Below are 114,510 nucleotides of genomic sequence, written 5' to 3'. Positions count from 1 at the left end.
GCGTGATCTCGGTCGTCACGCGCAAGGGCGATGGCCCGGCGCGAGCGACGGCCTCGATCGAGGCCGGCTCGTTCCAGACCTTCAACCAGTCGGCCGGCGTCAGCGGCTCGCAGGACAATGTGAACTACGCGGTCAATGTCGCGCATCTCCATGCCGGCGACATCCCCGTAACGCCGCAGCAGCTGCTGCCGGCAGGACAGAAGGCGATCGGCAACGCCTACGACAACGTTACCGCCTCGACCAAATTCGGGATCGACCTCAACGAGGCCTGGACGCTGAATTCGGTGATCCGCTACACCGACGCCACCCTGCTGTTCACTGGCGATGGCGGCTTTCCCAGCGTCCCGAACGCGGCCCAGAGCACCCATACCGTGCACCAGTTCGCGACGCGCCAAGAAGCGGTGTGGTCGCTGCTCGACGGCCGGATCAGGAACTATTTCGGCGTCAACTATGTGAACAACCGGACGTCCGACCTCACGGCGGGCGATCCGATTGCCGCGATCTCGACCGGTGAGCGTATCAAATACGACTGGCACGCGGTCACCGAGCTCGCTCCGCACAACAACTTCATCGTCGGTCTCGAGCAGCAGACCGACCGGCTGCGGACGACGGGTCTTGCGGCCGAGAACGGCAACAAGGCCGGTTTCATCGAGCTGCAGAGCGAGTTCGCAAAGCGCGTGTTCGTGGTCGCGAGCCTGCGCAACGACGTCAACGATCAATTCGGCGGCCACGGCACCTATCGGATTGCGCCGGCCGTCATCCTGCCGTTCACCGAGACCAAGCTGAAGGCGAGCTACGGCACCGGTTTCAAGGCGCCGACCTTGAGCCAGCTCTACCAGGACTTCCCGGCCTTCAACTTCTTCGCCAACCCGAACCTCAAGCCGGAGCAGAGCACCGGCTATGATGCGGGATTCGAGCAGCCGCTGTTCGAAGAACGCTTCCGGTTTGGTACGACCTACTTCCACAACAGCATCACGAACCTGATCAACTTCAACGACACGTTCACCTCCTACGCCAATGTCGGGCTCGCCACCACCGAGGGCACCGAGAGCTTCGTGGCGGCGAGGCTGACGGACCGGCTGTCGCTGCGTGCGGACTACACGTTCACCCGCGCGGTCGACGCGACGACGGGTCTGCAGCTGCTGCGACGACCGAAGGAGAAATGGAGCGCAACGGCGGTCTGGACGCCGCTTGATGCGTTGACCGTCTCGGCCACGCTGCTGCATGTCAGCGACTGGCTCGACGTCAGCCGCGACGGCATGACCTCAGGCCTCGTCGCGTCCGGCTACACCCTCGTGAACCTGCGCGGCGACTACGCGCTATCCGACCAGATCAAGCTGTTCGGCCGCATCGATAACCTCTTCAACCGGCACTACCAGAATCCGACCGGCTTCCTGGCTCCGGGCCTTGGCGTGTTCGGCGGCATCCGGGTGGCAAGTTATGGGGCGCAATAGGACAATGACGTAACGACGGAGAGCAACGACATGGTGCCGATTGATCAGCTTCGCGACTTTCTCGCCGATGTCGAGACCGGCTGGAGCCTCGGAACCTTCGGTGCGATCGGTGAGTTCACGCGCGATGCCGGGGAGCTGGTCGAGCTTATCGATGATTCCGGCATGATCGGCGCGGTGACGGCGCGAGGCGGCATCTGCTTCCGCGCCCATGCCGAACTTCGTCTGATCGCATCGGAGCTGCCGACGCGCAGCGACTGGAGCCATCGCGTGGCGCTTTGCCTGCCGCGCAACGCCTGCGCCATGGGCCAGCGGACCGGCATCACCGATCTAGGTCCTGACCGTGATGCTCTGCGTCCGGAGGACAGGGACGCCGTCCTGTTCGATCTCGGCCTGTCGACGCTGCAGGTCGACGTCTGTGTCCGCAGCCGGGATCCGGAAGTGATCGCCGCCCTGCGCCGGCACGCCGGCGCATCGCTGTTCGCCCCCGACGACGAGCTGATGCAGGTGATGCTCGCGGCGAGCCCGCACCGCGTCTTCATCAGCCGCATCGGCCGGGCCGAGATCTTCCAGCCAATCCCGCCGCCGGGCGGCCGCAGCCCGGACGGGCCGCACACCCACATCCTGCCGAAGCTGCTCGCCCATCGCCGCACCCACGCCGCGACCGAGCCGCTGCCGGACGGCTGGATTCCCTGCGCCCACGCCTATCCGCCGCATCCGCTGCGCGACCCGCTCCGCCAACCACGGCCGTTCGTCGCCGGTCATCTCGCCGCTTTCCAGCACCTGCTGGATCGCTACGGCGATCCGCGCCTTCTGGCGCTGAAGCGCGACGTCACAGCGCATGTGGTGGCGAACCGGCCTCCCTCAGCAGCCGACTCGCCCGGCGATCGCATCGCGCGTGCGACAGCGCGCGTGACCTTGCGTCAGCTGCAGGCCTCCGGCGTGGAATCGGCAACACTGCGGGCCTGGCTGGGAGCGCTCGACCGCCCCGATCATGGCGAGGAGGCCGACACCGCGGAGATTCCACACTGACAGCCCAAACGGCTGTTGCTCTCGTCGCGAATACACTACGATCAACCCCAGAGGAGACAACCCATGGCTCTCGACATCACGACATCTCCGGCGGAGGCCCGCCTCACGCCCGTTCCGCGGCAGCATGCTGCCGCCTTCTGCTTCTTGCTGCTGGTGGCCGCCTGCGCCCTGGCGAGCTTCGCCTTTGCCTGCGCCACGCCGTTCGCGGCCTTTGCAGTGATCGCCGCTGCCATGCTGCCGCTGCGATCAGCGCTGGCTGCCGTGGTCGGCGCCTGGCTGGTCAACCAGGGCATCGGCTTCGGCGCCCTTCATTATCCTGTCGATGCGAATACGCTCGCCTGGGGCGTTGCGATCGGCGTGGCCGCGCTGGCCGCCACCTTCGTGGCCCGCGTCGTCCTGCAACGATCCCGTGCTCTACCGCTACCGGCCGCACTGCCCTTGATGCTTCTTGCCGCTTACGCGACCTACGAGCTGGCACTGCTCGCTGTCACCCCTGTTCTCGGCGGCGCCGGTAGCTTCACGCTTGCGATCGTCGCCCGCCTCGGGCTGACCAGCGCCGCCTGGCTGGTCGGACTCGTCGCCGTCTGCGAGATCGTCCGTCTTCTCGCTCCGTTCAAATCGAACCGGGCTTTGATACAGAAATAACGCCACACTCGGCTCAATACGCAAACCTTGACATCGGAAATCATCAGATGCCGATCAATCTCAGATCGGCATCTCGGTGGTCTGCCTCAACGTCGCTCGACCCAGCGACGCCCCTTCCGACACGCAATGACCTGCCACCGAAATTTCACCCAGCGCCGTTTAGAGTCCAAGTCCGGCAAGAGCGAAACCGTCAAGGCGATGGACTACAGCCTCAAGCGCTGGGCGGTGTTCACGCGCTTCATCGACGACGGCCGACTGTGCATGACCAACAATGCTGCCGAACGCGAACTGCGCGCCGTGCGACGCTCGGCGAATACTGCAGTTAAGCGTCAATCGGCTCGATATGCGTCGTGGAAAGGCGAGCCCATAGACGCCGAGCGAGGGAGATCCTGGCCCGTAACATGCGAATGTCGCGAGCGGCCCAGGGTATTAGCCAGGAGACGCTGTGAAACGACGCTGAAATCAACCGGACCTACGTCAGTTCGGTAGAGCGCTGTGAACGGAATGTGTCGATCGACAACATCGAAAAGATCGCCAAGGCATTAAAGATCGAAGTTTGGAAGTTGCTGAAGCCAGATTTGCTGGATTCTAGCGCTTCGTATTCTCGCAAGCTGATTTGCTTGCGTAGACACTTCTCGACGTCGAACGCATGACCGTTGATAGTTTGCTGGCGCCGTCACTGTCGACGGCCGGATCGTCGGCGGCGATCTGCACGGCATCTTCCGGGGCGACGAATTCCGGTCGGCCTGGTTGTGGCAGGCCTGCGCCGCGACCTCGGGCCTGGGTTCGAACGCTGCATCGAACGACGCGATCGAGGCGCTGGCGGATCATTGCGAAAGCGACCTCGACCTGGATGTACTGCTTGCGTTGGTTTGGTGAAGGTAAGCAAACGCCGAGCTGCAGATTGCCGCCTGCGACAGTCGTCGTGGTGGAGGCATGGGCGTGGTGGAGTGAGCACGGCTCTGAAAAATGCGGCCGGATGCGGATCGTCACCTGCCGCCACGGCCGAACCGACCCGCTCTGACAATCGGCCGCACAGCTCATCCGATAGCGAGGTGTTGATCTCGCTTCTTGAGTGCGAAAAACCGAGCACCCGCTCGAGCTAAGCCACCTTGCGACTCCGTATGATCTTTTGTTAAAAACGTCATACATTTGGAATGGGGGTGTGAGTTGAGCGGAGCTGAGGGGCGTATCGTAGGACGTGGCGCATCGCGTGGTCGTGGATCTTTGCATCCGGCGAGCAGCCGTTTCGGGCAGGCTGAGCCTTCGCTATGCACTGGATTCGGGCGACCGCTGCGCTCGGTCGGAATGGCTTCGGTTTGTCTTGCCGCTCTATGCACCTGTTGCGCGGGCGGCGCGTCGGCGCAGACGAGTCTGCCGGAGGTGACCGTCGATGCGCCCGTGGCGCGTCAGAAGCTCCAATCGCAACGCTCTGCCCAGTCGACCAGGGCGACCCAACGGCGCACGGCACGAGCGCCGCGTCAAAACGCTCCGTCCGCCGCGCCCAATCCGACCGTTTCCGATGTGCGCCCGGCGGCGGTCGAACGTGGCAATGGTCCCGTCGACGGCTATCGCGCCACCCGCACCACCAGCGGCACGAAGACCGATACTCCGCTGAAAGATATCCCGCAGGAAATCGTGGTCGTGCCCCGGCAGGTGCTCGACGATCGGAATGCGACCACCGCCGCCGGCGCGCTGGACGTCGTCGGCGGTGTGACCCGAGGCAACAATTTCGGCGGCCTCAACAACTACGAGTTCAACATCCGCGGCTTTCCGACCCGCAACGCCGCCAAGAACGGTATCTCGGCGGTTCGCCGCTACGAGCCGGACGACGCCGCCAATGTCGAGCGCGTCGAAGTGATGATGGGGCCGTCCGGCGCGCTGTATGGTCGCAGCGATCCGAGCGGCTTCTACAATGTCATCATCAAGCAGCCGCTCGACCGAAACTTCACCACATTGACGGGCACGGTCGGCTCCTACGGCATGCGCCGCGCCACCATCGATAGCAACCAGGCGCTGTCGGACGACAAGACGTGGCTCGGCCGCATCAACGCGGCGTTCGATCAGCGCGACAGCTTCCGCGATTTCAACGATAGCAAGCGTGTTTTCGTCGCTCCCGTAGTGTCCTATTCGCCGTCCGCCGATTGGCGGGTGACGTTCGAGGGCGAATATCTGAAGGACGATCGCCCGTTCGACCGTGGTCTGGTGGCAGTCAACAAGAATGTCGGCGCGTTGCCGATATCCCGCTTCCTCGGCGAGCCCAACGATGGCGCGCTCCGCAATCAGTATGCACTTGGGAGTTTTCGGGTCGAGCACGACATCAACAAGGATTGGCTCGTCAGGTTCGCTACTCAGTACAAGGAGGGAAGTCTGTACGGCTGGACGGCCGAACCTGTCTCGGTCAATGCCGCCGGCGTCCTGACGCGACGCAATACGTTCCGGGACTACAGTTGGGCGTCGTCCAATTCCCAATTGGAGACCGTCGGCCATTTCGGCATTGGCGGTTTCAAGAATACGCTTTTGGCCGGGATCGAGTACGAACACTATACCGATCTTGAAGATTTTCGTCGGTCCGACACTGCGGCCTTCCCCTACAGCATCAACGTGTTCAATCCGGTCTATGGTCAGGCCAAGCCGCCTGCCACCGTCAAGTCGCTGTTCAAGGATCGTGTCGACACCCTGGGACTGTATTCGTCGCTGCAGACCGAATGGACCTCGCAGCTCAAGACGTTGGTCGGCGTGCGCTACGACAATTACGATCAGGATGCGCGGCAGTTGATCACCGGCCAGCGCATCACCCAGAACCCGAGTCCGGTGATTCCGAAGGCCGGCGTAACCTACGAGATCGTGCCGAACTTCACGCTGTTTGCCGACGTTGCAAAATCATTCCGGCCGAATCTCGATTCCGATACAGGCTTTGTGGGAACGGCATCCGGACAGGCGTTCGCGCCCGAAACCGGCATCGGCTACGAAGCCGGCGTCAAGTTGGATCTGCTCGACAACAGGTTCAGCGTGACCGCGGCCGGGTTCAAGATCGTCAAGGACAACGTGCTGACCGCGGACCCGGCCAATCCCGGCTTCAATACCACCGCAGGGCAGGTCACCAGCACTGGCTTCGACATCAACGTCGTCGGTAACGTCACGCGCGAACTGCGCCTGATCGGCGGCTACGCCTACACGGACGCCAGGATCACCAGGGACGTGACGCTGCCAGTCGGCGCGCGTTTCCCGAACGTGCCGCTGAACAGCGGCTCGATGATGGCGGTGTACGAATGGCAGTCGGGACCACTCGCAGGGCTCGGACTGGGCGGCGGCGTCTCGGCCGCGGGCTCGCGGGCGGGCGACGCGACCGGCACATTCACCGTGCCGGGCTACGTCAAATTCGACGCGCTGGCCTACTACACCCTCAACAAGACGACCAAGATCTCGCTGAACGTCTACAACATCGCCAACACCGTCTATTACGACCAGGTCCGCTCTGCGACCAACGTCTATCCCGGCCAGCCGCGCACGGTGTGGCTCACCGTGAAGAGCACATTCTGAGGACGCGCTCGCGACGCCATGTCCCGATCGTTTCCGTGGAGAAAGCCGTGTCTCAGTATCGACCCAACTTCGCGTTGAAGGAGGAGATCCGCGAGTATTGGAGTCGCAGGGCCGAGACCTTCGATCAGTCGCCGCTGCACGGCATGCAGGCCCCGGGCGAGAAGGCCGCATGGCTCGATCTGATCGGAAGCCATGTCGCTCAGCCTGCCGGGGCCGACGTGCTGGAGCTCGCCTTCGGCACCGGCGAGATCACCTCGGTGCTGCTCGCGCTCGGCTTCCGCGTCACTGGACTGGACCTGACCGAAGCGATGCTTCAGAAGGCGAAGGCGAAACACGCCGGAGCCTCTGATCTGTCGCTGTTTCTGGGTGATGCGGAGGACACGCGCGAAGACGACGAGAGCCATGACGCCATCGTGATGCGGCATCTGGTCTGGACGTTGGTCGACCCGATGGCGGCTTTTCGCGATTGGTACCGGGTCGTCCGCCCCGGCGGCCGGATCGTTATCATCGACGGCGACTTCGCGGAGATCTCCCTGCTCAAGCGCTGGCGCCGAAAGCTCGCGCAATGGATCGAGCGATGGGAGGGGACGGAGGCGCCGGTTATCGACTGGGCGGCGCATGAAGCCATTATGAGACAGATCTATTTCAGCCGCGGCCTGAAGCCACTCGCGCTCCAGCAGATGCTGGCTGAGGCCGGCTTCGGCGATTTCCGGATCGAGGACCTCGAACCCGTTCGAAAGGCTCAGCGCCGCGGAGCCAGGCTGGCGACGCGTCTGAGGGTTGGTCTGTCGGACAGCTTCATTCTGTCCTGCGCGAAGCCGCTGATGCCCGACATGTTCGCTCGTTCGGCTGTTCAGCGGCAGGGCGACCGCGCTGCGCCTCCTGTCGAACGATCGCGCTGATGCTGACGCGCCGACATGTTCTCGCTGCGATTCCTGCATCTGTGACGATCGCGGCCGCGCGTGCCAGCGACCGCCCCCTTCGCGTCGTCGGAGCCACCGGTCTGGCCGGCCAGGACGCAACCGTCTCTCCTTATCTCGTTCAGAACCTCGAGGTCGGTGAGGGTCTGTTCAAGGTCGGTCCCCTCGGCCGGATCGAGCCCTGCCTGGCGATCGCGAGCGAGACGTCGGACGACGGATTGACGTGGCGGTTTTCGCTCGATCCGTCCGCGCGGTTTCACGATGGAACGATGGTGTCGTCCGAAATCGTGATGTCCAGCATCAGTCGTGCGAGGCAGACCCCGGCATCGGCATTGTATCGCGCCCCGATCGTATCGATCGCCGCACAGGACGACACCGTCGTCGTCCGTCTTGGCAAGCCCTTGGCGGTTCTGCCTGCATTGTTGGCTGCGGCCTCTTCGATCATCCTGGCTCCGTCATCCTATTCGGCGGCGGGTCAGGTGGGGATTCCGGTCGGCACGGGGCCGTTCAGGATCGACACTCTGGTCGACAACAACACCCTCGAATTGTCGTCCGCGAGGCGCCAGGTCTCGCCCGCGTCCATCACGCGCGTGCGTTACTCGGCGGTGACGGACGCCGACACGCGCGCCCGCATGGTGGAATCCCAAGACGTGGAGATCGCCTATGTCGTCTCGCCGATCGCTGCCGAGCGGTTGGCGCGCAATTCCAGTCTGAGCGTCGTCAGAACTCCGGCCCCGCGCCTGCGTTACGTGATGGTCAATTCCGCTGACGCGAGGCTGGCCGACATCCGCGTCCGCCGGGCATTGTCGCTGGCGCTCGACCGCGCAGGCGCCGCACGGACAGTGCTGCGCAGCGCTGGCGCCGCAGCGACGGGGCTGATGCCGCCGGTCCTGTCCGACTGGCCATCGCCCGACGTCGCAACGCTGACGTACAATCTTGCAGAGGCCGAAGCGTTGCTGCAGGACGCCGGATGGGAGCGCCAGGCCGATGGCCCGCGCCGGCGCGGCGGGCAACGCCTTGCATTCACGCTCAGCACCTATGCGATGCGCCCCGAATTGGCGCCTTTGGCGACCGTCCTGCAGGCACAATGGCGCAAGATCGGCGTCGATGTCACGATCGAGACGGTGATGCCGGAGTGGATTCTGCAGAAGTCGCGTCATGGCAGCCTCCAACTCGGACTGATGACCCGATCCTATTTTGCCGTGCCCGATCCGGTCGCGACGCTGTCGGATGATTTCCTCTCGACATCGTCCGCCCGGGGCTGGGGCGCGGTGGGATGGGTCTCGCACGAGCTCGACGATGCGCTGCTCGGCTACGAGTCCACCTCCTCCGAGGCGGTTCGCGCAGTGGCACGACAGACCATCACACGCATCCTGCTCGACGAGTTGCCGATCATCCCCCACTCCTGGTACGAAAATGTGCTCGTCCACACCAGGCAGGTCACAGGCGTGATCAGCGATCCGTTCGACGCCAGCTTCCGGATCAGCCGGATGCAATGGGCATGATCGACCTCGCGGCACGAATGGTCGCCCGGTTGCTGCTCCGAATGTTCGGGGTGACGCTGGTTCTGGTGTCGCTCAGTTTCGCGATGGTCGAATATCTTCCGGGCGACATCGCCTTTCAGGTGGCCGCCGCGCGGTACGACGTGGACAACGTCACTCCGGATGTCGAGGCGGCGGTTCGACGCGAGCTGGGCCTGGATCAGCCGGCCGTCGTGCGTTTCGGCAAATGGCTCGGGGCGCTCGCGCGCGGCGATCTCGGCCGATCCGTGGTCACCCATCAGCCGGTCGCTTCGATGCTGGACGCACCGCTGCGACGCACGCTGCTGCTGGTGGCGCTGTCCGTCCCTATCTCCGTGGCATTCGGCGTCCCCCTCGGCCTGTGGCTCGGCCGGACGTCTTCCGGGCTGACGCTCGCCAAACTGTCGGGCGCGTTGGTGTCGGGGACGCCGACCTACGTGATCGGCCTTCTCCTCATCCTGATCGTCTCGATCAAATTGAACGTGCTGCCATCCGCCGGATATGGCGGCGCCGCCTTTCTCGTTCTACCGGCGGCAACCCTCGCTCTGCGAGGAATGGTCCGCATCGCGCTCTTTACCGCGGTCTGCATCGCCGACGCGTTGCAGCATCCCAGCATCGGCTTCGCCCGCATGAAGGGGCTCGGTGAAACCGCCGTGATGGTCGGGCATGCACTGCCGATGTCATCGACGCCGATCATCGCTTTCGTCTTTGGGATCCTCGCGGGCCACCTCAAGGGCACGGCCGTCGTCGAGCAGTTGTTCGCCTTTCCGGGCCTGGGCAAATTGCTGGTGGATGCGGTGCTGGCTCGGGATGTCGCGGTGATGCAGGCCTGCGCCCTCGTGGTGGGCATGCTGATCGTCGTCTGCAACACGCTCGCCGAGCTCAGTGTTCGGCTGTTCGACCGCAGGACAAGAACATGACGCGCCTGCAGCTGGTCGGGCTCATGCTGATCCTGGCGATCGTGACGCTGGCCGCGATCGGGCCGGCGATCACGCCGTCGCCGAACGAGCTGGATCTGGCAAGCGCGTTGCAGGCACCTTCCTTAGACTCCCTGCTCGGCACGGACGGCCTCGGCCGGAGCGTCGCCGCGCGGCTCGCAACCGGAGCGCGGACCTCGCTTTTGATCGCTGTGACCTCCATGACGATCGCTCTCGTCTTGAGCACCGGCCTGGCGCTCGCCGCAGCTCTCGTGCCTCGCTTTCGGGGTCCGATCCGCTGGCTGCTCGACATCTTCCAGGCCTTTCCATCGTTCGTCGGCATCCTGCTTCTGTCCGGCATCTTCCCACCCACGCCGCTCACGATCGCGGTCAATATCGCGCTGGTGTCGTGGCCGGAGCCGTGCCGGGTCGCGCTGCTCGCTGCGGAATCCGCGATGCGGAGCACGGCGGTCGAAGCCGCTGCGCTCGTGAGGCTGCCGCGTCTGTCGATTGCGCTGAAGCTGGTGCTGCCGCGTCTTGCCGATCCGCTCGCCGCGCTCGGCGCGATGCTGTTCGGCCAGGCCATCCTTCAGGTTGCTGCGCTCGGCTTTCTCGGGCTCGGACTCAATCCGCCGGCGCCGGAATGGGGCACCATGATCGCGGAGGCGCTGCCTTACATCGCGGATGCACCGTATCTGCTGATCGCGCCATCGGCCGCCATCATGGCCAGCGTCGGCGGCATGCTGCTCCTGGCCGATCGGGCCAAAGCATGACCCGGGAGACCGACCTGCTGATCGTCGAGCGGTTGAGCGTGACCGATCGGGACGGCAGGACGCTGATCTCGAACTTCGACCTGCATCTGGGGGAGGGAGCAGTTCACGTCATCCTGGGTGAAACAGGCGCCGGCAAGAGCATCGTGTGCGCGGCCATCGCCGGCACGCTCCCGGCCGAACTCGCAACATCCGGCTCGGTCGTTCTTGGCGGACGCGAGCTGACCCGCCTGACCGGACGCCAGCGCCGTGCGCTCTGGTCTCGCGATCTGTTTCTGCTGCCACAGGAGCCGTGGAACGCGCTGGCCCAGACCCGGACTCTGCAGCGGCAAATTGCCGATATGCCTCGTCTGTTCGACGGAGCCGACCGCAGGCGTGCAGGCCTCGTGGCGCAAGGACTTCTGCAACGCTTCGGCCTGTCGCCCGTCATGGATGGATCGAAGCTGCCCTGTGACATTTCCGGCGGAATGGCGCAGCGCGCCAGTATTGCGACGGCGCTGGCGTCACCGGCGCGCCTGATCCTGGTCGACGAACCCACCAAAGGGCTCGACGCGGCCTGCAGAGAGGAAATCGCCGAAGCGCTGCTGGTGCTGGCTTCGGAGGGCCGCTCGATCATCGCGGTCACCCATGATCTGTCGTTCGCCCGGATGCTCGGCGGCACGCTCTCGGTGCTGCGGGACGGCGGCGTGGTCGAAACAGGTCCGACGGCGGACGTGTTGCAGGCGCCGCGATCGGCCTATCTGCGCGATCTGGTCAATGCGGAGCCGTCGCGCTGGCCGCACCGCCGCTACGCTCCGTCGCAGACGATCCTGGAGCTGGATCGCGGCACGATCAGCGTCGGCGACGATCGTCGTCCGCTGATCACCGACCTGTCGCTAGCCGCCCGTGCGGGAGAGATTGTTGGTCTCTGCGGACCATCCGGCTGCGGCAAGACGACATTGGGAAACGTGCTGCTGAAGCTCGCCGTGCCGGCTGCGGGACAGGTGACATGGTCGCTGTCGGACAGCCGGCGATATCAGAAGATCTATCAAAACCCGGGCGCGGCCTTCGCGCCATGGCGAACGATCGGCGCGACCGTTCGCGATGCTCTCGATCACGCGAATGACCGCGGGCCTTCGCTCTCCCAACTGCTGCACAGCGTCGGTGTGGCGGCGAGCATTCTGGAGCGGCGGCCTCACCAGGTTTCGGGCGGCGAATTGCAGCGCATCTCGCTCGTCAGAGCCCTGCTGTGCTCTCCCGCCTTCATCTTCGCGGACGAACCCACGTCTCGGCTCGACGTCGTGACGCAACGGAAAATCATGGATCTGCTCGCCGATGTCGCGATCGAGCGGAAGATCGCGGTCGTGCTGGTCAGTCATGACGCCGACCTGATCGACCGCATGACCGAGCGGTCGATCACGATTCATCCTCTCGATCGGCCGGCTCCGCTCGGCGTCCCGCAAGCTCCTCGATCCATGTGGTGAGGGTCATGTCCCTGAAGAACTACACGCTCAAAGATGAGATCAGATCCTATTGGTCGGCCCGTGCGGAGACGTTCGACAATTCGCCGGGGCACGGCATTCGCTCGATCGGGGAGCGGGATGCCTGGGCGAGGTTGCTTCGGGGACACTTCGAAGGCTCCGACGTGTCCGAGGTTCTGGAGCTCGCATCGGGGACCGGGGAGATGACGGCAGTTCTGCTGTCGATGGGCCTCGCCGTGACGGCGATCGATCTGTGCGAGCCGATGATCGCCAAAGCTGCGGCCAAACACGTGAAGGCGCACAAGCGGGTCAGCTTCCATCTGGGCGATGCTGAAAATACGATGATGCCGGATCAACGCTTCGACGCCGTGGTGTCACGCCATCTCGTCTGGACCCTGCCCGACCCCGATGCCGCCTTCGCCGATTGGCTGCGCGTCCTCCGGCCGGGCGGCAGGGTGGTGATCGTCGACGGCGACTGGGTGACTGCGCCGAAGCGCCCCTCTGCATGGATTGCGCGGCGGATCGTCGGATGGCTCGACAAATTAGACGGAACGAAGCCCCAGTCAGACGAGGACACTCACCAGCGATTCCTGTCCCAAGTGTACTTCCGGGATGGACTACGGCGCGACCGGCTGTGTGCCATGCTCACAAAAGCCGGCTTCGAGAACATCAGGCACGGCGGATTGGAAAGCATCTGGAAGGAGCAAGTCAAGACGATGTCGTTCAAGGATCGGCTGAGCCTGGGATATTGGTATTGGCACTACTTCATCGTGTCGGCGCAGAAGCCGGACACGGCTTGATCGTTCAGAAAACAGGGGCAGCCCTAACCCAACTTTCTCGACTCAGGGAAGACGTCGAGCAAGATCAATAAAGGGCTCCCCAAAGTCTCTACTACAGGACTGCGATTTGGGAGTGCGTGGGGCTCTTGGCGGAAGTGATGCGGGCGAACCAGGCCGATCGTCTTTCGGCAATAGCGCATGAGAACTCGACATCACTTGCGTCGGCGCCTCTTCCGCGTTGCGCGTCGCGCTCAAAAAAGCTTCACGTGCAACTCACTTAATTAAAGGAGGGATCATTTTTTGAGGGGAGGCCCTGACGCCCTACCCTTCAATTTCAAGAATGTACGATCTCCTCCCATAAAGCTCTTGACCATGGCGGCCACCAGCCGGCCAGGATCAACGGCCTCTTGGCCGGACTGCGATGCTATGAGCTCAATGTACGTTAGAAGGTCGCGATGTACTGCCGCGGGCATCTCAACGGAGATTTTTACCGGCTTTTCGTCTGGCAACGTGGATATCTTCAGCTTCATGCGCTGTCTTCCTATCCGCGATACGGCTCAAGCACGAGATCCCGGTTGACAATGACGCGCACGGGAAATCCCGGTCGCACCGTCAATGTCGGTTGAATGTTCATCTGCTGCCGCACGAGTTGCTGCCCAGTCTGACTCATGGCGTTGCCAAAGCCCTGGCGCAGCGCCTGAATGATTGTGGCGTTATTCGTGTTCGGGTTTGCGCCTGCATTCACCTCGCTCCCGACTGAAAACAACGTCGACAGCAGCGCAGCACCAACCAGTTGCTTCCAATGATTGTCGACCTCGTCCGATAGACCTGAGTAGCCGCTGGCGTCAGCCCCCTGCTGCCGTTCGAGGACGATCGAGCGGCCATTAGGCATGATCAGCCTGGTCCAGACCAGAAGCACACGCGATTGCCCAGCCGTCACCTGGCTATCGTAGACCCCTATCAGTCTTGCTCCCTGTGGAACTAGTAGGAAACGCCCCGACGGAGTATCGAAGATATTCTCGGTGACCTGCGCCGTGATCTGCCCAGGCAGATCGGAGCGAACTCCCGTGATCAAAGCTCCGGGAATGACTGTGCCCGCCTGGATCACGTAAGGCGAAGCCTGCCGCGTGACGCGGTCCGGACTTGTCGTCCGGCGATCGACCAGCGCATTGACGAAGGCGAGCTTGCGATCCTGCCCGTTCTGCGCAAACGGATCATCCATAGACGGAACACTCGCCCGATCATTAACCTGCGTCGTATTCGCCGGCGGCTGCGTCTCGCGTACATTGGTCGTTGCAAACAGCCGGCTGACGCGTGCCGCTTCCGTTTCCTGCTCGCGACGCTGTTGATCCTGATCCGGGATCGCAGCCGGTGCCTGCCCTTGCGCAGCAAGAATTGGCCGGCCGAGATCGCCGGGCAGCGGCGGTCCCAAGGCGGGAACATCTTTTGGCAGACTGGCGTAGTCACGCGGCAAACCCGAGAGGCCGTCGGCCACGTCGTGATGATCGGTGTTGTAAAGCTCGTCCGTCCCGGGCTGACGCGGCTTGTTGGCCTTCAGACCCCAGATCACGGCCCCCGCAATCAACAGCAGGGCCAGCGCGCTGCCGCTTGCCAGAACCTTGCGCGACAGACGCGTGATCGGAGGCGGATCTCCCTTCAGGCGCATCGCCGTTGCGCGTTGCCCCGCTTCGCCCATCGCGGGCGTCCCGGGCGAAGCTGGCGCTGTCTCGTTCTCGTCCGTCACCGCGACGCTCCATCAGTCCGGACAATCCTGACCTTCTGCTGCGTCTCACCACCGAGCCGCAGTTCAGCCGCGGCGAATAGCCGATCGACGATGATCACGTTGCGGAACGTCCGGTAGTTGACGAGCTCGGGCGATCCGTCAGCACCAACGATGAACAACGGCGGCAACTCGCCTTGCACGATTCCGCGGGCAAATTCGATATAGACCTTACGGCCGTCGTCATAGGCATTGACCGGCTTCCAAGGCGGATCGTCGCCCTCGATCCGATATCGGAAACGCCGTTGCGCCGGATCGGGCAGCTCTGGCCTCAGCATCGCCTGCCGTGCCCTGGTCTCCGCATTCTGCGGATAGTACCAGGCGACGGCTGGCATGTAGGGCTTTTCACGGGACCGCAACTCGATCAGATAGGTTCGCCGGTCGGTGTTGACGACGAGATTGGTCTCGATGGCCGCACGCTTCGGCTTGACCAGAATATGAACGCGGCGCGTGTCGCCTGCACCACTCTCGGTATCGCCAACGACCCAGCGTACCGTGTCACCGGCGGAGACCGGACCGGAGCCCGTGAGCTGCTCGCCCTCCTCGAGCATGATGTCGGTGATCTGCCCTGGCGCCGCATAGACCTGGTAGAGCGCGCCGGGACTGTAGGCGTAGATCTGCGCCGCGTTGAAATACCCCTTCTTCCGGGGTTCGACCCGTGCTGCGCCATTCGCCATCTCGACCCGATCCAGCGGATCCGCCTCCTCCTTGGCGTCGCTCTTGCCGCCCAGGGATACTTTCCACGGCGGCGGCAGATGTAGAGGCTTGATCCTGTCGTCCACGACAGCAGGCGGTGCCGGCAATGCGGGAACATCGCTGTCGTAGCTGATCTTGGGCGGCGAGGTCGTCGCGCAACCAGTGAGCGGAATGATGATCGCGACCGCAGTCATCCAGCGCGCGCGTGACGATCCGGCAAGCGGCTTGGTCATTGCGACAGCTCCTTGGACCAGTTGATGGCGTGGACGTAGACGCCGAGCGGGTTCTTGCGCAGGCGGTCGGCATTGTCGGGCATGGCGAGCACGATGGTCAGGATCGCGGTCCAGCGCTCGGTCGCGCTCTGCGCGCCGTTCTCGTAGCGCCGCTCGACCCAGGCGACCCGGAAGCTGTTCGGCGAGGCGCGGATCACGCTGGAGACCTCGACCGAGACCTGGATCTTGCCGAGCCTCGTGAACGGATCGTTGGAGCGGGCATAATCGTTGAGCGCGGCCGCGCCACGGTCCGTCGTGAAATCATAAGCGCGCAGCCAGTTCTGGCGCAGCACGATGCCGTCGGCCGGGAGGCCTCGGACATCCTCGATGAAGCGGGCGAGATGAAAAGCGACCTGCGGATCGGTCGGCTTGTAGTCGGCGATGGCAGGCGCCACGCGCTGGACCTCGCCAAGATGCCCGACCTCGACCACCCACGGCGTCACCGTGCCGCGGGTCGACTGCCAGATCAAAGCGGACGCAAAGCCCGCGGCGAGCCCCAGGCAACCGAACGCCATCAGCCGCCAATTCTTGGCCTGCACGCGCGCCGAGCCGATGCGCTCGTCCCACACTTGCGCGGCTTTCTGATAGGGCGTGACCGGCTCGGGCGTACGGCCATAGTGGACGGAGGGACGCTTGAACATGTCAGGATTTCCCATCGGAGAGATCGACCGAGCCGCCCTGTCCGCCTTGCTCGGCGTTGCGTACGGCCTGCGTCGTCGTGGACGCGCCCTGATGAATGGCGCGCGCGGCCTTCACGCGCTGCGCCCAACGCGGCGATGTATCGCTCGTGCCGTGGCTCTCGGCCTGGCCAGAGATGGCGGTGCCGGCGCTCTCGGCTGCTGTCCGCTGACGGAGCGGGCTCGCAACAGACGCCGCCTCCTCAGCTCCGCCTGCACTTCCTCCGCGCAAGGCGGACGCTCCAGAGCGGAGAGCAGTCGCGGCGCGGCCAGAGCCCGCGATGGCGCCGCCAGCGAGTCCAACGGTCCCCGCTGCGGCACCGGCCGCCGCAACGACGAGGCCACCCGTGGCCAGTGACGTGCCGGCGGCGCTCCCTGCTCCAAGCTGCGGTCCGCCGGAGACGAGACCATTGGCGATGCCGGGCCCGAACAGCCCGAGTCCAAGCAGTGACAGCGACGCAAGCACCAGGGTCATGGCACTCTCGATCGTCGGCTGATCACCCGCCGCTCCTTGCGTGATCTGGGCGAACAGAGTCGAGCCGATCCCTGAGATGACTGCGAGCACCAGGACCTTGATGCCCGAGGACATCACGTTGCCGAGCACGCGCTCGGCCGCAAACGCGGTCTTGCCGAATAGGCCGAACGGGATCAGCACGAAACCAGCGAGCGTCGTCAGCTTGAACTCGATCAGGGTGACGAAGAGCTGGATCGCCAGGATGAAGAAGGCGAGCAGCACCACCATCCAGGCAAACAGGAGGACCGCGATCTGGACGAAGTTCTCGAAGAAGCTGACATAGCCCATCAGGCTCGAGATCGCCTGCAGCAGCGGTCGCCCGGCATCGAGGCCGACTTGCGCGATCTTGCCCGGCCGCAGGAACTCGGCCGTCGAAAGCGTCGAGCCGGACGCCTTCAGGCCGAGCGCAGCGAAGCTCTCGAAGACAATGCGGGCAAGGCTATTCCAGTTGCCGATGAGATAGGCGAAGACGCCGACGAACAGGGTCTTCTTCACCAGGCGGGCGATGACGTCGTCCTCACCAGCCCAGGCCCAGAACAGCGCCGCCAAGGTGATATCGATCGCAACCAGCGTGGTCGCGAGATAGCCGACCTCGCCGCCGAGCAGGCCGAAGCCGGAATCGATCGCTCGAGTAAAGGTCTCCAGAAACTGGTCGATCACCCCCGTCCCGGTCATCGCCCGCTCTCCCCGACCTGTGGCAGAGAGAGCCGCTGCGCTTCATCAAAGGAGCGATGCTGGTTCTCCTGCACGAGCGCAGCGTTGTGCCGTCTCGGCGCGCCGTGCGCACCGCCGTCTCCCCGGAGCGGGATGACGCAAGATGCGAGACTGATCGAAGCGCCAGCGGCGAGCACGGCCGCCACCATCCATGAGCGTCGAAGCTCTGCCATCAGTGAAACATCTGCACGTTGGAAGGCAGGTAGCCCTGCCCTGGCGCCAGGAAGCGCCGGAGCTGCTCGCGGCCCTGATCCTGGGCGGCCGCGCGCTGCGCCGTATCCAGGCTCTGAGCCCTTCCCTGTGCGGCCACCGCAGCCGTAAGGTCTGCGAGCTGCTGCGCCTGCAATGCCAAAATCTGGTTGCCGGCCTGGGTCACCTGCAGCGCACCGGTCGCGCCTTGGCTCGCCGTCACCAGCGCCGCTGACTGGCTCCTGACCGCATCGAGATTCCCGACAACGCCTGCCTGCACCTTCAGCGCATCCTGCAGCGCAGCCACCGAGGTCTGCCAGCGCGACTGGGCATTGTTGACGAGATCCTGGGCGGTCGCATTGCCGGTCGCCGGCGCATAGGTCGTCGCAAACGCGCGATCGATCTGCTGCACGTCGTAGGCCAGCCGCTGCGCCTGTTTGAGCAGATCCTGCGTGCGCTGGATCGACTGCTGCAGCTGCGCCAGCGAGGAATATGGCAGGCTGGCGAGGTTCTTCGCCTGGTTGATCAGCATCTGCGCCTGGTTCTGCAGCGACAGGATCTGGTTGTTGATCTGCTGCAGCTCACGCGCCGCGGTCAGCACGTTCTGCGCATAATTGTTGGGGTCGAACACGACCAGCTGCGCCTGCAACGGCGTGGCCGAGACGAGGAGCACCACCGCGGCGGATGCCGCCCATCTGACGGGCCGGATCATGAGCGGACCTCCAGGTTGTCGAGGCTCGGAATGAGGTCCGCAGCCCAGCCCACATTGCGGTGCCGGAGCCAGGCGGCCGCGAACTCCTCCTTCCCGGCTGTCGCGCAAACCTCCGAGATGGCTGCCTGATCGGCCTTGGCCGATGCAGCTACGAAGGCCAGCGCGACCTCGCCAAGGCCAAGCTCGAACATCCGGTTGCCCCGGCGTGATTGGCAGTAGTAATCGCGCTTCGACACTGCACGGCTGACGAGCTCGATCTGGCGATCGTTCATACCGAAGCGGCGATAGATCGCGGTGATCTGCGGCTCGATCGCCCGCTCATTCGGCAGCATGATCCGGGTCGGGCAGCTCTCGATGATGGCGGGCGCGATCGGCGAGCCGTCGATGTCGGAGAGCGACTGGGTGGCGAAGACGACGGAGGCGTTCTTCTTGCGCAGCGTCTTCAGCCACTCCCGCAACTGTCCGGCGAAGTCGGCATCATCGAGCGCCAGCCAGCCCTCATCAATGATCAGAAGCGTCGGGCGGCCATCCAGCCGCCGCGCGATCCGATGAAAGAAATAGGCAAGGACCGCCGGCGCAGCCGCAGTCCCGATCAGCCCCTCGGTTTCGAACGCCTGGACCGATCCGTCGCCAAGCGCCTCATGATCGGCATCCAACAGGCGGCCATGCGCGCCATCGAGGCAATAGGGCTTGAGCGCCCGCTTCAGACTGTTCGACTGCAGCAGGACCGACAGACCGGTCAAGGTCCGCTCCGCCATCGGCGCCGACGCCAGCGAGGTCAGAGCGGACCACAGATGTTCCTTGGCTTCGGGCGTCACCACGATCTTCTCGCGCACCAGGAGGCCCGCGATCCAATCGGCCGCCCAGGCGCGCTCCCCCACGTCGTCAATGCCGGCCAAGGGCTGCAGCGCCACGGCAGCCTCCGTCTCGGCCGACAGCGCGCCGCCGAGATCGTGCCAGTCGCCGCCCATCGCGAGCGCCGCGACCCGCATGGAGCCGCCAAAGTCGAAGGCGAAGATTTGCGCGCCTGGATAACGGCGGAACTGCAACGCTATCAGCGCCAGCAGCACCGACTTGCCGGCACCGGTCGGTCCGACCACCAGGGTATGGCCGACATCGCCAACGTGTAGCGAGAACCGGAACGGAGTTGCACCCTCGGTGCGGCCAAACAACAGCGGTGGCGCCTTCAGATGATGATCGCGCGTCTCGCCGGCCCAGACCGCCGACAGCGGGATCATGTGCGCGAGATTCAACGTCGAAAGCGGCGGCTGCCGGACGTTGGCATAGACATGCCCCGGCAGGCCGCCGAGCCAGGCCTCGACGGCATTCACCCTCTCCGCCATGCAGGTGAAGTCGCGGCCCTGGATGACCTTCTCGACCTGCCGCAGCTTCTCGGCCGCCCTTGCCGGCTCGGCATCCCAGACCGTCACCGTTGCGGTGACGTAGGCCTGCCCGATCTCGTCGGAGCCGAGATCCTGCAGCGCCTCGTCGGCATCGACGGCCTTGTTGTGGGCGTCGGTATCCACGAGGCTCGCGGCCTCGTTGGTCATCACTTCCTTCAGGATCGCGGCCAAGGATTTGCGCTTTGCGAACCATTGCCGGCGAATGCGCGTGATCAGCTTCACGGCATCCTGCTTGTCCAGCATGATCGCGCGCGTCGACCAGCGGTAAGCGAAGGCAAGCCTGTTCAATTCGTCCAGAATCCCCGGCGTGGTGGCGGAGGGAAAACCGACGATGGTCAGGACACGGAGATGAACCGATCCCAGCATCGGCTCGAGCCCGCAGGTCAATGGCTGGTCGGCAAGCAGCCCATCCAGATGCATCGGGATTTCTGGAACGCGGACGCGCTGCCGCTGGGTCGAGATGGTCGAATGCAGATAGCTCAGCACGGCCTCGTCGCCGAGCCAGCTGCATTCCGGCATAAAACCTGCGATCAGCTGCAGGATGCGATCGGTCCGGTCGATGAAGCTGCGCAGGATCTCCCGGCCATTGACGCCATCGGATTGCGGCCGGCCATCGTACAGCATGCGTTCGGAACGAGCCACGTCCTCGCGCGGAGGCAGATAAAGAAACGTCAGATAATAGCTCGACTCGTAATGGGCGCCCTCCTCCTCGAACTGCGCCTTGCGCTCCGCATCGACCAGGGCTGAGGCAGCATCCGGGAACACGCACGGCGAATAGGGTCCCGCCGAATGCCGCTGCGCCTCGACGAAGATGGCCCAACCCGATCCAAGCCGGCGTAGCGTGTTGTTGAGACGAGCAGCGACGGCGACCAACTCGGACTCGACCGAGCTTTCCAGATCGGGCCCCCGGAAGCGCGCCGTCCGCTGCAGCGAGCCATCCTTGTTGAGAACGACACCCTCATCGACCAGCGCGGCCCAGGGCAGGAAATCCGCAAGGCGGATATTGGTACGGCGATATTCGGCGAGATTGAACATGGCGGGCCTCACTGACCGAGATGACCGGGGATGCGCAGGTGACGGCGGACGACTTCGACGAAGGAGGGATCGCGCCTCGTGGCCCACACGGCAATCATGTGACCGACGAACCAGAGCAGCAGGCCGATGAACCAGAGACGCAGCCCCAGGCCGAGCGCGGCCGACAGCGTGCCGTTGACGATCGCCACCGAGCGCGGCGCACCACCGAGCAGGACCGGCTCGGTCAGGGAGCGATGGACGGGAGCTGCGAAGCCTTTGACATCCTCATCCATCAGATCACCACCCCGCCGCCAAAGGAGAAGAACGACAGGAAGAAGCTTGACGCGGCGAACGCGATCGAAAGCCCGAACACGATCTGGATCAGCCGCCGGAAGCCGCCCGACGTCTCGCCAAACGCCAGCGACAGACCTGTCGTGATGATGATGATCACGGCGACGATCTTGGCGACCGGCCCCTCGACCGAGAGCAGGATCTGATTGAGCGGCTGCTCCCACGGCATGTTCGATCCTGCCGCGTGAGCGGGAGCGTCGATCAGCAGCGCAAGCGCCGCCGCGGCAGCTAAGCCAGCCGATAGAGATTTCATCTGCATCGTCACCAGTGATCTCCCAAGGGTGCGAGAACGTAGTCTCCGGATTCAGAGAGCCCCTCGACGCGCACGAGCTCGCTCAGCCGCCGCTCCGGACCACGGCCTGTGAGCACAGCAATGACGTCGATGGTCTCGGCGATCAGGGCGCGCGGCACGGTCACCACGGCCTCTTGGATGAGCTGCTCCATCCGCCGGAGTGCGCCCAGCGCAGATCCTGCGTGAATCGTCCCGATGCCGCCGGGGTGCCCGGTGCCCCAGGCCTTCAGCAGGTCGAGTGCCTCAGGACCGCGCACCTCTCCGATCGGAATGCGATCAGGACGCAGGCGCAATGACGAGCGGACCAGATCGGATAGCGACGCCACGCCGTCCTTGGTCCGAAGCGCAACCAGATTGGGCGCGCGGCACTGCAGCTCACGGGTATCCTCGATCAGCACAACGCGATCTGAGGTGCCGGCGACCACGTCCAACAGCGCATTCGTCAGCGTCGTCTTGCCTGTCGACGTACCGCCGGCGACGAGAATGTTGCGGCGATCGAGGACAGCTTTCCGCAATCCTCTCGCCTGAACCACGCTCATGATCCCATCAGCGACGTAATGGCCGAGGGTAAAGACCGCCACGGCCGGCTTGCGAATGGCGAAGGTCGGTGCAGCGACAACAGGCGGAAGCAGCCCCTCGAACCGCTCGCCTGTCTCCGGCAATTCCGCCGACACACGGGGCGATCCGGCATGGACCTCGAGCCCGACATGGTGAGCCACGAGACGGATGATCCGCTCACCGTCGGCGGCAGAAACAGTCTCGCCCGTATCGGCCAAACCAGATGTAAGGCGATCAATCCAAAGCCGTCCATCCGGATTGAGCATCACCTCGACAACGGCTACGTCGTCGAGAAGAAGCTCGATCGCGGGGCCCAAGGCGGTCCGCAGCATGCGGGCGCCACGCGAAGCGAGCTGCGTTTGAACGATGTTGGCCACCCCTGATCTCCAACCCGTGACGCGACACCGCGCGAACGGGACGATCAAAGAATGCAGGACCTCCGACCGAGCAAGGCCGTGTCTGCCATCTGCGTATCCTGGCGAAGAAAAGCGTAGATCAGGCCACCGAGTGCCCAACAGACGCGCGCGTTGCTCCGTGCTTGCCGCCGCCGCATTCCGTCCCCATGGAGAACAGGACGCTTGTGCAATCGGAGTTTGATGCGATCTAGCCTTCAGAGGTGCTGACGACGAATTCCAACCGGTGGTCTTCACCACCTGCCATGAGTTGCCGGATCCTCGATCAGAACAGGTAATTCGAAAGCCGATGCTGATTCGCCCAGATCCTCGTCAAATACAAAGCTTTGTGGATCAACTGACGACTCCAGCTCCCTAATTCTGGACGGAATCGTGAACCAAAGGAGTGCCGCTGCCTGTAGAGCAACATTCACACCGAACGCGACCTGATAGGCGACGACGGGGTAGTGGCCACTTTGCTGAGACCACTGTGCCACCAACAAGCCGGTCCCGAATTGAGCGAGGAACCCCCACCCAAAATGCACGACGTTCAAAACGCCGTTGGCACGCCCGGCCAGCTCCTTCGGAAAGTAATCCGAGATGATCGCAAAGCTCAGTACGGTCGCCGAACCAACGATCGCGATCATCAGCCACGGACCAATTGAAGGAAGCGGTAGCCGCAAGACCAAGGCCAATTGAGCCAGGATGAAGAGGACCGCCACGAACGCCAGCAATGTCTCCGGCCTGATGCCCTGCCGGCGCGTCCAACTCGCGACCATACCAAGCAGCCAGGCACCGAGACTGAGCGCGATGGCGGTCGCACAGAGCGCCGTCACCACGTCCGTCCGTGTCATGCCCTCCACGTCCTTCAGCCAGGCAGGCGCCCAGAGACCCTGCATCGACCACGCAGATCCGATGCAGGCCCCCGACAGCGGCGCGATCTTCCAGAACCGTTTATCGGTCAGAATATCGCGCAGACCACCTGCAGCGGTGGCAGAGGGACCTTCGGCGCCGCGCTCCGGGACGAGAAAGAAAATCAGGATTGCCGTGCCCGCTGTGGTCACCGCCAGGATATCGAACAGATCCCGCCATCCGGTCCGAGCCAAAACGGCTTCCGCGGGCAGCGTGGCGGCGACGGCGCCGAGCGCGCCGAGCATGACCATGTACCCGTTCACGAGCGCCACACGTTCGCGCGGGAACCAGAGAACGATCGCCTTCAGGCCTGCCGTAAGAGCCGCAGCCACACCCAACCCGATGACGGCGCGCGACATGAGCAGAGAGAGCGGTCCGGTCGACCGCGCGAACGCGGCTGCGCCCACTGCAGCTACCAGAAGCAAAGTGCTCTGAACCCGTCGCGGCCCGTAGCGATCAAGCATGACCCCGACAGGAATCTGGGCAGCTGCAAGCACAAGGAAGTAGACCGCAGTGACCAAACCGAGGTCGGCCGCGTTCAGCCCAAGCTCAGAGGCGAGGCGGTCGGAGACCACGCCATTGATCGTCCGGAACAGGTACGACAGGAAATAGCCGGCTGCGAATGGCATGAACACCAGAGCCACAACAGCCCAGCCGGGAATTGCGGCACCACCGACCTTGGCGTCAACGACCCTCCTGCCGAACATGTAGTCCGGTTCAAACTCCCGGGGCTCTCTTCCGTGCTGGTCCTCAGCGCATTGATTCCTGCGCAACGCGAAAGGGATCCTCGCCGCCCTCCCCGGCGGCAGGCATGCCCCACGACACCTCGGCGACCGGAGCGGCCGTCCGAGCGTGGCTTGCGCGACGGGTCGGAGCTCCGAACGGCAAGTCCTCGTCGTCCTGCTCCGAAGAACGCACAACCTTTACATGCTCCCGAGCCTCCCCTTCAGCGTGCCGGGCATGAGGTGCCTCCCCAACACGATCCGCCGAAGCCGGAGCACCTCCGTCGCGCACCAGTGTCGTCAACGCCAGATGATAGCGGGCGTGAAGGGCGACCGTGTCATTGAGCGCTCTCAGATCGCGCTGAATTCCCTCAAGCTGCTGTTCGAAGCCGGCAAGACGGTCCTGCGGCGGCGCTCCGACATTCATCGGTTCGGCGAGGAAGCGGTCCAGCGCCTTCTCGACGAGGATCGCGCGGTTCACGCATCGCTCGCCAGCGGCGCCCTTGAGGCGTTCAAGAATGTCGTCGGAGAGCTGCAGAGTGATCTTTTTCTTCATCGTTCGGACCCCATTTGGTCCGTCGATAGTCCGCTGTTTCCTGAATGGCACCTGAGGCGATCGAGCGCTCGCATTAAGGCGCGGGAAAAGAAGCTCTAGCGTAGACTCCTGTTTCGGCGCTGTCCGAAACCGTCTCTCAATGGCCTGGCTCCTCCGGTGTCTCCTTCGCAAGGATCCTCCGGAATCTACCCCAAAGAGCTCTGTGCCTTTTGCAGGCGCCGCCCGAGCGCCTCCACGGAGCCTTCGAACCGTTCGCGTCCCTTGATCTGCGCTGCGGACTGCGCCTCGTTCGGCAGCGGCGGCGTCACAGTCAGCCAGAAGCGGACAAACAGCGCGAGAGGCTCGGCGTGAGGTGGTCCCGGATGCCTGAACAGATTTTCCGCGTCGATAAGTGGAGCCCCTGCCGAGGTTAGGCTGCCGCGCGGAGCGGAAAGATCGAAGTAGGCTTGATCGTGGGCGGCGGTCGTCAAGGCTCGAATGCGGACGGTGGCCGTTGTAGAAGTCGGGATACCGGCCAATCAATCTTCGCGCCTCGCCGACGGTCTCGTAGGCTTGCAGGTAGACCTCCTCGTATTTGACGCTCTTCCACAGCCTGCCGACGAACACGTTGTCCCGCAAGGCCCCTTTGCCGTCCATGCCGATGGCGATGCCGTTGTCGGCCAGCACGCCGGTGAAGGTTGCGCCGGTGAACTGCGAGCCCTGGTCGATGTTGAAGATCTCCGGTTTTCCGTGACGCGCGAGAGCATCCTCCAATGTCTCGACGCAGAGGGCTGCCTCCATCGTGATCGACAGCCGCAGGACAGAGCACGACGGGTCGCCCAGTCCAGCACCGCGGCGAGGTAGACGAAGCCGTGGGCCATCGGGACATGCGTGATGTCCATGGCCCAAACCTGGTTCGGTCGCGAGATCTCCATATCGCGCAGCAGATACGGATAGATCTTATGGCCGGGCTCGGGCTTCGTGGTGCGCGGACGGCGATAGAGCGCCTCTATCCCCATCCGCCGCATCAGCGTCTTGACATGACGGCGGCCGACCTTGCACCCCCGCAAAGCCAGCAGGCCTCGCAGCATACGCGAACCGGCGAAGGGGTACTCCAGATGCATCCGATCAATTCGCTGCATGACCTCGAGGTCAGTTGAAGAGACCGGGCGCGGTAGATAATAAACGCTGCCCCGGCTGATCTTCAGAAGCTTTGCCTGCTTGGTGATCGACAGTTCGTGATAACGGTCGATCATCGCTTGCGCTCAGCAATCCCGCCTTGTGAGCGCGCCTTCTAAAAAATCGTTCTCCAGCGTCAGCTCCCCGATCTTGGCATGGAGCGACTTCACATCGATCGCGGGGATGGCCGACGCTCCGCCTCCCGACCCGAAAACCTCGGAGGCGCGGCCCTCAAGCTGCGATTTCCACGCTGTGATTTGATTTGGGTGAACGTCAAAATGCTCGGCCAACTGGACGATCGTCCGATCGCCCTTGATGGCTGCCAGAGCCACCTTCGCCTTGAAGGCCGGCGAGTGGTTCCGGCGGGGTCGTCTCTTCATGATCTCTCCTGGTCGCGGCGACTATCGCCGTTGTCAGGCAGAAACTCCACTTATCGTACTGTCCAGATTTCCGGGACCAGCTCAGCCCGGAAGGCTGGCTAGGAAATCCGTGAGGGAGCGCATTCGTCAAACGATGGCGGGATCGGGTGATGCACATTTCGCGATCAGCGAACCTTAGGGATCAAGGATAAGTGCCATTTCTTCTATATGTGCATCGATCCGCGCGAGGACCTGCGCAGGCACGACGTCGCGCTCTGGAAGAACTGACCACTTGTCCCGCACAGCCGCCGCGGTTTCGGCTACAGCCGTCACCACAGCCCCTTCCGGAAGACGGCCGCGGTTGGCGAAATTGCGCCAGCGTTCTGGAGTCAGCGCCTTGAACGACTTTTCGCCGGCGAGGCTAAGGGCCAGCCCGTCCTTCGGAAGGTAGGGAATTGTTGAAAGCACATCGTAGACAGGCGACAGCGTTGGCGTCCGGCCATCTCCAGGATAGAGCAGCGACCAATTCTTGAGATGCATATCGCCGTTTCCAGTGATGGCGGTGAATGCGAGACGCCGCACAAACTCGATTGCGGAATCGAAGGAAACGCCGCTGGTGAGCGCTGCAGCGATATTGTGATACGCTGCGCCAGTATATTTCTCGGACGGATAGCGGCCGAAGACCTGCGCGAAGTCCTCCATATGCACGCGCGCGCCATCAGTGCCGCGGTCGAAGCGGCGGACAAGCAGCACCTTGCCCGTGGACATGGTGTTGAACTCTTCCGGAATGCCGGCGAACTCGGTCTTCTCGACGAGTTCGCGGGCCGGCACTTCCATTCCCAACGCTTCCGCCAAGGCCAGGATCGCGAATTCGTTTTCCGAGAGTCCAATGTGCGTGAGGGAAGGAAATTTCGCGATGTATTGCCCTTGCTCGTCGTCGACGGCGAGCGTGATCCCCCCCTCTTTTCCGGTGTTCTTCATCACGGAAAGCTTCATCTGAACACCGGCGAGCGAAAAGCGTGCTTTCTTCTTGCCGTCGGCCTCCGGGCCGACTGGAACGGGGATACCGTCACTTGGCAGGGCGCGTACCGCTCCGGGCAGGTTGGTTCCGAGCGCAGCCAGGAGATCGAAGTCGTTTCCCGGTCTGACTGACGCCGCGTGGTGCTTTTCCATAGCCTCACGGAGTTTCTCTTCGGGCAGCAGGTTCGCGAAGAACGGAGGCAGCGCCCCGCGTATAGGTTTGGGATCCCGCCGGAGGCCGCCGTCCGCCGAGCGAAGTGACAGGCTGAAGATCGGCGGATTGTTCATGCCTCGATAAGCGGGCAAGAGGTTGAACGCGTTGTAGTCGCCCGGCGTCCGGACGAGGGTGCCGACGGGAAGATTGCTCAATGAGATATCGAGCGATTGGATACGTGCAGCCGCGAGGACAGCCTGATTCATGACCGTTCTTCCTCTTCGACGTCTGACGTGAACGCAGGACGATCATCATCGTCGGCCGCGGGCTGCAGCATCGACTGAATGGCGGGCACCAGCGCCTGCGGGATCAACATCATTTCCATGCCAAGGGCCCGGGCGACGTTGACGAGTGTCGTTGCACGGGCGGCGGCGGCACCCGTTTCAATGTCGCGGTAGCGGGGTCTGCTGATGTTCGCCCGAAGGGCGATTTGCTCTTGGGACAAGCCAGCAGCCATTCGTGCTTTTCGAAAGCGCAAGCCGAGTTCCTTGAGCAGTGAATCTGGATCATGGGACATGATACGTTCTCGGATCATTTCGGAACAAATGATACCTAAACAGATCATTTCAACAGGTCAAGAAGAATCGTTTACAGATCTTTTATAGTGAAAATGATCCGTAAACGCATCATTTTGTGCTCCTGCCTAGTTTTCAGAAGCCGCGCTGAACGACCCGAGACACCCGAGCCTACCGCTGCACGCCAGTGGAATGAGCGCCGAACCCGGACCGGGGTGACGCTTCCAACGCCTGGCATGGGACTGATCCGACAGCTCACTTGCCCCACGCCCGGTCGATCTGCTGTTGCACCCAGCCGTCAAAGTCAGAAAGCGCTTCGATGCTTGAAAGGAACGCGCAAGCGAGTTGAAAGTAGTGTTGAGCGATAGGCCTGAGAATTGCCTCGTGACGCAGCCCGACGTGATACAGCTCACTACGATAAGCATGTGCTATCGTGATAAACTGTCTTCTCGGTGATTGCACCCACTTGTCTCATTACGGCCAGCTTCGGCTCGAAGTGATCGCTTACCGCCTCACGACGCATCTTGGGACTAAGTGGAGGCTTGTCTTTTCCAGCACCACGAGCAGCATATTGGTCGCACGACAGTGAATGAGTAGCTCTGTGGCGTTATCGATCAGGATCAGTGCCAAACGAATATTGATCGGTCGATCGATGGCGATCTCCGCCATCGCCATCTCTAACTGTTCAACGATCGTTGAAAAAAGATTTCACAGGTTATTGAACCTCACACCAATTCGTACTCTGCGAGATCCTGCGCTAACGCTTCCCAGAACGGCGTCTCAGGAGTGCGAGGCATTGTTGCATCGTCTGCTCGTCCCACAGCTATGCCCGCCTCGTCAGAGAGACGGCTGCATGAGAAAAACGTCGCAACGCGGACCGCGCCCGGATCAACCGGATGTTCACTACCGAATAGGCGCGCGCCAAATTAGGCCGCGCCTATCCCGAAATATTAGCCAGGGCAGCGAAGAAACGAAGATTCAAACCTCTGTGTCGAGGTACTAGTGATGGCTGCTGCGAGTTCTTCGGCCTCTGGGGGAGCGGAGATGTGGTCCGTTGATCGTGGTCGCAAGTCGGCGATATCGTACGCATCCGGTGAAGGCCGCAGGTTGGTCAGAGCTGGGCGGTCTGGTGGGGTGATCATAGCCGATCAGGCAGTGGCGGCGACGGCTGTGGCCTTCCAGGTCCAGGGAAGCAGGTCGGCGACCTTGCTGGCCGGATGATCGGGCAGCCTGGCGAGGACGTCGGCAAGCCACGCCTGCGGGTCGACGTTGTTGAGCTTCGCGGCCTGGATCAGCGTGTAGATTGCGGCGGCACGACGGCCGCCATCGTCGGAGCCGGCGAAGGTCCAGTTCTTGCGGCCGACGGCAACGGCGCGCAGTTCGCGTTCGGCGGCATTGTTGGTCATGCAAAGGCGGCCATCATCGAGGAAGCGTGTGAACACCTGCCAGCGCTTGAGGCTGTAGTCGATCGCCTTGGCGGTCTCGCTCTTGCCGGAGAGCTTGGCGCGGCGCTCGTGCAGGAATGCGTGCAGCGCTTCGACCAGCGGGCGGCTGCGCTCGTTGCGCACGGCCTTGCGCTGGTCGGCCGCCAGGCCATTGATCTCGCGCTCGATCGCGAACAGCTCATCGATCTGCGCGACCGCTTCGGTTGCGATCGGCGCCTTCTTCAGCCGTGCGATCTCGAAGAACTTGCGTCGTGCGTGGGCCCAGCAGCCGACCTCGATGATCGGGCCCGGCTTGCGCGAGGCCTCGTAGAGCCGGTTGAAGCCGGCATAGGCGTCCGCCTGCATCAGCCCGGCATAACCGGCAAGATGCGTCTCGGGATGTACGCCGCTGCGATCGGGCGAGTAGAAGAACAAGGCTGCAGGCGGCGCGTGCCCGGCGAAGGGACGATCGTCGCGGACATAGGTCCACACGCGCCCCGTGCGCGTCTTGCCCTTGGCCAGAACCGGCACTGTGGTGTCGTCGGCGTGGATGCGCTCGCCTGCGAGCACGTGCGCCTTGATCGCCTCGACCAGCGGCATCAATGTCGCTGCTGCGGCGCCGACCCAGTCGGCGAGCGTCGAGACGTCGAGCGCCACGCCCTCATGCGCATAGGTCGTGCTCTGCCGGGTGAGCGGCAGGTGCAGCCCGTATTTGGCGAACAGGATATGCGCCAGCAGGCGCGGCCCGGCGCGTCCACGTGAGATCGGATGGAACGGTGCCGGCGGCTGCGTGATCGCCTCGCAGGCGCGGCAGGAGAACTTCTCACGCACATGCTGGATCACCTTCCACTGCCGTGGCACGAGCTCCAGCGTCTCGGTCACGTCCTCGCCGATCTTGCGCAGCCTGTCGCCGCCGCAGCAGGAACAGGTGGCCGGCGCGGGATGCACGACGCGCTCGCGCGGCAGGTGCTCGGGCAACCGCCGCCGTGCCGGGCGCCGGCGCTCGAACGGACGCACGTCGATCTTCTCGGCCTTGGCCTGCTCAGCTGCCATCTGCGCCGCAGCTTCGGCCTCGGCGGCGTCCTCCTCGAGGTCGGCCAGTTCGAGCTCGAGCTGCTCGAGCACCGACGCGCGCTCCGACGACGGTCCGTACTGCTCATGCTTGAGCTTGGCGATCGTGAACTTCATCTGCTCGATCAGCAGCGTGCGGGCACGGACCTCGGCTTCGAGATTGCGCGCCTTGGCTTCTGCCGCGAGCTGGGCTGCCGTCGCCTTGGTGAGCGCCGCCTGGCCGGCGAGCACCAGCGCCTTCAGCGTCGTGACATCATCGGGGAGCGAATCGGCTGTGATCATCAACCAAGATGGAATCACAGCTCCGGCACGCGCGCATCAGCTACGTCACGTTCAAGCGCTCAACCAACAGCTTCCGGCCGCCACGTCCGCTGCGGATGCCGCCAGTCGATGCCTTCGAGCGAGGGCAATTAAAGGTACCCATAGGAGCCACGATGACGTGGCCGTTTGCGATGAGGTCGAGGTCGTCGACCCTCGCCATCCGCTCTACGGACGACGCTATCGCCTGATCTCGGTCGGCAAGGAATCGACCACGCGCGGAGCGTGCAAGGAGCCTTTCGCGCGTGTACATTATCGATTCGGTCTCACGCTTCTTTTGCCGCTCGGGGTGACAAATCTTGAGCGGAATACCTTGTCGCGCGCCGCGCCGACCAAGCTGGACCTCGACGCGCTGCAGGATCTCATCGCGTTGGCCGAAGAGAGCGAGGGCACATGCCCATCGAACCTCGACAGGTCTGGCGGAGCTTGCCGCAAGCGCTCCGGCAAGCGATCGCGGAAGATCTCGGCCAAGTCATGCGGGAGGTGAGCGATGGGCTCCGAACTCGTCAAACCGGATCACTTGGACCGCAGAGCAGTGGTGTATGTCCGGCAATCGACGCCGCACCAGGTGATCACAAATCAAGAGAGCCTGAGGCTTCAATACGCTCTCTCACAGCGCGCCCGCGACCTCGGATGGCGCGAGGCCGACATCGATGTGATCGATAGTGACCTTGGACAGAGCGGCGCCGGGGCAGCTCACAGAAAGGGCTTCAATGATCTCGTCGCTCGCGTCACCCTTGGTGAGATCGGCCTTATTCTATCCATCGACGTGACGCGCTTGGCGCGCAACTGTTCGGATTGGTACCCGTTACTCGACGTGTGCGGACATCGTCGCTGCCTGATCGCTGACCGTGATGGGATCTACGATCCCGGAACGCCGAATGGCCGTCTTCTGCTCGGATTGAAGGGCACGATCTCCGAGCTGGAGTTACACACGATCAGGAGCCGGATGACGACAGGGCTTCTGGCAAAAGCGGAACGCGGCGAATTGGCTTTGCAGCTGCCGGCGGGACTCGCGCGGGATCCGTCCGGCGTGGTCACAAAAGATCCGAATATCGAGGTGCAACAGCGCTTGCTGTTGCTCTTCGAGACGTTCCTGAAGGTACGGACGTCTGCGCAGGTTATGCGGGTCCTCGTAGGCCGCGGGCTGGCGCTGCCTCGTCACGATCGCCATGGGGATCTGCGCTGGCAGCCCGCGACGGTATCGGCCGTGACGGCGATTCTCAGGAATCCGGCCTATGCAGGGGCCTTCGTCTATGGAAGGACTTGGCAGAAGCCGTCCAGAGTACCAGGGGAACGTCCACAGAAGTCTCCGCGTCGTGGGAAGGACTGGAGGATCATGGTGAAGGACAAGTACCCTGCCTATATCGATTGGGAGACCTTCGAGAAGATCCAGGCCATGCTGTGCGACAACCGTGCTGAGTACCAGCACATCAAGAGCCGCGGCATTCCACGGGATGGAGCTGCCCTCCTGCACGGCATCACCTATTGCGGCGAGTGTGGACACAAGATGGCCGTGCGCTACAAGGGCGGCAGTCAGTACGTCTGCAACCACCTGAAGATCCAGCGTGGTGCTCCGGAATGCCAGAATCTGCGTGCAGCTCCAATCGATACCCAGGTTGCTGCAGCATTCCTGGAAGCAGTGGCGCCGGCAGAGATCGACGCGTTATCGAAAGCCCGGAAAGCGCATCAACACTCTGAAAGAGCCCTCCGCCTTGCAGAAGAACAGCAGATCGAGAGGCTTCGGTATCAGGCATCCCTTGCGGAACGTCAGTTCAATCGTGCCGATCCCGACAATCGATTGGTGACCGGCGAATTGGAGCGACGCTGGGAAGCGGCCTTGTTGGATTTGCGCCGAGCCGAGGATGGGTTAGCACAACGCAAGAGTCTCAAATCCAACGAGCCCGCAGGTGTTCCTCCTGATCTTCGCGCCAAAGTCGTAGCCCTCGGAAATCGCCTTCCAGCGCTGTGGAACGATCCGGCGACGCGCAGAGACCAGCGCAAAGCGCTTTTGCGGTGTCTCATCGATAAGGTTGTGTTGCGGCGATGCGAGCGCGACAAGGCTACGGTCCGTATCGTGTGGCGCGGCGGTGCAACGACAGAGCTCGTGGTGACGCTGCCCGTCAATGCTGTTACAGCCTTGCCCCGATATCGGGAAATGATCGAGCGCATCTGCACGCTCGCCAACGAGGGGCGGTCCGACGACGAGATCGCGCTCATACTGACAACGGAAGGACATCACTCACCGTGGGAAACGGACAAAGTTATCCCGGCCACGGTGCAAGGCATTCGCCTCAAGAACCGTATAAAGATCCAGCGTCGCCAGACACGTTGGCCTGCAATCCCTGGTAATCTCACCGTTACTAAATTGGCAGATCGCATGCAGATTCCTGCCAAGTGGATCTACGTCCAGCTTCGCTGTGGACGTATTGTGACCACGCGTGAACACTCCGGCCGCTTCCTGTTCCCGGACAGCAGGGACGCTCTGAAAGCGGTTCGCCAATTGCGAAACCACCGTGTCGAGAAGATCGATTTGAGGGAGCATCATCATGAAAAGTAGGGGCATCAACAACAGCCCTCGAGCAGATATGCAAGCTGCGCCGGCGTGATCGTCACCGCTCCGTCCGCAGCTTGCGGCCAGATGAATCGGCCGCGCTCCAGGCGCTTGGCGAACAGGCACATGCCTTGGCCGTCATGCCACAGCACCTTGATCAGCCCGCCGCTGCGGCCGCGGAACACGAACAGATGGCCGCCATGCGGATCGCGCTTCAGCGTCTCCTGGACCAGTAGCGCCAGACCGTCGAAGCCCTTGCGCATGTCGGTATGGCCGGTCGCAAGCCAGACCTGAGTGCCGGAGGGAATCGGGATCGTCATCGCGAACCCGCCCGAAGCGCCGCGATCACCGCCGTCACCGTCGCGGCATCGGCCGCGCCGCTGATCCGGATCTTCGTATCCGCCCCGAGCTCGACTTCGATCAGCCCCTGCGTCGGAGCTGCCGCTGCGTGAGGATCGGCTACGATCGTCACGGCGGCGAAGCCGGGCGCGGCAGCCTCCTTTCCGCACAGCTGCTGGCGCCAGCGAAACACCTGGCTGGAATGCACACCGAACGCCCGCGCCACTCCAAGGATCGTCGCTCCCGGCTGCAGCGCCGCAGCGACGACGCGCTCCTTATCCGCCCGTGACCAATGCCGCCGGCGCTGCTCCGACGTGATCACTTCCACTTCCGCTTTGGTCATAGGACTAGCTCCAGGACTAGTCCTATGGCTTCTCCAAGCGCTAGCTTTGGCGCAAGGCGGCCCTCACCGGGGGCTTACGCGATATCCGCCCCGCCGTTTCGTTCAGCGGTGTCTCGATTGGTTTAACCAAGACTTCGTTTCCACATCTCACTCATCGGAAAGCGCGCAACGCGTTATCGCAAATCCACAGCACGACACGGAGTGGTGAGTCCCGTGGCCGCACAAATCGCGCGTTCAGTCGAGAGCAGCAGGAGCCGGTAGCCATCCTCCTCGTAAAGGGGATACTGACCAACTTCGTAGCACTGGCGCACATACTGTAGTGCTGCGGCCGCTCCTTTCAGGCTTTCCGGCACGGTGATCGCGAGCCGGCGCGAGGCCTTCATCTCAGCACGACCGAGAGCTCCTTCGGCCTCGCAGAGGCTCGCCAATTTGGCCTCCAGCTCGGCCCGGCGGCCACTGGGCGCACTCCGCAGCTCGCGCTCAGTGGCGTCCTGCTCGGCGAGCAAGCGCCCCAGTTCCTCGAAGGCCCGACGGTGACCCTCGATGGCTTCGAGGATCGGGTCGGGCGCATTTGAAACAAGAACGCCTTCGGCCCGTGAGGCGGTGATGACCCTGGTCAGGATGGCGGCGCCCGCGGCGGTGACGAACTGCCGCCGCCGAACGGCCGGGCCGCCAGGAAAGATTAAACAACTTGTGGTATAGGCAGAATCAGCCTGAGACATGGTCTACTCCATGTTGAGGGTTAGGCTCGTGCAGGTGTTACCAGCACCTGTGCGGGCCGCTTGCCTGGCCTGTCTCGGCCAGTGCCAAGAATCGAATCACGGCAGATTCGTTGCGTCAATGGATATGAGCGACTTTCGGCGATCCGGGACGTGCGAGAATTGTTCGCCGACGAGGCTTCCGAGAACCTCTCGCTTGGATTTCAACCGACCAAATGATCGATGTCGTGGGAAAAGCTGGACGCGGGCCTCGGCTCTCTTGCGCTCTCTGCATTTGTCATTCGAGCTATCGCGACAACTTGGCGGCAGGACTTCCCTCCGGCATCGAAGCCGAGCATCTGCGGCTCGGCGCTCCCACGTATTGTTCATGTGGGCGCGTTCTGATTGGCAGCATTGGCCGTCGCCGCGATTCTGATCATTTGATGGTGAATGCAAGAGCATCGCTATCGTACAGCAGAGAGCATCAGCATACGCGATGCGAGATTGGCGCGGAAACGACGTAGTTCTTGCGAACCCGAGTGTTTCCCGCCGATCGTACGATCCTCAGCCCTGCGATACAGAAATAACGTATTGCTTGAACGACATCCCGTCCGGGGCGACAACCGAACCCGATCGATGTTGCTCGCTGATTCAGACCTTCGGCCGGTGAGCTCTGCCGCTCTTTGCTTCAAACCGTCATAGCATGAGCATGCTGCTAGTACGTTGCAGGATAACGGCCGGTATCAAGCGGCGCCTCTGGTTGGGTTCGTGATCGATCGCCTCGGCAACTCTATTGAGGCATTCTCATGATAGTCAAGACAAGACCAATCTCGATCCGTCTCGCAGCGAGCGAGATAGAACGGATTCGTGCACGCGCTCACAGGCTTTCAGCCAACATCAGCGGCGTCGCCCGCGACCTGATCCGCACCGGGCTTGCTGGCGGCGACAACAAGGCGCTCGCCGGTCGCTTGATGCGGATCGAGCGGCAAATCGTCGCTCTCGAACAGCAAGCTCTAGAGACGCACGCCCGGATCCAGTCGGTCGACAAGGCTGCGCGTGACCTGCTTGCGATGTTTGAGGCTCTATTGAAAGCCCTGAGCGGCGAAAGCTCCGGGAGGGCAGCATGACCCGGCGTTTACGGATCATCAGCTTCCTCGCTGCGATGGGCTGCTTTGCGATTGGGGCGACCATATCGTATCTCGGGTTTGAGGTCTGGCCGCCAAGCGCCACGCTGGCAGACAGCCACAGCGCTGAATTCAAGCCAGCAGACATCCAAATCTGCATCAGAGGGCGTGGCCTGGCCTGGCTGGGAGACAGCTCCGGCGAGGCATATTGGCAGGCTTGCCGAGACTGGCTCACGCGATATCAAGCTTTGACCGGCTTCGAGTTTCGTTTCTGGAGCGTCATCGGTACCAGTCTTGCGGGGCTGGTGGCGCTGTTCGGCTTTGCACTCAGCCTTCGGCTGGATTCAGTCTCGCTTGAGGTCCTTCGCGGCGCACGACTGCAAGCCGGCAGCGGCGGCCTGAGGGCCTTTGGCAAGGCCGCAGCCGCCGAGTGCCAGGTCCACGGCAAGGGCGTTGCACTGGTGCCATCCATTCCGCTGGGGCGAGAGCGGGAGGCGCGGCACTTCCTGATCGTGGGCAGCGTCGGCGGCGGCAAGACCCAGACCATGCTGCACCTGATCAGTGAAGCCCTTTCGCGCGGGGATGGCCTCCTCGTGCTCGACACCAAGGGCGACATGATGGGCGGGCTTCCCGCTGATGGAGACCCCCTCCTCGTCGCCCCCCACGACCGAAGGTCGCTGGTCTGGGACGTCGCAGCCGACTGCAGCATCAAGCAAGACGCCCGCGAGCTCGCCGCCCGCTTCATTCCGCCAAGTTCCGATCCGATGTGGTCGCAGGCTGCACAGGAGATCTTCGTCGCTTGTATCGTCTATCTCCAGGCGACCAGGGGCAAAGAGTGGGGGTGGGCTGATCTGCAACGAGTCGTGACCGCTGATGTGGGCAAGCTCGCAGCGTACGCCAAGGATCACAATCCCAATGCGCTGCGACTGCTCGACCAGCCGGAAAGCAAGACCACGCTCAGCATCCTGACCACCTTCCAGACCCACATGCAGATTGTCTCGGTCCTGGCAGAAGCATGGTCCGACCCAACGGCCGGGCGGTTTTCGATCCGCAACTGGCTGCATCACCCAACGCCGTTTCGTCCATTGATCCTACAACACGACCCCGGGTATCCCGAGCTATCGCGGATCTGGATCGGCAGCATGCTCGGCCTGCTGGCATCAGCCGTTGGAAGTCCCACCCTGGCCGAAAGCCGCGAACGGCGGGTTTGGCTGTTCCTCGATGAATTCCCGCAGCTGCCGCCGATCAAGCAGTTTCCAACCTTCCTCGAGCTCGGCCGCTCCAAGGGTGTTGCCGTCGTCATCGGCGCCCAGGACACCGCTCAGATCCGCGCCGTCTACGGTCAGGACCAAGCGAAGTCCTGGTTCGGCATGACCGGCACCAAGATCATTACCCGGATCAATGCCAGCGAAGCGGCGGAGGACATCAGCCGCCTCATCGGTGAGCAGGAGGTCGAGCGCCGCACGAAGAGCTCAACCCACGCCGGCGGCAAGACCAGCGTCACCGAGAGCACCCAGCGCGAGATGCGCCGGGTGATCACGGCATCCGAGCTTGGCTCGCGTCTCGGCCCCACCAAGGACGGCGTGCGGATCCTGTTCATCGGACTTGGCGAGGACGTCTACGAGTTGGAGCTGCCCTATCTCAAGCTGCGACAACTGCGGGAGCCGATCATGCCCGCGGATTGGACCCGCCCGTTCTCTAGAGTGAGGCTATCGGAAGCAGCCAATGATGAAGCTGATCCAGATCCAACGCCGGCACCTGCCCGCCTCACGAAGGACTTGGCGGCACAAATCCTCAAGCGGCGGGAGTAAGCCATGGTGGCGTCGATCTCTGCCCGCGGAAACGCCGCTTCAGCCTCCCGCTACTACAGCCATCTGCAGCGCGACGACTATTACAGCCGTGATGGCGAGCCACCCGGCCGCTGGACCGGCAAAGCGGCCGAACGGCTCAGCCTCGACGGGCCGGTCACACAGACAGAGTTCGACACCGCGCTGCGGGGGATCGATCCCAAGACCGGCGAGCGGCTGGCGCAGCTCGGCGGCCGCGGCCGCGAGCACGCGGCCGGCTGGGACATGACCTTCAGCGCCCCCAAATCGGTCTCGGTGCTCTGGGCGCTCTCCGAGGCTCCCGAGCGCCAGATGATCGCGCAGGCTCATCGGTCGGCCGTGCTGGCGGCATCCGCTCAGCTGGAAGCCACCGCCGGCTGGGCCAGGCGTGGCCGGGCTGGAGCCATACGAGAGCGAACCGCGGGGCTGCTGATGGCGCAGTTCGATCACCACACTAGCCGCGAATCCGACCCGCAGCTGCACACCCACACATTCATTTTCAACCTCGCCCCGCGCCGCGACGGCAGTTGGGGCGCCATCGTCAGCCGCGAGCTCTACAAGGCCCAGAAGCAGGCCGGCGCAACCTACCGCCAAGCCATGGCTTCAGAGCTCGAACGGCAAGGCATCCGGCTGGAGCGGCAGAAGGACACGTTCCGCGTGGCGGCCATCCCGCGCCATGTCGAGCGTACCTTCTCCAAGCGGCGGCAGGCGATCGAGGAAGCCGCGAAGGCCCATGGCTACAGCACGCCAAAGGGCATGGAGCTGGCGACCCTACGCACGCGCCGCCCCAAGCAGGACGCCAAGCTCAGCGAACTCATCGGCCATTGGCAAGCCGAGGCCAAGGCGCTGGGCTTTGATCTCGGCAGGAGCCTTGATCACATGCACGCCACCACCAGCGGCCGTTCTCACGCAGACCTCCCAGGAGGGCGAGCCCGGGCTCACTCGCCGATCGCTCAACCATCGCCGCCGACAGCTTTGGCAGCAGGTCAGCCAACCCAGCACCACAGCGCCGCTCAACTCGGCTCCCGCCTCGGCCAGGTCCTGCGCACGTTGGATCAGCCGGCCGGCATGTCTGGCGTCAGGATCAAGCTCCGCTACCGCGGGCACGAGCGGGATTGACCGAGAGCCGGGAAGACAAATTGGACGTTGCCTCTCGGGCCTGCAGCGGCTGCCGGATCGCGCAAGCGGGATTGCCGGCCCGCGAACCCCCTGCGCGCATCGCGATCGATCTGCAGCACTCAGGAAGCGATCTGCGAACTTCACTGCAGATCGCTAGAGCCGACAGTTTTGGGGGCGCTAAACCGAGGCAAACTCTCCATGCATCGAGAGCGAGACCAGCAATTCCGTTCGTAAACGCGCCGAAACGCCGGCAAGTGATTGACGAACCTTGATTTGTCGATCCTCCGGCAAGACTGCCGTATTCACTCGGGCCTGGTTGTGTAAACATCGACCGAAGAGAACTTTTTATTTCACCCCAATGAGATAGCCGCATGCGGCCCGCGAAGCGTCAGCACCGGAGGTGCATAGGGTGTGAAAACTTCTTCCTTCTCTTCCCTGAACCTTTTCATTGCCTTTCCCCGCTTCTGAAGTAGCCCAGTCCGAGCCGGCGAGAACATACAGCTGTTGCAATAGATGCGTTGATAAGGTCGCGATCACGCTGCAACAAACAGGCTTTCCGAGTGCGCAATTCGTGCAGCCTCATTGCAGAAGGCTCCGCGAGAGCGCCGGTGGCGCCGCTGCACGAGAATGTGAATGTCTTGGTTGCCTCGCGCAAACCGATTGCGGCTCAGGGCGCAAGTCGAGGCTGAGGATCGTCATCCCCTAACGTGGGGTTACGACGCTGCAGCGCCACCAAAGTCAAGGTTGAGTCTGCTTCTAGCACGTGGTGACCTCGGCGCTCCTACTGACTTTTTGCCGGGCCGCTGTAAATCAGATGTCCGTCTTCGGTACCCTGTCGGAGCCCAAACTGAGCAGAGTACATGCAGAAATCGCTACAAACGAGTAGGCGGAACAGGCGTGCGACTCGCGGCAATTCCGGCGCCATCTGCATGACTGCCATGGTTCGCAACTCCGCGATTTTCTCGTTCAGGTAACGACCAGCTTTGCAGGCCCGCCCGGCGCAAAATGCGCAGGCGAGGTGCATTGCGCAAGCGTTCCGAACCACGGCGGCGACACTCCAGATCGAACAGTTCATTTGCATGCCGAGTGTATCATGATGGCTCCCTGGTCCACAGGGGAACTGCACGTCCGATGACATCCGACCTCGCAGTCAGACCAAAATAGCGGCCGTCCAGCGAACTGTCCGACTGCCAATTCATAAGGAAGAGCTGATCATCGCCAATGATCCGACAGCCGTGCCAGTCCGGCAGCGGCCGGCCACGGCTGTCGCTCTGCAGCGCGACACCGACCTCGACGTCATCGACCGCGATTGCATGGTCGCGGCGGCAAACGGTCTGGCCGGGAAGAGCGAGAACACGCTTCAACATCGGCACTCCCTTGGGCAGGTATCTGCCGTCAGCGAGCCATTCGGCCAGCGCATCCTGCGGGCGGACGACGACGAGTTCGGTGACGTACCATTCGCGGAGCGGCTGCACCGTGTAGAGCCCTATCGGGACGCTTTCGGATGCGTTCCAGATCAACAGCGGACGTGGTCGGGGCTGCCCAGCTCCGACCAATAGCGAAGCGCCGGCAAACATGGCGACGAGGATCTGGAGCCGCCTTGTCATGGCATGACGCTCCGACGATGGAGCCACGCGCGGTTCCGCAGTGGCGTGTACGGACGCGGCGGCTCGTTGCTCGCCAGGCGGTTCTGAACGTGCCGCCAGTGATCCGGTGCGACGTCCACTGGATCGATGCCGAGCGCCTCGATCGCGTCGATGTGCTGCAGCACCCGCTCGACCTTCGGCCAGCCGAACGCCTGCAGCAGAATGGCCGCACCAGGATCGACGAATGGCACGGTCGCGCATGCCTCGCCGGCCCGCACGGCCTGCAGAATGTCGATCCGCGACAGCACGGTGCCGTAGTCGTTCGACGACCAGTGGACGAACGCAAAGACACTACCAGGTATGAACGAGAATTCTCGGCGATAGTGATCGAGCCGCAGCTCCTGCACGGTTCGGCCGAAGCGGATGCGGTTCTCGATCTTCCCTTGCAGCCATAGCAGCTGGACGCGCGTCAGCTCGCTCATCGGATCATCTCTCGCTTGAACGGGGTCTGGATGGCGCTGAGCGCACGGCACGGGCCCACAAGGGGCGTCTCAAACGTTCCCGATGGCCACCAGCGCGAGGGCATCAAGCTCCCATAGCTGCGGCACAGACGGAGCCCGTTAGACAAAATCCGAAGGATTTTGCAGTTAGGTAAGTTAGAGGGCCGAAATCGCGCGACAAGCCAGAGGCTTAAGCCCGATTTTGGTCCCCGATAGCATGAGGATCCGGTCCCCGATGGCACGAGTCTTCCGGTCCCCGATAGCACGAGACTATTCACAGCTTGTCCACCACAGGGCTCGAGCGATGATGCTTGGCGAAGCGCCGAGCGATGGGGTCCGTGACGGCGGCCGCGAAGTTCAGCCGCTCGGTTCCGTCCGGATCGCGCGTGAGCACGAGCTCGTAGCCCGGCAATGTCTGGCGGCGGACGATCTCGCGGAGGTCGTAGGCGAAATGCTTGAGCGGCGAGAGGCTGCCGGACTTGGCATGGAGATAACCGAGGTCGAAGCTCCAGCCGCCGTCCTGGTGACCGCCATGCTTGCGCACGAGACGATAAAGCCAGCGCTCCAAACCGCCCGTCAGCGCGAAATATTGGCGGTCGATCGTCAGCACGAGCGCATCGTCAATCACGCCCGAATAGAACCAATCCGGCAGGATCAGCTGCAGACCGGACGGCTTTCCGTGTGCGTCTGCCGTCTCTTTCCACTCGTTGATCCAGGAGAAGCGATGCCGCCGGCGCTCCGTCGGCTGGCGGATCGAGGTCAGCACGGTCGTCGACTGCAGACGGTCGAGACCTGCTTTCAGACGGTCATAGTCGCGCAGGCCGGTGCCACGACCGACGAACGTCAGAATCTCGTAGGGCGTGGCTGCCATCAGGCGCGACGTCTTCAGTCCGGCGTCACGCGCTTCGACGATCTGCGACGCCGCCCAGATCAGAACGTCCGCATCCCAGATGGTCGCCATGCCGTGCTCGGGGACTGCCTCGACGCGGATTGCGACAGATCCCGCGCGGAAATCGATCGGCACCACGCGCTTGCTCTTTGCGAGTGAGAAGAACGGATAGGCCATCAGATCCTGCGCATCACGCGGCGCCAGATCACCAGGCAGGGCGCGAAACAGATCGAGCTGCGCGCGCTCGGATTTGCGCAAATGCCGCATGCTCAAGCGCGCCCCGTCCGCGCGGCACGACGCTCCTTGCCGGCATAGGGAATGAGACCGGGATGCTTCTTGGCCGGCAGAACCGTGCCCTGCCCGGGATCGGCCGTCGACGTCTTGGTGCCACGGTCAGCCCAGGTTTTGAGGTCATCGAGCGCGTAGACGACGCGGCCGCCGATCTTGCGATAGGTCGGACCGGTGCCATAGGTCCGGTGCTTTTCCAATGTGCGGCCGGACAGGCCGAGGTAGCGTGCAGCCTCAGGCGTTCTAAGAAAGCGTGGCGGCAGACCGGCCATCGGATCGGACATGGGGCAACTCCTGGACTGCAGGGCGCAGCAACGAAAAGCGTTGCGCGTCGACGGTCACAGTGGAGGAGCAGTGCCAAAAGGAGGGATGCCGAAGATCAGAGGCGCGTTTTCGGCACCCCCTAGCATCCCCTGCTATCGACCTCCTTGAATGTCCCGGATCGCAATATCATCCACGTGCGACGGGGGAGCCGAATCGAGCGGACGGTACGGCTTAGGAAATCGTTGATATTCCGCGCGCGCGGACGGGCTGGTCTTGGACAGCCGGGACCAAGTGCTATCTATTTTCCCCTGCGGCGCGGACGCAGCAGATCGCGATAGCCACCTCGCATCATCCGCAGACCCAATTGCACCAGGCGAATGGTTCGACTGCGAAGGTCGTGCGTCTTCCAGGTTCGCCCGGGGACGCGTGCGGGTCCGAACATCACTTCGGCGATAGTGCGATACGAAGCGCCCTCGAGGTGACCGTCAAGCGCACGAAGCGCCAGCGCAAGACGCGCACGTTGCGGCGGCGTAAGGCCGTCCAGAGTCGGCCCTAACGACTTATCGTTCAGCGCCCGCCAGAGCCTCTGGGCGGCACGGGCGCGTGCTTCGAAGTGCTCGTCGAGCGGCAGCTTGACGCTGTACGTGATGCGCTTGACGGGCTCGGTCGGCAACCATAGACGGTGCGTTCCGCCGCCAAGCGACAACACGACATGCCAGCCATCCGAAGCCGCGCGCAATCGGTCTCGCGAAAGCTCAGTCAGATCCAACGACGCGGCGGACGTCGGCCGCGCCATCTGGTCCATCGACAAGACTGTTGGCAGCGTCTCTGGCGCCCAAAAAATCGGTTGGGCATCGAACGCGCGGCTGGGATCAGCCGCGAAAGACGAGCCCCCAATCGTTACGGAATTCGGACGGAGCGCAAGCTTCAGGATCACCCAGCGATTGGTAGTCCTGCTGATAGTCTGGATTGCGGCGTAGGCACTCCCAGGCAAGATTTGGATCTGCGGCATGGTCCAGATCGTAGGCCTCGGACGAACGCCACTCGAATTTCGACATTACGCAATCCTCATTTGCAGCCGCGCCAAGATCGCAACCAAACAATTGGGATTCTTTGTGGTTGTAGACGCCGGGAGACCGCATAGCAGGTATCTTGATACGGCAATACCCTAACGAAAGCTAAACACTTTCTTCAACCATAGCGATCAGCGCCCCGAAGGCTGTCCGTATCAATCGTCCCCACGCCGCAAGAGATGACGATAGCCTGTGCTCGACATCCATTTGGCTCGAGCAAGATGACTGTCGTAGGCGCGGCGGGCGCGCTCGGGTTCACGATCGGGGTCGATATGAAGAACGATGCGAGCCACCTCGCGCCAGTCAGCTCCCTCTGCCGCGGCATCGAGCATGCGCAGATACGTGGAAATGTGCTCGTCGTCATACGCCGTCAGCCTGTCCTCGGTAGGCGCGAGATCATCTACATCTGGATCCGGCGGATGGGACGGCATGACACTTGTTTCCAAAGTTGTTCGAATCAAAGATTAGACGTATTTCACACCGCCTCCAGCACAAACACTCCGCCTGGCAACTCATCGACTGCTTCGGAAGCTTATGGAGCAACTCCCAATACGCCCGCTCAACGACCCAACGAGCTACATCATGGCAAGGTCGGCTATCGTGCACTCGTTGGAGATCAGCTCCGAGACGTTCCGGCGGTCAGCTTGAAAGAGCTACGGCCCACACAAAGACTTCTCGGGAGGGACTCGCGATCCCAGCAAAATCGAGCGTATTCACATCGGTTCATTCGCGCGGACGGTAGGCGCTGCCAGCATCGACATATCCAATCGTGTTTCTCGCCCGCTCAATGGCGCAAACACCCATCTTCTTATGCGCCAATCGAGTGCAACAGAGGAGAAAGCCCAAATCTCAAATACCTTTTAACTGTCAAACAAGTTAACCGCCAAGCAAGCCGAAAATTGGGCAAACTACTCTCGGCTACACGCTACGCTCACAAATCAATGGGCACAAAGTACGACCGACTGCTCCCGCCCTTCTTCTCACACGTAGTGATTGCAATACCCTGAACGCCAACGACGACAAGGAGCGCCGGCATGGTCGGCCGACCAGCGCTCGAGCGCGCCAACATCCAGAGTCGTGGACAGTCTTGGACCCTGGGGTGACCGCCATCGGATTTTGTGGGCACCGTCCGCATTGCTACGCGTGGGACACGGGGGATGCCACCCGCGGTGAACGCCGAAGCGGCGCCGAAAAACTCGGCCTTGGGCTGGGTAACGATTCGGAGCGCATCGACGGGCCTTCGACGCATTGATGGTCGTGACGGGAACGAAAGGGATCGCTGCGATGCTGCGCAGGGAAACCGGAATTGGACGACGGTGACGACGGCCAGGATTTCCTGGTTCACCACGTGTGCCGGACGGACCTGCAGAATCACTAGGATCTCGGGCTTTTGAGCCTTACTCCCTCGCCCTTTTGGTCGGCATCAAGAAATTCTATCCCGGCCTTGACCAGCGCTTTCTGAACTGACTGCACCGTACTGATCCGAGAGTCGACAACGCCGTTTTCGAGCCTCGCAACAGCGTTCAAAGACACGATTGCACTATCTGCGAGCTGCTGTTGGGACCAGCCCAGCAACGCTCTTGCGGCTCGGATTTGTCGAGAGGTGATCATGCCGACCACCTTCGACGCCTCTTGTAGATATGCCACTATAAGGTTGAAAACAACCCTTAAAAGAGTTATTTTACACCTTATTGAAGTAATCCGGTGTGGATAGCGCGGCTTGGGGCGACCTGTCTTTCCGAGCTGGCGACCGGAAGTCGAGAGGACATTGGCCAGCCATGAAAGTCCATTCGGTCCAAGCCCCAAATGAATTTCACCTCCAACATCGTTCCACCGCCGATTGCCCCGGCAGCCGCCAAAGCCCCACCAATTCTCAGCCCGCGATCACAGCCCCAACTCGTTCAAGTACTGACGGGGCCGGCAACGACTCAGTTCTGATCGAGTTAGGCCGTCAGTTCGAGGAGATCGCTGCCGAGCTGCATGTTCTGCAAAAGGCACCATCCGACGATTGCGAGCAGATCGATGCTTTGTTACGACGTCTAGACCCCATCGAGCGGGCAATCATCGCAGCACCTGCGCTTTCCATCGCGGGCCTCGGCGTGAAAGCGCTTCACGTTGCCTATGTTGTTTCAGAGTACTGGGAAGCACCAATCGATCAAATCAATTGGGATGCCAAAGCTGTCCGTCTATTTATCGAGTCTGTCTGCGATCTGGTCCGCACGTCGAAGCCGTACGAGACCAAGTAGCTACCGGCCGACGATTTCAACTTTATCCTGGATGATAGAAAGGCCGCGCTTCTCGACTCTTTGCCGAGCGCGAAGGGCGCGCGGTGATTGCAGCACAGACGTGCTGCTGACCGTCGGCAGTTCAGTCGAGACAAGGTCAGGTGCCGGACTGCGCGAGGACATGATAGGCTGGCCAAGAGCCGAGTGGAGTTCCGCCCGAGACCGGTCGGGCGGAACTCCATGACCTCTCGGCCTCAATCGGCGGTCTTGCGCGGCCGCGACCAGAGGAGCGTGTAGCCGTCGCCGCCCTCGTCGTCGAACAGGTTCGCGTAGATCGGGGCGTTGAACGAGGGGTCATCGAGCTTGAGCGAAAGATAGTCGCGTCCCTCTTCGGAGCGCCGCGCCCATGCGGCTCCGATCTCCACTCGGCCTGCGTAGACGCGATGGCTTGGCGCGTTCTCGCTGGAGCGGTTGGCCTCGGGGACAATGCGCACGCCCTTGGCTTTGAGGCTCAGGGTGATGATCTCGCCCTGGAAATCGTCGCCGACCTTCTTGAAGGAACCGATGGAAGCCATGTCGTTTCTCCTTGGCTGGTTCGGGCCGCGACCACCGCGGCCTCGATGGCGCATCTCGGGCGAATGGCGAGCGACGGCGCACCCGAAGGGCTGGAGCGACAGCGGAGGACGGCGCCGGACAACTTTCTTGTCCCGCGAGGAATGGGCGGCTTCGCCCAGGGGAAGAAAGTTGGCTGGCGGCGTTGCGCTCAGGCGATCGAGGCGCAGCCGGTCTTCGGTCAGATCAAGCCATCACGAGGCAAGGTGCGTCGCCGCCCCGATCAGCTTCCAGGAGAGACATGGTGAGCCGCGGGCGCACAAGACGGCGATAAGCCAAGCGTACGATCAGAAACCGCAGCCAGCAAAAGTGCGTGCCAAATTCAGTACCGTGTCCGGAGATGTGCCATACGCATGCAGCCAACTGCCTTGCGCTGGAAAAGATCGTTCCGCATTTGGTCGTAGGCTCCCGCGCGACGTGGCCGGCCGTCGATCAGCCAAGTGCATCCCTGTCCCCGAACAACATCGTCGACGGTTCGAGGGCGCAGGCCGCTTGGCTGCCCAATCAAGGTTTACGGCCGCGATGGCCGAAGAGGCCGATCAACGTCCTGCTCGGATCGAAACGGGCGAGGCAGATCGTGGCGGAGCAATTGGTGCAGAGCGCACCCGCCGATCAGGAGCGCACCCGACCATCCGATGATCTCGCGCCAGAACGGCCGAGGCCCGGCGAGCAAGGCCACTCCCAAGGCCGTGTGTCGGCCGGCCATCGCCGCCGGAACGAGGAAGGAAGCTGCCACTAAGGCGCGCATCAGCACGGACCGCGAAGTTGCAAACAGAACCCGGCCGATGGTCAGGGTGAACGCCGCCGCGGTGATCGCGGCCAAGAATACCCCGCCGATCCCAACGCCGGCATTCAGGACCGCCATGCCGGTGCTGACCGCAACGAAGAACGGGAGGGCGTGAACGGCAAGCTTCAACAGCGCACGGCACAACAGTCCGACGCTGACCAGTCCAAGAATGAGGGCAATCGCAAGCATGGCGGTGGCCTCCGTGCAAAGCTATGACGGGATGCGCCTTCCACCACCACCGCGGCGCGATCCAAATGATATGCGTCCTGATCTGGACAAAGTTGCGGAGAGTCGAGCCGACGTCCGACGCGTTGTGAGATCAGCCGAGGATTGAGGAGTTGACGGCGCTCAAGCGCTGCCGTTGCCGAAGATCCAGACGGGAATGCCGAGGCGACGGGTACAAACCCAAGGTGTTGTTACGGCCATTGGCCGATGTCGCTCGCCAGATCGTCGCGCACGGCACAGCCAAGCAAGACAAGCCCGCATCCTGATCAAGCCAAGTTCTTCTCGCAAAGATCCTGTGCACGCATTTTCCGCATCAGCGGGATAGGCCATTGAAACTAGAGGAGCGCGCCCCACATCGGCGAATTCCCAAGCTCGCTCCCGGCACCAATTCCGCCTTGCAGACCAAAATCGTTGTTCGCGCGGCGTTATTTTGCAGCGCACCAACGTCGTGGCCCAAGCACTGGGGACTACTCCTGACGCAAGGGCGTCGCCAGTAGCGAAGGCGGCGCCTCAACGTGGCCCGCTGGCAACACCAACATGGTATCGCTCTGAGTACCTAAGACGCGGGTTTCGATCAATCCGTCACTGTGGTACTCATGCCACATGGGTAGGAGTCTATGACAGGGGTGACTCGCAAGCGGCGGATCGGCTGGAGCGCTGCGTTCGTTGCTGCGTATGCTCTCGTTTTCAATGTCATCCTTTCCGGGATCGCCAGCGCTTCCCCCCTTGCCGCCGTAGAGACACACGAGCTTTGTCTCAGCGGCTTGGGTGCAATCAGCGCTCCTGCCGACGTGGACAAGAGCACCGGCAAGACCGCAGTCCATTGCCCGCTGTGTGTCGGTCAACACGTCGCTGCTGACGTGCCGCGCCCCCCTGCCCATCTAACTGAACGTGTCGCGCTGCGCACAGCGGCCGTCCATTCGTTCAAGGCTCGCATCTTTGCGCGCGCCCGCTCATTCGCTCACCTCTCGCGAGGGCCTCCTGAGCTGATCTGATCGTGCGCCCCTTGGCGCTTCGCTCATATTCAGTTCAGAGGTCGATCATGTCATTCCCCACATGGCGCATGCGCAGCTATTTGCTTGCCGGCACAGCGCTCGTCTTTACGCTACCCGCATTTGCTCGATCTGCGCCGAGTAATCTTCCACCCGTCACTGTGGATGCGCCCCAGCAGAAGCGTCAGCCCGCAGTCGCTCCGTCTCGCCAGCAAAGCCAGGCGAAACGAACCAATCGAGCAGCGCGCGTGCCGGCTTCTGCCTCGATTTCGACGGCTCAATCTCCGGCCGCGGGCTCCGGCACCTTGACGGTGCCGAACGGCGCAAAAGCAACAGCAGAAATTCAACGCACACCCGGCGGCGTTGAGGTGGTGCCGGACACCGCCTTCAAGGACGGCCCCGCCAACACGGTCAAAGACATCCTCGGCTGGGTTCCGGGCGTGCTGATTCAGACGCGATGGGGGCCCGACGGCCGAATCTCGATCCGCGGTTCCGGCCTGTCGCGCAGCTACGGCAATCGCGGCATCAATCCGTACATGGATGGCATTCCCATCAATACTGCCGACGGACTGTTCGACCTTTTCGAGATCGATCCGACCGCCTATCGCTACGTGGAGGTCTACAAGGGAGCCAATGCGCTCCGCTACGGATCGAACTCGCTCGGCGGCGCCATCAATTTCGTGATGCCGACCGGCCGCGACGCTTCTCCCTTCGAAGCGCGGTTCGACGCCGGCAGCTTCGGCTATCTGAAGACGCAGACCAGCACCGGCGGCGCCCACGGTCCGGCGGACTACTTCGTCACGATGTCGGCCCAGCGCGAGGACGGCTATCGCGAGCATAGCCGAACCGACACGGAACGCCTCAACGCGAACTTCGGCTATCAATTCTCACCGGATGCCGAGACACGCTTCTACATCAATGCCGGCCGGTGGCGCGCGGAAATCCCCGGCGAGGTTACCAAGACGGCAGCGCTTACGACGCCGAAGGCCGCCAACCCCGAATTCGTGCAGCTGAACGAGCAGCGCAACATCGATACGGTTCGTCTCGCCAACAAGACGACGCTCCGGTTTGACAATACGACGGTCGATTTCGGTCTCTTCGGGCTGGACCGGCACGTCGATCATCCGATTTTCCAGTACCTCGACTTCACCGCGCGTGACTACGGCGGCTTCGTCCGAGCGACTGACGACCGGCTGATTGGCGGCTTCCGCAACCGCCTGATCACTGGCGTTAATCTTCAAAATGGCACGATCGACATCAATCAGTACATAAACCTGCCGGGCGCGGTGAAGGGGACCCTGGCCTCGTCCAATTTGTGGAAATCGGAGAACGTGTCCGCCTACGGAGAGAACTCGTTCTTCTTCTTGCCGACGGTCGCACTCGTGACTGGCGGACAGTTCATGCATGCCGTCCGCGATCAGCAGGACCGCTTCCTCGCCGATGGCGACCAGTCAGGCCGCCGGACCTGGGATATCTTCAGCCCCAAGGTCGGCATGCTCTGGGACGTCGACCCTGCGTGGCAGGTATTCGGCAACATCTCGCGCAGCGCCGAAGTGCCGACGTTCGACGTGAACACGTTTGCCACGCCGGCAAGCTCGAACGTCGATGCCCAGACCGCGACCACTTACGAGATCGGGACGCGTGGGCGCAGGCCCGATCTCACCTGGGACGTTTCCCTTTATCGCGCCAACATCAGAAACGAACTGCAGTGTCTGACGGTCGTCGTCAATCCGTTCTTCACAAATCCTTGCGTCCAGACCAATGCTGGTCGCACCATCCATCAGGGGATTGAAGCCGGGTTCGGAGTCGCGTTCCTGAAATCGGTCGCCCAACAGGACGACCGCGTGTGGTTCAACGTTGCCTACACTTACAGTGATTTCCGTTTCGATCGGGATGCGATCTGGGGCAACAACCGCCTGCCCGGCGCGCCGCCGCATTCGCTGCGCGCAGAAGTGCTCTACAAGAACCCGAACGGGTTCTATGCGGGGCCGAACGTCGAATGGGTGCCGCAATCCTACTTCGCGGACAATGCCAACACGCTCACCGTCGATCCCTACGCTCTGCTGAACTTCAAGGTCGGCTATGACAAGGGCGGTGCCGGCTGGTCCGGATACGTCGAGGGGCGCAACCTGCTCGACACTCGCTATATTTCGAGCACTGTCACCGTGGGAACGGCGAACCCCACGATGCAGTTGTTCAATCCTGGCACGGGTCGTTCGATCTACGGCGGAATTCGGTACCGGATGTGACACGGTCAGGGGACGCGACTGTGAACCGACGAGAGTCCGACGGGGTCGGGGCGGCCGCTGGGCCGAGCAGCCTCTATCCAGTGTTTTGGCGATGGCATTTCCTGGCCGCGTTCATTGTGATCCCGTTCGTGCTTTGGCAAAGCACGACGGGGACGGCGTATCTCTGGTCCGAATGGTGGATGGATCTCCGCTATCCAGAGCTGCGATTTGTGCCGGCATCCGAAGCCAACATCGCACCGAGCGTCCAATTGGCCGCGGCTATTGCGGCGGCGAGTTCGAGCGCCGATGGGACCGGCAGCACCGCCACGGCAGAGCACGCCGGACATGAGGGTGGTGCAGACCTGCACACCGACAACCAGCTTCCGGTACAGCAGATCGTACTTTCTGACGATCTCAACCGAAGTACCGAGGTGCTCTTGCTTGGGGCAGACGGCCTGCCCTACCCGGTGTTCGTCAACCCTCACGATGGCCATGTATTGGGCCAACTAACCTCCGGGCAATGGATTCCAGGCATCACGCGCGCCTTGCACGGGGGCTGGCCACTCGGCAAGCCTGGAAACTGGCTTCTCGAACTCGGCAATTGCTGGGCGATCGTGATGCTCATCACGGGTCTGTATCTCTGGTGGCCTCGCAGCCGGAACATTTGGAGGGCGCTGTGGCCTCGTTTTCGTTCCGGCCCGCGCGTGTTGCTGCGCGACGCTCATGCGATCGTCGCAGTTGCGTTTTCAGCGGTGCTCCTATTCTTCCTGATCAGCGCTTTGCCCTGGACAAGCTTTTGGGGCGGACAAGTCCTGTCGCGTGTGCAATCAATGCTGGATCAAACCAGTCCTGCCGGATTCTCGATTGGCGGCGCCTCGGCTGCGCAGATGATGGCCGTGAGAACCTCAATCGACGCGGTCGTGCAATCCGCACGTCAACGGGACGTGAAGGGTACGATCACAGTTCAAATGTCGCCTTGGCAGGGCGCGCCCTTGTTCGTTGCCAACCGGACGTCATCCCTGGGTGACGATCGAACTTTGAATGCGGCCCCTGAAACGGGACAGATTAGCACAGACGTGCGAAATGCCGATCTGCCAACCATTCCCAGGATGGTTGCGGTAGGAATCCATGTCCATCAAGGGGATTTCGGCCCCATAAATCTTTGGCTCAACACGTCGCTCGCGGTAGCCCTCATCTGGATCAGCGTCACTGGCCTGATTTCATGGTGGATGCGGCGCCCGCAGGGGCGAATAGGCATCCCTCCACCGCGCCCAGAACACTGGCCAGTGGGTTTGGTCGGATCCTTGTGGGTTGCTGGCATCGTGCTTCCCATTTTCGGGCTTTCGCTCGTCACAATTGCCGGGGTGAGTTCCTTTCGTCGGTTGCTTTACCGTCCCACGACCGCAAATTGATCAGTGAGCCCACAATGAACAGACGTGATTTTTCGGCTGTCGCACTAGCCGCTCCTTTACTCCCATTGCTGACTTCATCCCTACGAGCGCAATCGGGTTCGACGAACCGCCCCAAGATCGGCATGCTGGTTTACAACGACATGATCCTACTCGATCTGGTCGGACCGCTGACCGCGTTCAACATGCTGCAGGCTGATGTGCGGCTGATCGCAAGAAGCATGCAGCCGATCATTCCAGACGTGCGGATTCCTATCGCGCCGACCGACACGTTCGAAACCTCGCCTACGAGCCTGGACGTTCTGTTTGTCCCCGGCGGTCTCAAGGGCACACTCGACGCAATCAGGGACGACAAGACGATCAGCTTCGTCAAGGAGCGTGGCGCGACAGCGGGGCTCGTGACCAGCGTCTGTACCGGCTCGCTACTTCTGGGCGCTGCCGGTCTCCTGAGCGGCTACCACGCGACGTCGCATTGGTACGTCCGCGACCTGCTGGCGCAGATGGGAGCAATCGTCCGAAAGGATCGTGTCGTAGTTGACCGCAATCGTATCACCGGTGGCGGCGTCACGGCAGGCATCGACTTCGGCTTGACAATCGCCGCGAGGATGGCGGGCGAAGAAGCCGCCAAGCGCATTCAATTGCTCATCGAGTACGACCCGAAGCCGCCATTTGAGGCAGGATCACCCGAGCATGCAGGAACAACGCTAGTCGACGATGTGCTGGCGCGGCGCAAACAGCTTCTTGCTGAAGCCGCGATAGTCGTGGAAGCCGCCGGTACAGCACTGAGGTCCAGGTGACATCTGACGCTTGCGCTTTGGCGCACAGGTTATCTCAAGGCCGCTTCGCAATGATAAGGAAGCGGCTGCTTGGCATTTAACTATCATCGTCTTCCGTCTTACCGGAAGCGAGCTATGACGGATGAGCGCCAAACCGCAGGTTATGCGCCAAAGAAGAATACGCCGCGGTCACAGCTTGCGCTTTTCCCACCAGGCAAGCGCTTGCTCGACTGACTTATCCTTGAAGAAGGCGGACAGCTTCACGGCTGTATTCCAGTCATAGTGACCGCTAGATGCGCAGAGTTCGATTCCGGCCCTGTCGAGCAGAGAAAGATAGTATCGCCCATCGAGGACACGCTGACGCGTTATTTGGTCAGTAACTCTTGCTGCAGGACTGATCAATATCTGCACATCCTCGACGGGCAGCTCGACGCGGCAAGTGATTGCAGGGTGCCCCTCCGGGCAGATGCAGTCCGAAGGCTGCTCTTTTTCGCTATCACGCCGTTGCACTTCCCAATGATGACCCTGGTCACAGCGATAACTTCGGAAAACTTTCATAGCCCGTGTCGCAAACTGTCCCGTCGCGTCCTATACGTTCTTGCCGTTGTGCACTACTCAAGTCCGCTTGTCACTCGGCTCAGACCTAAGGACTTTCTGGCGTTCGCCTTCGGGGCTGGACGAACAGCCCCGGTCCGCGTGACCCGGGTCAATGGGATCCGCCAGGAGAATCCGGGCGGAGCCGATTGTCTCCTCACTCCGCCGTCTTGCGCGGCCGTGACCAGAGAAGCGTGTAGCCCTCGCCGCCCTCGTCGTCGAACAGGTTGGCGTAGATCGGGGCGTTGAATGAGGGGTCGTCAAGCTTGAGCGAGAGATAGTCGCGTCCCTCCTCGGAGCGGCGCGCCCAGGCGGCTCCGATCTCCACTTGGCCCGCGTAGACGCGGTGGCTGGGCGCGTTCTCGCTGGAGCGGGTCGCTTCGGGGACGATGCGCACGCCCTTGGCCTTGAGGCTCAGGGTGATGATCTCGCCCTGGAAATCGTCGCCGACCTTCTTGAAGGAACCGATGGAAGCCATGTTGTCTCTCCTTGGCTGGTTCGGGCCGCGACCACCGTGGCCTCGATGGCGCATCTCGGGCGAACGGCGATCGACGGCGCACCCGAAGGGCTGAAGCGGCAGCGGAGGACGGCGCCGGACAACTTTCTTGTCCCGCGAGGAATGGGCGGCTCCGCCCAGGGGAAGAAAGTTGGCCGGCGGCGTTGCGATCAGGCGAGCGAGGCGTAGCCGGTCTTCGGCCAGATCGAGCCATCACGAGGCAAGGTGCGTCGCCGCCCCGATCAGCTTCCAGGAGAGACATGGCGGGCTTCGTCCGCACAAGACGTCCGATGAACCAGGCGTACGATCAGAAACCGCCGACAAGAAAAGCGCGTGTTGATCTCAGTCCTGTGTCAGCGAACCTGCCGTAAACTGGTCAGCCAATGCCTTGCGCTTGAAAGATCGTTCCGCAGTGGGTCGCAAGCTCCAGAACGTCGTAGCTCGCTTTCGCCCAGCACGAGCGCATCCCTGCTCCCGAACTCCATCGTCGCCGACCGTTCGAGGCGCAGGTGGCTGGGCTGCTCAGTCCAGGTTCAAAGTCGCGAGGAGTGGAGAGACCGAGCGCCGTCCTGCTCGGACTGTAACGGGCGGAGCCGATCGTGACTCAGCAACTGGTGCAGAGCGCATCCGGCGACCAGGAGTGCCCCCGACCATCCGATGATCCCACGCCAGAACGACGACGGCTCGGCGAGCAATGCAACTCCCAACGCCGTGTAGCGGCCGGCCATCGCCGCCGGGACGAGGAAGGAAGCTGCCACGAAGGCGCGCATCAGCAGGGATCGCGAAGTTGCAAACAGAAGTCGGCCGCCCGTCAGGGTGAGGGCCGCCGCGGTGAGGCCGGCCAAAAATGCCCAGCCGATCCCGACGCCGGCATTCAGGACCGCCGTGCCGGTGCTGACCGCAGCGAAGAACGGGAGGGCGTGAACGGCAAGCTTCAACAGCGCACGGCACAACAGTCCGACGCTGACCAGTCCAAGGATGAGAGCAATCGCAAGCATGATGGTGGCCTCCGTGCAAAGCTATGACGGGATGCGCCTTCCACCACCACCGCGGCGCGATACGAACAACATATATCCTGATTTGGACAAAGTTGCGGAGAGTCGAGCCGACGCTCGATCAGCGTCCGACGCGTTGTGAGATGGGCGGAGCGTTGAGGAGTTGACGGCGCTCACGCGCCGCCCCTCCCGAAGGTCCAGACGGGAATGCCGAGGCGACGGGCCTTGTCGGCAAGGTTGCCCTGGATCCCCGAACCGGGGAAGACCATGACGCCGATCGGCAGCGTCTCCAGCATGGCGTCGTTGCGCTTGAAGGGGGCGGCCTTGTTGTGCCTCGTCCAGTCGGGCTTGAAGGCGATCTGCGGCACCTTCCGGTTCGCTGCCCATTTGGAGGCGATCAGTTCGGCGCCTTTCGGCGAGCCGCCGTGCAGGAGGACCATGTCGGGATGCTTGGCGTGAACCTTGTCGAGCCGGTCCCAGATGAGTGCGACGTCGTTGAAGTCTGGTCCCCCGGTGAGCGCGATCTTTGGCCCCTGCGGCAGCATGACCTCGGTCTCGGCGCGGCGCTTGGCGGCGAGAAAGTCGCGAGAGTCGATCATGGCAGCTGTCAGCGTGCGGTGGTTGACCTGGGAGCCTGACCGCGGGCGCCAGGGCGATCGCGTATGGAGCTCAAAGGCTTCTGCTGCGAGATCACGGAACAGCTCCATGACGTTGCGGCGCTCGACCAGCGACAGCCCTTCCGTCGTCAGGCGCTCGAGCTCGACCGAGCGGACCTCCGAGCCATTCTGCTCACGCTGGCTCGAACGCTGCGCCTGCTCGTTTTCGTCGAGCTCACGCTCGATGCGCATCGTCGCACGGTGAAACAGGTTGACCGTCGACCACAAGAGATCCTTCAGCTCAGGCTCGAGGCGAGTGTCAGCGAGCGTCGCCACCAGGGCGTCGAAGATGTCGGCGATTGCGCCGGTGATGGCCCTGCCCTCCGGCAGCGGTCGCGGATCAGGCTCGTCGTCGAAGGGCCGGTAGCCATAGAGCTGGAGTTCGGCCAAGGCGTCGTCGGTCGTCGACCGGTTGTCGTGCGGCTCATGCAGCTCGTGCTGGTCGGACATGATGACCTCGTCTGTGATCGTAAGAGCCGCGCCGATCGCGGCCTTCCATAGCGATCTCCAAGACGGTGGGCGGACCGGACCAGAACCCGCTGATCCCTTCGAGCAGCGGGCCGGAGCGAAGCGGAGGATGGCGGTGCGCGGCTATTTTGCCTCGCGATGCAAAGGCCCGCGCGGGCCGGCGGAAAATAGCCGCGACCCGCCATTGCCGGACCGGACCGGCTGCCGTCCGATCGCGCTTTCAGAAGGCCTAGGTGCGGCTTTCACGAGCCATAGAAGAAGTCCTCTTGCTCGTACCCACGTGTCATGAATACAGAGCAGCCCCGCATCGAGCGGACGTCTAGGCCGGAATCACGTCCATGAAGCGCGCGACGTCCACAGGCAGCAACTGATCGCGTAGCATATCCCGGAGCTGGGCTTTCCCGAACGCGCACAGGTCTTCGTTGAAGTCCTCTAAGCGCGGGCACACGACGATCGCCTCGATGCCAGCGTCGAGGGCACGTGCGCTCAACGCTTCTGCAGCCGTCACGCCAGCATGGTCAGCGTCGATAGCGACATAGAGCCGGCGCAGCGTTGCCGGCCAGAGCAGAGTGGCGAGGTGGTTGGCCGAGAGTGCTGCGGCAACGGGCAAGGACGGCAGCACGGTTCGCAACGACAGCATGGTCTCGATGCCTTCGCCGGCCGCCAAGACGTCGTCCGCAATTCCAAAGCGCACAGCATGGCCAAGCAGATCACCCATCGCCCGCCGCGGCGTCTCGATCGGCGCCTTGCCGAGCCGCCGATCATCAAAGCCGTCGGGATCGAGCCAGGTGCGATGAACGCCGGTGATGCGGTCTTCGAGATCGGTCACGGCGGCAATCATGGCCGGCCAGGTCTCGACAGTCGTTGCGTCCTCCGGGCGATAGAAGCACTGCGGATGGAACCGGAGTGCCGCAGCACTGACAAGCGGATCGATGCCGCGATTACGCAGATAAGCTTCGCCAAGCGTCGCGGTCAGCGGCTGAGACATCGCAAAGAGCCGGCGCGCCGCCTTGGTCGGGTCGCGCGAACGCAGGGGAGCATTGGTTTCAATCGGCGGCTCACGCTGCCAGCGAGGCAGTTTCAGGAATCGCCGCGCCTCCTCGGCAATTTCGCGGAAGCTGCGCAGTGCGCATGTTGTGCCGATCACGTCGAGCAGATCGCCATGCTCGCCGGTCGCGGCATCGGTCCATTTGCCGGCCGGTCCCTTCGACGAGGCGTGCAGCCGCACGAACAGCGAGCGGCCGGGCGTGTTGTTGATATCACCTACCAGCCAATAGCGCCCCTCCCGTCGGCCATTGGAGAGATAGTGACGGCACACCGCCTCGGCCTCACGGGCGAGGCGGCGCGCCAGTTCGGACGCGTCGCCTGCCATCACGGTTGCTCCCGCCCACGGACCTGCGCGATCGGAAAACGCTCCAGCACCTTGGCCAGGATCGCCGCGCCACCCGCATCGGTCGGCACGAACATCCGCAGCTTCCAGGAGATGATCTCGCCGAACAGCCCGTAGGCCCGGAGGCAGTCCCGCAGTCGCTCCGAGAAGCCCAACAGTTCGATACGATCGACACCCATGACGCGCGCTCGCCGCAGCTGCAGTCCTTCAGCCAGATCGAGCACGTAGCCGTCGCGCAGCACGGCTGAAAACACGTCCTCCGCTGCGAGGACCGGTCTCTCCGCCGCCATTGCCGTGACCCAGCTGAGCGGGACCTTGCGGCCGATGATGCGCTCGCCGGCATCAGTCTGCAGGCGGTAGACCCGCGTGGACTCCTGAGGGAGGCGCTTCCAGATTGGTAGCAGGAGCCCCGTGATCAGATAGATCGTGCTGTTCGTGAACTCCGGGATCGACGCGAGCTGCGCACTCCAGCCCGTCTCGAACTGCTCACGATCGGCCTCCACCCAATCCTGCTCCGCGAGCCTCGCAAGCGGCAAAGTCTGACGTCCCATCGGTCCGATCAAGTGGACGCGCTGTTCGATCTCGCCGTCGTCGAGCAACAGGCTCGGCGCCGGCACCTGAATCGCCGTCCGCCCCGAGCGAACATTGCGCAGCGGAACGGCGCGGCGCTGCAGGAGCCGCTCCAAGGCCTCGTTCAACGGCATCGGCCGGTTGCGGTCACGCTGCGTGATGGTGACGAGATGAGTCTCGGCGCCTGTCGCGGGATGGCTGTAGATCGCGAGCCGCTCCGTGACGACGAAGCTCTCGGCACGCAGCGTCTCCAGACCAGCATCGAAAGTGCCAGACGCGATCGCCCCCTCGATCCGCGCAGCCAGCAACTGCTCGAACACCGTGAACAGGATGTTCTGCAGCTCGATCGTCAGCGCCAGCAGCCGGTTCAGGAACGTCGTGATCGGCGGCAGCTCATCGCGCAGGCCATTGTCGTCCGTCAGCTTCAAGCCCGTCGCCTGCTCGAACCGCTGCAGCGAGCAACTCCCAACCTGACCGCGGACCAGAAGCCCATAGAGCTGGCGCAGGGCATCTCGGGCGTGCGGGCTTTCCAGGTTGTCCTCAGGCCGGAACAGCCCCTGCCCGCCGGTCTGGCGCTGTCCGCGGGTGATGGCGCCCAAGGTGTCGAGCCGGCGCGCGATCGTCGACAGGAAGCGCTTCTCCGCCTTCACGTCGGTCGCGATCGGCCGAAACAGCGGCGGCTGCACCTGGTTGGTGCGGTTGGTCCGCCCGAGCCCCTGGATCGCGGCATCCGCCTTCCAGCCCGGCTCCAGCAGGTAGTGCACCCGCAACCGCTTGTTCTTGGCCGAGAGCTCGGCGTGATAGCTGCGCCCGGTGCCGCCGGCATCCGAGAACACCAGGATGCGCTTCTGGTCATCCATGAAGGCGGCAGCCTCCGCCAGGTTGGCAGAGGCCGCCCTGGTCTCGACTGCGAGCCGGTCACGGATACGGACGATCCGTCTCGATCGTCCCGTGACCTCGGCGACCACGTCGGTGCCGAAGCGCTGGACGATCTGGTCGAGTGCACCTGGCACCGGAGCAAGCGAGGCGAGATGCTCGATCATCTGGTCGCGACGTGCCACCGCCTCGCGGCTCTCGACCGGCTGACCATCGCGGTAGACGGGCCGCGACGACAGATTGCCCTCGCCGTCGGTGAAGGGCTCGTAGAGCTGGACCGGAAAGGAATGAGCGAGATAGTCGAGAACGTATTCGCGGGGCGTGATATCGACCTGGACGTCGCCCCACTCCTCGGTCGGAATCTCGGCCAATCGGCGCTCCATCAGAGCTTCGCCCGTGGATACGATCTGGATGACCGCGGCCTGGCCGGCGTCGAGATCGCGTTTGATCGCGTTGATCAGCGTCGGCGTCTTCATCGAAGTCAACAGATGCCCGAAGAACCGTTGCTTGGCGGATTCGAAGGCCGAGCGCGCCGCAGACTTGGCCTGCGCGTTCAGCGTCCCGTTTGCGCCGGTGATATTGGCCGCGCGCATCGCGGCTTCGAGATTGTTGTGAATGACCGCGAACGCCTCGGCATAGGTATCGTAGGTCCTGACCTGCTCGTCCGTGAGCCGGTGCTCGAGCAGTTCGTATTCGATGCCCTCGAAGGACAGCGACCGAGCGGTGTACAGGCCGAGCGCCTTGAGATCCCTGGCCATCACCTCCATGGCCGCAACCCCGCCCTCCTCGATCGCCGCCACGAAATCCGCGCGCGTCGCAAACGGGAAGTCCGCGCCGCCCCACAATCCGAGCCGCTGGGCGTAAGCCAGATTATGGACCGTGGTCGCGCCCGTGGCCGAGACGTAGACGATGCGGGCATTGGGCAGCGCGTGCTGCAGTCTCAATCCGGCGCGCCCCTGCTGTGAAGCCGCCTGCTCGCCCCGATCGCCCTTGTTGCCCGCGGCGTTCTGCATCGCATGGCTCTCGTCGAAGATGATCACGCCATCGAAATCCCGCCCTACCCAGTCGACGATCTGGCGTACGCGGGAAAGCTTCTCGGCCCTCTCGTCGGTCCGTAGCGTGGCGTAGGTCGTAAAAAGGATGGCTTGATCGAGCCGGATCGGCGTGCCCTGGCGGAAGCGCGACAGCGGCGTGACCAGCAACCGCTCCATGCCGAGCGCCGCACAGTCGCGCTGCGCGTCCTCGATCAGCTTGTCCGACTTGCTGACCCAGATCGCCCGGCGTCGGCCCTTCAGCCAATTGTCGAGCAGGATGCCGGCGACTTGGCGGCCCTTCCCCGCGCCCGTGCCATCTCCAAGGAACCAGCCGCGCCGGAAGCGCACCGCACCCTCGGTATCCTCACTCGTCGCACGGACCTGGTCGAAGGTCTCGTCGACAGCCCACGAGCCCGCGAGGAATCCACCATGCGCTTCGCCGGCATAGATGATGCTCTCGAGCTGTGCCTCCGAGAGCACGCCGTCGGTGACAAGCCGCGGCAACACATGCGGCCGATAGGTCGGCTTGGGCGGCGCGACGGACGCCATGGCTGCGGATTGCACGAGCTTCGTTGGGTGAGCCTTCGCGCCGGGAATCCGGATCAACTGCAGCTGATATCCCTCGTACAGCGAATCCGTCAGGCGGAGCTCCGGCTCCGGCGCGTCATCGACGAACTCGTAGATGAGTTCGCTTCCTTCAGGCTCCAAGCTAGCGGACGAGGGTGGAGAGGACCGAGGGACCGTCGCTCGGCTCTCCCTCGGCCGGAGCATAGCGCGCTGGCTGACCTCAGCCACGAAGCGGCCTGCCATGGGCAGCCGCGGCGGCACGAGCACGGTGATCCAATCAAGCAAGGTCCTGACGTCAGGAGCCATCCCAGCCGACTGCGGAAAGACACAGGGATCCAGCGCCGGCTGCTTGTCGATCACCAGCAGCCGCGTCGTGGTTGTGGTTCCTTGCCGCGCGTAAACAGCGCCATCGATCGCAGCGGAGAACACCAGACGGCCGCGCTGCTGCAGGTGCATGAAGGCGGCGGTCCATGTCGGATTGTCCGGCGCAAATCCGGCGGCGGTGATGGCGACCAACCGCCCACCCTCTCCGAGCCGCGCCAGCGCCGAAGACAGATGGCGCCACGTTGTATCCGCCAGAGGGCGATCCACATTGGCGGTCGCCGAGAACGGCGGGTTCATCAGGACGACGCTTGGAACGCAGGTAGCATCGAGATGGTCATCGATCTGCGCGGCATCGAAGCGCGTCACGCTCACGCCCGGAAACACCAGATCGAGCATGGCGGCGCGGCTTGCAGCGAGCTCGTTGAGCAGCAGCGATCCGCCCGCGAGCTCCGCGAATATGGCGAGACTCCCCGTCCCCGCGGATGGCTCGAGCACGCGATCGGCCGACGTCACTTGCGCAGCCGCGGCCACGGCGAGGGCCAGCGGAAGCGGCGTCGAGAACTGCTGGAAGCTCTGGCTCTCCAGCGAGCGCCTGGTGTGGCTCGGCAGCAGCGCTGCGATCTTGGCGACCATCGGCAGCATGGCGGAGGGCAAGCCATTGCTGGCCTTGATGATCGCCGGACCATATTTGGCCAGGAACAGGACAGCGGCGATCTCGCAGGCCTCGTACGCCGTCTTCCAGTCCCAGCTGCCATCGGCATCACTGCCGCCGAACGCGCGCTGCATGATCAGGCGGAGGCAACTTGCATCGATCCGCTCGCCGCGGGTGAGGCTTTGCAGTAGCAGCTGGGCGGCACGGCGGACGGCTTGGGCGCGCGCAAGGAGCGCAAAGGATGCCGTAGGGCAGCTCGCGTTGGTGACCATCTCGGAGGACCTTCAAGGAGAGCAGTGAAGCGGGAGGAATGCCGCCGAAGCTCTCTCTTGTCCGGCGACCTCATCCGCGCTCCCTCGCCTCTCTCACTCTCGGCCGCTGTCAGAGAGATCATGACCTGCATGACAAAAGCCCGGCCGATCTGGCCGGGCTTCAATCATCGATGTCTTCCAGAGTGGAGATCAGCCGTACGGAATGCGCCTCATTCCGCGGCGACGATCTCCTCGACTTCGTCAGCGCCTTCCGTCGCCTCCTTATCCTCGCTGAGGAACGCCGGCAGGCTTTCGGCATCGCCGCCTTCAGACTCGGCGGTCACCTCGGTCTCCGTTCCACGCAGCGGCTCCGGCAGCCAGCGGCTGCCTTCGAGCAGCCGCTTGGCCTCACGCGCCATGTCCGGCTTCTTCATGTGATCGATCAGCTGCACCGAGGCCTCGCCCTTGGCCTCGCGCACCGCCTGCAGGATGCGGTGCTTGGTGACGCGACCGAGATAATTGTCCACGGTCGGCTTCCAGCCGGCGCTGATCATGTCGAGCCCGACCGCGCGCGACAGCCGGTCCGCCTGTTCGAGGCGGCCGCGGACACCATGTACCGACAGGCGACCTTGATGCACCCGGTTGGCCGGCTCAAAGATCGCGTTCACCGCCTGCGCGGCGCAGTGGGCGAAGAGCTCGGCCTGGGCCGCCCCGTCCATCGCGGTCAGCGCCGCCCAGAGCTCCCTGTCGCTGGCCGGCAGCTTCGCCTTCCAGGCCGCGTGACGGGCGGCGATCGCCTTGGCGGGAATGCTGTCCTGCAGGCCAGGCGGCTGCGCCGGGAAGCTCGGGGTGCGCAGCGAGATCTCCAGGCAATTGAGCGCTGACCCGAACGGATAGAACGTCGCCAGCACGAAACTGTGCAGCACGGCCTGGAATGCGATGGACGGCTCTCGGCCGAGCGCATCGCGCAGGGCGAGCGTGCGATACGCCGACAGCTCGGTGATCAGGCGATCCGGCAACGGACGCTCGATATCCTCCCCGTCCTCATCCGTCGCCTCGGTCTCGGTGTTGCCGATCACGATCGTCGGCGAACTGGTGCGGGCCTTCGCATCGGGAACGGCGAGCTGGTTGTCGCTGTCGGCCTCGGCTTCGGCACCCGGCTGATCGCTGGTCGCCACGACCTCATCCTCGGGGCGGACGAAGCTCCGCGCGACGCGGAGCCGGCCGTCTGATTCGACGCTGACGAACGCGCCGGCCCGCGCCATCTCGGCGGAATCGTAGATCATCGGCCGATCGTCGAACGACTGCAGCGCCGCCTCGATCTCGCCGAGACGCTGATCGACGTCGTCGGGCAGCTCGTCGGCCTGGCCATAGTCCGCCTCGATCTTGGCCTGTTCGGTCTTGAGCGCCTCGATCGCGGCCAGCTCGTCCGCGGCGAACGCGGCCGGCTCTCCGTCAAGTTCGCGCAAACCATGGGTATGTCCGAACGGGAAGTCGACGGCTGCCGAGATCCACTTCCAGCCCTCGGCGCCAACTCGCTCGGCTTCGGCCTGCAGCTTCTCCGCCACGAGCCGGTCGAGCAGCGCGACATCCTGCAGCCAGCCTCCGTCATCGGCTTCGAACAGATCGCGCAGCACCACCCCGCCGGCCGCCTCGTAGGATGCGAGCCCGACGAACTGAGCCCTGCGATCGGACGCCCGCACAGTCTGCTCGGTGAGCTGGCGGCGGATCTGGTAAGGCTCGTCGCAGCCGGAGCGGCTGACCTTGTCCCAGACCTCCTGCTGGCGGACATGATCCGCCGTCACTGTGAACGCCATCAGCTGCTCGAGCGTCATGCCGTCGGCGGCGTAGACATCGAGCAGCGCCGGCGAGACCGCAGCCAGCCGCAGCCGCTGCTTGACGACCGCAACCGCCACGAAATGCCGCGCCGCGATCTCCTCCTCGCTCATGCCGCCCTCGCGCAGCGCCTGGAATGCGCGGAACTGGTCGAGGGGATGCAGGCCGACACGCTGGTCATTTTCGGCAAGCGAGTCGTCCAGAGCGGAGCCCTGGTCCCGCACTACGCAAGGTACAGCTTGTGTCTTCGCCATCCGCTTCTGCTTGACGAGGAGTTCAAGGGCACGGTAGCGGCGGCCGCCCGCCGGCACCTCGAACATCCCGGTCTCCTTACCCTCTCCATCGAGAACCGCTCGAACGTTCAGGCTTTGCAACAGCGTCCGCTCAGCAATGCTCTCCGCCAACTGCTCGATGGAAATGCCGCCCTTGATGCGGCGTACGTTGGACTGGCTCAGGACCAGTTTGTTGAAGGGAATGTCGCGCGAGGGCGACAGCGTGATCTTCTGGGCGGCTTTGGTCATGTCTTGGTTCTCCACGACGGGTAGCCCGGAGCCTCTCTCTCAGGCCTTCACCCGTCGCAGAGCACCTCTCGCCCTCTTCCTCTCCTCTGCTAGCAGAGCACGATACTCAGGCCGCGGCGCAGTCCGTTCCGCTCGCCTCAACGACCCCAGCTGCTCCGGGTGCAAAACCGAGGAGATAATCGGCCACACGGCTCGCCTGGCTCGCCGCCCGGACGATGGCGCGATTGTCCTCGCGCAGGACGTCGAGCCAGCAGCCGATATAGTCGGCATGGCGCACGGTCGGCACGATACCGAGCGCGGCGCAGCTGAAGGCGGACGCGATCTCGGCTATCAGCTCCTCGAAGGCGTATTTGCGGCTGCCGAACCGCCCAGACAGATCACGATCGAGCCGCGACGCATGTCCGCTGGCATGCGCGAGCTCATGCAAGGCCGTGCGGTGCCAGTTGATCGGCTCGAAGAACGCCGAGGGCGGCGGCACCTGCACGAAATCTTCAACTGGAGCATAGAACGCCCGGTCACCGCCAATCCGGAAGTCGACGCCGCTGTTCGCGATCAGCGACTCCACCACAGGCTCGATCGCTCCGGCCGGCGGTAGGGGCGCCGCTGTCACGATGTCCTCCGGCAGACCGTCGCATTGCTCGGAGTTAAAGACCGTAAACCGCTTCAGAAACGGAATCGCCTGCGCCTCGTCGCCGGTCTCGCGCGCACGCTGCTGCGCATCCAATGGGACGAAGCGGTCGGCATAGACGACCGTAACTCCGCGCTCGCCTTTGCGGACATGGCCGCCGAGAGACAGCGCCTGCCGGAACGTGAGCCAGCTCTGGCCGGCAAAGCCGCGCTCGATCACCGCTCCCCAGAGGATCAGCACGTTGATCCCCGAATACGGCCGACGAGTCGCAGCATTCCTGGGCAACGCCAGCTGAGCCTTCGCCGCTTGCGTCCCCCATGGTTGCACCCAGGGCACGTGGCCAGCCTCCAGCTCGCCGATGATCGTATTCGTGATCTCCTCATAGAGGCTCGCCCGGCCCTCACCGGCACGCGCTCCAACTCTCCGTCCGTGCATCGCGGATCTCCGCGACGGGCGCGGCGGAACTCTCTCGCCGCTTCCAACCCGTCACGGCCAACCCGGCCTGCACTCTTCCTCTAGCTGGCACGCCCAAAACATCGTTGGTTACCGCGAGCGGACACCAGCGTCGTTCCACCGCCTCCGTGGCCACGAACTCAAGCAGCCAGCTGTCCCAGGACGTCTGCTCTCTCCAGAGTGGACCTCAGCGCCTCGTCCGAGACATGAGTGTAGATCTCAGTGGTAGCAATACTCGAATGACCCAATAGGCGCTGAACAAACCGTATGTCGACTCCACGCTCCATCAAAAGAGTTGCCGCAGTGTGCCTCAGCATATGCGGCGTAATACGGCGACCATTCTTTTGCTCGTATTGACGACGCAACACGATCCGCATCGATTGGGGTCTGAGGGCCGCGCCCCGGCGATTAATGAATAGATTTCCTGCAACGCGACCGTTTTCACGATGCCATACTAAAATCTTGAGGAGATCGGCTCGAAGCGACGAATCAGAAATGTAAACCATCCGCTCCCGGGCCCCCTTCCCGAATATGCGAATGGCTTCGCCGTCGGCTACAACGTCCTGCATCGAAATCCGGCATAGCTCCCCAACCCGAATTCCCGTCGCAATCATCAATCGCGCCGCAATAAAGGCGTGGGAGGCCTTTGAAGCTCCTGACTTCTGCGAAGGAAAGCTTGCGAGCAGCCGCGAAACTTCTGGGCGCGATAGCGATCGTGGAAGTCTTTTACGCTTGGGAAGCTGTAGCTGCCACTTGGCAAACGGGTCGGTAAAGCCATCGACTTTCGCCAGTCGCCGTGCAAACGCCCGCAGACATGCAAATCGGCGCCGGACCGTACCAATAGACAGTTTCCTGCTCTCGAGCAGATCGACAAGATATCCCGCCAGGGTATTTTCATTAATAGACGAAACGAGCGGATCTTCTCGCAGAAACCGAGCAAACTCCTTGAGATCGGCCGTATAGGCATCGATCGTATGCGGAGAAAGCTGCCTCTCGACGGCGCAGTATCTCAAGAATTCATCAACCGCAACGCTGACGCGCATATCGCTCCTCCGGACTTTCGCAGTCTACGTTCTGGCGGAGGATTGCGTCATCGCCGTAGAGTTGTACCGACCGAGTTGGTTAATTGATGAACCGCGATCTTCGCACTTACGCGCTATTTTAACAGCACATAACTCCGAATTATGCGTAGAACCAATGCCTCATTTGAGCTGAAACTCCTAGGCTCGAGCCCTTCTGACCGCGCGGACGTGGATAGAGCGCTTGCGATCTTCGTTAAGAACACATCGGCACTGCTCCGCACGAAGACAAACCAAATCCGAAAGAAGATTGATAACCCGGAGACCCCTGAGGGTACCTTCTATTTCGCAGCCCTATGTCGCTCAAAGGCGATTATAGGATTCGCGATGTTCGGCTACTACCCTCACTCCAAGCTACTGGTCATTGATCACATGGTGATCGACGCCGACTCCCGCGGCGCTGCAGCGTTCTTTATATTTTCCCAGCTATTGCACGATACTATCCAGGCTTTAAACGTGGAGATCGATTTCACAGCGGTCGAGCTGGAAGACGGTAATGAGTATGGGTCGGAACAGACGGGTGGAAATGAGCTGGTTCGCCTGCTCGGACAGGTTGGTTTTGGCAAGGTCCATGCGGATTATTCTCTTCCGAACATTGAGCCTGTAAATTATGAAGCGAGGTATCCTGGGATCTTGATGATCCGCGGAAGTCAAAAGCTGTACCGAATCCGAAAAGAGGATCTGCTTCAAATCACCCGCGGCATTCTGTTTGAGCACTATCTGCCATGGTACAGAGATTTCTTCGGTAGTCGCACGTCGGCGTATAAGGATTACCTAGAGGGGCTATACAGCGAGTTTGAAGCTCGAGTCGGTAATCAGCCAACAATAAAAGTGAATGGACCCGAATCGGATACGTTAATTGCAAACCCAATCAGCGCGCAGGCTCCTTCCGCGGAATTCCGCGCCGGGCTGCACATAGTAATGTTCGCTGCTGTTGTCGCGATCTCAGGAACTGCCATATACGAGCTCCAAATTCCGCCAAATTCAGCCGCGCTGCTGTTGATGACATTGCTTGCGGTATTTGGAGGAATTGTTTCAATCAGCAGTGGAAAGGCGTTTGAGGTTTTTGAAGCGACTACTCAATTGTTGCGCGGCGGCAAACAAAGATTGCACTATCCGCAATCTCTGCCCCCAAATTCAGGCGCTGGAAAAGCGAATCGGCGGTTGAGAAAAAGCATGAAAAATTCGGCCGGCGAGATAGACGATAAATGAGACTTGAGATGATGTGGAAGTACCTAACCCTCTCAATCTCGAATCCATATGCAGAGAGCATGCGTCGTACGAACTTGTTTGAGTAAACCCAATACTGCTCTTCACCCCTATAAAATGTGGTAACAAAGGCGACGTCGGCGCGATAAGAACTAGATCCAAAGAACTCGAAACTGTTGCTCAGCTCTACATGAAGAACTAAAAGTCCGCCTTCCTTCGTGACTGACGATAATTCGCTGATCACCTCTTCCAAAGAGCAGTAATTTACGACAGGCCCCACGCAAATTGTCAGGCTTGCTATGCTTGGCGATAGCGGCAGGCTTTCTGCACTCGCGCATACTGCTAATTGTGATCCGCGTAATCGTTGCTCAGCGATATCGATCTCGACAACGGGGGTCTCGCTGTTGAAGTATGAGTATCCTCCCGAACCGACGTCGAGGATCAAATCGCGGTCCTGATCGAGGTGGACGATTTGGCTCGCGACGAATTGCATCTCGTGCTCGATCTGGAGCTTACTCCACATGTGCCAGCGATCGGCCTGCTCCCAAATCTCTCCAATTTTGTTGTACTTGCTGCGAATTCGTTCCAAGTATGATTGCTGCGTGCGCATAATTCGGAGTTATGTTTCATTGAAATGCCAACCATGCTATCGCCTGGAGAGCAAAATACAATCCCTCAACCACCAATTTTGGGCTGCCTGACCTAGGCAAGTACGCCCCCCCCCCCTAAACGCCCCCCTCAAGCCAACATGCGCTCCAGCGCCAGCTTCCGGCGTTCCCAATCGGGCATCATCTGGGTCAGAAGGTCGAAGAAGGCCCGGCCGTGGTTGGGATGCCGGCTATGGGCCAGCTCGTGGATGATGACATAGTCGATGCAGGGCAGCGGGGCACGGATGAGGTCGCGATTCAGGGTGATACGGCCCTTGCGGCTATAGCTGCCCCAGCGACGACGCATCGGCCGGATCGCCAAGCTCGGCGTCACCGGCAGGATGCTGGAGAAGCGCTTGGCGACCACGTCGAAGCGCTCGCGGATCTTGCGCTCGGCGTGCCCCCGGTACCAATCATCCAGAAGCTCCCGGACGCGGTCGGGTACCGGCTGACGCTTCACGGTAATCCGGAAGTGCCCGGATGTCAGGCGGACTCGCTCCTCCTCTCCATGCTCGACCTTCAGGCGATATTGCCTGCCGAGATAAAGGTGAGTCTCCCCGCCGACATGTCGCCGTTCGGGCGTCCGCGGCAGAAACTGCTCGAAGTAGCGTCGCTGCCTCAGGACCCACCCCGCACGGCTTAGCAGGCGCTGCTCGATGACCACAGGGGTCGTGCCTGAGGGGGCAACGACTTCGACGCTACCGTCCGGATGGACAGAAATCGCAAGCGTTTTCCGCGCCGTGCGCCGGGCGCGATATTCGATCCTTTGGCCGGCATAGGCGATCGATCCACGCATCGCTCAGGCCATCCGTGCGCGAGCGACCTTGAGCACGCTGTCGACAATCATATCAATCTGCTCCGGCGCCAGATCGATACCGTGCTGGTCACGGATTACGTCGAAGAAATAGTCGTCGATCCGGTTTCGCATCGCGTTTTGGACATCCACGTTCTCCGTCCAGTTCACGACCTTCAGGCTCTTGACGATCGATACCAGCTCCAACGCAGCGGCAGCTAGCACAGGCCGGATGTTCCCTCCCTGCGGTCCGCCGATGCCCCCCATTGCATTGTTGAGCGAATTGAAAATGGCGACGGCGTGCTCGTCGGCCCTGACTTCAGCCGGAACGTCGTCGTGCTTGGGCCGGCGAACTTGCTCCGCAGCCTCACGGATCCTGGCGAGGTAATCGTTGTCGCTCAGGCGCTTGGCACGATGCTCGGCGATCGCATCGGCGATCAGATCGGAGATCTTCTTGAAGAAGACGGGGTCCTCCTCCATGCGCTCGGTGATCGTGCGCTTGGTCTGGCTCGCGATCAGGTCCGCCTTTGAGGCGGGCGTGGTCTGCTCGGCCACGGCGCGGTCGAACGCGGCCGTGTCAAAGATGTTCACTGCCTCAGTCACAACCTCGACCGCGTCGGCGCTGATGTGCGTATCGAGCAGCTTGCGGATGCGCGCCTCATACTGCTTGAAGTCGATCGCTTCACGGTAACGATTGCGGACGGCTGTACGCAACTTTTGATAGCGACGCAGGTCGTCCCGGTAGATCCGCACCTGAGCCTCGCTCTTGGGATGGTTGGCCCAGTTCGCCGTTGCCAGCGCTGTAGCCAGCAGCCGCGCGAATTCGGCGAGCAGCTCGTAGAACTCCTTGCGAACGACCTCGTCGGCGAGGAAGACCTCATAGGCCTCTTCGTCGCGCACCTTGGCGACGCCCTTGAAATGATTGACCAAGTTCGCGTGCGCCTGAGGCAATCTGGCGATCTGATCCTGCACGTCGATGATCGCATGTCCGACATCCAGGTCGTTGGGCTCGAACTCGGCAAGCGCCGAATAGACCCGCATCGCTGTATCGAGATCGCCGAGAACTCCGGCATAGTCGACGATGTAGCCGTACTCCTTGTCCTCCTCGACGCGGTTCACCCGGGCGATGGCCTGGAGCAGATTGTGCCCGGTCAGCGGCTTGTCGATATATAGCACGGTATCCACGGGCGCGTCGAAGCCGGTCAGTAGCTTGGAGACCACGATCAGAAGCTCTGGCTCCTCCCGCTTCTTGAATCCCTCGACGATCTGGCGGTTGTACGACTCCTCGCCCCCATATCTCGCCATCATGGTCTTCCAGAACCGGACAACCGGCTCGGTGACCTCCTCAGCCGGGTCATCCCCCGTCGACCGATCATCCGGCGCGGACATGATGACCTCCGCCGAGATCGTCCCCATCTCCTTGAAGATCTCGTAGTATTTGACGGCGGCGGCGCGGGATCGGACAGCGAACTGCGCTTTCCAGCGCGTTCCTTTCCAGAATTTCGTGAAATGCTCGGCGATATCATAGGCGATGGCCGTGATGGTCTGGTCGCCCTGGGCGATCTCGCTATAGCGGGCAAGCCGCCGCTTGAGGTCGAAGCGCTGCTGTTCTGGCAACTCGCGCGTCACCCGTTCAAACCAGCTATCGATCCCGGCCCGATTGACCTCCTGCGCGACCTGCCGACCCTCATAGATCAGTGGCAGAACGGCCTTGTCGTCGACCGCCTGGTCGATGGTGTAGGCATCGATGATCCCGCCGAAGCGTGCCGCGGTGCTCTTCTCGGCCCTCATCAACGGCGTGCCGGTGAAGCCAATATAGCAAGCACGCGGAAACACGCGCTTCATGCGTGTGTGCATCTCGCCGTACTGACCACGATGACTTTCGTCGACTAGCAGGAAGACGTCCGTAGATTCGTCCTTGAAGTCGCGCTTGGCGATCGCGGCCTCGAACTTGTTGATGACCGTCGAGACGATCGCCGCCTTGTCACGTACAATGAGATCAAGCAGATGCGATCCGGTCTTGGCCTGGACCACATCCGTACCGCACGCCTTGAAGGTGTCCCGAAGCTGATCGTCGAGATCAATGCGGTCGGTAACGAGAACGACGCGGCGGTTCGTGATCGCGCGGTCGAGCCCTAGGGCCTTGGCCAGCATGACCATGGTGAGCGACTTGCCGGAACCCTGGGTATGCCAGACGACGCCGCCCCGCCGCGCGCCCTGCTCGTCGCGCTCGCCTTTCACCCGATCCATGATTTTGCGGACAGCGAAGAACTGCTGATACCGCGCGACCTTCTTGACGCCGAGATCGAACAACGTAAAGCGACGGACGAGGTCCAGGAGCCGATCCGGCCGGCAGAGCGCATGGATCAAGCGATCCTGCTCCGTGACGATGCGCCCCTCGCCCCGGCGCGCCTCAAATGGCACCTGTTCCTCGGCGAATCCGTCGCCAAATGTGCGGCGCGTCTGGGCCACGTCGAGCGGGGCGTTCACAAGCTGCGCTAGCGCTGCGTTGTCGAACTCCTTTTCTTTCCAGACCGCCCAGAATTTCGCGGCCGTGCCCACAGTCGCGTATCTTGCCTCAGCTGGTTTCACGGCAAGCACCAGCTGCACGCTACGGAACAGGTGCGGGATCTCGTCTCCCCGCTGGTAAGTAACGATCTGACCGATACCCTCGCCGAGCTCGACATGCGGCGCCTTGCATTCGATCACCGCAAGCGGGATGCCGTTGACGAATAGTACGATGTCGGGACGGCGGGTCTCATGGCTTCCGGCCTTCTCAACCTCAAACTCGGCGACAGCATGGAACGCGTTGTTTTCTAGCGTTTCCCAATCGATGTAACGGAGCGACCGCCCCCGGGTAACGCCGTCGATGGTCTGATCGAGCGACGTACCAAGCTGCAGAAGGTCGGTCGTCTTCTCGTTCAGCGTCATCAGGCCAAGCGGCTCGGGTGCGCGCAGTCGCTCGATCGCAGTGCGGACATTCGCCTCAGAAAAGGGATGGAAGCAGCCGTCCTGCTCGATCCGATTGAGCTTGCTGAGCTGAGCTGCAAGTATGTCCTCAAGCAGAACGTTCCCGAGCCGCCCCCGTCGCTCAAGGTTGACTTCCGCTTTGGTCAACACCGTCCAGGTCGGCTGCAGGGTCTGAAGCAAATGAAGAGCCGACAGCTGGGAGTTGTGAATCTCGCCATCGCGAAAGCCACTCATTCGGCGGCCTCGCACGACCCCGAAATGCTCACCGACCACTCGCCCGTCAGCAGCTTCTGCATAAGCCCGCGCTTCTGTAGAACGAGGGCATCGCGCTGTCGTTCAAGGATCGCCATCTCTCGGCGTGCTGTATCAAGAACTTCAACTATACGGGCTTGCTCTTCGAGAGAGGGCAACTCCAATATGAAGCCGGATAGATCCTCGTAGTAGATACGAATACGGACTCCCCCACTTCCAGCTGTCTTTACGAAGCGGCTCCACATGGGCGCGCGCCTGACGTGGTCGAAATACGCCGGCATCAACAGATCCGCGCGCGCCTCGAAAGCAACATAGTCTGGACTCACGAGCACGTCGCGCCCATGATTATTTTGAGCGATCGAACCTATGTTGAGGCGCATCGGATTGTAAGCAAACGCCTTTGGGTGAACGACTTTGTACCGCGAAAGGTCCGCGGCGCGGACATGATCCTTCATCGGAATCATGCCATGCACCTTGTTGACAGCCATAACGGAATTTGCCGCGAGTTGGCGATCCTCATTACGAGCCGAAACTTCGAGCGTAGCGTCCGTCAAGGGGACAGACTGCCAGTTGATACGTTTTCGCCCAAGCTGCCGCCGACCAGTCAGGAGCGCGTGCGACCAGTGCTCGAACACCGCGGCCTTCGCATTTATCAGCCGCTCGGCGGTTTCGATAGCGCAGTCCCAGGTACGCAGAATTCTCGCAACGCCTCGCTGTTCTCCAATCGGCGGAAATTTTATTGGTAGCGCGGCGAGGATCTCAGTGTTGAGGTTCAACATCGTCTGGCCAACAGCATTATCGTTCAACCACTGGACCGAACTAGCTGTCGTGAAAAAAAGAGCGACAAACTCAGGATCGACCGCGGACAACAGCCTTGCACGCAAGCAACCGGTACCACAAATCCAGCCGTCCTCAGCTTGTGTGACGATGGCAATACGCCCCAACTCGCCCCTTCGCGCAAAAACTAAATCGCCCTTGCGAAGCTCATGACGCGCCATCTCTCGAGCTTTTTTGCGACTGACCCGCGCAATTGTTGCCGAATTGATACGACCATCAATGAGATCCTTCGGCATCGCAACCGGGACGCCGTCAACATCATCGACGTATTCCTCTGCCTTCAATTGACTGCCGAACGGCCCCGTCTGAAGGCCATGTGGTGCGCAAATATCTGCCAGTTTGGCTTCGACCCATTCCTTATGCATCCACGCCGAGCTCCTTTAGATAGCCGACCATGCGCTCTCTAACTTTTAATAGCTCTGCTTCGAGTTGCTCAATCTCAACCTGAACGGCCCTTACGTCGACTTCCGTTTCAGCCTCGAATGTATCGACGTAGCGGGGAATGTTGAGGTTAAATCCGTTCTCTGCGATCTCCCTCGCCGGAACGTCACGCGCATACCTCTCGACATCCTTGCGCGTGTTATACGTTTCAATGATCTTGGCGGTATGCGCCGATTCCAGAATGTTCTGTGTCTTGGCCTGTTTGAAGTCACGGCTGGCGTCGATGAACAGTACATCCGTTGTCTCGGCACGCGCTCCGCTCTTTTCTCGCCGCCGGTCGAAGACGAGCACGGCCACCGGGATCGACGTCGATTGGAACAGGTTCGACGGCAGCCCAATAACGGCATCGAGAAGATTCTCGCGGATCATAGCCTCGCGGATCTTGCCCTCGGCTCCACCTCGGAACAGCACGCCGTGCGGCACCACGACCGCGACGCGGCCGAGCTTCGGCTTGGCCGTCTCCACCATATGCGTGATGAAGGCCCAATCGCCCGTAGAGGGTGGCGGAAGCCCGCGATGCCATCGATTGAACCGATCGGGCTTAGGCTTGCCATCCTCCGTCTTTTCGTTGCCACCCCACTTCTTCAGCGAGAAAGGCGGATTCGCGACGACGATATCGAAGACTGCGAGCTTGTCGTCCTCAATCAGCTGCGGATTGTTAAGAGTGTCGCCCCACTCGATTCGCGCGCCGTCGATATCATGGAGGAACATGTTGAGCTTGGCGAGTGCATGCGTACCGCCATTGACCTCTTGCCCGAACAGGGCGAAGTCCTTGCTGCCGACTTCATAGGCCGTCTCGATCAGAAGCGATCCTGAACCGCAGGCCGGATCGCAGATACGCTCGCCCGACTTCGGTGCGACCAGCTTTGCGAGAACGCGGCTCACCTGCAGGGGCGTATAGAATTCGCCCGCTTTCTTGCCCGCTTCAGAGGCGAAGCGTTCGATCAGATAGATATAGGCTTCGCCGATGGCCTCGTCCTCGACGACGTGGCCAGGCCGAAGGTCGAGCTTGGCAAAATCATCGAGGAGGTTCTTGATGCGGCGATTGCGGTCCTTGGTTTCGCCGAGCTTGGTCGCCGAATTGAAACTCACGTTGCGGAACACGCCGCCGAGCTTGGCCTTGTTCGTGCTCTCGATTGCCTCCAACGCGATGTCGACGCGCTCGCCGATGTTGTCACTGTCACGCGCGGCGTGGAGCTCATCAAAGGTTGAGCCCTCGGGCATGACGAAGCGCTCGCGCTGCATGCGCCGCTGCACGCGGACTTCGTCCCCCTTGAGGTCGCGAAGATTGTCTTCGAGATGCTGCTTCCAGACGTCCGAGATGAACTTCAGGAACAACATGATCAGGATGTAGTCTTTGTATTCGGCTGGATCGATCAACCCGCGAAACGTATTGCAGGCTGCCCAGGCGACACGCTTGATGTCGTCCATTGACGTCTTCCCTGCTTGAACATTCTGGTCCGTCATACGCCTTCTCTCAACTTGCTCGGGTCACAGTACTACGAGTCGGATAGCGAGGGGCGGACGTTGCGCCCACCCCTCCCCTGCTCGTCGCGGCTTTCTTAGCGATCGCCGCAGGGCGGATTGAACCGAGCCCGCAGCTCGCGCTCGATCCGCATGCGAGTCGACTCATCGCAATACAGCGCCGCATAGGAGAGCGGCAGGCCCTGGCGCGCCCACGCCGTGGCGCGATCGTGCCCCTGGAGCCGGGTCCGAATCCAGCCGGATTCGCCGATATCGACCACCTTGGTGCTGCCAGGGCTGGCTCCGAGCACGGCATAAACGCCGGACCGGTCGGCCAGCTGTCCGGGCGACGCATAAGGCCCGTCGAAGGTGTAGTTGCTGATGTTGATCGTCATGTATAGGTTCTTTCGGTCTTAGGGTCCTAGGACATGGCCTGGGGGGCGCTACCAACGCCTGACCAAGCCGCTCAAGGAACCGGGGACGCACTAACGTCCTCGGTTCCTCTCCGCTCGCTCCTCGATGAGCGCGCGAAGCTGGATGCGGCGAAGCTCGACCAACCGGGCCTCGATCCGCGATTGCTGGCGCAGGGCTTCCCCCAGCGCGACAATTCTCTTCTGATCCTCCAGTGAAGGCACGAGCACCTCGAGATCCTCGAGTTCGCTCCGCTTCAGATTGGCGATGGTTGCGCCGGCCGCGCGTTTGCGCAGCTCGGCCTGGGTGACCGGATCATTGAGGAAATGGGCAAGATAGGCGGAGAGAACGGTCGCGCCTGGGGTTATGACCAGAAGGCTCGCCGTGGCAACCATCGCCCCGTGATGCGGCGGCACGACACCCGCCCGATAGCTTTGCCCACGCGACTGCAGCAAAACCTGACCTTGCTTCAACTCGGGGATTCCGCCCTGCACCGGCACGACTGCAATGCGGAGCAACTCAGCCGGGTTGATCACGCCGTCCACACCGATATCGCCAGCCTGAACGACTGAAATGGACCCGCCCTCGACATGCCGAATGGCCTCCCTGAAAGAGAGGCCGGGCCGAACTTGAGCAATCTTGGCAAGAGGCACTTTCAAAGCAGTACAGGCTTTCGGCAAAAATTATTTTCGTAAACATCATCAGGCGATTCTGAATTTGAGTCAATTGATTTTTACGTCCGCAGTAGGCTCTTTCCTGATGTTTTAATGGGAGAGACGACAGCGCCAGACACTGACGGCACGCTGCCGCACTGGAGGCGCGCACCAATGCTGCCCGCGCCAACGATAATAGAGACGTCGATGCCCAAGTAGGCACCCGAGACGCCCTAGAACTGCGCGACTTCGCGGCCGATGCGCCAATGAAAGTTCAATCTCGCGACTCCACCGGCAGATGACGCCATGGAGCGGGCCGTTCCCCGCGCGGGAGCGTAGATAGAAACAATCGGTTGATTGAGGATGCCGCCGAAGATGCCCGCCCTTTTTCGCATCACCTCCGCCGGAACCTCATTGATGCGAAGGCAGAGAAGGCACCCGCAGGAGGGTCAGCATAGCGGCCGCCGCGTCAGCGGTGGGACCCGGGACCGAGTGCAGTCGCGAGACCGGTTAACAAGGCACCCGCGTTTGGGACAGCGCTAGCGGTGCCGCAAAGCGGCAGTCCCGAACGCGAGTGCCTCCGGCGAGCGACACCGTGAAGCCGCGTGATGAGGCCATCCCACGCTTCTTCTTTTCAGCCCTATCCCTACCGATCTCGTCATATTTCGGCATAACGGGAAACGCCAATGCGGATCGCGAGAGGGACGCCCCTCCGCCCGGTCAATATTCAGAATCGAACGGTGATCATCGGGCCAAGCGCCCAGGTTCGCGCCGAGCGTTGGACCGTTTGAAAAACCGTTTTAGTTTTCAAAACTCAAACGGTGATTTTGGCTAAGTGCTTGATTTGAATGGCGCGCCCGGAACGATTCGAACGTCCGACCCTCAGATTCGTAGTCTGATGCTCTATCCAGCTGAGCTACGGGCGCGTTTTTCGCCTATGGCGGGCTGCAGGCCGGTCAGGCCGTGGCCCGGAAGCCCTGGCGGCTGAAACACCGGCAGGGCTCGCGAAGGGCCTCTGACTAACGGCTGGAGGGCCGCTTGGCAAGGCGGCAGGGAGATATTTTGCGACCATTTTTCCGCGCGCACCGGCTGCTCGGGGCCGGCGGGATGGGAAGCGTGGAAGGTCGAGCCGGGTCTGGCCGGATCGGACTGGCTCCGGGTTTCAATAATCTCGGGATTCCGAGTTCGGCGCCTGCAGCGCTGCCCCGGGGTTGATTCTGTGGGGTCGCGATACCCGGTTCAACGCCCACGGCGCTGCCTTGGGCTGACGGCGTTGGAGCGAGATTCCGGGTTCGGCCCGCCCCGCGACGAATGTTTGCAGCCGGCTCAGGCGCTGGCGCGCTCGTTCCAGAATGTCTGCAGCTCAACCGGCCGGTCCGGGATCACGATCCGGAACGTGGCGCCCAAGGTGCCCTCGACCAGCTGGATGTCGCCGTCATGGGCGCGCACCAGCTCGGCCGCGATCGCCAGGCCCAGCCCCGAGCCGCCGGGGCGGCCGGCGCCACGGAACGCCTCGAACAGGTGCTCGCGCACCTTGGCCGGCACGCCGGGCCCGGTATCCGAGACTTCGAGGATCGCAACCGCGCCCTCGCGGCGGCCGATGATGCGGATCTGCCGCACACCGGCGCTGCCGGAGAGGCTCTCCATCGCCTGCGCCGCGTTGCGCACGAGGTTGAGCAGCACACGGAACAGCTGGTCGGGATCGGCATCGATCTTCAGGCCGCGCTCGATCGCGGCGATCCAGGTGATCGAGGCGTCGGGCGACAGCCCCGCGGTCTCCCGCACCTCGGCCACGACGGGCTCGACCGCGACCATGCGGCGATCCGGCGCCGGCTCCTGCACCTTGCCGTAGGACAGCGTCGATTGGCAGAACGCGATGGCGCGCTCCAGCGAGCGCATCAGCTTCGGCGCGAAGCGCTGCACCCGCGGGTCGGGCACGCTGGCGAGCTGGTCCGACAGCAGCTGCGACGACGCCAGCAGGTTGCGCAGATCGTGATTGATCTTGGACACGGCGAGACCGAGCGCCGCCAGCCGGCTCTTCTGGTGCAGCATCGAGACCAGGTCGCGCTGCATGTCGGCGAGCTCGCGCTCGGCGACGCCGATTTCGTCCGAGCGCTGGCTCGGCACGATGATGCGCGCCACGCTCTCCGGATTCTCATGGAACCCGACCAGGCTTGCGGTCAATCGCCGCATCGGCCGCACGAACAGGAAGTGCAGGGCGAGGTAGACCAACGCCGCGGTCAGCACCGCCAGCAGCAGCGACATGCCGAGCAGGTTGCGCGAGAAGCGGTACATCGCCCGCCGCAGCGGCTTCTCGTCGGTCACGACCTCGATGAACTGCGCCCGGCCCGGCGAAGGTCCGATCACGCGCATGGTGTGGTCGCCGGTTTCGGTCATCATCTTCAGCGAATTGACGATCGACGACCAGGCGGTCATGTCCCGCATGTCGTAATCGTGGTCGATCGAGGCCGGCAGGTCGGCGCTGGCAAGCAGGCGCCGCTGCTGGCCCATCTTGATCGCGACGCCACGCGCATTGATCGAGGTCAGGATCTGGCGCGCCAGTGAATCCGGCACCATGCCGGAGGGCGCGGCATCGAGCACCAGCGCAGCGGTATTCGCCGCAGCCAGGCGGTCGTTGAGGCGGTTACTCCAGAAATTGGCGATCGCGGGCACATAGATCAGCACTTCCGCGATCATCACGAGCGGAATGGTTAACAGCAGCAGCTTTCCGGACAAGCCGAGCCGGCGCGACCTTTTCGGCCGCAGACGCTCCAGGATCGGCTGGTTGTCGCTCTCTGACACGTATTGCCTTTGTAAGAGTCACCCCCACCCTTACGGGACTGCAAGATGGGACTGCACCGGAGTCCCGTCAAATTACGGATCGCTCATGTTACGGCTTCCGTCCGTTCAGAATGGAACCCGAAGCTGTACGATCCCTTCATGATGAACCCCTTCGGGCGGGGGTTATTCTCGCGCTTTTCTTGCGCTCTATCCTTGCGCTCTACTTGCGTGTGCCGCGATCGTACCCGGCGCGCACCGTCCGGCTTCCTGCGGCCTCGGAAACGACTTGCCGCGATTGACGAAGGCGGGGCGCTCCCCTATAAGCCGCGCCAACCGTCCGCGATGACCCGGCTCGCCCGGGGACGGCTCGATCAAGGGCCGGCAGCGGTCCGCTTTGGGCCAGCAAGCATCACCGGACATCAATCGACATTTCAAGCCGGCAAGTTGTCAACTGGCAAATTGCCCGTCAGCGGAGAACGACCCGTGAAGCGGACTTATCAACCCAGCAAACTGGTGCGCAAGCGCCGTCACGGCTTCCGCGCCCGTCTCGCCACCACCGGCGGCCGCAAGGTCCTCGCCGCCCGTCGGGCGCGCGGCCGCAAGCGTCTGAGCGCCTGAAGCCAGGGCGCCTGTCCCGGAGATTTCCATCATGGATCGGCTGCGGCAGCGGGCGGACTTTCTCGCCGTTGCCGATGGCGTGCGGGCGAACAGCCCTGCCTTCGTCGTCCAGCGCCGGGAACGGCCGGACCAGGGCCCGATCCGGGTCGGCTTTACCGTCACCAAGAAGAATGGCACCGCCACGGAGCGTAATCGCATCCGTCGGCGGTTGCGCGAGCTTGTGAAGCGGCTCGATCCCCTGTCGATGCGGCCGCACAGTGATTACGTGATGGTCGGTCGCCGGGATGCCCTGTCACGCGACTTCTCGACCATGCTCGCCGACCTCCAGGCGACGCTCCGCCGCCTCGACCGGCCGCGGGCCAAGCCGCAGCCGCGAAAACCGTCGGGTGCGGACAGGCGAAACGCTCCCGCACCGGACGCGCAATCCCGCAAACCGGATTGAATGACGAGACGATAAGAGAACGATGACCGACAATCGCAACACCATCTTCGCCGTCATTCTGTCCGGCCTCGTGCTGATCCTCTGGCAGGTCTTCTACAACGGACCGCAGATGGAGAAGCAGCGGGCGCAGGCCCAGATGCAGGCCGAGCTCGCCAAGAAGCAGGCTCCCGCGCCGCAGCCCGACGGCACACCGGCCGCCACCCCGCAGCCGGGCGCGGCCGCAACCGGCAACCCCAACGTGCCGGGCGGCGCGGCGCCGGCCGCCGGGGCCGTGCTGCCCCGCGAGGCCGCGATCGCAGCCTCTCCCCGCGTCAAGATCGATACGCCGCGGCTGACCGGCAGCATCGCACTCAAGGGCGCGCGCATCGATGATCTCGCGCTGGTGCAGTACCGCGACACGGTCGATCCGACCTCGCCTGCGATCGTGCTGTTCTCGCCGTCCAACACCGCGACCCCCTATTATGCCGAGTTCGGCTGGGTCAGCGCGCCCGGCGCCAAGGCCCAGGCGCCCGACCCGAGCACGGTGTGGCAGCAGGACGGCTCCAACGCGCTGACGTCCGCGACGCCGGTCAAGCTCACCTACGACAACGGCCAGGGCCTCACCTTCCGCCGCACTATCGCGGTCGACGACCACTACCTGTTCTCGATCAAGGACGAGGTCACCAACACCGGCTCGGCACCGGCGACGCTCTATCCCTACGGCCTGATTTCCCGCCATGGCACGCCGCACGTCTCCGGCTACTACATCCTGCACGAAGGCCTGATCGGCTATCTCGGCGAAAAGGGCCTGCAGGAATACACCTACAAGAAGATCGACGACGACAAGAACGCCGAGTTCACCGTCACTGACGCCTGGATGGGGATCACCGACAAGTACTGGGCCGCGGCGCTGCTGCCGGCCAGCGACGCCCATCTGAAGGCGCGCTACCAGTCCAACCTCGTCGACAACGTTCGCCGCTACCAGACCGACTATCTGCAGGACGCGCAGACGGTCGCACCGGGCGCCACCAACACCGTCTCCACCCGGCTGTTCGCCGGCGCCAAGGAAGCCGGCGTGGTCGGCATCAACTTCCCGGTCGGCGGCCTCGGCGGCTACAACCAGAAGCTCGGGCTCAACCATTTCGATCTTCTGATCGACTGGGGCTGGTTCTACTTCCTGACCAAGCCGATGTTCCTGGCGCTCGACTTCTTCTACCGCTTCTTCGGCAATTTCGGCATCTCGATCCTGCTGGTGACCGTGCTGGTCAAGCTCTTGTTCTTCCCGCTGGCCAACAAGTCCTACGCCTCGATGGCGAAGATGAAGGCGATCCAGCCGCAGCTGCAGGCGCTCAAGGAGCGCTTCCCGGACGACCGGATGAAGCAGCAGCAGGAGATGATGGAGATCTACAAGAAGGAGAAGATCAACCCGATCGCCGGCTGTCTTCCGGTCGCGCTGCAGATCCCGGTGTTCTTCTCGCTCTACAAGGTGCTGTTCGTCACCATCGAGATGCGACACGCGCCGTTCTATGGCTGGATCAAGGACTTGTCGGCGCCGGATCCGACCAATTTGTTCACGCTGTTCGGTCTGATCCCGTTCGACCCGACCCAGTTGCCGCTGTTCGGTCACTACCTCGCGCTCGGCATCTGGCCGATCATCATGGGCATCACGATGTGGTTCCAGATGAAGCTGAACCCGACGCCGCCGGATCCGACGCAGGCGATGATCTTCAACTGGATGCCGCTGATCTTCACCTTCATGCTCGCGGGCTTCCCGGCCGGCCTCGTGATCTACTGGGCCTGGAACAACACGCTGTCGGTGCTCCAACAGGGCTTCATCATGCGCCGCAACGGCGTGAAGGTGGAGCTGTTCGACAACATCCGCGGCACGTTCAAGAAAAAGACGGCGTGACGAGTAAGGCGGCGTGAGCCACTGAAGCAACGAACCATCTACCGTCATGGCCGGGCTTGTCCCGGCCATCCACGTTTTGATATCCCGCGCAATGGGCGTGGATGCCCGGGTCAAGCCCGGGCATGACGAAGAGCGAGGGCTTGTCATGACCACCAGCCACGACACCGACGAGCGCCTGATCGAAAAAGGCCGCAAGCTGTTCGCCCAATCGTGGCGCTTCACCCACGCCTCGCCGTCGATCGAGAGCCTGCCCCCGATGGGGAGCCTCGAAGTCGCCTTCGCCGGCCGCTCCAATGTCGGCAAGTCCAGCCTGATCAACGCGCTGACCGGCCAGAACGCGCTGGCGCGCACCTCGCACACGCCGGGCCGCACCCAGGAGCTGATCTTCTTCGAGGGACCTGAATATGCGCCGCTGCGGCTGGTCGACATGCCAGGCTATGGCTACGCCGCCGCGGCGAAGACCAAGGTCGCGTCCTGGACCGAGCTCATCCACCAGTTCCTGCTCGGGCGCACATCTCTCGCCCGCGTCTATGTGCTGATCGACGCCCGCCACGGGCTGAAGGAGGTCGATCAGGAGATTCTCAAGACTCTCGACCGATCCGCGGTCAGCTATCAGCTGATCCTGACCAAGGCCGACCAGATCAAGCCGGCCGAGCTTGCGAGCCGGATCGCCGAGACCGAGGCTGCGCTCGCCAAGCACCCGGCGGCGTTCCCGCAGGTGCTGGCGACCTCGTCGCGATCCGCGACCGGCATGCCGGAACTGCGCGCGGCGATCACGCGGCTGCTGGAGGAGCGCGGCGCATGAACAGGCTGTGGCGGATGCTGATTGCGTTGGCCGGCCTGATGGGCGCCGCCGGCGTGGCGCTGGCGGCCAAGGCGGCGCATGAGCCCGACGCGTCGCGGCTCGCGACCGCCTCCACCATGCTGCTGTTCCACGCCTGCGCCGTGCTCGGCACGGTCGCGCTGGCTGAGCGTGGTGTCGTTCATCGGCGCATCGGCCTGATCGCGGCAACTGGGTTCGTGCTGGGGGCGGTGCTGTTTGCCGGCGACCTCACGATGCGACAGTTCACCGGCGACCGGCTGTTTCCGTTCGCAGCGCCGATCGGCGGTAGCCTGCAGATTGCGAGCTGGATTGCGCTCGCGGTCTGCGCGCTGTGGCCGCGGCGGGGATAACGCCCACTTTGCGCGACCGGCGGCAATCGGATAGAACCCCGCGCGATCATCCCGAGAGCCGAGATCCCCCAGACATGACCGACGCGCCCCACATCAGCCCGCTCGATCAGGCCCGCATCCTGTCGGAAGCGCTGCCGCACATGCAGGAATATGACGATGAAACCATCGTCATCAAATATGGCGGTCACGCCATGGGCGACGAGGACACCGCGAAGGCGTTCGCGCGCGACATCGTGCTGCTCGAGCAGACTGCGATCAACCCGGTGGTCGTGCATGGCGGTGGTCCGCAGATCGCGACCATGCTGAAGCGCCTCGGCATCGTCTCCGAATTCGCCGCCGGCCTGCGCATCACCGACGCCGCCACGATCGAGATCGTCGAAATGGTGCTGGCCGGCTCGATCAACAAGCAGCTGGTCGGCTACATCAACGAGGCCGGCGGCAAGGCGGTCGGCCTGTGCGGCAAGGACGGCAACATGGTGCGCGCAGTCAAGGCGACGCGCACGATGGTCGATCCGGACAGCCACATCGAGAAGGTGGTCGATCTCGGCTTCGTCGGCGAGCCCGACAAGGTCGACCTCACTTTGCTCAACCAGCTGATCGGCTACGAGCTGATCCCGGTGCTGGCGCCGCTCGCGACCTCGAAGGACGGGCAGACGTTCAACGTCAATGCCGACACCTTCGCCGGCGCCGTGGCCGGCGCGCTGAAGGCCAAGCGGCTGCTGCTGCTGACCGACGTGCCCGGCGTGCTCGACAAGTCGAAGAAGCTGATTCCGGAGCTGTCGGTGAAGGACGCCCGCAAGCTGATCGCCGACGGCACCATTTCCGGCGGCATGATTCCGAAGGTCGAGACCTGCATCTACGCGCTCGAACAGGGCGTGCAGGGCGTGGTGATCCTGGACGGCAAGGTGCCACACGCCGTGCTGCTCGAGTTGTTCACCAACCAGGGCACGGGCACGCTGATCCACAAGTGAGCAGGCGCGACCATCTCTCACCTTCATGGCCGGGCAAAAGCGCGGAGCGCGTCTTCGCACTGAGAACATCCCGGCCATCCACGTCGTGCGGCGAAGTCGGAGAGAGAGACGTGGATGCCCGGGCCTCCGCCGCGCCGAAGCGGCTTCGGCCGCGCAGGCGGGTCGAGCCCGGGCATGACGATGTGGGGATATACGGGCCTACAATGCCCCTCACGAGTCGCCTCTTCCTCGCCCTGTCGACGATCCTTCTTACCCTTCTCGTTGCGGCCTCCCCTGCCCGCGCCGACCTCAAGCTCTGCAACCGCATGAGCTACGTCGTCGAGGCCGCGATCGGCATCGACGACAAGGCGGCCACCGCCACCCGAGGCTGGTTCCGGCTCGATCCTGCGGCCTGCCGCGTGGTGCTGCAGGGCGCGCTGACCGCCGATCGCATCCTGCTGCATGCGCGCGCGCTGAGCCTGTACGGCGCCTCGCCGATCGCCGAGAACGGCAATGACCAGCTGTGCGTGGCGGCCGACAATTTCGTGATCGCGGCCGCCCGGCAGTGCCGCACCGGCCAGACACCGGCGCCGTTCACGCAGGTCACGCCGACCAAGACCGACGACGGCACGCTGATCGCCTATCTCGCCGAAAGCGCCGAATATGACGACGAGCAGGCGCGGCTCGCCGGCATCCAGCGGCTGCTCGGCATCGCCGGCTATGACGTCTCACCGATCGACGGTGTCGACGGACCGAAGACGCAAGGCGCGCTCGCGGCGTTCCTGAAGAGCCGCAGCCTGGCGTCGGACATCGTCTCGCAGCCGACCTTCTTCGCCACCATGGTGGACGCGGTGCAGACGCCGTCGCCCAACGGGCTGACCTGGTGCAACGACACTCCGCACAAGGTGATGGCGGCGGTCGCGACCGACGACGGCAGGACCGTGGTCAGCCGCGGCTGGTACCGCATCGATCCCGGCAAATGCCTGCATCCCGACATTACCGGCCAGCCGAAGAAGGTCTACAGTTTCGCCGAAGCCGTGGACGCCGACAACCGCACCATCAAGCTCAAGGACAAGCCGCTGAACTGGGGCGGGCTGGTGCAGCTGTGCACCCGTGAAAACAAGTTCGAGAGCTCCGAGCAGGGCGATTGCCCGAGCCGCGGCTTCACCGCGACAGGCTTCACGGCGGTCGACATCACCCGCAGCGGCAAGACGCTGCGGTTTGCACTGCCGTGATGGTCGTGTCGATCATGCCCGGGACGCCGCAACAAACTCCGCTGTCGTCCCCGCGAACGCGGGGACCCATAACCACCGGCCCTGGTTTGGGCCACCGGCATCAGCCACCCTGCCTCGAGATAGATCACGCGGTATGGATCCCGGATCACGCTCGCTGCCGCTCGCTTGTCCGGGACGACAGCGGAATGTGGGGCCGCGGCTCGTCGCGACCACGAGCACGCGTCACGACCATGAGCAAGGGAACGAGATGACCCAGCCCCGTGCCTTCGGCCATATCGACACCTGGGTGTTCGATCTCGACAACACACTGTATCCGCATCACGTCAATCTGTGGCAGCAGGTCGATGCGCGCATCGGCGAGTTCGTGTCGAACTGGCTGAAGGTCGATGCACCGGAGGCGCGGCGCATCCAGAAGGACTACTACCGCCGCTACGGCACGACGATGCGCGGCATGATGACCGAGCATGGCGTGCACGCCGACGACTTCCTGGCCTACGTGCACAAGATCGACCACTCGCCGCTGGAGCCGAACCCGGCGATGGGGGCGGCGATCGAGAAGCTGCCGGGGCGCAAGCTGATCCTGACCAACGGCTCGGTCGACCATGTCGACGCGGTGCTGGCGCGGCTCGGCATCGCCGGGCATTTCCACGGTGTGTTCGACATCATCGCCGCCGAGCTGACGCCGAAGCCGGCGCGCGAGACCTACGACAAATTCCTCAAGCTCCACGCTGTCGATCCGACGCGGTCCGCGATGTTCGAGGACCTCGCCCGCAACCTCGTCGTCCCCCACGACCTCGGCATGACCACGGTGCTGGTGGTGCCGGACGGCACCAAGGAGGTCGTGCGCGAGGACTGGGAGCTGTCGGGCCGCGACGACCCGCATGTCGACCATGTCACGGATGATCTGACCGGGTTCTTGCAGCGGCTGGTGACCGCATAGAACTCCCTGTCGTCCCGGACAAGCGAAGCGCCCGGCGGTCCCAGCTGGACACAGGTCTACGCACGCGAGCGCGATCCGGGACCCATACCGCGGAATCCGTCTTGGGGCACGATCACAGAGACCTTGTGCGACAACGACGTCCTGTGGGTATGGGCCCCGGATCGCGCTCGCGTGCTAAGCTGCGTCCAAAAGAGACCGCCGGGCGCTCCGCTTGTCCGGGACGACGGCTATGGGTGCCTTGACTCTCCCGGTTCAAATTCCGAAAAAGCCGCCCTGCCAGAAATATCCGTCAAAGACTGCCCGGGGGGACCATGCCCCAGGACCAAGCGAGGATCGACCGATGTCACTGTCCGCCCTGGAATCCGCCATCAACAGCGCCTTCGACGCCCGCGACGGCATCTCGACCACCACCAAGGGCGAGGTTCGCGACGCCGTGGAGAGCGCGCTGGAGCTGCTCGACAAGGGCGAGGCGCGGGTCGCCGAGCGCGGCTCGGACGGCAAATGGAGCGTGAACCAGTGGCTGAAGAAGGCCGTGCTGCTGTCGTTCCGCCTCAACGACATGAGCGTCATCCCCGGCGGCCCCGGCCAGGCGGCGTGGTGGGACAAGGTGCCCTCGAAGTTCGAGGGCTGGGGCGAGAACCGCTTCCGCGACGCCGGCTTCCGCGCCGTGCCCGGCGCGATCGTGCGTCGCTCGGCCTTCATCGCCCGGAACGTCGTGCTGATGCCGTCTTTCGTCAATCTCGGCGCCTATGTCGACGAGGCGACCATGGTCGACACCTGGTCGACGGTCGGCTCCTGCGCCCAGATCGGCAAGCGTGTGCACATCTCCGGCGGCGTCGGCATCGGCGGCGTGCTGGAGCCGCTGCAGGCAGGTCCCGTGATCATCGAGGATGACTGCTTCATCGGCGCCCGATCGGAGGTTGCCGAGGGCGTGGTCGTGCGCAAGGGCGCGGTGCTGTCGATGGGCGTGTTCCTGGGCGCCTCGACCAAGATCGTCGACCGCGAGACCGGCGAGGTGTTCGTCGGCGAGGTGCCGGAATATGCCGTCGTGGTGCCGGGCGCGCTGCCGGGCAAGCCGATGAAGAACGGCCAGATCGGCCCGTCGACCGCCTGCGCCGTCATCGTCAAGCGCGTCGACGAGCGGACCCGCTCCAAGACCTCGATCAACGAGCTGCTGCGCGACTGATTGAACCACGGCTGCCGCCGCGGCAACGAATCTCCGGACCGGCCCAAGCCATCGGTCCGGAGAATGTCCATGGACTGGACCTGGTTTCTGTTCCGCTTCCACGGCCGGATCAACCGCGCCAGGCTCTGGCTGTCGTTGCTGGTGGTCCTGTGCTGGATGGCCTTCGTCGCCGCGCTGGTGGCCGGCGCAGGCAGACTGCTGGGCGGCCCGACGGCCTTCAGCTTCAATCTGACCGACATTTTCGCGGTCCTCGACCCCGACACTTTCCGTGGCCTGACCCGCGCCGATATCGTCCCGGCCGCCTTCCACGTCATCCTCACCCCCTTGTTCGTCTGGGCGTTTGCCGCAGGCGCCATCAAGCGGCTGCATGACCGCGACAGGAGCGGCTGGTGGACGGTGCCGTTCTTCGTCGTTCCCGGGCTGATCAACCAATACGCGGAGCGCATCCCCGGCACGAACCTTCCCGCGATCGTCGGCGGCGCCGGCGCCCTGCTCTCGCTGTGGGGCTTCGTCGAATTGTACTGCCTTGCCGGCGATCCCTGGCCCAATCGCTTCGGGCCCAACCCGTTGCCGAAGGTCCGATCCAGCGAGCGCTCCGGCCGGCCAAGACCGTCCGCGCCCGCCTGGGATCAGCACAAGGAGCTGGAATTCACCCCGCACGTTGCGAGCCCGCCCCTGGCGGAAGCGGCAATTAGCAGCACTAGCCCGCCGGCAAAATAGCGTGTTAAGCGAGGGGCATGACCGATGCCCTCGCCATCACCCGCGACCTGATCCGCTGTCCCTCCGTGACGCCTGCCGACGCCGGAGCGCTCGGCGTGCTCGACGCCCTGCTGAAAGACGCGGGCTTCGCGACTCATCGCGTGACCTTCTCGGAAGCAGGCACCGCCGATATCGACAACCTCTACGCCCGCATCGGCGCCGAGGGGCCGCACATCACATTCGCCGGCCACACCGACGTGGTGCCGCCCGGTGATGAGGCGGCGTGGAGCCTCGGCGCGTTCTCCGGCGAGGTCAAGGACGGCTACATCCATGGTCGCGGCGCCGTCGACATGAAGGGCGGCATCGCCTGCAGCGTTGCAGCCGTGCTCGACTATCTGCGCAGCAACGACAGCAAGCCCCGCGCGGACGGCAAGGGCTCGATCTCGTTCCTGATCACCGGCGACGAGGAGGACGTCTCGGTCAACGGCACCGTCAAGCTGCTGAAATGGGCGGCCGAGCGCGGCGAGCGGTTCGACCATTGCGTGCTCGGCGAGCCGTCCAATCAAGAAGTCATGGGCGACTGCATCAAGATCGGCCGCCGCGGCTCGCAGTCCGGCACTCTGATCGTCGAGGGTAAGCAGGGCCATGTCGCCTATCCGCACCGCGCCTCCAATCCGGTGCCGGATATCTCCCGGCTGATCGTCGCGCTGTCGGACGAGCCGCTCGATCACGGCAGCGCGCAGTTCCAGCCGTCGAATCTCGAATTCACCACGGTCGATGTCGGCAACACCGCCGGCAACGTGATCCCGGGCCTGGCGCGGGCGAAGTTCAACATCCGCTACAATGACTGCCACACCCAGGACTCGCTGCGCGCGCTGGTCGAGGAGCGGCTGAGGGCGGCTTGTGGCAACCGCATCCGCGCCCACATCGACTGGCTGCCGTCGAACTCCAACGTGTTCCTGACCAAGTCGGGACCGTTCACCGATCTCGCGGTCGCCGCCATCGAAGAGGTCACGGGACGCAAGCCGGAGCTGTCCACCACCGGCGGCACGTCGGATGCGCGCTTCATCTCATCGTACTGCCCGGTGATCGAATTCGGCCTGGTCGGGCAGACCATGCACCAGATCGACGAGCGCGCCTCGGTCGCCGACATCGCGACCTTGACGAAGATCTATCGCGGCATTCTCGACAGGTATTTCGCCTAGGCGAGTGACCTCGGCTCAGGCCGCGGCGCGTCAATCGCCGCAGCCCCGGACATGCTCACGTCGCGCGCCGGCCCAAGTCAGGCGACTTTCACCTCCGCCAGGAACTGATCGACCTCACGGCGCAGGTCGGTGGCCTGGCCGGCGAGGATCGCAGCCGAATCGAGCAGCGAGCGCGCCGAGCCGCGGGTGTCGTCGGCGGCCGCGCTGACCAGCGCGATCGACGAGGAGACGTCGCGGGTGCCGGTCGCCGTCTGTTGCACGCTGCGGGCCATTTCCCGCGTCGTGGCGCTCTGCTGGGTGACCGCAGCGGCGACCGAACTGGTGACTCCGCTGATGCTGTTGACGACGGCAGCGATCTTCTCGATCGCCGTGACCGTGCTGCCGGTCTCGTTCTGGATCGCGGCGATCTGGCTCTCGATCTCCTCGGTGGCCTTGCTGGTCTGGGATGCGAGACTCTTCACCTCGGAAGCAACGACGGCAAAGCCCTTTCCGGCCTCGCCCGCCCGCGCCGATTCGATCGTCGCATTGAGCGCCAGCAGGTTGGTCTGCGAGGCGATCGCGCGGATCAGCTGCACGACGTCGCCGATGCGCGTCGCGCTGCCCGCAAGGGTGCGAACCTTGTCGGTGGTGTCGAGCGCCTGAGTGGTGGCATTGCCGGATTCCGATGCGGCTTCCGCGATCTGGCGGGTGATCTCCTTCATCGAGGCGTCGAGTTCCTCGGAGGCGGCCGCGACCGTGTTGACGCCGGAGGTTGCCTGCGCCGCCGCTTCGGCCACGGCCGTAGCACGCGCCGCGGTGGCATTGGCTGAGCCGTCGAGTGCCTCGGCGGACTGCTTGAGACCGCTCGCGGCATCGCTCAGCCGGCCGCACAGCGCGTCGATGATTTCGCCGAAGCGACGGGTGAGCGCCTCGATCTTCTGCCGGCGCGCTTCGCGCCGCGCCTCGGTCTCGGCGCCTTCGAGCGCCAGCCGGTCCGCGTCAGCGGACTTGTCCTTCAAGACGCCGATCGCATTGGCGAGCGTGCCGATCTCGTCGGTGCGGTCGCGATAGGCGACGTCGACATCGCGGGCGCCGTCTGCGATGCGACGGATGAGAACGGTCAGGTTGGAGAGCGGCTTGATCACGCGGGCGTTGAAGTACCAGGTGCCGAGTGCGGCGGCGACCACATTGACGAGCACCAGCACGACAGCCAGGACGAAGCGGAATTGCGAATCGGCAATGGCGACCTCGCTCTGGCGCAGCGCTTCGGTGACCGCGGCGTCGCGCAGCGGCTGGATCGTGTCGAGGGTCGGGAAAATCATGCGCAGGAACTGATCGGGATCGAGATCGAGAACCTTGCCGCGGTTCGGCACCACCTGCGACGTATAGAGTTCGCCGCCACGCGCCCAATAGCCGCTCTCGACATCCGCAAGTGCGGCGTAGATCGGCTTCTGGTCGATCTCGGTCGCCGCGACCTTCACGGCCGACCAGATCCGGTCGAGCCGCCCCTTGAACGTCGCCATCGTCTCGGCCGGTTCGCCAACCATCGGCTGACGGGTGGCGATGTAGCGCACCAGGGTCGTCGTGGCCCGCCCGGCCCAGTCGCGCAGATCCCAGCCCAGCACGGCGAGACGGGCAGCCTGGCCGACCGCCGGATTGGCGGCATTGACGCGGCGGCGGACGATGTCGATGTGGGCGCCGGTGGTTTCCTGAACCGTGAACATCTGCGGCACGTAGTCCCGCACGACGGTTTCAGGCCGCATCTGCTTCGGCTGCACGACGGCGTCGAGCGCCGCAGAGCGCAGCGAGCGCAACCTCTGCTCGATCGCATCGAGTGCGGCGAGATCCTCGCGCAACTGCGCGAGGCTGCGGGCCTTGGCCAGCGCCTCGTCGGAACCGCGCGTGTAGTTCTGCAGCGCTGCAAGCTCATCCGCGGTGGCGACGTTGGCCGAGGCCAGTCGCGGGTTGATCCAGGCCCGCTCCAGGTTCAACTTTTCCGGGAGGCGTACCATCGCGCCAAGCAGTTGCGTGTCGGCGGCGACTGCACGTGCCGTCTGAAGCGCACCCAATTGCTGCCAGGCGAACAGCAAGGTCGCGACGAGGCCGATCGCGGCCCCGAGCATAAGCGAGAGCAGGAAGACTTGGCGAATGCGCATGATGACTTCACTGGGGTGGGGACCACGGAAGCCTCAGAAAATACCGCCGACCATTCAATTATAAGTTAAGCGAGGTGCATTTGGATGGCACGAGAGTGCGATCAAAAATATCGCGGATGAGTTGCAGAGACCAATGCGCCGTGCCGCCGAACTCAGTAGTCGACTCTGACCAAATAGAGTCCCTCCGGCGGCGCGACGACGCCACAGGCGGCGCGGTTGCGCGCGGCGAGCGCGGCGGCAAGATCGTCCGCGGTCCAGCGGCCCTGCCCGACCCATACCAGCGAGCCGACCATCGAGCGCACCTGGCTGTGCAGGTAGGAGCGCGCCGAGGTGAGGATCGTCACCGCATCGCCGTCTCTGACGACGTCGAGCTGATCGAGTGTCTTCTCCGGCGATTTCGCCTGACATTCGGTGTCGCGGAACGTCGTGAAATCATGCTTGCCGATCAGGCGCTGTGCGGCCGCATGCATCGCCTCCGAATCGAGCCGCTGCGGCACGCGCCAGACACGGCCCGCCTCCAAGGCAAGATTGGAGCGGCGATTGACGATGCGGTAGCGATAGTGCCGCTTCCTGGCCGAGAACCGCGCTTCGAACGTGTCGGGCACGGTCTCGGCACCGAGCACCGCGATCGGGTTTGGCCGCAGATGGGCGTTGAGCGCGTCGCGCAATTTGTCCGGCCTGAACTCTTTTTCGATGTCGCAATGCGCGACCTGACCGGTGGCGTGAACGCCGGCGTCAGTGCGCCCCGAGCCGTGCACGCGGGTTGCTACACCGCAGGTCGCCCGCACCGCAGCCTCGAGCGCCCCCTGCACCGACGGCAGCGTCGGCTGCAGCTGCCAGCCGCAGAACGGCGTGCCGTCATATTCGATGGTGAGCTTGTAGCGGGGCATGCGGTTTGTTGCGGCCGTCATCGCCCGCGCAGGCGGGCGATCCAGTAATCACCAACGTCTCGGTTCGATCACGGACGTCTCCGCGTACTGGATACCCCGCCTGCGCGGGGTATGACAGAGGGAGAAGAGGAACGGGCTCACCCGAAGCGCAGCGCCGGCGCGACGCGCGTCCCGCGGAGAAAGTCGACAGCCTTCATCGGCGCCTTGCCGGCACGTTGCAGCTCGACGATGCGGATGGCACCGTCGCCGCAGGCGATGGTGAGCTGCTCGTCCAGAACAGTGCCGGGCGTGCCCGTCCCGGCTGCCCGCTCACAACGCAGGATCTTCAGGCGGACCGCCTCGCCGTCGAGCGTGATCTCGCTCCAGGCGCCCGGAAACGGCGACAGGCCGTGGATGTGGCGCAGCACCGCGTGGGCCGGCTTCGTCCAGTCGATCCGCGCTTCCGCCTTGTCGATCTTGGCGGCGTAGGTGACGCCGTCCTCGGCCTGCGCAGTCAGCGTGAGCCCGCCGCGCTCCAGCGCCGCCATCGCCCGCACCATCAGGTCGGCGCCGATCCGCGCCAGCCGGTCGTGCAGATCGGACGCCGTCATCGCGTCGGTGATCGCGAGGCGCTCGGCCATCGCGACATCGCCGGTATCGAGGCCAACGTCCATCTTCATGACCATGACGCCCGTCTCGGCATCACCGGCCATGACGGCCCGGTTGATCGGCGCGGCGCCGCGCCAGCGCGGCAGCAGCGAGGCGTGAAGATTGTAGCAGCCGAGCCTCGGCGCATCGAGAATGGCCTGCGGCAGGATCATGCCATAGGCGACGACGACGGCCGCATCGGCCTGATGCGCGCGGAACTCGGCCAGCGCATCCTCGGTCCTCAGCGTCTTCGGCGTGAACACGGGAATGCCGAGCCGGCGCGCCTCGGTCTCGATCGGCGTCGGCTGCAGCGCCAGGCCACGGCGGCCGCCGGGCTTCGGCGCACGCGTATACACCGCCGCGATCTCGTGGCCGTGGCCGGCGAGCTCTAGCAGGGTCGGCACGGCGAAGTCGGGCGTGCCCATGAAGATCAGACGAAGGGGCATTGACGCATTCTCGTCGTGCGAGGTCAGCCTCCCTGCGCTCGTCATGCCCGCGCTTGTCGCGGGCATCCACGTCGTTGGTCGTTCGCGGCCATCGCGTGGATGGCCGGGTCAAGCCCGGCCATGACGGAGAGAGTTGTCGATTACTCCACCGCGCGCTTGGCGGCCTTGGTGAACTTCTTCATCACGCGGTCGCGCTTGAGTTTCGACAGATAGTCGATGAACAGGACGCCGTTGAGATGATCGATCTCGTGCTGGATGCAGGTGGCATAGAGCCCTTCGGCATCCTCCTCGCGCACCCGGCCTTCGATATCGATGAAGCGGACGCGGACCCGCGCCGGCCGCTCGACCTCCTCGTAATATTCGGGGATCGACAGGCAACCCTCCTCGTAGACCGACAGCTCGTCCGACCTGGCGATGATCTCGGGATTGATGAAGACGCGCGGCTCCCGCTTGGTCTCGCCTTCCGCATCCGGCTTGGACAGATCCATGGTGATGACACGCAAGGGTTGCGCGACCTGGATCGCCGCGAGCCCGATGCCGGGCGCGTCGTACATGGTCTGGAACATGTCGTCGACCAGTTGCCGGATCTCCGGCGTGACCTTCTCGACAGGGTTGGACACCAGCCGCAACTGCTTGTCCGGCAGGATGATGATTTCGCGTAGGGACATGGCGCGCGATTTAAGCCGCGGAACCGGCGCGGTCAATGTGAGGCCGCCCGGTTAAGACTTCGCTAACCATGAATTTCAACGTCTCGTTAACCATACATCTTAACCCGACCTTAACCATAAATGTTCTCTCTTCGTTCGCGAGCTTGTGCGAATCGGATAGACGGGGGTGATGACCGCCAGTCCACCTCTCAATCCTGTCGTCGTCATGATCGGCGACCTTCCCGTCAGGGCCAGCGATGCACTGATCGGCTTCGGCGTGCTGGTGTTGCTGCTGCTCGTCATGATTGCGATTGCGGTGGCCCGTTCCGGCCGGCATGGCACTCAACTGGCCATCGCGCAGGCGGTGCGCGCCGACGAGCTCGAGCAGCGGTTCGGCGACATGATGCGGATCCAGAGCGAGGCCTCCGGGCGGGTCGACGCGATGGCGCAGCTCCTGGCCGGCCGCCAGGTGGAACTTGCGCGCAGTGTCAACGAGCGGCTCGATACGGTGACCCACCGCGTCGGCCAGTCGATGGAGCAGAGCACACGCCACACGATGGACAGCTTGCGCGTGCTGCACGAGCGCCTCGGCATCATCGACAGCGCGCATCGCGACCTGAGCGAGCTGACGACGCAGGTGACGACCCTGCGCGACGTGCTCGCCAACAAGCAGTCGCGCGGCGCCTTCGGCCAGGCCCGCATGGAGGCGATTGTCCAGGACGGGCTGCCGAAGGGCAGCTACGCCTTCCAGTACACCCTCGCCAGCGGCAAACGGCCGGACTGCGTCGTGTTCCTACCCGACACGCGACCGCTGTGCATCGATGCCAAATTCCCGCTGGAGGCGGTGACCGCGCTGCATGATGCCACGAGCGACGAGGAGAAGCGCGCCGCCGCGCAGCGGCTGCGCACGGACGTGCTGCGGCACGTCAACGACATCGCCGAGAAATACCTGGTCGTCGGCGAGACGCAGGACACCGCGCTGATGTTCGTGCCCTCGGAGTCGGTCTATGCCGAGATTCACGACGGCTTCGACGACGTGATCCAGAAGGCCTATCGCGCCCACGTCGTGCTGGTGTCGCCGTCGCTCCTGATGCTCGCGATCCAGGTCATGCAGCAGATCATGAAGGATGCACGCATCCGCGACGCCGCCGACCAGATCCGCAACGAGGTGATCCATCTCGGCGATGATCTCGGCCGCCTGCGCGAACGCGTGCTCAAGCTGCAGAAGCACTTTGGCGACGTCGGCGAGGATCTCCGGCAGATCCTGATCTCGGCCGACAAGATCGAGAAGCGCGCCGGGCGCATCGAGGAGCTCGATTTCAGCAAGCAGGATGCGCCGGTGGACTCGCCACGCATCGCGCCGGCCGCCGGCACGACGCCGGAGCTGCTTCCGCTGGCGGGGCGCGTGCAGGCGGGGGAGTAACCAAGGCGTTGTGGACGTTTACAGCTCGCAGCAAATTCGGTGTCATCGTCCGCGCAGGCGGACGATCCAGTATCCCAGAGACATCAGATGGGTCCTCGCAGCTTCTATGTCTACATTCTCGCAAGCCGCATCGGAGGCACGCTTTACATCGGTGTTACAAATGATCTGATCCGTCGTGTTGCCGAACATAAGTCAAAGCTGATCGAGAGCTTCACGGAGAAATATGACGTCGTTCGCCTCGTCTACTTCGAAGAATTCGACGATCCGGAGAACGCGATCGGACGGGAGAAGCGGCTGAAGAAATGGAATCGTGCGTGGAAGATCCGACTGATCGAGGAGAACAATCCAAATTGGGATGACCTCTATCCAGGAATTGGCGGTAGCCAGATCTAAGACCGTCATGCCCGCGCAGGCGGGCATCCAGTACGCCGCAGCGGCTATGGAGACCCGAGATGCCGGTGGTTACTGGATCGTCCGCCTTCGCGGACGATGACAGCGGGGATGGGGAGCGTTTCTTGCACAAATCTGGTAGCACATTCTCATGACCGCACCTGACACCGCCTCTGAGATCGCCACTCCGATTGCGAAGTCCGCCCCGGCTAAGCCGGCGCCCACCTGGCGCGAGAGCATCGCGGTGTATCTGCAGCCGCGCGTGCTCGTGGTGCTGTTCCTCGGCTTCTCGTCCGGACTTCCGCTCGCATTGTCCGGCTCGACCTTGCAGATCTGGATGCGCGAGCTCGGCGTCGATCTCGGCACGATCGGGCTGTTCGCCCTCGTCGGAACGCCCTACACGCTGAAATTCCTCTGGGCGCCGCTGGTCGACGCGCTGCACGTGCCGCTGCTCACCCGCGCGTTCGGACGGCGGCGCGGCTGGCTGGTGTTCGCACAGATCCTGCTGATCGCGGCTATCCTGCTGCTCGCGCTGACCGACCCCGCACGCGCGCCGTTCATGGTGGCGCTGGCCGCATTGCTGGTGGCCGCGATGTCATCGACGCAGGACATCGTGGTCGACGCCTTCCGCGTCGAGAGCCTGCCGGAGAGCGAACAGGCTGCCGGCATGGCATCTTACGTCGCCGCGTACCGCATCGGCATGCTGGTCTCGACCGCGGGCGCGCTGGTCGTGGTCAGCGCCTTCGAAAACAGCGGGTTCTCGCGGTCGACATCCTGGATGTGGGGCTATGCCGTGATGGCCGCGCTGGTGCTGATCGGCACGGTCACGGCGCTGGCCGCGACCGAGCCGGCCCAGTCGAAGCAGGCGGAAGCCGAGACGGGGGCGGATACGGCCCTTGCCCGCGTCATGCACGCGGCCGCCGGTGCGTTCGTGGAGTTCCTCAGCCGGCGCGATGCGCTTGCGGCGCTCGCCTTCGTCGTGCTGTTCAAGTTCACCGACGCCTTCTCGGGCACGATGACCGCGCCGTTCGTGATCGATCTCGGCTTCAGCAAGGTCGACTACGCCGCGATCGTGAAAGGTGTCGGCCTCGCCGCGACACTCGTCGGCGGCTTTGCCGGCGGCTTCGTCGCACGCCGCTATTCGCTCGCGACGAGCCTATGGATCGGCGGCATCGTACAGGCGCTCGCCAACCTGTCGTTCTCCTGGCTCGCGATCGTCGGCGTCAACCAATGGGCGCTGGCGCTGGCAATATCAGCAGAGAACTTCACCAGCGCGGTCGGCACCGTGATCTTCGTCGCCTATCTCTCCGCGCTGTGCCGGAACCCGCTGCATACCGCGACTCAATATGCGCTGCTGACGGCGCTCGCGGCTGTCGGCCGCACCTATCTGTCGTCAGGCGCAGGCTATGTGGCGAAGGCGACCGGCTGGCCAGCATTCTTCGTGATCTGCGTGCTGGTCGCGATTCCCAGCCTCATCCTGCTGGCCTGGCTGCAGCGGCGCGGACATTTTGCGGCGCTGGGGCCTGTAAAGGTGTAGGTCCGGAAGTCAACGGCCCAGCGGGGCCGCTGCTTCGTGCTGCTGGTCATCCGGGGGGCCACTTCCCCCGGCGTGCTGCTCGTCCGTTTGCGGACGGAATGGCGTTCGTCCCATCCAGGGCTGGACGTCCAGGTGCTGCAGCCAATCCTTGACCGTCGGAATCCAGCCCAGATCGTCCTTGACGTGCTGTTCGCCGACGGTGCGGACAGGCACGACCTTGCCGGCGCTGTTGGTCATGGTGGCGCCGAAGATCGCCTCACACAGGAAGATTCCTTCGCTGTGGTGGCGGAGCGCGCGATGGCGAACGTCAGCAAGATGCGCCTTGCTCTCGTCGAACCAATTGTGGATCGCCAAATAATCGGCCGGCTCTCCCCCAAACAAGCGGGCAGGGCGGACGGCGTGGTGATAGGGATGAGCCATGCCCCTTCCTACTCGGCAATCGTGATGTTCTGCACGGCCGGTTCGGCGTTGGGATCATCCGTGATCGTGCACGTCTCGAGATCCACCCAGAACGCTCCAAACATGGAGTATTCGCCGGTACCGAAGCTTCCGCCGAACAGCCGTGTTGCCCAATCATCGACCAACCAGCCCGACGCAAATCCCCTCAACTCAGCGAGTTTTTGATCCTTCGAGGTCGCGGTCAGAAGGCCAAATCCCGCGTCGCGCAGCCGATCATGCACGTTCATTTCGAAGAGCCGTTCTGCCAACACATTGAGGTCGATGCGATTCCCACGCTCGCTCTCATAGTGGTCGAGCCAGGAGAATCCTTCGTCGTTGCCGCCATCGTAGCGGCAGTAGGCGCGCCGTGCGCCGGCCGCTCGTAGCGGAGGAATCATGGTCGAGAGAAGCAATTGCGAACGCCGTTGATGCTCCAACTTTGCCCGGTGAAACTGCCGTTCGAACTTCCGATCGCGGCGCTGTTGCGAGGCAGCCGGGCTCCACCGACGGAAGAGACGATCGAGGATGCTCCGTCTTGGTGGCTCACCCGATACAAACGGCGGGGTGCCCTCGTCGGCTGGCGCGGGCGCGGCTACTTCGGCAGGCGCATCGAGCGAGAATTGAACCGGCTCCTTCACTCCGCCGAATTCGGGAGAAGGCAGGTAGACGAAATCGCTCGCACGCGGCGGTGCCGGCTCCGAGCCGTCCTCTGGCCACTCGATCTGCGTTTCGTCATATATGAACGGCATCATCCTCTCCCTGGGCGACACCGAAGCGAACTACGCGGATCGGCGCCGTTCGATGCTAGGAGGAGAGAGAAATTCGCGCAATCTATGATCGACTATCGTTCGACCTTCAGCGCTTCATCAGGCTCCACTTCGTCACCACCGCCTCGCTCATCTGGCCCGCGTCCTGGGCACAGGCGATCTCGTCGACCTTGACCACGATCTGCTTGCCGAGCAGGCCTTTCAGCTGCGAGGCCTGGGCATTGTTGGCGATGATCAGCTGGAACGTCTCGGGGCCGGTCTCCAGGTTGCACAACCCGCTCGGCGGCGGCAGGCGGCGGGGCTCGCTTGTGATCTGATAGGCGGCGGCAGGCTGACCGGGCTTGGCGCCGCGGACCTTGAGCACGGTGAGCTCGCCCGACAGCACGTCGCCGGCATTCAGCGGTTTGCCGGCCTTCTGCGGCGCCTCGCTTTGTTGCGCCAAGGCCAGCGGCGCCGACACGGCCACCAGAATCGCGCCCAAAGCCAGCCGTTTGCCGAATCCGCGTTTCGTCATCATTCCACTTCCGTCTGTGCTTAGAACAAAGTCCGCTGCCGCATCGCGGCCGACAGCGTTCCTTCGTCGAGATAGTCGAGCTCGCCGCCGACCGGCACGCCGTGCGCCAGTCGCGTGACCTTGACGTTCGCCTCCTGGAGGAGGTCGGTGATATAGTGCGCGGTGGTCTGTCCATCCACCGTCGCATTCAGGGCGAGGATGATCTCCTGCACCTCGGGTGCATGCGCGCGCTGCACCAGCGCATCGATGGTGAGGTCCTGCGGGCCGACGCCGTCGAGCGGCGACAAGGTGCCGCCGAGCACGTGATAGCGGCCGTTGCTGGCCTTGGCGCGCTCCAGCGCCCAGAGGTCGGCGACATCGGCGACGACGACGATCATCGCCGGATCGCGGCGCGGATCGGTGCACACCGTACAGGGGCTCTGCGTATCGATGTTGCCGCAGGTCTTGCAGACCTGGATACGCTCGATCGCGACCTGCATTGCTGACGCGAGCGGCACCATCAGCGCCTCGCGCTTCTTGATCAGATGCAGCGCGGCACGCCGCGCCGAGCGCGGCCCCAGACCGGGCAGGCGCGCAAGCAACTGGATCAGGCGTTCGATCTCGGGACCGGCGACGGCCATCAGTTCACGAATGTCATTGGTTCGGCTAGCCGAAGCCGAAGCCCGGCGGCAGGCCGAGCTTGCCGGTGATGGCCTGCATCTTCTCCTGCATCGCGGTTTCCGCCTTGCGGCGCGCGTCGCCATGCGCCGTCACCAGGAGATCCTCCAGGATCTCTGTCTCCTCCGGCTTCAGCAGCGACGGATCGATCTTGATCCCCTTCACTTCCATCTTGGCGGTCATGCGCACGGCGACGAGGCCACCGCCCGAGATGCCCTCGACCTCGACATTGCCGAGCTCCGCCTGCATCTCCTGCATTTTCGATTGCAGCTGCGCCGCCTGTTTCATCATGCCGAGAAAGTCAGCCATCGGAGCACCTCATAACCTGTCTAGAAATCATCGTTGTCGGACTCGTCTGGCGGCTCGACAGCACTGGCGTCCGATTCGGGCGGCTCGGGGGCGAGCCTGCGCACTTCGACCACCTTGGTGCCCGGGAACCGCGCCAGGATCTCCTGCACACGCGGATCGGCCTCCGCTGCCGCCTCGCGCTCGCTCTTGGCGCGCAGATTCTGCTCGCGCAAGGTCGCCTGTCCCGGCTCATTCGAAACGATCACCGTCCAGCGCCGGCCGGTCCAGTCTTCCAGCTTGCGGCCGAGGTCCGAGACAAGCGAGCGCTGCGCCGTCCGTTCCAGCGCGATCTCCAAGCGCCCTTCTTCGAAGCGGACCAGCCGCACGTCCATCTCGAGCGCGCTCTTCGTGATCAGGTCACGGTTCTTGCCGGCGAGCGCGACGAGCTCCTGGAAGCTTGCCAGGCGCAGCGCGGGCTGCTCCTGTGATGCCGGTGACGGCTGCGATGACATCGCCTGCGGGCGCATCCCGCCGCCGACCGCGGCGAGCGTCGGGCCTTGCGTGCGCGGCGCCTGCATCGGCGCCGACGTCATGACCGGCGATGCACCCGCACTCATGCTGGATGCAGGCGCAGGACGAGACGCCACGCCGCTCGTGATGATCGGTGCCCCTCCGCCGTTCTGGTCGATCATACGGATGGCTTCATCGGGCGTCGGCAGATCGGCGGCATAGGCGATCCGTACCAGCACCATTTCCGCCGCGGCGGCAGGCCGCGTCGCGCCTTGCGTCTCGGCGATGCCCTTGAGCAGCATCTGCCACATCCGCGACAGCACGCGCATCGACAGCTTGGTGGCGAAATCGCGCGCGCGCAGCCGCTCGGTCTCGCTGAAGGCGACGTTATCAGCGGTGGCCGGCACCACCTTCACGCGGGTGACGAAGTTGACGAACTCGGCGAGATCGGACAGCACGACCACCGGATCGGCGCCCACGTCGTACTGCTCGCGGAATTCCTTGAACGCGGCGGCGATGTCGCCGCTGGCGAGATGATGGAACAGGTCGATGACGCGGGTGCGGTCGGCGAGGCCGAGCATCTGCCGGACATCGTCGGCGCGAACCTCGCCGGCGCTGTGCGCAATCGCCTGATCGAGCAGCGACAGCGAATCACGCACCGAGCCTTCGGCGGCGCGCGCGATGATGCCGAGCGCCTCGGGCTCGATTGTCACGCCCTCCTTCGCCGCGATGCCGGCAAGATGCTTCATCAGGATGTCGGCCTCGACCCGGCGCAGGTCGAAGCGCTGGCAGCGCGACAGCACCGTCACCGGCACCTTGCGGATCTCGGTGGTGGCGAACACGAACTTTGCGTGCTCCGGCGGCTCCTCAAGCGTCTTCAGGAAGGCGTTGAACGCCGCCGTCGACAGCATGTGGACTTCGTCGATGATGTAGACCTTGTAGCGCGCGCTGGCCGGCGCATAGCGGACGCTGTCATTGATCTGACGGACATCGTCGACGCCGGTGTGGGAGGCGGCGTCCATCTCCAGCACATCCATGTGCCGGCTTTCCATGATCGCCTGGCAATGGGTGCCGAGCACGGGCATGTGGATGGTCGGGCCCTTCACCGAGCCGTCGGGCAGCTCGTAATTCAGGGCGCGGGCAAGGATGCGGGCGGTGGTGGTCTTGCCGACGCCGCGGACCCCCGTCAGGATCCAGGCCTGCGGAATGCGGCCGGTCTCGAACGCGTTCGAGACGGTGCGCACCACCGCTTCCTGGCCGATCAGATCTGCGAAGCTGGAAGGGCGGTATTTGCGCGCCAGCACCCGGTAGGGCTTGGCAGGAGCGCCGGCGCTGTCGGGCGGAACGGGTGGGGCGCCAGCGTCGGTCATCGAGCGATCCGCAAGTGAGCGTATTCCAGGCCGGCATCGATCGCGATCGTCGACGCAATCAGCCGGAGTGCGGTCGAGCGCCCGCCCTGCGCGGGGTCCCCGCCATCTGTGCGCGATTCGCTCGAGAAAACAGGTAGGAGACTGACGAGCGACCCGATCCGGACCTCGTTAGGGCTGCTTCCTTCCGGACCTGACCCGATTGGCGAGTGGCTCGTCCACCGCCAATCTCCCGCCGCCTATTTGGGGCCAAACGGTCCGGAAAGCAAGCGCGAGCTTCGCCGGATCAGACCACCTCCCTGCCGGGCTTGTACCCTGGCTCGGAAGGCTTTAGGTGCAATGACGCTCCCGCCGGAAGGCACGATAACGGAGCCCCGCCAGGAACCTGCCATGCCCGAATCCGCCTGGTCGCTGCATCCGCAACTTGCGAAGGACACGATCGACATCGGCGACCTGCCACTGTCGCGGGTGCTGGTGATCAAGGATGCGAATTATCCGTGGCTGCTGCTGGTGCCGCGCCGCGAGGGCGCGGTGGAGATCATCGATCTCGACGAGGTCGCGCAGGCGCAGCTGATGACCGAGACCACACGGGTGTCACGGGCGCTCAAAGAGATCACCAAGTGCGACAAGCTCAACGTCGCGGCACTCGGCAACGTGGTGCCGCAGCTTCACATCCACATTATCGCGCGCCGCACCAGTGACGTCGCGTGGCCGCGTCCGGTCTGGGGCGTCGCGCCGCCGGTGCCGCACGATGGGCAGGAGGTGCAGCATTTCATCAGCGCGATCCGGCGCAAGATCTGGCTAGGGTGAGAGATGTCGCCATTCGACTTGTTCCCTCTTGGACAGCCGGCCTTCGTCGGCCATCCGATCGATCGTGCCGCCCACCTGCGCTTCCATGACGAGAAGCTGATTGCCCTCGAAGGCAAGCCGGGCACGCGCGCCTATGTCGTTCATCGCGACTCGCTGGTGCTTGGGCGCGACGGCGACCAGCTCCGCGCACTGTTGTCGATCGACGAGGCTCTCAAGTTCGGCGCCAATCCGGGCACGATTTTCCTGGGGCTGCGCGATGGCGAGGCTGTATTCGGCATGGGCATCTCGCCGGGGGCCGTCGAGAAGCTCGCGGGTCGCGAGGACGTGTCGGTCACCGAACTGCGCGGCATCGCAATGCAGGGCGCGATCCCGCCGGATCAGCTGGCGACCATTGCGATGGCCAAGTCCATGGTCTCCTGGCATCAGCGGCACGGCTTCTGCGCCAATTGCGGCACCAAGACCGCGATGCGCGAAGGCGGCTGGAAGCGCGAATGTCCGAGCTGCAAGGCCGAGCATTTCCCCCGCACCGACCCCGTGGTGATCTCGCTGGTCGCCTTCGGCGAAAAATGCCTGCTCGGGCGTCAGAAGCAGTTTCCGCCCGGAATGTATTCGTGCCTCGCCGGTTTCGTGGAGGCGGCCGAGACGATCGAGGACGCGGTCCGTCGCGAGGTGTTCGAGGAGTCGGGAATCCGCTGCACCGATGTCGCCTATTACATGACACAACCCTGGCCCTATCCGTCGTCCCTGATGATCGGCTGCAGCGCGCGGGCGCTGAACGAGGACATCGTCATCGACCGCACCGAGCTCGAGGATGTCCGCTGGTTCAGCCGCGACGAGGCCCGACTGATGCTGCAGCGGCAACATCAGGACGGCCTCGCGGGCCCGCATCCCTTCGCCATCGCCCATCATCTGGTCGGCCGTTGGTTGAAGAATGGCGAGTAGCGGTAATTAGAGACCGCATCTTGGCATGTCGTGAGACGCGACCGGACACCCCTGGGAAGGCCTGAACGGCCCCTCCTTGCTTTGGAACGATTTTCTCTATATGAGGGTTTATAGACCTTCATATGGAACAAATTTCTCCATGACCGACGTCTCCGCCCAGAGCTCCGAAGCCAATCGCCGGCTCGACGCCATCGACCGCAAGATCCTGATGGTCCTGCAGGAGGATGCGTCCCTGTCCGTCGCCGAGATCGGCGACCGGGTCGGGCTGTCGTCGACACCGTGCTGGAAGCGCATCCAGAGGCTGGAGGCCGATGGCGTGATCCTGCGCCGGGTCGCCCTGGTCGATCAGAACAAGATCGGGCTCGGCATCTCCGTCTTCGTTTCTGTCGAGAGCGCCGACCATTCCGAGGCCTGGCTGCGGAAATTCGCCGAGGCGGTGAGCTCGATGCCGGAGGTGATGGAGTTCTACCGGATGGCGGGCGACGTCGACTACATGCTCCGCGTCGTCGTTGCCGACATGCAGAGCTACGACGTCTTCTACAAGAAGCTGATCAGCGCGGTGCCGCTCAAGAACGTCACCTCGCGCTTCGCCATGGAGAAGATCAAGTCGGTGACGGCCCTGCCGGTGCCGCCGGTCTGATCTTGAAGCCAGTTCGGACTCAGATCGTCTGGTTGTAGGCGCCGACCTCCGGATGCGTCCTCAGCACCTCATTGACGGCGTCGAACATGTCGTGCATGCGCCGGTCCGACACCGGGCTTTCGACAACGACAACCAGCTCCGGCTTGTTGGATGACGCCCGCACCAGGCCCCAGCTGCCATCTTCGACGGTGACGCGGACGCCGTTCACCGTGACGAGATCGCGGATCGGCTGTCCAGCCACCTTGCCGCCCTGCTGCTGCAGCGCCTGGAAGTGCTTCACGACCGCGTCGACCACGCCGTATTTGACCTCGTCGGCACAATGCGGCGACATCGTCGGCGACGACCAGGTCTTGGGCAGCGCGTCCTTGAGATCCGCCATCGATTTTTCCGGCGCGCGGTCGAGCATCTCACAGATCGCGATCGCCGAGACGAGGCCATCATCATAGCCGCGGCCGAACGGCTTGTTGAAGAAGAAGTGGCCCGACTTCTCGAAGCCGGCGAGCGCGCCGAGCTCGTTGGTCCGGCGCTTCATGTAGGAGTGGCCGGTCTTCCAATAGACCGTCTTGGCGCCCTGGGCCTGCAGCACCGGGTCGGTCATGAACAGGCCGGTCGATTTCACGTCGACGACGAACTGCGCATCCTTGTGGATCGCCGACATGTCGCGTGCCAGCATCACGCCGACCTTGTCGGCGAAGATCTCCTCGCCAGTGTTGTCGACCACGCCGCAGCGGTCGCCATCACCATCGAAGCCGAGGCCGACGTCGGCTTTGTGCGCGAGCACAGCGTCGCGGATGGCGTGCAGCATCTCCATGTCTTCGGGATTGGGATTGTATTTCGGGAAGGTGTGATCGAGCTCGGTATCGAGCGGGACCACCTCGCAGCCGATCGCCTCCAGCACCTGCGGCGCGAACGCGCCCGCGGTGCCGTTGCCGCAGGCTGCGACGACCTTCAGCCTGCGCTTCAGCTTGGGACGGCTGGTGAGGTCGGCGATGTAGCGCGCCGGATAATTTTCATGGAACTGATAGGAGCCGCCGCTGCCGTTCCTGAACTCGGCGTTGAGCACGATCTCCTTGAGCCGAGTCATCTCCTCAGGGCCAAAGGTCAGCGGCCGGTTGGCGCCCATCTTGACGCCGGTCCAGCCATTGTCGTTGTGCGAAGCCGTGACCATCGCCACGCAGGGCACGTCGAGATCGAACTGAGCGAAATAGGCCATCGGCGTCACGGCAAGGCCGATGTCGTGCACCTTGCAGCCGGCCGCCATCAGGCCTGAGATCAGCGCGTATTTGATCGAGGCGGAGTAGCCGCGGAAGTCGTGGCCGGTCACGATCTCCTGCTTGACGCCGCGTTCGGCGATCAGCGCACCCAGCCCCATGCCGAGCGCCTGCACCCCCATCAGGTTGATTTCCTTGTTGAACAGCCAGCGCGCGTCATATTCGCGGAAGCCGGTCGGCTTCACCATCGGCTCGGATTCGAAGGCGTAGGTGTTGGGAACCAGGACGGGCTTGGGCTTGGGGAACAACATGTAAAATGACGCCTTCTCGGAAAATCGACGACAGAGCCTTACCCAAAGTGGCATGCAAGCGGAAGGCCACCGGGCAGGTTTCGTCGAGATGCGTTAAGGCGCCCCGTCTCCCTCAGAATTGAGTCCGGAGAGCGGTCTGTAGCGGATCAATTACTGCTCGAGCACCATCTGGCCGTTGGCGTAGGCGAAGCGCTTGAGCTTGGACAGGAAGGACAGGCCGAGCAGGTTCTCCGACAGCGCCGCATCGGGCAGCACCAGCGCATCGACGTCACGGATGGTCAGTTCGCCGAGCTCGACCATGGCGAGCCTGGCCCGCGCGGCTTTCACCGTGCCGTTGGCCGTGGTCACATTGGCGGTGTATTCGCCGCGCGCGGGGCGCAGGCCGAAGCGGGCGGCCGAACTCTCGTTCAGCGCGACCATCGAGGCGCCGGTATCGACCATGAAGCTGATACGCTGGCCGTCGATGCGGCCGTCGGCCCGGAAATGCCCGCGGCGGTCGGTCGGAATGCTGAGGCTGCGACCTGCGGCGCTGGACTCCATCGTGGCGACGCGGACGGCAGGCGTTGCAGACGCCGGCGCGGGCGTCAGGCGATCGGCCAGCTGCGCCATGAAGGTGCCGAGACCCACCAGCACGGCCGCGAAGATCATGATGTTACGCATTACGCCACGCTCAACTTTGTCCTGCCGGCGATTTGACCATCAAAGCCGCCGACATACGACTGAGCCAAACCAGCTGCCGCCGCCATTTTGGCGAAAACGATGAGCGAAGCGTTAACGACAGCCCTGCGGCGGTATAATTTGCGTCAACTATGTCCCCCGTGGCTTCGCTCGGCGCGTCGGAACCGCATGCGCAGGGTCATCCGGCCAGGGATGGCGCGGGTAGCGACCGCGGAGGTCGGTGCGGACGGCGGCATAGGAGCCGCGCCAGAAACCGGGCAGATCGCGCGTGACCTGCACCGGCCGCTGTGCCGGCGATAGCAGCTCCAGCACCAGCGGCACCGCCCCCTTGGCAATCGAGGGGTGGACATCAAGCCCGAACAGCTCCTGCAGCCGGACCGCGATGGTCGGGCCCTGCTCGGCCTCGTAGTCGATCGCGAGCATGGTCCCGGTCGGCGCCTCGAAATGAGTCGGCGCCTCGCGGTCGAGCCGGGCGCGCAGATCCCACGGCAGCAACGCCATGACGGCGTCGGAAACCTCGCCGGGAGAGACATCACGCAGCGAGGTCTTGTCGGCGAGCAGCGGCACCAGCCAGTCCTCGCGCCGCTCAGCAAGGCCGGTGTCCGACAGGTCCGGCCAGCTGTCTCCCTCGGCCTTGCGCAGGAACATGACCCGGTCACGCCATTGCTTCGCCGCTTTCGACCAGGGCAACCTCTCGAGGCCGGCGGCGCAGATGCCCTCGGCAAAGATGCGCGCAGTTTCTTCGGACGGCGTCAGCGCGACCGGCGCATCGGCCATTGTGATCGCGTGCAGCTTGCGCCTGCGGCGCGCCCGCAGCGCCATCGCGTCCCGGTCGAAGCTGACCTCGTCGCGGGCTTCGATCTGAGCGGCGAAGTGGCGCTCGATGTCCTCGATCGCGAGCGCTGCCGCGAGCAGGATGCGGCCGCTCGCCGCCGTCCCGGTCAGCTCGCCGACGGCGATATAGGGCGCGCGCGCCAGCGCTGAGGTCTGCTCGACCGCGGCCCCGCGGCCATTCGCGAGCACGAAGCTCCCGTTGCCGCGGTTGCGCGCGACCCGGTCGGGGAAGGCGAACGCGAGCATCATGCCGGTCGAGATGTCCCCTCCCCCCTGCTGGGAGGACGACGACGCCACCTGCTGCGCCCAGCGCCGCGCCAGCTCACGCGCGCTCTGCGCACGTGGCGAGCGGTCGCGGCGGAACTGGTCGAGCCGCACCTCGAGATCGACGCTGTCGCCGCCAAGACCGCGCTCGGTCAGGATCGCAGCGATGTCGGCCGCTTGCGCGGCCGCTCCGTCGTCGGCCGAATCGACGATCATGCGGGCGAGCCGCGGCGGCAGCGCCAGCGCCCGCAGCCGCCGGCCCTCGTCGGTCAGGCGGCCGTCGGCATCGAGCGCACCAAGTTCGCTCAGCAGGTCCCGCGCCTCCTTCCAGGCTGGAAGCGGCGGCGGATCGAGGAAGCCGAGCGCAAAGGGATCGCTGACGCCCCATTGCGCGAGATCGAGCACCAGCGAGGACAGATCGGCGCTGAGGATTTCCGGCTGCGTATACGCCGCCAGCGAGGCGGTCTGCGGCTCGTCCCACAGACGGTAGCAGACGCCCGGCTCGGTGCGGCCGGCGCGGCCGCGGCGCTGATCGACGGCGGCGCGCGAGGCCCGCACCGTCTCCAGCCGGGTCAGGCCGATATCCGGCTCGTAGCGCGGCACACGGGCGAGGCCGGAATCCACCACGATCCGCACGCCCTCGATCGTCAGCGAGGTCTCGGCGATCGAGGTCGCCAGCACGACCTTGCGGCTGCCCTTGGGGGCGGGCGAAATCGCCCGATCCTGGACCGCGGCATCGAGCGCGCCGAACAGCGGGACGATCTCGATGGCCGCATCGTGAATGCGCTCGGTCAGCATGGTCTGCGTGCGCCGGATCTCGGCCGCGCCGGGCAGGAAGGCCAGCACGGAGCCTGAGTCGGCGCGCAGCGCGCTCGCGATCGTCTCCGCCATCTGGCGCTCGACCGGCGCGTCCGGCTTGCGGCCGACATAGCGCGTCTCCACCGGATAGGCGCGGCCCTCGCTCTCGACCACCGGCGCATCGCCGAGCAGCTTCGCCACCCGAGCACCATCGAGCGTCGCCGACATCACGAGGATCCGGAGATCCTCACGCAGGCCCTGCTGCGCATCGCGCGCCAGCGCAAGGCCCAGGTCCGCATCGAGCGAGCGCTCGTGGAATTCGTCGAACAGCACGGCGGCGACGCCGCCGAGTTCGGGGTCATCCAGAATCTGCCGGGTGAAGATGCCCTCGGTGACGACCTCGATGCGGGTCGCGCGCGAGATCTTCGAGCCGAAGCGCACGCGGTAGCCGACGGTGTCGCCGGCGCGCTCGCCCAGCGACTTGGCCATGCGCTCGGCGCTGGCGCGCGCCGCGATGCGCCGCGGCTCCAGCACGATGATCTTCCTGGTCCCGACCCAGGGCGCATCCAGCAGCGCCAGCGGCACCCGCGTCGTCTTGCCGGCGCCCGGCGGCGCCACCAGGACGGCGGTATTGCTGCGCGCGAGCGTGCCGGACAGCTCGTCCAGCACGGCGTCGATGGGCAGCGGTGTGTCGAAGCGAAGGGACAATGGTTAGGGACCAGTCATCGTCCGCGAAGGCGGACGATCCAGTAAACGCCGACCTCAGGGATCACGAGGATCGAGCGTACTGGATACCCCGCCTGCGCGGGGTATGACAATCACTCCCCGTCACGCACTCCCCATCAAGCGCCCTTCACCGGCGGCCGGCCGATGCTCTCGTAGATGAAGCCGTGCTCGGCCATCTCCTCGGGGCGATAGACGTTGCGCAGGTCGACAACGACCGGATGCGCCATCACCTCCTTCAAGCGGGCCAGGTCCATGGCGCGGTACTGCACCCACTCGGTGACCAGCACGATCGCATCGGCGCCGGTGGCGCAGACGTAGGGATCGTCGCAATATTCGATGTCGGGCAGTTCCTTCTTCGCCTGCTCGATGCCGACCGGGTCATGCGCGCGCACCTTAGCGCCCATGTCGAGCAGCCCCGTCACCAGCGGGATCGACGGCGCCTCGCGCATGTCGTCGGTCTCTGGCTTGAAGGTCAGGCCGAGCACCGCGACCGTCTTGCCGCGCAGGCTGCCGCCGACAGCCGCAGCCACCTTGCGCGCCATCGCGCGCTTGCGGTTGTCGTTGACGGCCAGCACCGATTCGACGATGCGCAGCTGCGTGTCGTAGTCCTGCGCGATCTTGATCAGCGCCCGCGTATCCTTCGGGAAGCAGGAGCCGCCGAAACCCGGACCGGCATGCAGGAACTTCGCGCCGATGCGGTTATCCAGGCCGATGCCGCGCGCGACTTCCTGCACGTCGGCGCCGACCTTCTCGGCGAGGTCCGCGACCTCGTTGATGAAGGTGATCTTGGTGGCGAGAAACGCATTGGCGGCGTATTTGATCAGCTCAGCGGTGCGGCGCTCGGTGTACATCATCGGCGCCTGGTTCAGCGACAGCGGACGGTAGATGTCGCCGAGCACCTTGCGGCCGCGCTCGTCCGAGGTCCCGACGACGATGCGATCCGGCCATTTGAAGTCGCGGATCGCCGCACCCTCGCGCAGGAATTCCGGATTGGAGGCGACGACGACATCGGCCGCCGGGTTGGTCTCGCGGATGATGCGTTCGACCTCGTCGCCGGTGCCGACCGGCACCGTCGACTTGGTCACCACCACCGTAAAACCGGTCAAGGACGCCGCGATCTCGCGCGCGGCGGCATAGACATAGGACAGGTCGGCATGCCCGTCGCCGCGCCGTGACGGCGTGCCGACCGCGATGAAGACCGCATCGGCCTCGGCGACCGGCTGCTTGAGGTCGGTGGTGAAGTCGAGCCGCTTGGCCTTCACGTTGGTCGCGACCAGCGCATCCAGCCCGGGCTCGAAGATCGGGATTTCTCCGCGATGAAGCGCGGCGATCTTGCTCTCGTCCTTGTCCACGCAGGTGACCTGGTGGCCGAAATCGGCGAAGCAGGCGCCGGACACCAGCCCCACATAGCCCGTGCCGATCATCGCAATTCGCATCGAAACCCATCCTTCGTGGTTAATACTTTTGCGTCTTAAACCATTTGCGGTCCAAGGGGAATTTAGAAAACGGCATGACGTTTGGATGACAGCAGGGAGTATTAACGGCTCTGCCCGAAGATGCGGCAGCTCCGCGCCAAAGGGGGACAGCATGACCGCAAATGGCACGCCGAAAACGGTCGGAACCGAGGCGCGCATCGACTGGGTCGACTACGCCAAGGGTATCTGCATCATCATGGTCGTGATGATGCACTCGGTGCTCGGCGTGGAGCTGGCGGCCGGCGAGACCGGCTTCATGCATGCCGTCGTGGCCTTCGCCAAGCCGTTCCGGATGCCGGACTTCTTCCTGATCTCCGGGCTTTTCCTGCCGCTCGTGATCGACCGCGACTGGCGCACCTATCTCGACCGCAAGGTGGTGCATTTCGCCTATTTCTACGTGCTGTGGGTGACGATCCAGTTCGGCTTCAAGGCCCCCGGCTTTGCCGCCGCAAGCGGCTGGCCCCATGCCGGCTATCTCTATCTCGAATCCTTCATCGAGCCGTTCGGCACGCTGTGGTTCATCTACCTGCTGCCGATCTTCTTCGTCGTCATCAAGCTGACACGCAAGGCGCCGGCGCCCGTGATCTGGGGCATCGCCGCCGGCCTCGAAATGTCGCACATCGTCACCGGCTGGACCGTGATCGACGAGTTCTGCGCCCGTTTCGTCTACATCTACTCCGGCTATCTGTTCGCGACCTACATCTTCGCGCTGTCGGATCGCGCCCGCGCGCGCCCCGCTTTCGCCATTGCCGGACTGCTCGCCTGGGCGGTGATCAACCAGGGCCTCGTCGACCTCGGCATCAGCGAATGGCCGGTCGTCTCGCTGGCGCTGGGCTATGCCGGCGCGGTCGCCATCATCATCGCCGGCACCCTGCTGGCGCGCGCGCAGCTTCTCAACGCGCTGCGCTTCTGCGGCGAGCATTCGATCGTGATCTATCTCGCCTTCTTCCTGCCGATGGCGGTGACCCGCACGGTGCTGCTGAAGACCGGCGTGATCGCCGACATCGGAACCATCTCGCTGCTCGTGACCATCGCAGGCGTGATCGGCGCGCTCCTGATCTGGCGCCTTGCGCTGCGCTTCAACGCGCAGTTCCTGTTCGAGCGGCCAATCACGTTCTGGATCGCGCCGCCGAAGCCGCGCGCCGCGCTGCAGCCGGCCGAATAGCCCGGCCATCACGGCACCAGATAGAGCGCGCCACGACTGCGGCCGCTTTCGAGATCGATATGCGCCTGGACCGCCTGCGCAAGCGGATAGGCGGTGCCATCGCCGCCGAGCTCGCCATCGGCCAGTGCGGTGAGAACGATCTCGGCGTCCCTGCGATAGTCAGCGACATCGTTCACATGGGCCATCACGCTCGGGCGTGCCAGGGACAGGCTGCGCCGAGGCCCCAGCTCCTCAACGGCAAGGTCTGGGATCGGACCGGCAGACTGACCGATGCTGGCAACCGTTCCGAACAGCCTGACGCAGGCCAGCGTTCGCGCCAGGGTGCCGCCGCCGACGCCGTCATAGGCCACGTCGACGCCGCGCCCGCCGGTCAATCGCCTGACGGCATCGACAAAGTCCGCGTCTCGCCCGACGATCAGATGATGCGCACCTGCGGCGCGCGCGACCGCCGCCTTGGCCTCCGAGCTCACCGTGCCGATGACGGTCGCGCCGCGCAGCCGGGCCAGCCGTGTCAACACCTGGCCAAGCCCGCCGGCAGCACTGTGCACCAACAGCGTCGTTCCGGGTCCGACGGCATAGGTTCGACCGAGCAGCATCGCGGCGGTGATGCCCTTCAGCAATGTCGATGCGGCGCGCGCTTCCGAAACGGAGGCGCGCAGCGGCATCGCGCGCCAGGCCGGCAGATTTCGCTCTGACGCATAGGCGCCCACCGGCGCGCCGGCATAGGCGACGCGGTCGCCGACGGACAGGCAGGTCACGTCAGCGCCCGTCGCCGTCACGACTCCCGCTCCTTCGACACCGAGAACGCGGTCCGGAAGCGGATAGAGACCGCTGCGCTGATAGATGTCGATGAAGTTCACACCGATCGCGGTCTGGCGCAGACGGATCTCATCCGGCCGCGGCGCCGGCAGCTCGACGGTTTCCAGCACCAGATTTTCTGCGCCACCCGGCGCCTTCACTCGAACGACAACGGCCATCTCCGCCTCCATGCATGTTGCCTGCATCGGGACATTGTGGTCTGCGTTATCGATCTGCGGAATTGCCCATCTTGTCTCGTCTATTGTGAATATTTGAACATGCAGATCGACTGGACCGACCTCCATCACTTCCTGATGCTCGCCCGCGAAGGCACGCTGTCGGCAGCCGCACGCGCCCTCGGCGTCGACCATGTCACGGTCGCGCGCCGCGTCGCGGCACTGGAGCGCGCAACGAGACTGAAGCTGGTCGACAGGCGCGCGCGGACCTATGCCCTGACCGAGGACGGCCGCCGCCTTGCCGCGGCCGCCGGTCCGATGGAGCAGGCCGCCTTCGCGATCGAGCGCACCGTGGTCGCATCGCGTCCGGGTCTGGCGGGCGAGGTCTCGATCAGCGCGCCACCGACGCTCGCCAACAGGATGATCGCGCCACGGCTGGTCGAGCTGCACCGTCAGCATCCGGCCATCACCATCAAGCTGATCGGCGAGAAGCGCATCGCCTCGCTCAACCGCCGGGAAGCCGACATTGCCCTGCGGCTGTCGCGTCCCGACGAACCCGGCCTGATCGCACGCAAGGTTGGTCGATTCGGCTTCAGCCTCTATGGCGCGCCTCACTATCTCAAGGAGACGCCGCAGCATGCGTTCGGATTCATCGCCTACGATGCCAGCATGGACTCGGCGCCCCAGCAGCAATGGTTGAAAGCCGTCGCCGGCCGGCGCGCGATCGTGTTCCAGACCGGCGATCTCGAGAACCAGGCCGCGGCGGCGCGTGCGGGCCTCGGCCTCGCCGCCCTGCCGCATTTTCTCGGCGACCACGATCCCGGTCTGGTCCGCTGCGACGAAGGCCGCGGGGACATCAGCCGCGATATCTGGCTCGTCGTTCATCGCGACCTCAGGCGCACGCCCCTCATTCGCGCCGTCATGGACTTCCTGGTCCGCTGCGTTGGGCCGATCTGAGGGTCGGAAAAATCCGGTGCGCACGGCGTCGTCACGGCTGTCAATACGAGCGAAAATCCCTACATTGCGGCCATGCCCAAAGCCCCCGAGAAAGCCGCCGCCACCAGCCCCGCCGCCCCTGTGCCAGCTGCCGCCAAAGGCGCGGCCAAGGAGACCGTCAAGGGGGCCGTCAAGGGCGACCATGTGTTCCTGGTCGACGGCTCGTCCTACATCTTCCGCGCCTATCACGCGCTGCCGCCGCTCAACCGCAAGTCCGACGGGCTGCAGGTCAACGCCGTGCTCGGTTTCTGCAACATGCTGTGGAAGCTGTTGCGCGACATGCCCGAGACCGACCGGCCGACGCATCTGGCCATCGTGTTCGACAAGTCCGAGGTCACGTTCCGCAACAAGATCTACGGCGACTACAAGGCGCACCGGCCGCCGGCGCCGGATGACCTGATTCCGCAATTCGCGCTGATCCGCGAGGCCGTGCACGCCTTCGATCTGCCCTGCCTGGAGCAGGGCGGCTTCGAGGCCGACGACCTGATCGCGACCTATGCAAGGCTTGCCTGCGAGCGCGGCGCCACCACCACGATCGTGTCCTCCGACAAGGACCTGATGCAGCTCGTCAACGACTGCGTCACGATGTACGACACGATGAAGGACCGCCGCATCGGCATCGCCGAGGTGATCGAGAAGTTCGGCGTGCCGCCGGAGAAGGTGGTCGAGGTGCAGGCGCTGGCCGGCGACTCCACCGACAATGTGCCGGGCGTGCCCGGCATCGGCATCAAGACCGCTGCGCAGCTGATCAACGACTACGGCGATCTCGAAGCCTTGCTGTCGCGTGCGACCGAGATCAAGCAGCCGAAGCGGCGCGAGGCGCTGATCGAGAATGCCGAAAAGGCGCGGATCTCGCGTCAGCTGGTGCTGCTCGACGACAAGGTCGCGCTCGAGGTTCCACTCGACGACCTCGCGGTGCACGAGCCGGATCCACGCAAGCTGATCGCCTTCCTCAAGGCGATGGAGTTCACCACGCTGACGCGGCGCGTCGCCGAGTATTCGCAGATCGATCCCGCCGACGTGTCGGCCGACGAGCAGCTGAAGAGTGGTGGTGGTGCAGCTCCCCCACCTGCGGGGGAGGCCGGATCGCGCAGCGATCCGGGTGGGGGCTTGCCCGCCGCAAGTGCCCCCACCCCGCC

Annotated in this window: 101 protein-coding genes, 1 tRNA gene, 1 other RNA gene and 4 pseudogenes (2 of these 107 cut by a window edge); 41 read left to right on the top strand and 66 right to left on the bottom strand. The window is 63.7% G+C overall.

Features of this window, described 5'->3' with window-relative positions; all coding sequences use genetic code 11:
- From LQG66_RS25720 to LQG66_RS25705, 4 genes and pseudogenes are all read left to right on the top strand, one after another.
- A protein-coding gene (locus LQG66_RS25720; RefSeq protein WP_231318441.1) for a TonB-dependent receptor domain-containing protein crosses the window boundary here: on the top strand, window positions 1–1,454 show its 3' portion. Its footprint begins 628 nt before the window's first position; the window shows 1,454 of its 2,082 coding nt (coding positions 629–2,082); its start codon lies beyond the left edge, outside the window; the stop codon is at window positions 1,452–1,454.
- 30 nt (window positions 1,455–1,484) lie between these two features.
- Window positions 1,485–2,483: a DUF6925 family protein gene (locus tag LQG66_RS25715; protein WP_231318440.1), complete on the top strand. Its 999-nt coding sequence runs from the start codon at window positions 1,485–1,487 to the stop codon at window positions 2,481–2,483.
- A gap of 63 nt (window positions 2,484–2,546) precedes the next feature.
- The gene (locus LQG66_RS25710) at window positions 2,547–3,128 is read left to right on the top strand and encodes a hypothetical protein (RefSeq protein WP_231318439.1); all 582 of its coding nucleotides are present in this window, start codon (window positions 2,547–2,549) and stop codon (window positions 3,126–3,128) included.
- 27 nt (window positions 3,129–3,155) lie between these two features.
- Window positions 3,156–3,428 (top strand): annotated as a pseudogene (locus tag LQG66_RS25705) (IS66 family transposase); the annotation flags it as partial.
- Window positions 3,429–3,716: 288 nt separating this feature from the next.
- Here the strand turns inward: LQG66_RS25705 and LQG66_RS25695 are convergent.
- A complete protein-coding gene (locus tag LQG66_RS25695) occupies window positions 3,717–4,121 on the bottom strand; it encodes a hypothetical protein (RefSeq protein ID WP_231328087.1) in 405 nt (134 codons plus the stop codon).
- Between the two features lie 390 nt (window positions 4,122–4,511).
- On the opposite strand from LQG66_RS25695, the gene LQG66_RS25690 reads away from it, so the two are divergent.
- The 7 genes from LQG66_RS25690 to LQG66_RS25660 all read left to right on the top strand — a co-directional run bounded on the left by LQG66_RS25690 (window position 4,512) and on the right by LQG66_RS25660 (window position 13,058).
- A complete protein-coding gene (locus tag LQG66_RS25690) occupies window positions 4,512–6,671 on the top strand; it encodes a TonB-dependent siderophore receptor (protein ID WP_231318438.1) in 2,160 nt (719 codons plus the stop codon).
- A gap of 143 nt (window positions 6,672–6,814) precedes the next feature.
- The gene (locus LQG66_RS25685; protein ID WP_256460639.1) at window positions 6,815–7,573 is read left to right on the top strand and encodes a class I SAM-dependent methyltransferase; all 759 of its coding nucleotides are present in this window, start codon (window positions 6,815–6,817) and stop codon (window positions 7,571–7,573) included.
- Entirely contained in the window at window positions 7,573–9,096 is a 1,524-nt protein-coding gene (locus LQG66_RS25680; RefSeq protein ID WP_231318436.1) for an ABC transporter substrate-binding protein, read from the top strand. The genes LQG66_RS25685 and LQG66_RS25680 overlap by 1 nt, the downstream gene beginning before the upstream one ends.
- Entirely contained in the window at window positions 9,093–10,031 is a 939-nt protein-coding gene (locus LQG66_RS25675; protein ID WP_231318435.1) for an ABC transporter permease, read from the top strand. Before LQG66_RS25680 ends, LQG66_RS25675 begins: the two co-directional genes overlap by 4 nt.
- Window positions 10,028–10,801: an ABC transporter permease gene (locus tag LQG66_RS25670; RefSeq protein ID WP_231318434.1), complete on the top strand. Its 774-nt coding sequence runs from the start codon at window positions 10,028–10,030 to the stop codon at window positions 10,799–10,801. Before LQG66_RS25675 ends, LQG66_RS25670 begins: the two co-directional genes overlap by 4 nt.
- Window positions 10,798–12,261, top strand: coding sequence for an ABC transporter ATP-binding protein (locus tag LQG66_RS25665; protein ID WP_231318433.1), 1,464 nt, complete (start codon window positions 10,798–10,800; stop codon window positions 12,259–12,261). The genes LQG66_RS25670 and LQG66_RS25665 overlap by 4 nt, the downstream gene beginning before the upstream one ends.
- Window positions 12,262–12,266: 5 nt before the next feature.
- Entirely contained in the window at window positions 12,267–13,058 is a 792-nt protein-coding gene (locus LQG66_RS25660) for a class I SAM-dependent methyltransferase (protein WP_231318432.1), read from the top strand.
- 272 nt (window positions 13,059–13,330) lie between these two features.
- Here the strand turns inward: LQG66_RS25660 and LQG66_RS25655 are convergent, their stop codons facing one another.
- The 19 genes and pseudogenes from LQG66_RS25655 to tnpC all read right to left on the bottom strand — a co-directional run bounded on the left by LQG66_RS25655 (window position 13,331) and on the right by tnpC (window position 30,834).
- Entirely contained in the window at window positions 13,331–13,567 is a 237-nt protein-coding gene (locus LQG66_RS25655) for a DUF2274 domain-containing protein (protein ID WP_231318431.1), read from the bottom strand.
- Between the two features lie 11 nt (window positions 13,568–13,578).
- Window positions 13,579–14,781 (bottom strand): TraB/TrbI/VirB10 family type IV secretion system protein, encoded by a 1,203-nt coding sequence (locus tag LQG66_RS25650; RefSeq protein ID WP_425601244.1) that lies wholly within the window; start codon window positions 14,779–14,781, stop codon window positions 13,579–13,581.
- Complete coding sequence (gene trbG, locus LQG66_RS25645; protein ID WP_425601359.1) at window positions 14,778–15,707, bottom strand: P-type conjugative transfer protein TrbG; 930 nt, start codon at window positions 15,705–15,707, stop codon at window positions 14,778–14,780. Before trbG ends, LQG66_RS25650 begins: the two co-directional genes overlap by 4 nt.
- Before the next feature lie 35 nt (window positions 15,708–15,742).
- The gene (gene trbF / locus LQG66_RS25640) at window positions 15,743–16,426 is read right to left on the bottom strand and encodes a conjugal transfer protein TrbF (RefSeq protein ID WP_231318429.1); all 684 of its coding nucleotides are present in this window, start codon (window positions 16,424–16,426) and stop codon (window positions 15,743–15,745) included.
- A gap of 1 nt (window position 16,427) precedes the next feature.
- On the bottom strand, window positions 16,428–17,651 hold the full coding sequence (trbL, locus tag LQG66_RS25635) for a P-type conjugative transfer protein TrbL (RefSeq protein WP_231318428.1): 1,224 nt from the start codon (window positions 17,649–17,651) through the stop codon (window positions 16,428–16,430).
- Between the two features lie 211 nt (window positions 17,652–17,862).
- Window positions 17,863–18,591: a P-type conjugative transfer protein TrbJ gene (trbJ, locus tag LQG66_RS25630; protein WP_231318427.1), complete on the bottom strand. Its 729-nt coding sequence runs from the start codon at window positions 18,589–18,591 to the stop codon at window positions 17,863–17,865.
- On the bottom strand, window positions 18,588–21,029 hold the full coding sequence (gene trbE, locus LQG66_RS25625; RefSeq protein ID WP_231318426.1) for a conjugal transfer protein TrbE: 2,442 nt from the start codon (window positions 21,027–21,029) through the stop codon (window positions 18,588–18,590). Before trbE ends, trbJ begins: the two co-directional genes overlap by 4 nt.
- 8 nt (window positions 21,030–21,037) lie before the next feature.
- The gene (locus LQG66_RS25620) at window positions 21,038–21,301 is read right to left on the bottom strand and encodes a VirB3 family type IV secretion system protein (protein ID WP_231318425.1); all 264 of its coding nucleotides are present in this window, start codon (window positions 21,299–21,301) and stop codon (window positions 21,038–21,040) included.
- Window positions 21,301–21,618, bottom strand: coding sequence for a TrbC/VirB2 family type IV secretion system protein (locus LQG66_RS25615; RefSeq protein WP_425601358.1), 318 nt, complete (start codon window positions 21,616–21,618; stop codon window positions 21,301–21,303). Before LQG66_RS25615 ends, LQG66_RS25620 begins: the two co-directional genes overlap by 1 nt.
- Before the next feature lie 2 nt (window positions 21,619–21,620).
- Window positions 21,621–22,541 carry a P-type conjugative transfer ATPase TrbB gene (trbB, locus tag LQG66_RS25610; protein ID WP_425601357.1) on the bottom strand — a complete coding sequence of 307 codons (921 nt, stop codon included), beginning with the start codon at window positions 22,539–22,541 and terminating at the stop codon, window positions 21,621–21,623.
- A 314-nt stretch (window positions 22,542–22,855) separates the two neighbouring features.
- Entirely contained in the window at window positions 22,856–24,220 is a 1,365-nt protein-coding gene (locus LQG66_RS25605; RefSeq protein ID WP_231318423.1) for an MFS transporter, read from the bottom strand.
- A 43-nt stretch (window positions 24,221–24,263) separates the two neighbouring features.
- Window positions 24,264–24,791, bottom strand: a complete 528-nt coding sequence (locus LQG66_RS25600) for a ribbon-helix-helix domain-containing protein (protein WP_231327935.1) — start codon at window positions 24,789–24,791, stop codon at window positions 24,264–24,266.
- Between the two features lie 185 nt (window positions 24,792–24,976).
- Window positions 24,977–25,138 (bottom strand): annotated as a pseudogene (locus LQG66_RS25595) (CopG family transcriptional regulator); the annotation flags it as partial.
- A 166-nt stretch (window positions 25,139–25,304) separates the two neighbouring features.
- Window positions 25,305–25,427: pseudogene (locus tag LQG66_RS37465) on the bottom strand (IS3 family transposase); the annotation flags it as partial.
- A 140-nt stretch (window positions 25,428–25,567) separates the two neighbouring features.
- Window positions 25,568–25,894 (bottom strand): annotated as a pseudogene (locus tag LQG66_RS37460) (DDE-type integrase/transposase/recombinase); the annotation flags it as partial.
- Window positions 25,895–26,035: 141 nt separating this feature from the next.
- A complete protein-coding gene (locus tag LQG66_RS37455; protein ID WP_425601243.1) occupies window positions 26,036–26,329 on the bottom strand; it encodes a transposase in 294 nt (97 codons plus the stop codon).
- Between the two features lie 174 nt (window positions 26,330–26,503).
- Window positions 26,504–27,748, bottom strand: coding sequence for a type II toxin-antitoxin system HipA family toxin (locus LQG66_RS25585; protein WP_231318422.1), 1,245 nt, complete (start codon window positions 27,746–27,748; stop codon window positions 26,504–26,506).
- A complete protein-coding gene (locus tag LQG66_RS25580; RefSeq protein ID WP_231318421.1) occupies window positions 27,745–28,059 on the bottom strand; it encodes a helix-turn-helix domain-containing protein in 315 nt (104 codons plus the stop codon). Before LQG66_RS25580 ends, LQG66_RS25585 begins: the two co-directional genes overlap by 4 nt.
- Before the next feature lie 1,146 nt (window positions 28,060–29,205).
- Entirely contained in the window at window positions 29,206–30,834 is a 1,629-nt protein-coding gene (gene tnpC, locus LQG66_RS25575; protein ID WP_231318420.1) for an IS66 family transposase, read from the bottom strand.
- On the opposite strand from tnpC, the gene LQG66_RS25570 reads away from it, so the two are divergent.
- Both LQG66_RS25570 and LQG66_RS25565 read left to right on the top strand, forming a co-directional pair.
- Window positions 30,827–31,357, top strand: a complete 531-nt coding sequence (locus LQG66_RS25570) for a hypothetical protein (RefSeq protein ID WP_231318419.1) — start codon at window positions 30,827–30,829, stop codon at window positions 31,355–31,357. The genes tnpC and LQG66_RS25570 overlap by 8 nt on opposite strands.
- Window positions 31,358–31,360: 3 nt before the next feature.
- Window positions 31,361–33,430: a recombinase family protein gene (locus LQG66_RS25565; RefSeq protein WP_231318418.1), complete on the top strand. Its 2,070-nt coding sequence runs from the start codon at window positions 31,361–31,363 to the stop codon at window positions 33,428–33,430.
- A 5-nt stretch (window positions 33,431–33,435) separates the two neighbouring features.
- Here the strand turns inward: LQG66_RS25565 and tnpB are convergent, their stop codons facing one another.
- The 3 genes from tnpB to LQG66_RS25550 all read right to left on the bottom strand — a co-directional run bounded on the left by tnpB (window position 33,436) and on the right by LQG66_RS25550 (window position 34,828).
- Window positions 33,436–33,744, bottom strand: a complete 309-nt coding sequence (gene tnpB / locus LQG66_RS25560; RefSeq protein WP_231318417.1) for an IS66 family insertion sequence element accessory protein TnpB — start codon at window positions 33,742–33,744, stop codon at window positions 33,436–33,438.
- Window positions 33,741–34,106 carry an IS66-like element accessory protein TnpA gene (gene tnpA / locus LQG66_RS25555; RefSeq protein ID WP_231318416.1) on the bottom strand — a complete coding sequence of 122 codons (366 nt, stop codon included), beginning with the start codon at window positions 34,104–34,106 and terminating at the stop codon, window positions 33,741–33,743. The genes tnpB and tnpA overlap by 4 nt, the downstream gene beginning before the upstream one ends.
- Before the next feature lie 173 nt (window positions 34,107–34,279).
- On the bottom strand, window positions 34,280–34,828 hold the full coding sequence (locus LQG66_RS25550; protein WP_231318415.1) for a hypothetical protein: 549 nt from the start codon (window positions 34,826–34,828) through the stop codon (window positions 34,280–34,282).
- A gap of 782 nt (window positions 34,829–35,610) precedes the next feature.
- Between LQG66_RS25550 and LQG66_RS25545 the strand changes: the two genes are divergently transcribed.
- The 3 genes from LQG66_RS25545 to mobF are packed head-to-tail and all read left to right on the top strand — an operon-like array spanning window position 35,611 to window position 38,873.
- Window positions 35,611–35,931 carry a hypothetical protein gene (locus tag LQG66_RS25545; protein WP_231318414.1) on the top strand — a complete coding sequence of 107 codons (321 nt, stop codon included), beginning with the start codon at window positions 35,611–35,613 and terminating at the stop codon, window positions 35,929–35,931.
- Window positions 35,928–37,739 (top strand): type IV secretion system DNA-binding domain-containing protein, encoded by a 1,812-nt coding sequence (locus LQG66_RS25540; protein ID WP_231318413.1) that lies wholly within the window; start codon window positions 35,928–35,930, stop codon window positions 37,737–37,739. Before LQG66_RS25545 ends, LQG66_RS25540 begins: the two co-directional genes overlap by 4 nt.
- 3 nt (window positions 37,740–37,742) lie before the next feature.
- Window positions 37,743–38,873 carry a MobF family relaxase gene (mobF, locus tag LQG66_RS25535; RefSeq protein WP_231318412.1) on the top strand — a complete coding sequence of 377 codons (1,131 nt, stop codon included), beginning with the start codon at window positions 37,743–37,745 and terminating at the stop codon, window positions 38,871–38,873.
- A 1,091-nt stretch (window positions 38,874–39,964) separates the two neighbouring features.
- Here mobF and LQG66_RS25530 read toward each other — a convergent pair.
- The 8 genes from LQG66_RS25530 to LQG66_RS25495 all read right to left on the bottom strand — a co-directional run bounded on the left by LQG66_RS25530 (window position 39,965) and on the right by LQG66_RS25495 (window position 45,084).
- Window positions 39,965–40,480 (bottom strand): S26 family signal peptidase, encoded by a 516-nt coding sequence (locus LQG66_RS25530; RefSeq protein WP_231318411.1) that lies wholly within the window; start codon window positions 40,478–40,480, stop codon window positions 39,965–39,967.
- Window positions 40,477–40,941, bottom strand: a complete 465-nt coding sequence (locus LQG66_RS25525) for a DUF2840 domain-containing protein (RefSeq protein WP_231318410.1) — start codon at window positions 40,939–40,941, stop codon at window positions 40,477–40,479. The genes LQG66_RS25530 and LQG66_RS25525 overlap by 4 nt, the downstream gene beginning before the upstream one ends.
- Window positions 40,942–41,233: 292 nt before the next feature.
- Window positions 41,234–42,115, bottom strand: a complete 882-nt coding sequence (locus LQG66_RS25520; protein ID WP_231327934.1) for a replication initiator protein A — start codon at window positions 42,113–42,115, stop codon at window positions 41,234–41,236.
- Between the two features lie 2 nt (window positions 42,116–42,117).
- On the bottom strand, window positions 42,118–42,420 hold the full coding sequence (locus LQG66_RS25515; protein ID WP_231318409.1) for a helix-turn-helix transcriptional regulator: 303 nt from the start codon (window positions 42,418–42,420) through the stop codon (window positions 42,118–42,120).
- 278 nt (window positions 42,421–42,698) lie between these two features.
- Complete coding sequence (locus LQG66_RS25510) at window positions 42,699–43,205, bottom strand: DUF2285 domain-containing protein (protein ID WP_231318408.1); 507 nt, start codon at window positions 43,203–43,205, stop codon at window positions 42,699–42,701.
- Between the two features lie 67 nt (window positions 43,206–43,272).
- Window positions 43,273–43,458, bottom strand: coding sequence for a transcriptional regulator domain-containing protein (locus LQG66_RS25505; protein ID WP_231318407.1), 186 nt, complete (start codon window positions 43,456–43,458; stop codon window positions 43,273–43,275).
- Between the two features lie 170 nt (window positions 43,459–43,628).
- Window positions 43,629–43,904: a DNA -binding domain-containing protein gene (locus LQG66_RS25500; RefSeq protein ID WP_231318406.1), complete on the bottom strand. Its 276-nt coding sequence runs from the start codon at window positions 43,902–43,904 to the stop codon at window positions 43,629–43,631.
- Window positions 43,905–44,847: 943 nt separating this feature from the next.
- Window positions 44,848–45,084: a helix-turn-helix domain-containing protein gene (locus LQG66_RS25495; protein ID WP_231318405.1), complete on the bottom strand. Its 237-nt coding sequence runs from the start codon at window positions 45,082–45,084 to the stop codon at window positions 44,848–44,850.
- A 167-nt stretch (window positions 45,085–45,251) separates the two neighbouring features.
- On the opposite strand from LQG66_RS25495, the gene LQG66_RS25490 reads away from it, so the two are divergent.
- Complete coding sequence (locus tag LQG66_RS25490) at window positions 45,252–45,719, top strand: hypothetical protein (protein WP_231318404.1); 468 nt, start codon at window positions 45,252–45,254, stop codon at window positions 45,717–45,719.
- 233 nt (window positions 45,720–45,952) lie between these two features.
- Here LQG66_RS25490 and LQG66_RS25485 read toward each other — a convergent pair whose 3' ends face one another.
- Both LQG66_RS25485 and LQG66_RS25480 read right to left on the bottom strand, forming a co-directional pair.
- Window positions 45,953–46,273: a DUF736 domain-containing protein gene (locus tag LQG66_RS25485; protein ID WP_231318403.1), complete on the bottom strand. Its 321-nt coding sequence runs from the start codon at window positions 46,271–46,273 to the stop codon at window positions 45,953–45,955.
- A gap of 548 nt (window positions 46,274–46,821) precedes the next feature.
- Complete coding sequence (locus LQG66_RS25480; RefSeq protein ID WP_231318402.1) at window positions 46,822–47,226, bottom strand: hypothetical protein; 405 nt, start codon at window positions 47,224–47,226, stop codon at window positions 46,822–46,824.
- Window positions 47,227–48,364: 1,138 nt separating this feature from the next.
- On the opposite strand from LQG66_RS25480, the gene LQG66_RS25475 reads away from it, so the two are divergent.
- From LQG66_RS25475 to LQG66_RS25465, 3 genes are all read left to right on the top strand, one after another.
- On the top strand, window positions 48,365–50,563 hold the full coding sequence (locus LQG66_RS25475) for a TonB-dependent receptor family protein (RefSeq protein WP_231318401.1): 2,199 nt from the start codon (window positions 48,365–48,367) through the stop codon (window positions 50,561–50,563).
- Entirely contained in the window at window positions 50,560–51,954 is a 1,395-nt protein-coding gene (locus LQG66_RS25470) for a PepSY-associated TM helix domain-containing protein (RefSeq protein WP_345778915.1), read from the top strand. Before LQG66_RS25475 ends, LQG66_RS25470 begins: the two co-directional genes overlap by 4 nt.
- Before the next feature lie 122 nt (window positions 51,955–52,076).
- Window positions 52,077–52,748, top strand: coding sequence for a DJ-1/PfpI family protein (locus LQG66_RS25465; protein WP_231318400.1), 672 nt, complete (start codon window positions 52,077–52,079; stop codon window positions 52,746–52,748).
- Between the two features lie 168 nt (window positions 52,749–52,916).
- Here LQG66_RS25465 and LQG66_RS25460 read toward each other — a convergent pair whose 3' ends face one another.
- From LQG66_RS25460 to LQG66_RS25420, 9 genes are all read right to left on the bottom strand, one after another.
- Window positions 52,917–53,285, bottom strand: a complete 369-nt coding sequence (locus tag LQG66_RS25460; RefSeq protein ID WP_231318399.1) for a hypothetical protein — start codon at window positions 53,283–53,285, stop codon at window positions 52,917–52,919.
- 193 nt (window positions 53,286–53,478) lie between these two features.
- The gene (locus LQG66_RS25455; protein ID WP_231318398.1) at window positions 53,479–53,799 is read right to left on the bottom strand and encodes a DUF736 domain-containing protein; all 321 of its coding nucleotides are present in this window, start codon (window positions 53,797–53,799) and stop codon (window positions 53,479–53,481) included.
- A 551-nt stretch (window positions 53,800–54,350) separates the two neighbouring features.
- The gene (locus tag LQG66_RS25450) at window positions 54,351–54,815 is read right to left on the bottom strand and encodes a hypothetical protein (protein WP_231318397.1); all 465 of its coding nucleotides are present in this window, start codon (window positions 54,813–54,815) and stop codon (window positions 54,351–54,353) included.
- A gap of 170 nt (window positions 54,816–54,985) precedes the next feature.
- Window positions 54,986–55,918 (bottom strand): DUF2493 domain-containing protein, encoded by a 933-nt coding sequence (locus LQG66_RS25445; RefSeq protein WP_231318396.1) that lies wholly within the window; start codon window positions 55,916–55,918, stop codon window positions 54,986–54,988.
- 337 nt (window positions 55,919–56,255) lie between these two features.
- Window positions 56,256–57,308, bottom strand: a complete 1,053-nt coding sequence (locus LQG66_RS25440) for a DUF7146 domain-containing protein (protein ID WP_231318395.1) — start codon at window positions 57,306–57,308, stop codon at window positions 56,256–56,258.
- Window positions 57,308–61,621 carry a strawberry notch family protein gene (locus tag LQG66_RS25435; protein WP_231318394.1) on the bottom strand — a complete coding sequence of 1,438 codons (4,314 nt, stop codon included), beginning with the start codon at window positions 61,619–61,621 and terminating at the stop codon, window positions 57,308–57,310. The genes LQG66_RS25440 and LQG66_RS25435 overlap by 1 nt, the downstream gene beginning before the upstream one ends.
- Before the next feature lie 209 nt (window positions 61,622–61,830).
- Window positions 61,831–63,957, bottom strand: coding sequence for a ParB/RepB/Spo0J family partition protein (locus LQG66_RS25430; protein ID WP_231318393.1), 2,127 nt, complete (start codon window positions 63,955–63,957; stop codon window positions 61,831–61,833).
- 106 nt (window positions 63,958–64,063) lie between these two features.
- Window positions 64,064–65,020, bottom strand: coding sequence for an ArdC family protein (locus LQG66_RS25425; RefSeq protein ID WP_231318392.1), 957 nt, complete (start codon window positions 65,018–65,020; stop codon window positions 64,064–64,066).
- Between the two features lie 158 nt (window positions 65,021–65,178).
- Window positions 65,179–66,081 carry a tyrosine-type recombinase/integrase gene (locus tag LQG66_RS25420; RefSeq protein ID WP_231318391.1) on the bottom strand — a complete coding sequence of 301 codons (903 nt, stop codon included), beginning with the start codon at window positions 66,079–66,081 and terminating at the stop codon, window positions 65,179–65,181.
- 363 nt (window positions 66,082–66,444) lie between these two features.
- Here LQG66_RS25420 and LQG66_RS25415 point away from each other — a divergent pair, with 363 nt between their 5' ends.
- Entirely contained in the window at window positions 66,445–67,329 is an 885-nt protein-coding gene (locus tag LQG66_RS25415; protein WP_231318390.1) for a hypothetical protein, read from the top strand.
- A gap of 735 nt (window positions 67,330–68,064) precedes the next feature.
- Here the strand turns inward: LQG66_RS25415 and LQG66_RS25410 are convergent.
- The 8 genes from LQG66_RS25410 to LQG66_RS25375 form a co-directional block, all read right to left on the bottom strand.
- On the bottom strand, window positions 68,065–68,769 hold the full coding sequence (locus LQG66_RS25410; protein ID WP_231318389.1) for a M48 family metallopeptidase: 705 nt from the start codon (window positions 68,767–68,769) through the stop codon (window positions 68,065–68,067).
- Between the two features lie 3 nt (window positions 68,770–68,772).
- Entirely contained in the window at window positions 68,773–71,970 is a 3,198-nt protein-coding gene (locus tag LQG66_RS25405; RefSeq protein WP_231318388.1) for a type I restriction endonuclease subunit R, read from the bottom strand.
- Window positions 71,967–73,190, bottom strand: a complete 1,224-nt coding sequence (locus LQG66_RS25400) for a restriction endonuclease subunit S (protein ID WP_231318387.1) — start codon at window positions 73,188–73,190, stop codon at window positions 71,967–71,969. Before LQG66_RS25400 ends, LQG66_RS25405 begins: the two co-directional genes overlap by 4 nt.
- The gene (locus LQG66_RS25395) at window positions 73,183–74,733 is read right to left on the bottom strand and encodes a type I restriction-modification system subunit M (protein WP_425601242.1); all 1,551 of its coding nucleotides are present in this window, start codon (window positions 74,731–74,733) and stop codon (window positions 73,183–73,185) included. Before LQG66_RS25395 ends, LQG66_RS25400 begins: the two co-directional genes overlap by 8 nt.
- A 95-nt stretch (window positions 74,734–74,828) precedes the next feature.
- Window positions 74,829–75,125 carry a hypothetical protein gene (locus LQG66_RS25390; protein ID WP_231318385.1) on the bottom strand — a complete coding sequence of 99 codons (297 nt, stop codon included), beginning with the start codon at window positions 75,123–75,125 and terminating at the stop codon, window positions 74,829–74,831.
- A gap of 90 nt (window positions 75,126–75,215) precedes the next feature.
- A complete protein-coding gene (locus tag LQG66_RS25385) occupies window positions 75,216–75,821 on the bottom strand; it encodes a restriction endonuclease subunit S (protein WP_231318384.1) in 606 nt (201 codons plus the stop codon).
- An 822-nt stretch (window positions 75,822–76,643) separates the two neighbouring features.
- Window positions 76,644–76,720, bottom strand: a tRNA-Arg gene (locus tag LQG66_RS25380).
- A 400-nt stretch (window positions 76,721–77,120) separates the two neighbouring features.
- Window positions 77,121–78,596, bottom strand: coding sequence for a sensor histidine kinase (locus LQG66_RS25375; RefSeq protein ID WP_231318383.1), 1,476 nt, complete (start codon window positions 78,594–78,596; stop codon window positions 77,121–77,123).
- 462 nt (window positions 78,597–79,058) lie between these two features.
- Between LQG66_RS25375 and rpmH the strand changes: the two genes are divergently transcribed.
- The 11 genes from rpmH to dapE all read left to right on the top strand — a co-directional run bounded on the left by rpmH (window position 79,059) and on the right by dapE (window position 88,911).
- Window positions 79,059–79,193 carry a 50S ribosomal protein L34 gene (gene rpmH / locus LQG66_RS25370; protein ID WP_006609582.1) on the top strand — a complete coding sequence of 45 codons (135 nt, stop codon included), beginning with the start codon at window positions 79,059–79,061 and terminating at the stop codon, window positions 79,191–79,193.
- Between the two features lie 31 nt (window positions 79,194–79,224).
- Window positions 79,225–79,635, top strand: a complete 411-nt coding sequence (gene rnpA / locus LQG66_RS25365; protein WP_231318382.1) for a ribonuclease P protein component — start codon at window positions 79,225–79,227, stop codon at window positions 79,633–79,635.
- A 22-nt stretch (window positions 79,636–79,657) separates the two neighbouring features.
- Window positions 79,658–81,523, top strand: a complete 1,866-nt coding sequence (gene yidC / locus LQG66_RS25360) for a membrane protein insertase YidC (RefSeq protein WP_231318381.1) — start codon at window positions 79,658–79,660, stop codon at window positions 81,521–81,523.
- Window positions 81,524–81,668: 145 nt separating this feature from the next.
- Complete coding sequence (gene yihA / locus LQG66_RS25355; protein ID WP_231318380.1) at window positions 81,669–82,328, top strand: ribosome biogenesis GTP-binding protein YihA/YsxC; 660 nt, start codon at window positions 81,669–81,671, stop codon at window positions 82,326–82,328.
- The gene (locus LQG66_RS25350; RefSeq protein WP_231318379.1) at window positions 82,325–82,696 is read left to right on the top strand and encodes a DUF423 domain-containing protein; all 372 of its coding nucleotides are present in this window, start codon (window positions 82,325–82,327) and stop codon (window positions 82,694–82,696) included. The genes yihA and LQG66_RS25350 overlap by 4 nt, the downstream gene beginning before the upstream one ends.
- A 74-nt stretch (window positions 82,697–82,770) precedes the next feature.
- Complete coding sequence (gene argB / locus LQG66_RS25345; protein WP_231318378.1) at window positions 82,771–83,667, top strand: acetylglutamate kinase; 897 nt, start codon at window positions 82,771–82,773, stop codon at window positions 83,665–83,667.
- Between the two features lie 203 nt (window positions 83,668–83,870).
- A complete protein-coding gene (locus LQG66_RS25340) occupies window positions 83,871–84,881 on the top strand; it encodes a DUF1036 domain-containing protein (protein ID WP_231318377.1) in 1,011 nt (336 codons plus the stop codon).
- A 247-nt stretch (window positions 84,882–85,128) separates the two neighbouring features.
- Window positions 85,129–85,821 (top strand): pyrimidine 5'-nucleotidase, encoded by a 693-nt coding sequence (locus LQG66_RS25335; protein WP_231318376.1) that lies wholly within the window; start codon window positions 85,129–85,131, stop codon window positions 85,819–85,821.
- Window positions 85,822–86,161: 340 nt separating this feature from the next.
- Window positions 86,162–87,007: a 2,3,4,5-tetrahydropyridine-2,6-dicarboxylate N-succinyltransferase gene (dapD, locus tag LQG66_RS25330; protein ID WP_231318375.1), complete on the top strand. Its 846-nt coding sequence runs from the start codon at window positions 86,162–86,164 to the stop codon at window positions 87,005–87,007.
- Window positions 87,008–87,076: 69 nt separating this feature from the next.
- Window positions 87,077–87,727 (top strand): DUF805 domain-containing protein, encoded by a 651-nt coding sequence (locus tag LQG66_RS25325; RefSeq protein ID WP_231318374.1) that lies wholly within the window; start codon window positions 87,077–87,079, stop codon window positions 87,725–87,727.
- 17 nt (window positions 87,728–87,744) lie between these two features.
- Complete coding sequence (gene dapE / locus LQG66_RS25320; protein WP_231318373.1) at window positions 87,745–88,911, top strand: succinyl-diaminopimelate desuccinylase; 1,167 nt, start codon at window positions 87,745–87,747, stop codon at window positions 88,909–88,911.
- A 77-nt stretch (window positions 88,912–88,988) separates the two neighbouring features.
- Here the strand turns inward: dapE and LQG66_RS25315 are convergent, their stop codons facing one another.
- From LQG66_RS25315 to def, 4 genes are all read right to left on the bottom strand, one after another.
- Window positions 88,989–91,046: a methyl-accepting chemotaxis protein gene (locus tag LQG66_RS25315; protein ID WP_231318372.1), complete on the bottom strand. Its 2,058-nt coding sequence runs from the start codon at window positions 91,044–91,046 to the stop codon at window positions 88,989–88,991.
- Between the two features lie 152 nt (window positions 91,047–91,198).
- Window positions 91,199–91,936 (bottom strand): tRNA pseudouridine(38-40) synthase TruA, encoded by a 738-nt coding sequence (truA, locus tag LQG66_RS25310; protein WP_231318371.1) that lies wholly within the window; start codon window positions 91,934–91,936, stop codon window positions 91,199–91,201.
- 137 nt (window positions 91,937–92,073) lie between these two features.
- Window positions 92,074–93,009, bottom strand: coding sequence for a methionyl-tRNA formyltransferase (gene fmt, locus LQG66_RS25305; RefSeq protein WP_231318370.1), 936 nt, complete (start codon window positions 93,007–93,009; stop codon window positions 92,074–92,076).
- A 140-nt stretch (window positions 93,010–93,149) separates the two neighbouring features.
- Window positions 93,150–93,677: a peptide deformylase gene (def, locus tag LQG66_RS25300; RefSeq protein WP_231318369.1), complete on the bottom strand. Its 528-nt coding sequence runs from the start codon at window positions 93,675–93,677 to the stop codon at window positions 93,150–93,152.
- Window positions 93,678–93,846: 169 nt separating this feature from the next.
- Between def and LQG66_RS25295 the strand changes: the two genes are divergently transcribed.
- The 3 genes from LQG66_RS25295 (at window position 93,847) to LQG66_RS25285 (ending at window position 97,006) form a co-directional block, all read left to right on the top strand.
- Window positions 93,847–95,079, top strand: a complete 1,233-nt coding sequence (locus tag LQG66_RS25295) for a DNA recombination protein RmuC (protein ID WP_231318368.1) — start codon at window positions 93,847–93,849, stop codon at window positions 95,077–95,079.
- An 87-nt stretch (window positions 95,080–95,166) separates the two neighbouring features.
- Window positions 95,167–95,472 (top strand): GIY-YIG nuclease family protein, encoded by a 306-nt coding sequence (locus LQG66_RS25290; RefSeq protein ID WP_231318367.1) that lies wholly within the window; start codon window positions 95,167–95,169, stop codon window positions 95,470–95,472.
- Window positions 95,473–95,620: 148 nt separating this feature from the next.
- Window positions 95,621–97,006: an AmpG family muropeptide MFS transporter gene (locus LQG66_RS25285; protein ID WP_231318366.1), complete on the top strand. Its 1,386-nt coding sequence runs from the start codon at window positions 95,621–95,623 to the stop codon at window positions 97,004–97,006.
- Between the two features lie 9 nt (window positions 97,007–97,015).
- Here LQG66_RS25285 and LQG66_RS25280 read toward each other — a convergent pair whose 3' ends face one another.
- From LQG66_RS25280 to ffs, 7 genes are all read right to left on the bottom strand, one after another.
- Window positions 97,016–97,426 (bottom strand): DUF6915 family protein, encoded by a 411-nt coding sequence (locus LQG66_RS25280; protein WP_231318365.1) that lies wholly within the window; start codon window positions 97,424–97,426, stop codon window positions 97,016–97,018.
- A gap of 8 nt (window positions 97,427–97,434) precedes the next feature.
- Window positions 97,435–98,193 (bottom strand): hypothetical protein, encoded by a 759-nt coding sequence (locus LQG66_RS25275; protein WP_231318364.1) that lies wholly within the window; start codon window positions 98,191–98,193, stop codon window positions 97,435–97,437.
- A gap of 106 nt (window positions 98,194–98,299) precedes the next feature.
- Window positions 98,300–98,725 (bottom strand): hypothetical protein, encoded by a 426-nt coding sequence (locus LQG66_RS25270; protein WP_231318363.1) that lies wholly within the window; start codon window positions 98,723–98,725, stop codon window positions 98,300–98,302.
- Between the two features lie 20 nt (window positions 98,726–98,745).
- Window positions 98,746–99,345, bottom strand: a complete 600-nt coding sequence (gene recR, locus LQG66_RS25265) for a recombination mediator RecR (RefSeq protein WP_231318362.1) — start codon at window positions 99,343–99,345, stop codon at window positions 98,746–98,748.
- Between the two features lie 25 nt (window positions 99,346–99,370).
- A complete protein-coding gene (locus LQG66_RS25260) occupies window positions 99,371–99,691 on the bottom strand; it encodes a YbaB/EbfC family nucleoid-associated protein (RefSeq protein ID WP_231318361.1) in 321 nt (106 codons plus the stop codon).
- A gap of 20 nt (window positions 99,692–99,711) precedes the next feature.
- Entirely contained in the window at window positions 99,712–101,550 is a 1,839-nt protein-coding gene (locus tag LQG66_RS25255; protein WP_231318360.1) for a DNA polymerase III subunit gamma/tau, read from the bottom strand.
- A gap of 133 nt (window positions 101,551–101,683) precedes the next feature.
- Window positions 101,684–101,780: signal recognition particle sRNA small type (gene ffs, locus LQG66_RS25250), an RNA gene on the bottom strand.
- A 157-nt stretch (window positions 101,781–101,937) separates the two neighbouring features.
- Here ffs and LQG66_RS25245 point away from each other — a divergent pair.
- The 3 genes from LQG66_RS25245 (at window position 101,938) to LQG66_RS25235 (ending at window position 103,939) form a co-directional block, all read left to right on the top strand.
- A complete protein-coding gene (locus LQG66_RS25245) occupies window positions 101,938–102,357 on the top strand; it encodes an HIT domain-containing protein (RefSeq protein WP_231318359.1) in 420 nt (139 codons plus the stop codon).
- Window positions 102,358–102,360: 3 nt separating this feature from the next.
- Window positions 102,361–103,299, top strand: coding sequence for an NAD(+) diphosphatase (gene nudC / locus LQG66_RS25240; RefSeq protein WP_231318358.1), 939 nt, complete (start codon window positions 102,361–102,363; stop codon window positions 103,297–103,299).
- 139 nt (window positions 103,300–103,438) lie between these two features.
- Entirely contained in the window at window positions 103,439–103,939 is a 501-nt protein-coding gene (locus tag LQG66_RS25235) for an Lrp/AsnC family transcriptional regulator (RefSeq protein ID WP_231318357.1), read from the top strand.
- A gap of 19 nt (window positions 103,940–103,958) precedes the next feature.
- On the opposite strand, the gene LQG66_RS25230 is transcribed toward LQG66_RS25235, so the two are convergent.
- The 4 genes from LQG66_RS25230 to LQG66_RS25215 form a co-directional block, all read right to left on the bottom strand.
- Complete coding sequence (locus LQG66_RS25230; RefSeq protein ID WP_231327932.1) at window positions 103,959–105,458, bottom strand: phosphomannomutase/phosphoglucomutase; 1,500 nt, start codon at window positions 105,456–105,458, stop codon at window positions 103,959–103,961.
- 153 nt (window positions 105,459–105,611) lie between these two features.
- The gene (locus LQG66_RS25225) at window positions 105,612–106,109 is read right to left on the bottom strand and encodes a TIGR02281 family clan AA aspartic protease (protein ID WP_231327931.1); all 498 of its coding nucleotides are present in this window, start codon (window positions 106,107–106,109) and stop codon (window positions 105,612–105,614) included.
- A 159-nt stretch (window positions 106,110–106,268) separates the two neighbouring features.
- Window positions 106,269–108,743: an ATP-dependent helicase HrpB gene (gene hrpB / locus LQG66_RS25220; protein ID WP_231318356.1), complete on the bottom strand. Its 2,475-nt coding sequence runs from the start codon at window positions 108,741–108,743 to the stop codon at window positions 106,269–106,271.
- 134 nt (window positions 108,744–108,877) lie between these two features.
- Window positions 108,878–110,197, bottom strand: coding sequence for a UDP-glucose dehydrogenase family protein (locus LQG66_RS25215; protein ID WP_231318355.1), 1,320 nt, complete (start codon window positions 110,195–110,197; stop codon window positions 108,878–108,880).
- Between the two features lie 151 nt (window positions 110,198–110,348).
- Here LQG66_RS25215 and LQG66_RS25210 point away from each other — a divergent pair, with 151 nt between their 5' ends.
- On the top strand, window positions 110,349–111,401 hold the full coding sequence (locus LQG66_RS25210) for an acyltransferase family protein (protein ID WP_231318354.1): 1,053 nt from the start codon (window positions 110,349–110,351) through the stop codon (window positions 111,399–111,401).
- 8 nt (window positions 111,402–111,409) lie between these two features.
- On the opposite strand, the gene LQG66_RS25205 is transcribed toward LQG66_RS25210, so the two are convergent.
- Complete coding sequence (locus LQG66_RS25205) at window positions 111,410–112,378, bottom strand: quinone oxidoreductase family protein (RefSeq protein ID WP_231318353.1); 969 nt, start codon at window positions 112,376–112,378, stop codon at window positions 111,410–111,412.
- A 99-nt stretch (window positions 112,379–112,477) separates the two neighbouring features.
- Here LQG66_RS25205 and LQG66_RS25200 point away from each other — a divergent pair, with 99 nt between their 5' ends.
- Together LQG66_RS25200 and polA are read left to right on the top strand one after the other, a co-directional pair.
- Window positions 112,478–113,332 carry a LysR family transcriptional regulator gene (locus tag LQG66_RS25200; protein WP_231318352.1) on the top strand — a complete coding sequence of 285 codons (855 nt, stop codon included), beginning with the start codon at window positions 112,478–112,480 and terminating at the stop codon, window positions 113,330–113,332.
- 72 nt (window positions 113,333–113,404) lie between these two features.
- Window positions 113,405–114,510: the 5' end (the start) of a DNA polymerase I gene (polA, locus tag LQG66_RS25195; RefSeq protein ID WP_231318351.1), read on the top strand. Its footprint extends 1,975 nt past the window's final position; the window shows 1,106 of its 3,081 coding nt (coding positions 1–1,106); its start codon is at window positions 113,405–113,407; its stop codon lies off the right edge, out of view.

It is taken from the genome of Bradyrhizobium ontarionense, from assembly GCF_021088345.1.
Taxonomy (GTDB): Bacteria; Pseudomonadota; Alphaproteobacteria; order Rhizobiales; family Xanthobacteraceae; genus Bradyrhizobium; species Bradyrhizobium ontarionense.
This window is presented reverse-complemented; position numbering and strand designations above follow the sequence as displayed.

Bases quoted from the DNA above. Each gene is read 5' to 3' on its own strand.
- LQG66_RS25235 (WP_231318357.1), top strand. From the start codon at position 103,439: ATGACCGACGTCTCCGCCCAGAGCTCCGAAGCCAATCGCCGGCTCGAC.
- LQG66_RS25335 (WP_231318376.1), top strand. From the start codon at position 85,129: ATGACCCAGCCCCGTGCCTTCGGCCATATCGACACCTGGGTGTTCGAT.
- LQG66_RS25255 (WP_231318360.1), bottom strand. From the start codon at position 101,550: ATGACCGACGCTGGCGCCCCACCCGTTCCGCCCGACAGCGCCGGCGCT.
- mobF (WP_231318412.1), top strand. From the start codon at position 37,743: ATGGTGGCGTCGATCTCTGCCCGCGGAAACGCCGCTTCAGCCTCCCGC.
- LQG66_RS25455 (WP_231318398.1), bottom strand. From the start codon at position 53,799: ATGGCTTCCATCGGTTCCTTCAAGAAGGTCGGCGACGATTTCCAGGGC.
- LQG66_RS25510 (WP_231318408.1), bottom strand. From the start codon at position 43,205: ATGGACCAGATGGCGCGGCCGACGTCCGCCGCGTCGTTGGATCTGACT.
- LQG66_RS25410 (WP_231318389.1), bottom strand. From the start codon at position 68,769: ATGCGTGGATCGATCGCCTATGCCGGCCAAAGGATCGAATATCGCGCC.
- LQG66_RS25670 (WP_231318434.1), top strand. From the start codon at position 10,028: ATGACGCGCCTGCAGCTGGTCGGGCTCATGCTGATCCTGGCGATCGTG.
- def (WP_231318369.1), bottom strand. From the start codon at position 93,677: ATGTCCCTACGCGAAATCATCATCCTGCCGGACAAGCAGTTGCGGCTG.
- LQG66_RS25500 (WP_231318406.1), bottom strand. From the start codon at position 43,904: ATGCCGTCCCATCCGCCGGATCCAGATGTAGATGATCTCGCGCCTACC.
- LQG66_RS25540 (WP_231318413.1), top strand. From the start codon at position 35,928: ATGACCCGGCGTTTACGGATCATCAGCTTCCTCGCTGCGATGGGCTGC.
- LQG66_RS25615 (WP_425601358.1), bottom strand. From the start codon at position 21,618: ATGCAGATGAAATCTCTATCGGCTGGCTTAGCTGCCGCGGCGGCGCTT.
- LQG66_RS25660 (WP_231318432.1), top strand. From the start codon at position 12,267: ATGTCCCTGAAGAACTACACGCTCAAAGATGAGATCAGATCCTATTGG.
- LQG66_RS25565 (WP_231318418.1), top strand. From the start codon at position 31,361: ATGGGCTCCGAACTCGTCAAACCGGATCACTTGGACCGCAGAGCAGTG.
- LQG66_RS25325 (WP_231318374.1), top strand. From the start codon at position 87,077: ATGGACTGGACCTGGTTTCTGTTCCGCTTCCACGGCCGGATCAACCGC.
- yidC (WP_231318381.1), top strand. From the start codon at position 79,658: ATGACCGACAATCGCAACACCATCTTCGCCGTCATTCTGTCCGGCCTC.
- LQG66_RS25710 (WP_231318439.1), top strand. From the start codon at position 2,547: ATGGCTCTCGACATCACGACATCTCCGGCGGAGGCCCGCCTCACGCCC.
- LQG66_RS25390 (WP_231318385.1), bottom strand. From the start codon at position 75,125: ATGACGATCAACATCAGCAACTACACCTTCGACGGGCCTTATGCGTCG.
- LQG66_RS25675 (WP_231318435.1), top strand. From the start codon at position 9,093: ATGATCGACCTCGCGGCACGAATGGTCGCCCGGTTGCTGCTCCGAATG.
- trbG (WP_425601359.1), bottom strand. From the start codon at position 15,707: ATGACTGCGGTCGCGATCATCATTCCGCTCACTGGTTGCGCGACGACC.
- tnpC (WP_231318420.1), bottom strand. From the start codon at position 30,834: ATGATCACAGCCGATTCGCTCCCCGATGATGTCACGACGCTGAAGGCG.
- rnpA (WP_231318382.1), top strand. From the start codon at position 79,225: ATGGATCGGCTGCGGCAGCGGGCGGACTTTCTCGCCGTTGCCGATGGC.
- LQG66_RS25715 (WP_231318440.1), top strand. From the start codon at position 1,485: ATGGTGCCGATTGATCAGCTTCGCGACTTTCTCGCCGATGTCGAGACC.
- yihA (WP_231318380.1), top strand. From the start codon at position 81,669: ATGACCACCAGCCACGACACCGACGAGCGCCTGATCGAAAAAGGCCGC.
- LQG66_RS25580 (WP_231318421.1), bottom strand. From the start codon at position 28,059: ATGTCCCATGATCCAGATTCACTGCTCAAGGAACTCGGCTTGCGCTTT.
- LQG66_RS25600 (WP_231327935.1), bottom strand. From the start codon at position 24,791: ATGAAGAAAAAGATCACTCTGCAGCTCTCCGACGACATTCTTGAACGC.
- LQG66_RS25425 (WP_231318392.1), bottom strand. From the start codon at position 65,020: ATGCACGGACGGAGAGTTGGAGCGCGTGCCGGTGAGGGCCGGGCGAGC.
- LQG66_RS25465 (WP_231318400.1), top strand. From the start codon at position 52,077: ATGCTGGTTTACAACGACATGATCCTACTCGATCTGGTCGGACCGCTG.
- LQG66_RS25525 (WP_231318410.1), bottom strand. From the start codon at position 40,941: ATGAGCGAGCTGACGCGCGTCCAGCTGCTATGGCTGCAAGGGAAGATC.
- LQG66_RS25475 (WP_231318401.1), top strand. From the start codon at position 48,365: ATGTCATTCCCCACATGGCGCATGCGCAGCTATTTGCTTGCCGGCACA.
- LQG66_RS25225 (WP_231327931.1), bottom strand. From the start codon at position 106,109: ATGATCTTCGCGGCCGTGCTGGTGGGTCTCGGCACCTTCATGGCGCAG.
- LQG66_RS25420 (WP_231318391.1), bottom strand. From the start codon at position 66,081: ATGCGCGTCAGCGTTGCGGTTGATGAATTCTTGAGATACTGCGCCGTC.
- LQG66_RS25545 (WP_231318414.1), top strand. From the start codon at position 35,611: ATGATAGTCAAGACAAGACCAATCTCGATCCGTCTCGCAGCGAGCGAG.
- LQG66_RS25275 (WP_231318364.1), bottom strand. From the start codon at position 98,193: ATGCCGTTCATATATGACGAAACGCAGATCGAGTGGCCAGAGGACGGC.
- LQG66_RS25415 (WP_231318390.1), top strand. From the start codon at position 66,445: ATGTTCGGCTACTACCCTCACTCCAAGCTACTGGTCATTGATCACATG.
- trbB (WP_425601357.1), bottom strand. From the start codon at position 22,541: ATGCTGCGGACCGCCTTGGGCCCCGCGATCGAGCTTCTTCTCGACGAC.
- tnpB (WP_231318417.1), bottom strand. From the start codon at position 33,744: ATGACGATCCCGATTCCCTCCGGCACTCAGGTCTGGCTTGCGACCGGC.
- LQG66_RS25260 (WP_231318361.1), bottom strand. From the start codon at position 99,691: ATGGCTGACTTTCTCGGCATGATGAAACAGGCGGCGCAGCTGCAATCG.
- LQG66_RS25280 (WP_231318365.1), bottom strand. From the start codon at position 97,426: ATGGCTCATCCCTATCACCACGCCGTCCGCCCTGCCCGCTTGTTTGGG.
- fmt (WP_231318370.1), bottom strand. From the start codon at position 93,009: ATGCCCCTTCGTCTGATCTTCATGGGCACGCCCGACTTCGCCGTGCCG.
- LQG66_RS25680 (WP_231318436.1), top strand. From the start codon at position 7,573: ATGCTGACGCGCCGACATGTTCTCGCTGCGATTCCTGCATCTGTGACG.
- trbL (WP_231318428.1), bottom strand. From the start codon at position 17,651: ATGACCGGGACGGGGGTGATCGACCAGTTTCTGGAGACCTTTACTCGA.
- LQG66_RS25460 (WP_231318399.1), bottom strand. From the start codon at position 53,285: ATGAAAGTTTTCCGAAGTTATCGCTGTGACCAGGGTCATCATTGGGAA.
- LQG66_RS25655 (WP_231318431.1), bottom strand. From the start codon at position 13,567: ATGAAGCTGAAGATATCCACGTTGCCAGACGAAAAGCCGGTAAAAATC.
- LQG66_RS25200 (WP_231318352.1), top strand. From the start codon at position 112,478: ATGCAGATCGACTGGACCGACCTCCATCACTTCCTGATGCTCGCCCGC.
- LQG66_RS25295 (WP_231318368.1), top strand. From the start codon at position 93,847: ATGACCGCCAGTCCACCTCTCAATCCTGTCGTCGTCATGATCGGCGAC.
- LQG66_RS25550 (WP_231318415.1), bottom strand. From the start codon at position 34,828: ATGTCTCAGGCTGATTCTGCCTATACCACAAGTTGTTTAATCTTTCCT.
- LQG66_RS25405 (WP_231318388.1), bottom strand. From the start codon at position 71,970: ATGAGTGGCTTTCGCGATGGCGAGATTCACAACTCCCAGCTGTCGGCT.
- LQG66_RS25620 (WP_231318425.1), bottom strand. From the start codon at position 21,301: ATGGATGAGGATGTCAAAGGCTTCGCAGCTCCCGTCCATCGCTCCCTG.
- LQG66_RS25215 (WP_231318355.1), bottom strand. From the start codon at position 110,197: ATGCGAATTGCGATGATCGGCACGGGCTATGTGGGGCTGGTGTCCGGC.
- LQG66_RS25210 (WP_231318354.1), top strand. From the start codon at position 110,349: ATGACCGCAAATGGCACGCCGAAAACGGTCGGAACCGAGGCGCGCATC.
- LQG66_RS25665 (WP_231318433.1), top strand. From the start codon at position 10,798: ATGACCCGGGAGACCGACCTGCTGATCGTCGAGCGGTTGAGCGTGACC.
- LQG66_RS25530 (WP_231318411.1), bottom strand. From the start codon at position 40,480: ATGACAAGGCGGCTCCAGATCCTCGTCGCCATGTTTGCCGGCGCTTCG.
- dapE (WP_231318373.1), top strand. From the start codon at position 87,745: ATGACCGATGCCCTCGCCATCACCCGCGACCTGATCCGCTGTCCCTCC.
- recR (WP_231318362.1), bottom strand. From the start codon at position 99,345: ATGGCCGTCGCCGGTCCCGAGATCGAACGCCTGATCCAGTTGCTTGCG.
- LQG66_RS37455 (WP_425601243.1), bottom strand. From the start codon at position 26,329: ATGAAGAGACGACCCCGCCGGAACCACTCGCCGGCCTTCAAGGCGAAG.
- LQG66_RS25515 (WP_231318409.1), bottom strand. From the start codon at position 42,420: ATGTCCGATCCGATGGCCGGTCTGCCGCCACGCTTTCTTAGAACGCCT.
- LQG66_RS25205 (WP_231318353.1), bottom strand. From the start codon at position 112,378: ATGGCCGTTGTCGTTCGAGTGAAGGCGCCGGGTGGCGCAGAAAATCTG.
- LQG66_RS25490 (WP_231318404.1), top strand. From the start codon at position 45,252: ATGAAAGTCCATTCGGTCCAAGCCCCAAATGAATTTCACCTCCAACAT.
- nudC (WP_231318358.1), top strand. From the start codon at position 102,361: ATGTCGCCATTCGACTTGTTCCCTCTTGGACAGCCGGCCTTCGTCGGC.
- LQG66_RS25290 (WP_231318367.1), top strand. From the start codon at position 95,167: ATGGGTCCTCGCAGCTTCTATGTCTACATTCTCGCAAGCCGCATCGGA.
- trbJ (WP_231318427.1), bottom strand. From the start codon at position 18,591: ATGATCCGGCCCGTCAGATGGGCGGCATCCGCCGCGGTGGTGCTCCTC.
- trbF (WP_231318429.1), bottom strand. From the start codon at position 16,426: ATGTTCAAGCGTCCCTCCGTCCACTATGGCCGTACGCCCGAGCCGGTC.
- LQG66_RS25435 (WP_231318394.1), bottom strand. From the start codon at position 61,621: ATGGTCACCAACGCGAGCTGCCCTACGGCATCCTTTGCGCTCCTTGCG.
- LQG66_RS25495 (WP_231318405.1), bottom strand. From the start codon at position 45,084: ATGATCACCTCTCGACAAATCCGAGCCGCAAGAGCGTTGCTGGGCTGG.
- LQG66_RS25340 (WP_231318377.1), top strand. From the start codon at position 83,871: ATGCCCCTCACGAGTCGCCTCTTCCTCGCCCTGTCGACGATCCTTCTT.
- LQG66_RS25585 (WP_231318422.1), bottom strand. From the start codon at position 27,748: ATGAATCAGGCTGTCCTCGCGGCTGCACGTATCCAATCGCTCGATATC.
- truA (WP_231318371.1), bottom strand. From the start codon at position 91,936: ATGCCCCGCTACAAGCTCACCATCGAATATGACGGCACGCCGTTCTGC.
- argB (WP_231318378.1), top strand. From the start codon at position 82,771: ATGACCGACGCGCCCCACATCAGCCCGCTCGATCAGGCCCGCATCCTG.
- LQG66_RS25430 (WP_231318393.1), bottom strand. From the start codon at position 63,957: ATGACCAAAGCCGCCCAGAAGATCACGCTGTCGCCCTCGCGCGACATT.
- LQG66_RS25485 (WP_231318403.1), bottom strand. From the start codon at position 46,273: ATGGCTTCCATCGGTTCCTTCAAGAAGGTCGGCGACGATTTCCAGGGC.
- LQG66_RS25245 (WP_231318359.1), top strand. From the start codon at position 101,938: ATGCCCGAATCCGCCTGGTCGCTGCATCCGCAACTTGCGAAGGACACG.
- LQG66_RS25285 (WP_231318366.1), top strand. From the start codon at position 95,621: ATGACCGCACCTGACACCGCCTCTGAGATCGCCACTCCGATTGCGAAG.
- LQG66_RS25605 (WP_231318423.1), bottom strand. From the start codon at position 24,220: ATGTTCGGCAGGAGGGTCGTTGACGCCAAGGTCGGTGGTGCCGCAATT.
- LQG66_RS25270 (WP_231318363.1), bottom strand. From the start codon at position 98,725: ATGACGAAACGCGGATTCGGCAAACGGCTGGCTTTGGGCGCGATTCTG.
- LQG66_RS25505 (WP_231318407.1), bottom strand. From the start codon at position 43,458: ATGTCGAAATTCGAGTGGCGTTCGTCCGAGGCCTACGATCTGGACCAT.
- LQG66_RS25315 (WP_231318372.1), bottom strand. From the start codon at position 91,046: ATGCGCATTCGCCAAGTCTTCCTGCTCTCGCTTATGCTCGGGGCCGCG.
- trbE (WP_231318426.1), bottom strand. From the start codon at position 21,029: ATGTTCAATCTCGCCGAATATCGCCGTACCAATATCCGCCTTGCGGAT.
- LQG66_RS25400 (WP_231318387.1), bottom strand. From the start codon at position 73,190: ATGCATAAGGAATGGGTCGAAGCCAAACTGGCAGATATTTGCGCACCA.
- LQG66_RS25450 (WP_231318397.1), bottom strand. From the start codon at position 54,815: ATGCTTGCGATTGCTCTCATCCTTGGACTGGTCAGCGTCGGACTGTTG.
- dapD (WP_231318375.1), top strand. From the start codon at position 86,162: ATGTCACTGTCCGCCCTGGAATCCGCCATCAACAGCGCCTTCGACGCC.
- LQG66_RS25350 (WP_231318379.1), top strand. From the start codon at position 82,325: ATGAACAGGCTGTGGCGGATGCTGATTGCGTTGGCCGGCCTGATGGGC.
- LQG66_RS25440 (WP_231318395.1), bottom strand. From the start codon at position 57,308: ATGGCAGGCGACGCGTCCGAACTGGCGCGCCGCCTCGCCCGTGAGGCC.
- tnpA (WP_231318416.1), bottom strand. From the start codon at position 34,106: ATGACCAAAGCGGAAGTGGAAGTGATCACGTCGGAGCAGCGCCGGCGG.
- LQG66_RS25520 (WP_231327934.1), bottom strand. From the start codon at position 42,115: ATGCGGCATTTGCGCAAATCCGAGCGCGCGCAGCTCGATCTGTTTCGC.
- LQG66_RS25685 (WP_256460639.1), top strand. From the start codon at position 6,815: ATGCAGGCCCCGGGCGAGAAGGCCGCATGGCTCGATCTGATCGGAAGC.
- LQG66_RS25445 (WP_231318396.1), bottom strand. From the start codon at position 55,918: ATGTCCGACCAGCACGAGCTGCATGAGCCGCACGACAACCGGTCGACG.
- LQG66_RS25395 (WP_425601242.1), bottom strand. From the start codon at position 74,733: ATGACGGACCAGAATGTTCAAGCAGGGAAGACGTCAATGGACGACATC.